This is a genomic window from uncultured Flavobacterium sp., from assembly GCF_951805225.1.
Classification (GTDB): domain Bacteria; phylum Bacteroidota; class Bacteroidia; order Flavobacteriales; family Flavobacteriaceae; genus Flavobacterium.
The window spans coordinates 5651798-5767140 of sequence record NZ_OX638201.1; the positions used below are offsets into that span (position 1 = coordinate 5651798).

Here is a 115343-nt window from a genome sequence, read left to right on the forward strand (position 1 = left end):
TTGATAACTCCATCAGGAACACCAGCTTCTTTGAAAACTTCGATGATAATTTGTGTAGAGAAAACCTGGCTATCACTTGGTTTCCAGATAACAACGTTACCCATCATTGCAGCACTTGCAGGAAGATTTGCAGCAATAGCAGTAAAGTTAAAAGGAGTAATAGCATAAACAAAACCTTCAAGAGGTCTGTATTCTAAACGATTCCAAACAGAAGAATCTGATTTTGGCTGATCGTTGTAAATTTGAGTCATGAATTCTACGTTGTAACGTAAAAAATCAATTAATTCACAAGAAGCATCAATTTCTGCCTGGTGAATATTTTTAGATTGTCCAATCATTGTAGCAGCGTTAATACGCGCTCTGTATGGACCTGCAATAAGTTCAGCAGCTTTTAAGAAAATAGCAGCACGTTGTTCCCACGCCATGTTTGCCCATGCTTTTCTAGATTCAAGTGCATTAGCAATTGCTTTTTCGATATGTTGTTTTTCAGCTAAATGATAAGTTCCTACGATATGTTTGTGATCGTGTGGAGCTGACATTGTTCTTGTATTTCCAGTTCTGATTTCTTCGCTCCCAATATATAAAGGAACGTCAATTTTAGAATTCCACATTGTGGTATAAGCTGCCTGAACAGCTGCTTTTTCTGGTGAGTTAGGTGCGTATCCTTTAACAGGCTCGTTTACCGCTTTTGGTACATGAAAGAATCCTTTTAACATGGGATGAAATATTTTAAAATTACGAATTATTTAATTTTACACAAAAGTACAAATGATAATTTGATTATATCACAATACATTATTAAAAAGTTGTAATTAAATAAACTAATCCCGTTAAGGTGTAAAATAAATATCAGCGTAAATAATTAAATTTGAGGTTATTCCGAAAGAATTTCTTAAATGTAATAGTATGAAAATCCCACTTTTAGCTTTTAATGATAAAGGTATTTATTGCCAGCAGGCCGATGTTTATCTCGACCCGTGGAAACCTGTAAAAAATGCCATAATCACACACGGTCACGCCGATCATTCGCGCTGGGGAAATCAAAATTATATTACACATTATACCAATATTCCAATCATTCGCCATCGCTTAGGCGAAATAAACGTAACCGGAAAAGAATGGGGCGAAACCTTTGTCATTAATAATGTGAAATTCTCCCTGCATCCCGCTGGACATATTATAGGAAGTTCTCAAGTTCGAGTAGAGCATAAAGGAGAAGTATGGGTTTTTACCGGAGATTATAAAACCGAAGATGACGGAATTTCAACTCCATATGAAGTCGTAAAATGCGATACGTTTATAACCGAATGTACTTTTGGTTTACCCGCTTTCAATTGGACGCCGCAAGCAGAAGTAATTACAGAAATCAATAATTGGTGGGCAGAAAATAAATCCGAAGGCAAAACTTCTATTCTCTTTGGGTATTCTTTAGGAAAAGCACAACGACTTTTAAAATATTTAAATACTGATATCGGAACTATTTATACACACGGCGCGATCGAAAATATGACGAATGTTTTACGTCCGATGGTTGAATTCCCTCCAACAACTCTCGTAACCAGAGAAACCAAAAAAGAAGAATTATTAGGGAATATTGTTCTCGCTCCACCAAGTGCACACGGAAGTATCTGGATCAGAAAAATGACGCCTTTTGTAACTGGTTCCGCAAGTGGCTGGATGGCGTTTCGAGGTGCAAGACGAAGACGTGCGATTGACAAAGGTTTTGTTTTGAGCGATCATTGCGATTGGTATTCTTTATTAGATAGCGTAAAAGCAACAGGTGCAGAAAAAATAATTTGTACGCATGGTTACACCGATATTTTCTCTAAATATCTAAGAGAGTTAGGTTACGATGCCAGAACTGAAAAAACACAATACGAAGGCGAAACGGCAGAAATGGAAAAAGAAGAAGAAAAAGAAGCCGATCAAAATGAAACTTCGATTATTGCTGAAAATTAATTAAATGGAAAGAAAATTAACGCATAGAAACATAGTTTTTCTTTGTGGTTAAAGGCATTTCATTTGTTTAAACAAACATAGCTATGTGTGAAAATCTAGATTTTTTAAAAACATCTTCTTTTTCAATTTCAAACCTATGTTTCTATGTGTTTAACAATTATGCGGAACGAGTTTAAAAATAATATACGTTAATGAAAAACTTTGCCCAACTTATAAAAACCCTTGACAGTTCGAATAAAACGAACGTAAAAGTAGATGCCCTGACGACGTATTTTAAAAATGCATCGCCGGAAGATAAAGTATGGACAATTGCAATTTTATCACATCGACGTCCGCCAAGACCGGTCAATACTACTTTATTGCGAATTTGGGCAAATGAGTTAGCCAATATTCCGTTATGGCTTTTTGAAGAAAGTTATCATATTGTGGGCGATTTAGCCGAAACGATTGCTTTGATCATTCCAACTACAAAAGAACATTCGGATAAAAGTTTAACAGAATATCTACAGGAAATTATCGCTTTAAAAAAGAAATCAGATCCTGAGAAAAAAGAATATTTACATGAAAATTGGTTAGCGCTTAATTATTACGAACGCTTTGTTTTTACCAAATTAATTACCGGAAGTTTAAGAATCGGCGTAAGCCAAAAATTAATGACGCGCGCCTTATCAAAAGCAGAAAATGTGGATGAAGATACTTTGGCTTATAAATTAATGGGAAACTGGGATCCGAACACCATTACTTTTCAGGAATTAATTTTGGATGAAAAAAGCAGTGATTATTTATCTAAACCCTATCCCTTTTATTTGGCATATCCAATTGAAGGCGAAGTAGAAAATCTTGGAAATCCCGAAGATTGGTCAATCGAACATAAATGGGACGGAATTAGGTCACAAACTATCATCCGCGAAAGCGAAATTTATGTTTGGTCGAGAGGAGAAGAATTAGTTACAGATAAATATCCGGAGTTTAAATCTTTCTTGGGAATTATTCCAAACGGAACCGTTATCGATGCTGAGATTCTGGCTTTTCCGGAAGGAGAAATAGGGACCTTTAATGATTTACAAGCCAGAATTGGTCGTAAAACTATTTCTGCATCTTTGTTAGAAAAAGTTCCTGTAATTTTAAAAGCGTATGATATTCTGGAATGGGAAGGGAAAGATATTCGGGATTTACCTTATGTAGAACGCCGATTGTTATTAGAACAATTGTACGATTCGATAAAAGATAAAACGTCTCATTTTCAATTATCAGAAAGAATTTTGCTCCATTCCTGGGAAGATGTAACGAACGAAAGAATGCGTGCCCGCGAAATGAAAAGCGAAGGTTTGATGTTAAAACGAAATAATTCGCCGTATCAGGTAGGAAGAAAAAAAGGCGATTGGTGGAAATGGAAAATAGAACCTCTCGTAATCGATGCTGTTTTAACTTACGCTATGCGAGGTCATGGACGACGCTCGAATCTTTTTACCGATTATACTTTCGCACTTTGGCAAACCAATGAAAAAGGCGAACGAGAACTCGTCACTTTCGCGAAAGCATATTCCGGTTTAACCGATGCCGAATTCAGAAAAGTTGATGATTTTATAAAGAAGAATACTTTAGAAAGATTTGGTCCCGTAAGAAGTGTAACGCCACAATTGGTTTTCGAAATTGGTTTTGAAGGCATCGCACTTTCAAAAAGACATAAAAGCGGAATTGCAACCCGATTTCCGAGAATCTTAAGATGGAGACAAGACAAAAAAATAGAAGAAGCCAACTCTATAGAAGATTTAAAAAACATGATTTCATGAAAGGTTCAAAGGGACAAAGTTTCAAAGAAAAAACTTTAGAAAACAGCTAAACTTTGTCCCTCTGAACCTTTGCAACTTTGAACCTAAAAAAAATGAATAGAGAGGAACTTTATACCATTGCAGAAAACTGGTTTCACGATCAGGGTTGGAAAGCATTTCCTTTTCAAACCCAGACCTGGACTGCTTTTCTGCAAGGTAAAAACGGTTTATTAAACGCGCCAACCGGAAGCGGAAAAACCTATGCTTTATGGTTTCCGATCGTTCTCGATTACATTAAAAAAAATCCTGATTATAAAACCAAACATAAACCCGGATTAAAAGCAATCTGGATTACGCCCTTGCGCGCACTTTCGGTCGAAATAAAACAAGCTGCTGAAAGAATTGTTCAAGATTTAGATACGCAAATGACCGTTGGAATTCGGTCTGGAGATACTTCGCAAAGCGAAAGAGTAAAACAAAGCAAAAAAATGCCGGATTTACTAATAACAACTCCAGAAAGTTTACAATTGCTTTTAGCATCAAAAGAATTCGCTAAAACTTTTGCCAATTGTTCGGCGATTGTAGTAGACGAATGGCATGAATTATTAGGCACAAAACGTGGTGTACAAATGGAACTTGCTTTGTCTCGATTAAAAACCGTAGCGCCAAAAATGCGTATTTGGGGAATTTCAGCCACAATAGGAAATCTCGAATTAGCACAACAAGTTTTACTAGGATTAAATTCTGAAGCCTATCAAAATTCGGTTTTAATAAAAGCGAATATCAACAAGAAGATAAAAGTACTTTCGATATTGCCTGAGAAAATGGACAGTTATCCGTGGCGCGGACATATGGGATTACACTTAATTGATGAGGTTGCTAAAATCATCAGAAAGAGTAAAACCACTTTAATTTTTACCAATGTTCGTTCGGCTTGCGAAATGTGGTTTCAGGCCATATTAGAAAAATATCCTGAATTTGCCGGAGATATGGCGATGCATCACGGAAGTATTAGTCGAGAAACGCGTTTGTGGGTTGAAAATGCGATTAGAAACGAAGATTTAAAAGTAGTAGTTTGTACTTCGAGTTTAGATTTGGGAGTTGATTTTGCTCCGGTTGAAACTATAATTCAAGTTGGCGGACCAAAAGGTGTTGCACGTTTTCTGCAAAGAGCAGGACGAAGCGGTCATCAACCCGGAAAAGAAAGTGTTATTTATTTTCTTGCAACGCATGCAATTGAACTTATAGAAGCGTCGGCACTTAAAAAAGCAGTTGAAAAAACGATTGTCGAAGATCGAATTCCGTATTTAAACAGTTGGGATGTTTTGGTACAATATTTAAATACTTTGGCGGTTTCAGACGGATTTTTTCCTGATGAAATTTTTGAAGAAGTGAGACAAACATTCTGCTATCAAAACATCACAAAGGAAAACTGGAACTGGATTCTGAATTTCATTACCAACGGAAGTCAGAGTTTACAAGCTTACGACGAATTCAAAAAAGTTGAGGTTGAAGAAGACGGACGTTTTAAAATCAATAGTAGATTGATTGCCATGCATCATCGAATGCAAATTGGGACAATCGTAGGCGATGCATCTTTGAACGTTAAGTTTTTAAGCGGAGGCTATATTGGTTCTATTGAAGAATGGTTTGTCTCAAAACTAAAACCCGGCGATGTTTTTACTTTTGCCGGAAAAAGACTTGAACTTTTCCGTGTAAAAAACATGCAGGTTCTAGTTCGAAAAGCCGATCCTAAAAAAGCATCAAAAGTAGTAAGTTGGATGGGCGGTCGTATGGCTTTGTCTGTACAAATGAGCGAATTGCTTCGGGAAGAATTATATGCTGCAAATACAGATAATCTGACTCCGGAATTAAAAGCCTTAAAACCTATTTTTGATAGACAACGCAAGGAAAGCATTGTTCCTGATACAAACGAATTTTTAATAGAAACCTTTAAAACCAGAGAAGGATTTCATGCCGTTTTTTATCCTTTCGAAGGTCGGTTTGTGCATGAAGCTTTGGCTAGTATTCTCTCGTATCGCATTAGTTTGCTTTCGCCAATTACTTTTTCTCTGGCGTATAATGATTACGGATTTGAGTTACTTTCAGATCAGGAAATTGATATGCAGGCTATTTTTGATAATAACTTATTTTCATCAGAATATATTCATCATGATTTGCAAAAAAGCTTAAATTCGACCGAAATGGCTCGAAGAAAATTCAGAGATATTGCTGTAATTGCCGGATTGGTTTTTACAGGAATGCCGGGAAAACCTGTTAAAACGAAACATTTGCAAAGTGGTTCGCAATTGCTTTTTGAAGTTTTTCGAGATTATGAACCAGATAATTTATTATTGCAACAAGCTTATATAGAAACATTTGAACATCAACTAGAAGAAGGACGTTTGCTTCAGGCATTGGAACGAATTAACAGCCAGACAATTGTTTGGAAACAATGCAAAAAGCCAACGCCATTCAGTTTTCCTATAATTACAGATCGATTAAGAGAAAAATTGTCTAGTGAAACTTTGCAGGAAAGAATCAAAAAAATGACTGCAAGTTATATGAAAGTCTAAAAAGAAATATGAAAATAGTCATTGATAATCAAATATTTACATTGCATCAATCCGGAGCAGTATTTTGGGAAGAAAAGAAGATTCTTTTAATTTCGGATGTGCATTTAGGTAAGGTTGCGCATTTTAGAAAACACGGAATCGGAATTCCGAAAGATGCTATTTTTGAAAATTTTACTCGTTTAAACGCCGTTTTAGAATTGTTCAATGTTGAAACGATTGTTTTCTTAGGAGATTTATTTCACAGTAAAATCAATAACGAATGGGATTTATTTGTAGAATGGACCCAACAACATTCGCAAAAGATTATTTTGGTTGAAGGAAATCACGATATTATTTCTAAAGAATTTTACGCCGATTTGAATATTGAAATTTATAGCGAATTAGTTATAGATAATTTTTTACTGACGCATCATCCAACAGAAGAAGAAAATCTTTTTAATTTTTGCGGACATCTTCATCCCGGAATAAAATTAAAAGGATTAGGAAGACAATTTTTAAGTTTATCGTGTTTTTTTAGAAAACCGAAACAATTGATTTTTCCTTCGTTTGGAGAATTTACCGGCAATTCGTACTTAATTCCAACAGAAAATGACAAAGTCTACGCCATTACAAAAGAAGAAGTAATTGAAGTTAATGTAAATTAATTTAAAGCAAACGGAGCACACATTCTAAAAGTAGGAACAATAACTTTGAATGTTTTTGTAGTCGTAAAATTGATCATATTAAAATGACCTTTCATAGCGCCATAAGGTGATGATAATAAACAACCAGAGCTATAAGTGTGATTTTCTCCAGGTTTTAAAACTGGTTTTTTTCCAATAACGCCTTCTCCGTCAACAACCTCTAAATCATTTAGAGAATCAAAAATTTCCCAGTGACGAGAAGTTAACTGAACAGAATCTTTACTGTGATTTTCGATTGTAACGACATAACTAAAGGCAAAATGAATCTTGTAGTTTTTGAAGTAAGTACCTTCAAAACTAGTCAAAACAGATATTTTTATGCCTCTTGTAATTTGAGAAACCATACTAAAGTAGTATATATGTGTGCGTTATATGTGCAAATCTACAAAAAAAAATCATTCCGCCCGAAACCTTAACAATGTTTTAATGAATGATGAACAATGTTTTAATTTATGATGTTTATTGAGTTTGCATTTCCTTTTCCGATAACTCTTTGATAGCGATCTGAGGTTTCTTTGTAATAAACTAATATGGTGTACTCATTCTCAGTTTGATAAAAATTTCCGTCTATAGCATTTTCATTGTCAATTACACCTTTTTTATCTGCAATTGTGTATTGAAAATTAGTAAAACCCTGCTTAATCATAACGGCTTTTTCAAAAAGTCCTTTCTCAGCATTATAATCCATTTTATATTCTGGCGAAAGGCTGTAATTATTAAACATTCCAGTAATATAAATGTCTTTGCTTGAAGATCTAAAAGTGGGAGCAGACAAGCTGAAATAAACCCACGCATAATCAGCTTCGATTTCGTTATTCGAAGCGTTTATATTTTTTACAACAAAATTCCCGTTTACATCTTGATTTAAAGTATAAATCTGATTGGCGCGTGCCAAATTGGTGTATAAATACGAGTTGTAAATGTCATTATTTGCACCAACTTTTGCAACATTATTGCTTCCTGCTCGAATGTCTTTGTTCTCAAAATACAAGAATTCATTTCCGCCCCAAAATTGAGTTTCCTTATTGTATTTATAAACCAGTTGATTTCCGATTGTGTATTGTGGCGGAATATTTTTTATAGCAGTATTGAAATTTCCGTTTTGTAATAAAAGAATTTTTACGTTTTGCAATGGAGTCTGAAAAACAATATCATTTGATAAAACCGCAAAATCCAAATTTTGTTTATAATCTATATTCGTAACATCACGGCTTCTTTTTACCTGAGCCGTAACCGTAGAATGTTCTTCATACAAAATGAACTTTCGTGAAAAAACAACTTCTCTGTCTTCGTTAAGAATCTTCAAGATATAGTTTCCTGAAATGCGCAACTGACTTGTAAATTGATTTGGAAAAGGAAGTCGATAATGAGAATAAACCTGAAGCGTGTTGAATGAATTTACATAATCTGTAATTCTTTGATTATCGAAACCACTTATATAATCCGTTTTTGGAATATCAGTTGGAATCCAGTTGTAGTCACAATGCACAACTTCAAAATAATAATTGGCTTCATTACCAAATAAATCATCAAATTGAAATTGAAATGTGTCGCCTAATTGAAATATAGGAACAACATTATTACCATTCTGAACAAATGAAACGGTTTTGATATTATAAGGAGGAACTACTTCATTTTGTACTTCTTGAGCTGTCGCCGAAGCAAAAATGAAAAGTAAAAGGAGATTTCTAAATAAAAATTTTGGCATCTTATTACGTTGTATGAATTCGTTGGGTATAATTTATTTTAACACATAGAAACATAGATTTTGTAATCTCAAAAAAGGCGTTTCACTTATTTTAAATACACAAAGTCGGCTATGTGAGAGAAATATATTTCTTTTTTAAATTCTTTTTTACACATAAAATCTATGTTTCTATGTGTTTAAATTATATCCAACATATTTGTAAGATTGTAAATATAACAATTTTATATAACGAATATGATGCCAATCTATTGGTTTTGAAAACAAGTTATTAAGAACCCAAAATGTATTCTAGATTAACTTCGATTTCGTCGTTGATGTAACTTTCTTCTAAAAGTGAATCAGATAGAAGCTTTTTGTTTTCCTGTAATTTGATGATTTTTTCTTCCACCGTATTTTTCGAAATGAATCTAACAACGTTTACTTTATTTAATTGCCCAATTCGGTGCGCTCTACCAACACCTTGCTTTTCAGCAAAAGGATTCCACCACGGATCGAGGAACAAAACATAAGAAGCTTTGGTAATATTCAATCCAACTCCACCAGCTTTTAGCGAAATAAAAAACAATAAAGGCTCTTCTTTTTCCTGAAATAAATTGACTTGTTGTTCTCTTTTTTTGGCAGGAGTTTCACCTGTAATTTCACAAAATCCTATTTTATTTTCTTTACACCAATCCGTATAGAAACTCAAATTGGTAACAAAAGAGCTAAAAATGATCGTTTTTTGTTTCTCTTTTACTAAAGTTTCCAGATAATTTGTGACTGCAATGTATTTTCCAGAATCAATTTCAGATTCCTGATCTACCATTTTTGGATGATTACTCAATTGTCTTAACTTCATCAATGTATTGATAATGCTAATTTTATCAGGACCTGAACCGTCTGTTTTTAATAGAAAATTACGAGCTTTTGATTTCTCTTTCTCGTATAATTTTTCCTGTTCAGGATCCATATCGCAATAATAAATCTGTTCAGTCAATTCCGGTAAATCCTTTAAAACCTGTTCTTTGGTTCGTCTTAAAATATAAGGCTGAATAAGATTTTTCAATTCAGATAAACTATTCTCGTCTTGTTTCTTCTCAATCGGAATTTTAAAGTTTTCCGCAAAGAAATTATAACTTCCCAAAATATCCGGATTTATAAATTGCATTTGCGACCATAAATCGTCAAGCGAATTTTCGATAGGCGTACCACTTAAAGCGATTTTATGATTGGTGTTTATTTTATTAATCGCTTTAAAAATCTTAGAATCCCTGTTTTTAATATATTGACTTTCGTCTAAAATTAAATAACGGAAATTGTATTTTTCTAAAATTGAAATATCACGATGAATAATACTGTAACTGGTAAAAATTAAATCTGATGAATCTAATCTGCTTGCCAACAACTTTCTGTCATTTCCTACATACTGCATTCTTGAAAAATGCGGTGTAAATTTTGCAGCTTCATTATACCAGTTAAAAACCAATGAAGACGGTAAAACAATCAGAGTTTTCATAGGTTCTCTTTCGATCGTAGTTTCATTTGCAAACAAATCAAAATTGGTTGTTTTAGTTGTAAAACCTAATTGTTCTTGTACTGCGACTAAAACAGCCAGAGTTTGTAATGTTTTACCAAGTCCCATATCATCAGCCAGACAAGCTCCTAAATTTGAGTTGAAATGACCTAAAAGCCATTTTACGCCATCAATTTGATAAGGTCTTAAAGTAGCTTTCAGCAAATCAGAAGAAGTATATTTGGCTTCCTGAATTGGATTTACATCGTCTTTGATTTCCGGAATCGCATCTAAAGCCGCAAAATTAGATTTACGTAAAAGTAGATTTCCATTTTCTGTTTTGGCCAATTTTGCCAGCGAACTATATTTGCTTAGCCATTCTAAAGGAATCAAAAAATAGTTTCCGTCAGGCAATAAAAACAATCTTTCTTTGCTTTTTATATTCGGAATAATTTCGCTGAAATTGATGGTATAACTTCCAATAGAAATGATGATTTTAATATCAAACCAATCTTCTTTTGTTTCTCCTTTTGAAGTTGTAACCGTATGATTTTCTGTAATGATTTCTTTGCTTTCCAGTTTCAAATTCTGGATTATAAACCCTGAATTTTCCAACTCTTCTTTGCGATCAATAACAAATTGAATATTAGAATAAGGATCATGAATTTCAGTATCTGAATTCAATCCGAATAGTTCATTTTTGATTTTTATTAAACCAATTTCCAGTAATTTATCTGTATATAAAATTTCATCGGAACTTCGTTTAAACTGAATTATTTTGGGCTCATTTACAATGCTGAAATCGACAAATGAATGTGTTTTTTTTGTTTTACTGGCGTCAAATAAATAACCGTTATACTCAAAATAAAGGTTGAGGTAATAACAGTTTTTAAAGAAATCATAAACGGGCTGAATCGTGCACGAAATGATTTTGTCACGACTTTCAATTTCAAAACCAGTCGCTTCAATATCAATTTTTTTGGCTATTTCTGGAATGAAATTTTTGAAATAATTGTCAACTAATTTTGAAGGTATTTCGATTGATTTTTTCTTTAAAAAAGGAGAAAGTTTTTTAGCATTAAGTTCTTTCAGACGTCCTAATTTTTTATCGATAATCAACCAGCCCGGCTCGTCCAGAAGAATATCGACATTTTTATCCATTGGTAGAAATGTGATTTCTTCTTCTTTTAAAGATAAAGTATACGTGATGCCTTCAGCGTGTTTGTCAAATTGAATTTGAGGTTCAAACTCTAACGGATTTGTGTCAACTCTCCAACGATAAAAATCCTTTTCGGCACTCATATTAGCAGAGAACGGAAATTGTTCTTTTACAATTAGATTGTAAAAGGATTCCAAGTTAAATTTTAAATGCTGACGAATAGCAAATTCAATTTTGGAATCTTTTTGCAAATCAGCAATTGTTTTAGCCGATTTTATTTTGGCGCTGAATTTCTTGAAAATAAAATCAGGCTTTAAAGAGTCGCAAGCCGTTAGTATTTTTTTTGTATTGGAATCTAAATTTTCAAAAAGAACTCCAAAACTCTCAAGTACATCTGCACTCGCTTTTTTTTCTAGATATTTAATATCATCGGTATTCTCAATGATATAAGCTGTTGGGATATATACATTCAGGTTTTTTTCAAAACTGATGTCAAAGCAAAACTGAAATGATTGTGTAGGTTTCAAGGTTTAGGGATTTGGTTGGCTTATAATTTAGAGATTGGGCAAAAAAATAAAGAGTTTTCAAAATATCAATAATTTGAAAACTCTTTTAAATGAACTTGTATCACTTATATGGTGAAAGAATTAGTTTTCCTGTTTAAAACAAAGTGGAATAATTTCGCCTTTTGCCAAACAATATTTTTCTACCAATTCAGGAGAAATTTTATTAGTATAATCTTCTTCGATTACGATAAAACCGATGCTTCTTAATTTATCAAAATAATCGCGTCCATAAATACGAACGTGATCGTATTGTCCAAAAATTTTGGCGCGTTCTTTTTGATCTGTAATAGTATCATCTGCAAAAGTTACCGCACGGGATAAATCCTGTGGAATTTGTAGAATCGCCATTCCGCCTGGTTTTAAAACGCGATATAATTCACGCATCGCTTTTGTGTCATCCGGAATATGTTCTAAAACGTGATTACATAAAATAACATCGTATTCATTGTCTTTAAAAGGCAAATTACAAATGTCTGCTTTTACGTCTGCCAAAGGCGAAAATAAATCAGTTGTAGTATAATCCAGATTTTTCTGCTTACGGAATCTTTTATAAAAAGCTTGTTCTGGAGCAAAATGAAGTACTTTTTTTGGTGCTGTAAAAAAATCAGTCTGATCGTTTAAATACAACCAAAGCAAGCGGTGTCTTTCCAGAGAAAGTGTACTTGGCGAAAGCACATTATTACGTTGTTTTCCGTATCCGTAAGGCAAAAATGATCTAAAACTTTTCCCATCAATAGGATCAGTATATTTACTTCCTTTTAAAGAAAGCGCCAAAATCGGTCGGGCAACATAACTCAAACGAATTAATAATGGACGAGGTATTGTATTAAGTACGAGTTTAAAAAGTTTCTTCATGGGGTCTTATATGCCGAATATTTTTTTGAATCGATAATGATCAATTACTTTTAGTTTTGAAAATAAGTGTTTGTATTCATTTGATAATTCTCTTTCCATTAAAGAAAAATGTTGCAATCGGGTAGGGTGACAATCTCGATTATAAACAAAATAAATTTGAAAACTACTATTTGGAAAAGACATTTGTTCTGTGAATCCATTTTTGAAAATGAAATTATAAAATGAAATTATGCTTTCCGTAGACTTTAATCTAAAGTCTATTTTTTTAATGGCACTACTTTTAAATTCAACAAATATAATTTTATCTTCTTTAAAATAAACCGTGTCAGCAGTTTTAATTTCTATACTTGTTGTATTTTTAGTCTTAGTTTTTGGATTTATTGTGTCGAAATCAAAAGCTAATTTTTGAGAGTTTACTAATTGTTTTTTAATTAGAACTTCATTTTCTTTCTCTTCGTACCAAGAAATTTCTTGTAATGTTTTTTGATTTACATTGGCTAAAAAGTAATCTCGAATTTCATTAATCCTCATTGTTGATATCTTGAATTTTATAAAAGGCATCCGATATTGAACTTAAAATAGGAGTTATATCTTTTGTAACGTCAATTATTTTTGAGGATAATCCATCTTCGTTTTTTTCTGCAAAATAAAAATTTGTTAAATCTTCATATTGATATTTTTTACAATAAGCTTCTAAAGCCTCTATGAAATAAGGGCTGTGTGAAGTTAATACAATTGGAATAGCAAATTCTTGGGAAAGGCGTACTAAAATTTCTGCATATTTAACTTGCCAAGTTGGATGTAAATGTACTTCAGGCTCGTCAATAATTAATAATGAGTTTGAATTTAAAACACCTTTTTGTAAAAGTAATTGTAATACACCAAAACTTTTTATTCCAGTTGCGACATTATTTAGATCAAATTCTATATCTTCTTTTTGAAAAATCAATTGATTTTTTGAATTAAATCCAAATTTTCCTTTAATCACATCTGAAATTATAGAATTTAATTTTTCAGTATTTTCAGTAGTGTCTGAGAAGATGTCTTGATCTTTTTTTTGTTGTAAAATTTTACTATTTAAATATTCATTTTTATCTCTAAGGACATGAACGTTAGTAAAACGAATAGAATTTTTATTCCCTAATTTCATAGGGGATTCGATAAAAAATACATCATTATAATAAAAAGACGAGCTAGATTCAAAGCCTTCAAACGTAATAGGTTCCTCGAATATGATTTTTTGTTCTACGGCACCTTCTATACTAATTGCTGAATTATCCTTTTTGAATTTGTTTTGAATTTGTGAACCAAATTCATTTTGAAAATAAGCCTCTAACTCGTAGTGTAATACTTCTTTAGAATCTATTGAAATTGAAATGCGATTAGTTATGTCATTTATAAAAGTGCTTAATTGAAGTTTAATTGACTGATTGGAAAAGTTGCTATACAAATTATCAATAGCATCAAGCTCTTTAATGAGATCATTTGAGTCAGACTTGTTAGAATAAATGTTTACAATAAATTCTCCAATATGAGACCCAATATTATCAATATATTCACTAATAAATTCTTTTTGAATATCATCATCTTTAGGATTAGATGGTTTGGTACGTAATAAAAGATTTCGAATATCTCTAATCTTATTTCGAATATATTCGTTTTTTGAAGAATTAAATAATTGTTCGTCAATATTAACCCCTCTAACTAAAGCATATAAAACTTTTCCAATAGTACTTTTCCCAGAATCATTTTGACCAGCAATAAGAGTTATTCCTTCAATGTTGATGTCGGCTTCTTCAATAATTCCAATATTTTGGAGTTTAATTTTCATTTACTATTTTTTATAAAAGTAGTTAACTTTAAATTTAATAAATTAATATTTAATACTAAGTTATAAATTTATTATTGGCTTCTAAATAACTTTTGTGAATTTTGGCGTATAATTTTATGAATCTCTGTAGAATTCTTATAATACTAATGGCACTTTTCTGAATTCGTCTTCTTCATTGCTTTCGATTCCAAGAGCTTTATAAATGTATTGGAAAGTCGATAATAACTCCGGTTTTCCATCTATTAAAGCCACGTCGTGTTCGAAATGTGCACTTGCTTTTCCGTCTGCAGTTGTAATAGTCCAGCCGTCTTTATGTTGTTTGATATTTCTAGTTCCCATATTGATCATTGGCTCAATTGCAACAACCATTCCTTCAACAAAAAGTTTACCGCGACCACGTTTTCCGTAGTTTGGCATTTCTGGTTCTTCGTGCATTTTTTGCCCTAAACCATGACCAACCAATTCACGAACAACTCCGTAACCGTGAGATTCAGTATATTTTTGAATTGCGTTTCCAACATCTTCAACGCGATTTCCAGCTTTAAATTCTCTAATTCCTACATAAAGAGATTCTTTAGTTACTTGCAGAAGTTTTTTAACTTCAGGAGCAACTTCTCCAATTTCAAAACTGTAGGCGTGATCACCATGATATCCATTTTTGAATGCACCACAATCTACCGAAATAACATCACCACTTTGCAATGGAGTATTATTCGGGATTCCGTGTACAACCTGAGAGTTTGGACTCATACAAAGTGAATTCGGAAAATCATACAATCCCAAGAAACTAGGAACCGCACCGTGATCACGGATAAATTCCTCAGCTAATTTGTCAAGGTATAATGTAGTAACTCCTTCTTTGATTTCAGAAGCAATCATTCCTAATGTTTTCGATACGATTAAAGCACTTTCGCGCATTAATTCAATTTCCTCTCTACTTTTTTGGATAATCATATTTTTCAGATTTTCAGTTCGCAAAAGTACGATTTTAATATTATTTTTTCAGGTTGATGAATTTAAAAATTTTCGCCACGAATTTCACGAATTACATTCGCTTAAAGTTTCCGCCACGAATTCCATAAATTGGCACGAATCAGATTGAATTTAAATATTAAATTTCACGAATTCTATATTTAAGTGTAAAGTGATAAAGAAAAATTCGTGAATTGCTTCGCCTGTTCGCTGTCGCTCGGGTCGTGGCAAACTAACAATTAATATCGATTAGTTTTTCAAACTACTATTTGACAGAAAAGCCGTAAATTAGTAAGACTTAAAACTAATAAATTATGGAAACGTCTATAGATCAAGAAAATATACTCAAAAAGAAAGCTTTAAATAAAATGAAAGGGAATGCTTTATCACTTTTAGGTGTTGCAGTTCTTTTATTTATAATTGCTATTTATTTTAAAATTCCAATGTTGCAGGCTTTTAGCGAAGCGGCAATGGTTGGTGGAATTGCCGATTGGTTTGCGGTTGTGGCTTTGTTTCGTCATCCGTTGGGAATCCCAATTTGGCACACGGCTATTATTCCGACTAAGAAAAATGAGATTGGGGAAAATCTGGGAAATTTTGTTTCAGAAGAATTTCTAAATCGCGAAAAACTGGAAGTTAAAATTGAAGAATTCAACTTTGCAACAAAGGCTTCAGAATGGCTTTCGCTTGACGAAAATGCGAATAAAATTGCCAATTTGGTTGTTTTGAATATTATTCCGGGAGTTTTAAAAACGATAAAAGATGAAGATATAAAACGCTTTATTCAAATTCAATTTAAAGAAAAACTCGAAGGAATTAATTTTGGAGAATGGGTCGCGCTTGCTTTAGAACCTTTGCAAAAAGGAAATGTAAAAGACGAATTGCTGACTAATCTTCTGAATGTGATGAGTACGGAACTTACTAATAACAAAGATTTGATTCGGAAAAAAGTAAAAGAATCAACGCCGTTTTTAAGTTTTGGCTTAGCCGATAAAAGTATTACAGAAGGTGTTTTTAATGGATTGGCAGATTTTTTAAATGAAGCTAAACATCCCGGAAGTGCGATTAGAATTAAGATTGACGAATATGTTTATGACTTTCTGGATAAAGTGAAAAACTCTGAAGAAATGAGAATCAAAATCAATAATATGATTCTGAGTTTTGCCGGAAAAAAAGAAGTTCAGGATTATATCAACGGAATTTGGGACGAAATAAAATTGTCAATTACCAATGATTTAGAAAAAGGCGAGGAATCTTCGATTAAGAAAAATATTTCAGGCTTAATTCAAGGTTTCGGAAACGGAATAAAAGAGGATCCGATAATGATTGATAAGATCAATAATTTCATCAAAAACGATTTACTTTCGATTCTTTTAAACAATAAAAAAGTGATTGGAGATTTAATTTCTTCCACAGTAAAAAGCTGGGACGGAAAAGAAGTTTCTGAAAAATTAGAACTCGAAATCGGGAAAGATCTGCAATACATCAGAATCAACGGAACTCTCGTTGGCGGACTTATCGGAATTCTAATCTATTGTGTCGAATGGACATATCACTATTTTGTGATATAAAATATATAAACCATATAAGTGATATAAGTAATTATAAGTTACGCCGTTTTTAGGTTTCGCTTAAATGAACTTATATCACTTATATGGTTAAAAAAAGCACTTATATGCTTTAAACTTTAATCAGGATTTGCCATGATTTTAAATAGCTCTGAATTGGAGATGTAAAATCTGTTTTCGAGAGCGATTGCTGCCAGTTTTGCACTTACTAAATTGTTCTCTCGAGTATTAATCAGGAACAAAGAACTTTCACCAAAAGTGAACAAACGTTCTTCGGAATTTAGCATCGTCATATTGTTTTCGACTAAATCTTTGGCTAATTTTTTCTGTTTTACAAGCGAAATAATTTCTGTTTTTTGCGCCGTTATTTTATTCGTCAATTGTGTTTTTTCTAAAGCCAGAGCAAACTGATTTTCCTGAAGTTTATACTTTGCCAATTTCAAACTTCCGCGTTCTTTTCGCAGAAATAACGGAAAGTAAAATTCCAATCCAATTTTGTAATCGTCAAAACGGTAATTGTCAATATAAGCCGGTTCAGATAAATACGAGTAACCAATGTTTATTTTAGGCAACAGCATATTCTGTTTGAGATCTTTTTCGACAGTCAGCATATCTATTTTATTTTGCATCGCATTTAATTTCGGATGCGTGTCTAAACTAAAATCTCCCTGCAATAAATCGTTTGTTTTTAAAGTTTCCTGCAATGTAGATTCAAGCGCAGTTTCCGGTACAAGATCATCTGAAATTTCTAACGGAATATTGTTTTCAAGCCACATAAAATTTGACAATTCCAGTTTTGATTTTGTTAATTTTAGCTTAGAATCTTCAAGACTTAAAGCCCTGTTTTTTACAATAATTCCCGCTTCAATACTGTCAATCGCTGGTTTATCACCTTGAGTAATTAAGGATTTAATTCCCTCCAAACGTATTACGGCGTTGTTGTTGTAGGTTTCGTAAAGTTTCATTTCTTCAAAATTCTTCTTCCAGTTAAAATAAGCAAGTGAAGCATCGTATAAAACGCTCACAGCTTGAAGTTTTCTTTCAGATTGACTTAGTTTTATCTGAATTTTGGCTTTACGAAGATCTGCCATTCTTTGATTAATAAACAATCCCTGACCAAGCGGAACACTAATTCCAAAAGAAGTTAAACCTGAATTTGGAGTTGTATTTTCCGGATTAAGATAATAACCTTCGTTATTGTCAAATCCTGCTTTTAGCTCGATTCCGTACCACGTTGGGATTTTGAAACTACTGTTTAGAATCGAATAATATTCTTTGTCTTTGAATTTCTTCTGACTAAAATCGACTTCAATTTTTGGATCAAAACCACCTCTCGCCATCATCAAATTGGCTTGTGCTTCGCTTACTTCCAGATTGGCGCTTTTAACCAATGGATGATACTTTTTTACATATCCCAGAAACTCATTATAAGTAAGTTCCTTCGAGATGGTTTGCTGACCAAAAACGGTGCAACTCAGAAAAAGAAAAGCTATAAATATATGTTTCATTATTTTTTCTCTTTAGTTACTTTTTCGCCGGTTTTGTAATAATTAGGAGGGAATCCGTTTAAGGTTCTCCAGATTTCAAACCAAATTGGCACGGTGTCTAATAAAGCAATTGTTTGTGCTCCGGAACCAATACTCAATTGTTTTGGCCATTTTGCTTCTTTTGGATCGGGAGCGATTAAGATTCTGTATTTTCCGTTTGGACTAATGAAATTTTCTATTGCCACAACTTTTCCTCCAAAAGTTCCGTACGACATATCCGGCCAGCCCGAAAATACAATTGTTGGCCAACCGTCAAACCAAACGCGCACTTCGGCTCCTTTTTTAATTAAAGGCAAATCGATTGGGTTTATAAAAGTCTCAACAGCAATATCATATTGCGATGGCATTATCGTTACAATTGGCGTTCCTTCTTTTATAGTTTCGCCCAATCCTGCCTGCAAAGCTCTGTTGATATAGCCATTTTGTACCGCTTTGATATAATACATTCCGTTTCGTAAGCTGTAATTTGCATACTGATTTTCTAATTTATTGACTTGTGCTTCAGTGTCAAATTTATTGCTCAGAGTTGTAAATTGATCACTTTTGGCTTTAGCTACTTTTTCAGCATATTCAGCAGAAATTCTGTTAATCTCAACTTGCGCGTTTATGTATTCGTTTTTGCTTGTTAGATATTTGTTTTCCTGCGTTATTATTTTGGCATCAACATCTTGCAGTTTTAAACGTTTTTCTTCAACATCTGTCAAAGGTTTTAAACCTTCTTTATTCAATTGTACCGAACGATTGTATTGAGTATTGGCAATTCTTAATTGTGTTTTTGCTGCAACCAAATCAATACTGTCACTTTTTATTTTTAAAAGCGATTGTTTGACTTTGTTTTTTGCCTGTTGCAGTTTGAGATTTTTTTCATTTTCTATAGATCGAATCTGAGTAGAAAGTGTCGTTACTTTTTCATCATAAGATTCCAAAGAATTCTTTTTTGCATCAACCTGATTTTTGGTATTCTGAACCAAATTTGGATCCATGTAATCCTCTTTTATTTCAGAAATAAATAGAATCGTATCTCCTTTTTTTACAAAGTCACCTTCTTGTACGTACCATTTTTCAATTCTCCCCGAAATAACACTTTGAATAGATTGTGGTCTTTGATTTGGTTTTAAAGTTGTTACAGATCCTGATCCCGAAATATTTTGTGTCCAAGGCAAGAAAAGAGCAATTAATCCTAAGATCGACGTTGCAACTATTATTTTGTTTAAAATCTTAAAATGAGGTCTGTTGCTCAGGTTTTTTACAGTCTCGTATCGATCAAGTGACTGTAATTTTGTTTTGTTGTCAGATATGTTTAGCATGACTTATTGTTTTTGATCCAGGATAATATGTCCGTTTTGCATCGTTATTTTTCGGGTAGATTTTGTTTTCCAATATGGATTTTTGGAAGAAACAATAATCGTCCAGTTGTTTTTCTCAGAAGTAATAAAATCAATGATTTCATTCGCAACATTTTCGTCCATTGTATCTGTTGGATCTTCGTAGAAAAGTACTTTTGGTTTATGAATTATACTTCTCGCCAATAGAATTTTTTGCGCATTAGACGATGACAATTGTCTTCCTTCAGGATAAATATGTGTTTTTAAACCTTTTGGCAATGTTTTAATTAACGGACTTAATTGAACTCCATCAAGTGCCCATTTTAAATCTTCGGTCGTTATCGAAGGATCATTAAAAGTTATATTTTCAAGAATGCTTCCTTCAAATGGAGTTTCGTTATGAATTATGCTGCCTATTTGTGCGCGATATTGTTTTAGATCTATTTTTCTAAAAGTATCGTCGTTGATGTAAAAAGCACCAGAACTTTGTTTTAATAAACCTGATAATAATCGAATTAGTGTTGTTTTTCCGGAACCATTTGTACCATCAATTACGATTTTTTCGCCTTGTTCAATTTTAAGCGTGATAGAATCTAAAGCGTTTGTTGGAGCATCCGGAAATTTAAATTTTAAATTTTCAGTTTCTAAATTGATGCTGTTGTAGCAATGATCTATTTGTGAATCTGAGTTTTCTTCTAATTCTAAATCAGTTACTTGTCCAATTTTTTCAACAGAAGTTAAAACATCGTAGAAACTTTCAAGTCCAACAATGATTTTTTCGACAGAAGTAATTACTAATAAGATAATGATTTCGGCAGCAACAAATTGTCCAATATTCATTTCCTGACTTAAAACCAAATATCCTCCAATTGATAATAAACTTGCCGTAATAATGACTTTGAAAAGGATTAATTGTATAAATTGTCTTTTGATTACGCCAAAATGTTTCTCACGATAATTAAGATAACCTTCGACTATTGTGTTGTTTTTTTGAAGTGCAAAATCGTAGTTTAATTCATTTCTGAAACTAAAATTATTACGAGCCATTTCTTGTAACCAACTTGCTACTTTGTATTTAAATTTTGATTCTTTTAAACTCGTTTCTATACCTGATTTATACGAAAATTTAAAAATAAAGAATAAAAGAAGGAACAATAAAAGTCCAAAAACAATAAAATAAGGATGATATAAAGAGAGCAGAATTATCCCAAAAGTAATTTGAAGTAAAGCTGCGGAGAAATCCGTTAATAATTTTGAAGTTCCTTTTTGAATGGTTAAAGTATCAAAAAAGCGATTCGTTAATTCCGGCGGATAAGTTCCGTATAATTCTTCCGATTTTATTTTTGGCAAACGAGCCGCAAATTCAAACGAAGCGCGAACAAATATTTTTTGTTGTAAATTTTCAGTGATTCTTAATTGCATCAAAGCTAAAATTCCAACAAGTGCAACACCGGCAACAACAAGTATAATAAGCACAATCCAAGATGCGCTTACTCTTCCGGATTGTATAAAAGTGATGATCGCCTGGATTCCTAATGGAAGTGATAAACTGATTAATCCGGCAAAAATGGCGTAGAAAAAAATTTGATAAATGTCTTTTTTATCAAGCTCTAGTAAATTGTAAAATCTTTTTAGTGGAGTAGTCATACTATTTTTTTTATAATTAGCGCAGAACGTTATGTGCGAGATTTAGGTAAAATTGCGTTGTTGTAACCGTTTCGTTGCAATCTGTAATGGATTTCAAATGATCTGTTAGAAAATGCTGGTGTAAACTTCCTTCGACAATAGTCGATACTAATGATTTAGCATATGGATATTCGGGATTTACTTCCTTGACAATTGCAACAACTCTATTGATAACTCTTTTATAGATTAAAAAAAAGCCTTCTTTATTTTCCTGATCAACTTCTTTAGTATGAAGTGTTTTTGTGAATTCGGCAATTATTATTTTGTTTAAAATCGCTTCGTTAATATGGTCTGTTGAGACATCATCAGTAATTTTCTCGGTAAGTATCGTGATCGCTTTATCGAGTTTTTCTTTTTTGTCCAGAATATTGGTAGTGGTAAAGACAAGTTTGTATTCCATCCAGCTCCAATACCATGAAGATAAATATACTAATAATTTGTGTTTGTTTTCGAAATATCGGTAAATAGAACTCTCGTTTGAGCCTATTTTTTCGCCTAATTTTTTGAAGGTAAAATTGTCAAAACCAATATCATCAATAAGAAGAATACTTTGCTCAATTATCTTTTTTCCCAATGCAGATGTTTCCGGATCTTTTACGTAGATCTTTTCGTTGACCTGCATCTTTATATTTGATAGTATAATTTCCATAAAAGTTATTTTAAATGCAAATATAATAGTAATACTATCAATTTGGAAATTTTAACTTTTATTTATGCGAAAAAAAAAGCTGCTCCTGTTTGGAATAGCTTGTATTTTCTCAATTTTTGAATTTTTTATTTGGGATTATAAAACAGAAAACCCGACAGATTTTAAAAATCTGTCGGGTTTATTTTGAAGTTTTCAGTGTTTAGAATAACTAAAAACTGAAACTAAAAATTTTTACAATAACGAATGACAAGTCATTGCATTAGGTTGCTGAACGCCCATTAATTCAAGAATAGTAGGAGCGATGTCACCTAAAACACCATTTTGGATATTTTTTAATTCCTTGTCAACCAAGATAATCGGCACTGGGTTTGTTGTGTGCGCTGTATTTGGGCTTCCGTCAGGATTAATCATTGTTTCGCAATTTCCGTGATCGGCAATTACAATTGTAGTATAATCATTGGCAAGAGCCGCTTCAATCACTTGTTTTACGCAAGCATCTACAGCTTCACAAGCTTTAATTGCAGCGCTCATGATTCCCGTATGACCAACCATATCTCCGTTTGCAAAATTTAAACAAACGAAATCAACTTCACCTTTATTCAATTCAGGAACAAGAGCGTCTGTTAATTCAAAAGCACTCATTTCTGGTTGCAAATCGTAAGTTGCTACTTTAGGAGAATTTCTTAAAATACGTGATTCACCTTCAAAAGGAGTTTCTCTTCCGCCAGAAAAGAAAAATGTCACGTGAGGATATTTCTCTGTTTCAGCAATACGAATTTGTTTTTTGCCTGCTTTCTCTAATACTTCACCAAGAGTTTCAGTAATATTATCTTTATTGTAAACTACTTTTACGTTTTGGTATGTTTCGTCGTAATTCGTAAGCGTTACATAATACAAGTTTAACTTGTGCATATTTTGCTCGTGAAAATCTTGTTGTGAAAGCGCTTCTGTAAGTTCACGACCTCTGTCTGTTCTAAAGTTAAAGAAGATAACTACATCACCTTCAACAATTGTTGCAAGAGGTTTTTCTTGTTCATCAACCATTACGATTGGAGCAATAAACTCATCAGTAACATCATGCGCATAACTATCAAGAACGCTTGCAACTGCATTTTTAGATGGAGTTCCAATAGCATTTACTACTAAATCATAAGCAAGTTTTACGCGTTCCCAACGTTTGTCACGATCCATTGCATAGTAACGACCAATGATTGAAGCGATTTTTACCGGAGTATCTTTAATGTGTTCTTCTAAATCGTGAATGTATTTTGCTCCGGATTTCGGGTCAACATCACGACCATCTGTAAAAGCGTGAACAAAAATTTTATCCAAGCCATATTCTTGAGATGCATCGATCAATCCACGTAAGTGAGAAGTATGAGAGTGAACACCTCCATCAGAAACTAATCCTAAAAAGTGAACTTTTTTATTGTTGTCTTTAGCATAAGTAAAAGCATCAACAAGTACTTGTTCTTTGGCAAGTGTTTTGTTTGCTACCGCTAAGTTTATTTTGGCTAAATCCTGATATACGATTCTTCCCGCACCAAGATTCATGTGACCAACTTCACTGTTTCCCATTTGACCTTCAGGAAGACCAACATTTAATCCGTCAGTTCGAAGTTGTGCGCTTGGGTAATTTTTGTAAAGGCTGTTTATAAAAGGAACATTTGCATTGTCTATCGCTGATACTTTTGGATCAGGAGATTTTCCCCAACCGTCCAAGATCATAAGTATTACTTTTTTATTCATCATTTTTAGTTTTTTACAAAGATAAACCATTTCTAAAATGTGAACGAAAGCAATGTTATAATTTATGGTTAATAAAATGAAGGCTATTAAAAAATAATAATTTGGTTGAAGAACCCTGAAAATTTTAAAATTAATTCAGACTAGACTTTGTTTCTAATCTTATTTTTGACAGCATTATAGTCAATAAAATATTTTACACTAACCGAAAAAATGTGTTTTAGAGCGTCATTGTTCAGTAAACCGGTTACATTATTCTTGAAATTTTTGTCAATAATACGTTCAAAATTTGAAGCATTATTTCGGTATAAAACCGAAAGCTGACTTCCCGGCGCAAACCACCACGAATACGATAAATCAGTATTCCAGGAATAAAAGCTTGAGTTTTTATTTTCTGTATATTGAGGATAAGGCGCGAGAGTTCCGTCTGGCTCAAGTTCTAAAATGTTTTTATTTTCAGCCGATGACCAATAATGACGAACCGCCAGATTGAGTGTCATGGCGCTGTTTAAAGCATATTTTCCGCCAAGAGTATTCGCATAAGTAATTACATTTCGGTTTGCAAAAACGATAATTTTAGGAGTGTTTTCATTGTTATCATCGTCATAACTATCAATATAACCTTTGTTGTTGTTACGTTTTAAAAAACTAAAAGTATAAGTTAGTAACAGTTTGTCGTTAAATCGATATCTCGGGCCAATATCAGCTCCGTAAGCAATTCGTCCAGATTCATCCGCAATAGCAATAGATGGATTTAAATCAATGGCAAATTTCTTGTTGTAATTCGTCGATACACTTGCCCACGCTTCAATTTTCCTAGGAATAATAACGTACCTGTTTTCTGCTCTGGGTTCGTAATAATCATAAGATTCCAGCGGAAAAAGAGTAACTCCAAAACCATAATAATTATTATTTACCGATGTAACATTTACTTCTGAACTTATTTTATTGTCTTGAACTTTTCCGGATTCTTTATTGAACTCGACATACATATCATAGTCCACTTTAAACTTATTAAAAAGTTTAGTCGGGTTTAGGATTCTATAATTTGCATTGCCATAAAAGTTGTAATAATTGGTGTAAAAGTTAATTCCCAAATCATTTGGATCAAAATCTTTAGTCACAAAATCAGTTCCTACGCTGTAGCGATATTTACCGCTTGTTTCTGCAAAACTTACAGTTGAAAAAAGCCCATTTTTATTTTCGTCAGCATTGATAAAACTGTATTTGACGTTACCGGATAAATTATAAGTATTGGCTTTAGTATTTAAATCCCAAACTAATCCGGTTAGGTTTGCATCTCTAAAATGCCCATCTCGAGTAACATTCGTATTAATAAATGTTACTGAAGAATTTTTTCTAAAACGCTGATCTAAAACCAATACATTATAATTCGTCAAAGGTTCTACAACTACGCGTCTTGTTTCGCCTGTTATCGTATCTTTTATAGTAGCAAAAGTTCTCTCGGTAACAGCATTTAAGATTCCAATTCCTAATCCGTTTTTTGTTCTTCCTGAAACTTTCAAAGCGTTAATTAGATTGACGTTTTGTACATTATCGATTATTTCCTCATTCTTGTTTAAATCAGGATCAACAGACGGTTTTCCACCAATTCTTCTCGAATAAAACATATTCCCTTTATTAAACAAATCTGTTCCTTCGGTAAAAAAGGCTCTATTTTCGTTGAATTGCTGTTCAAATGGACCAAGATTCAGGATTTGATCGTCGTATTTTGCCTGTCCAAAATCAGGAATTAAAATTGCGTCAAGCGTAAAAGCATCGCTAATTCCGTATTTAATATCCATTCCGCCTTTTACCGTGCCATACGTTTTTTGATCATCAGCAGCATTTAGATAATAAGAAGCGTACGGAAGGAAAAATAATCGGGTAGGAGGTTTGATGTTTTCAATTCCTGCCAGATCACCATTTTGCTGCGTAAAAGTTCCGATTTTAGTATTGATTAAATTCCACGTATATTTTTTACGTTCTCGTTTTATTTCTCTGAAAAAATTTATTCCCCACGTTTGTTTGTTTTCTCCCGAAAATCTCAATGCCGCATACGGAAGTTTAATTTCTACAATCCAGCCATTGTCGGCTATTTTTGCTTTGCTGATCCAAACCGCGTCCCAGGAATAATCCTCGCCATTTGCATCTGTCATAATGCAATCGCCTTGCACATCTGCAGCTGAAACGAAAAACTCAAAATTTTGCTGACCATCATTAAAGCCATTAATAAAAACGCCAAAAATATCGGCAGTTCCAAAGTTATCACGCTGCGAAATTTCTTTTAGAATCTTAGCAGGTTCATCATCATACATCATTGCACCAATATAAATGGCGTCATTATTATATAAAACTTTAACGTCAGTTCTTCTCGCTTCCGGAATCGGTTTGCCATTATCAGGATCATACATTACAAAATCAGTTGCAATCGAAGCATCTTTCCATGCTGATTCATCTAGTTTCCCGTCAATAGTAATGCTTTGCGAAGTCGATTGGGTTTGCAAAACTTTTTTCTGACTATAGCCTGAGAAAGTAGATAAAAGAAGAATAAGAAAAAGTGCTTTTTTCATGTCATGTTCAAAATAAACGATTCTGTAAATAGGTGTTGAATTAATAGACAACGTTTTTCTCGAATTGTTACAGTTATAATTATAATAAATGGCTTTTGATTAAGTTTTCTTTAAGAAAAGGGATCAAAACGCTAAGATTTTTATGATAAGTAAATATCTTACAAATAAAAAAGTTTTTTGCTCCAAATGCTAATTTTTTGCCTTAGTTCTGTTAAAGTTTAACCAAAAAGCCCCTGATTTACAGGCTTATATTTTGATAGGTACATTTTTTTTATACTTTTGCCAGACCCAAACCTTTTGTTTAACCTAAAGAAATTCAATGATTTACAAAATTTATCCACTTCTTGTGTTTTTGCTATTATCTTTTGGTAAAGATTCAAATAACACATCCGAAATTAAAAAAGAAACAGTAAAGCATTATGCTAAAGTTGAGAAACTTACTGTTGAAGCAAAAATTGAAAGTGTTTATAATACTTTGAACACTAACAATTTTAAGCTGCCTGAACTTAAGACTTTTTCTGAAGCTTTAAAAGGTTTTTACCTGTTGAAAGAAAGAGGGATTATTCAAAAAAACATTTTGACATTAATTGATTTTAGTTTGTCATCAAATTCAAAACGCCTTTGGGTAATTGATTTAACGACAAACACAATCTTGTTCAATTCGTTAGTTGCTCACGGACGAAATACCGGAGAAGAATTTGCATCAGCGTTTTCAAACTCAAACTCCTCTTTTAAAAGTAGTTTAGGTTTTTATGCAACCGGTGAAATTTATCGCGGAAAACACGGAGCTTCTCTTCGTTTAGACGGATTAGAAAATGGTGTAAATGATAACGCCCGCGAAAGAGGAGTAGTTATGCATGGAGCCGATTATGTTTCTGAATCTTTTATCAGAAACAATAAAAGATTAGGCAGAAGCCAAGGTTGTCCGGCAATTCCAATGGAATTAACAGACGAGATAATCGAAGTTATAAAAGACAAATCGTGTTTGTATATCTACCATCCATCAAGAAGTTTTGCGATGGAAGAAAGGCTAATTTCTTAATTTAGCATACAAATCCGAATCTAAATTATAAATATCAGCTCTGAAAATGAGCTGATTTTTTTTGCTCCAAGCTGTCCAATACCATTGATATAAAGCATATTTTTTGACAATCTTAATGCTTGTTGTTTTTTTGGTAGCAATCAGCGTATCGATTTTTTCTCTGTTCCATTTTTCAGGATCATCTAATATATGTTCTGCCAGTTCTAAAGGATTTTCAATACGAACACAACCAGAACTTAAAGAACGATTGTTTCGGCCAAAATAATTTCGATGATTTGTATCGTGCAAATAAACGCTATGATGATTTGGAAACAAAATTTTCATTACTCCCAATGAATTGTTATATCCTGGACTTTGTACATAACGGTAATTACCGGGTTTGTTTTCATTCCAGGCGCTTGGATCTACAACTTTTCCTGTAGTATCATATATAGTTATGCTTTTATTCGCCAGATAATTTCTATTGCGTTTCATTGCCGGCACAACATCTTCTTTTAATATAGTTGGCGGAACCGTCCATGTTGGGTTAAAAACAACAGTTTTTAGTGTTGAGGTTATAATTGGCGTTTTTCTTTTGCTCGTTCCTACTACAATATTTCGAACTAATGTCGTGTCTTTTTCTTCAACAACATTCAGGCTGTAATTAGGAATATTAATGATGAAATAATTCTCAGCAAAATCTGTAGTATACCATCTCCAACGTTCCAGATTGGCAATAATTTGTTCTCTTCTTTTTTCTTTCGAATAGTTTAAAGCTTTAATCGTTCCAGCGCCAATAACTCCATCGTCAGCTAAACCATGTCTTTCCTGGAATTTTTTGATTGATTCGAATGTCTTTTTATTGTAAATTCTATTCAGAGTGTCTTTTCCAGACATATCTCCCCAAAATAAAAGTCTCTTTTTGATATTGACTAAAGCGTTGTTGGTATCATTAAGAGTGATTTTTTTTGTCGAAGAGTCGATAGCAATCGTTCCAATTTCGTCATTTGGAAACTTGTCAATAATTTCAAGAGCTTTTAATAACTCCTTGTAAGTTTCTGATTTCGGCTGAATATTGTCAACAATACTGTCCAGTTTATTTTTATTAAATGCCTTTATCAGAACACTATTTACGTCGAATGTTTTTTCTTCTAAATCCCAATCAGTATATAGTTTTTTAGGATCCAGTTTTCCTTTATATAAGTGATTCAGGTATTTTTCGAAGTTGTACGTCAATAAAATATCATAAGTAGCCAGATCTTTGTCGCTTAACGAACTGATTCTGCTTTCAAATTTTTTAAGCTTAGAAGTTTTATAATCCTCAGGATCTAAACCAAGTAGGTTTGAATTTTCTAATTGCGATAAAACGTAAGTTCTCTTTTTAAGATTTCCCCAAACGGTTTTATGTTCAGAAGCATCATAAAATTGTTTTAAGGTTTCGCTCTTGAATACATTTATTGTTGCAGTATCTATTTCTACTTTTCTTTCGTCAGTAAGTATGATTAATGGTGGTTTTTTCTTGACCACAGGAGCGGGTTTAGGAGTATCTTTTTTACAACTAATAAACAGGCTTATAACTAATAAAAAGTAAAGTTTTCTCATTTCATATTTTTTTAGACATTAAATAATGTTCTCCTACATCTTTAATGTCAAATGCGTCACCCAGAGTTTCGTAATTCATTTTTTTATAAAAACCAACAGCGGCTGTTCTTGCGTTGAACCAAATTAAATCGACATTGTTTGCATTGCAGTATTTTTCGCAATGTTTTACTAAAGTTTCTCCAATTCCTTTTTTCTGATGGTTTTCTAAAATAGCCATTCCGCGAATCTGAGCTTGGTTATTTTCGGCAAATATAGGATTGATTTTTTGAAATAGTGAAATAATTCCTATTAAAGATTCATCTTCGAATAAACCAAAATGTTTTGTTGTTTCCAGATCATCACCTTCAAAGATGCAACTTTCGATAGATTTTCCTTTTCTTAAAACAGGTTGACGAACGATATAAGTTTCTTTTGACGGTATTTCTTTAATGATACTCATGATTTGTGTAAAATAAATAAATATATAACTTTTTAATTTTAAATTAGTTATAAATTATTGTTGTTTTTTATTGAATTTTTTTGCGAAAAAGCTTGTTTTGAACTTAAGTTATTTTCTATATTTGCACCACGGTAATGCGAAAGTAGCTCAGTTGGTAGAGCTCCAGCCTTCCAAGCTGGTTGTCGCGAGTTCGAGCCTCGTCTTTCGCTCTAAAAAACCGGAACTTAATTGTTTCGGTTTTTTTATCAAAAGTAAATAATTTTTGATTTTTATTTTGTTTTAAAAATTTAATTATTTATATTTGCACCCTGTTAATGCGAAAGTAGCTCAGTTGGTAGAGCTCCAGCCTTCCAAGCTGGTTGTCGCGAGTTCGAGCCTCGTCTTTCGCTCTTCAAAATCCTCAAACAAATTGTTTGGGGATTTTTTGTTTTAAACCATATAAGTTATGTAAGTAATTATAAGTTTTTGCCTAAATTGGAATTTCTCATTTTTTAAGGATCACTATAGAAACTTGTGAAGAAACATAAATATTTTGTATTGACTAATTATTTTAACCGCAAAGAGCGCAAGGTTTTTTTTATTCGTAAGGTTTTATATAAACGCAAAGTTCGCAAAGCTTTATCAATATAGCTTTGCGAACTTTGCGTTTAATGAGCGTAATAATTTATAACAAAAAAACTTTGCGCTCTTTGCGGTTAAATTCATCCTTAATTTTCATAGCTCCACAAGTTTTTGTATTGATTCATTTTTTTTTAAATGAACTTACATAGCTTATATGGTTTAAGAAAATCTTTTTAGTTTAAATTACTCAAATCGCTTTCTGTTTCTAATTCTGCAGGATTTTCGTTTTGCTTGAATAAACGAGCTTTTAGATTTCCTTTAAGAGTGATTTTGTCTCCTTTAACTTCAAGCCAGCTTCCTTCTCTTAATCCTAAAACCGGAATTGAATTAAAAGCGTGAAATTCTTTAATTCTTGTTTCGCGCGTTTCGCCCATATGTTGTGATTGTGTATCTGGATCTAAATAATGTGGATTTAGATTGAAAGGAATTAATCCTAAAGTCTGAAAGCTTGGTGGATATATTATGGGCATATCATTCGTGGTTTGCATTGATAAGCCGCAAATATTGCTTCCTGCACTTGTTCCTAAATATGGGGTTCCGTTTTTTACCGTTTCTGCAAGAACCTGCATAACATTGTTTTTGTATAATTGCGTAACCAGTAAAAAAGTGTTTCCTCCTCCGGTAAAAATACCTTCAGCATTTTTTATTGCGTTTGCAGCATCTTCAAATTCATGAATTCCTTTTACGGCAATATTTATAGTAGAAAATGCTTCAGCTACTTTTTTTGTGTATTCGTCATGCGAAATTCCGCTTGGACGGGCATATGGAATGAATAAAAGGCTTTTGCAATTTTTGAAATGCGACGCTAATACCGGTAAAATATAGTCTAAATAACTGCCTCCGTGTAGTGTAGATGTGCTGGCAATGATGATACTTTTCATAAAAAATTAACTCAGATTTGTTTCTGTTAAAGATATTAAAACTCTCTTTTTACAAAGTGTAAAACGGGTTTAATTAACATATTTTTACCAAGTCCTTAATACTAAATTTGGAATACATTAAGATATTTTTACAGCTTTAAGAATAATTCTAATTTTTTAGCATTTTGATCAATAAAGTTGCATGTATTTTAATGGTTGTTTTGGGACAAACTACTTGGTCTCAAAGTCAGGATCGTAGTGTTATTAACGGAAAAATAGCTGCGAATACCTCTGATTTGGAAGGAGTTTACGTTATAAATGCTCAAACTGAAGCGATGACAACTACGGATGAAACGGGGGCTTTTTCTATTTTGGCTAAAGAAGGTGATACGCTTGTTTTTTCATCCATACAATTCAAAGAAAATAAGGTTTTGCTAATTGCGGACAATTTCTCAGACCTTAATTTTACCGTAAAATTGAATATGGTAATGCATCAATTGCAGGAAGTTGTGATTAGAAATTATAACGGAATTAATGCGACTTCATTAGGTATTATTCCGCAAGGACAGAAAAAATATACAGAAGCCGAAAGAAAACTACATACAGCTACGGCATTAAATCCAACTGCAAATGCTGGTTCGATGGCTGGAGGTTCAATATCTGCAGATCCGTTATTGAATTTCTTTTCAGGAAGAACTGCAATGCTCAAAAAAGAAGTAGCGGTAGAAAAGAAAGAAGCTTTTATGAAACTTTTGGAGCATATGTTTAGCATTGATCATTTTGTAAATAGATTACAAATTCCGCTTGAATACGTAAAAGGTTTTGAATATTATGCAGTAGAAAACGATAAATTCACAGTAATTTTGAACTCTAAAAATAAAACTTCGACAGAGTTTTTACTAGGCGAATTGGCCGTTAAATACAAAGAAATAATAGCGAGTGAAAATAAGTAATATAATATTGGTTTTTCTTCTAACATTGGTTCAGGTTAGTTTTGGACAAAATAAAGTTTCAAGGGAAATTCTTGGGCAGATTTTAGCACAATCTACTTCGGTTGAAGGAGTAAATGTTGTGAATAATACAACACAAATGGCAACTATTTCAGATGTAAATGGAATGTTTACAATTGCTGTGAAAGAAGGCGATGTTTTGGTTTTTTCTGCTGTAAATTTAGAAGTGTTTCGTTATCGTATTACTGCAGATGATTTGAATTTGAATTCGCTGAAGATTAAAATGACTGCCAAAGAAGTAGAATTGAAGGAAGTTATCGTAAATGAAAATGCCAATATCACGGCAGAAAATTTAGGTATAATTCCATACGGGCAAAAAAAATATACGCCGGCAGAAAGAAAAGTATATACTGCAACTTCGACTTCTGTAGATAAGTTGTTGAATATGATGTCTGGGCGAACTACAATGTTGAAAAAAGAGGTAAATGTAGAGAAAAAGGAAGCGCTTTTTAGAAAAATGGAATACCTTTTTGAAGAGAATTATTACACTGATAGATTGAAAATTCCGACCGATGATATCAAAGGATTTCAATTATATTGTGTGGATGATGCCGAATTTGCTGTATCTTTGAATACTAAAAACAAAACAATGAGTATGTTTTTAATAACAGATTTAGCAAGAAGATATTTAATAATTCTCGAAAATGAAAAATAGACTAGGAATACTCGTTGTGTGCTTATTTTGCCAGATTGCGCTGGGACAAAATAATTCAAGGAAGCCATTGCATGGACAAGTTGTCAATACAAGATTGGCGATAGAAAGCGGTTATGTGATGAATATTAATGCAAACGTTAGAACTTTTATAGGTTCAGGCGGATTGTTTGATATTATGGCAAAACCAAAAGATACTTTATTGTTTACAGGTTTGGCATTTCAGGCAAAAAAAGTTGTTCTGACAGAAAAAGATTGTTCAGATGTACTTTTTTTAATTCAATTAGATTTAGCCAATAATCAATTGAAAGAAGTTGTTGTTCGCAAAGATTTAAAAGTAAAATCCCTAGATAAAGATACTCAGAAATATGTTGATATGCAGTTTGAAGATGATAAACAATCGACAGCAAAAAACACAGCAATGTATTCTGATCAAACCATTAAATACGGAATGGATTTTGTTCGAATTTTCAAAGATGTAAAAAAGATTCTAAAGAAAAACAAAGACGAGGTTAAACCGGAAGTTATTGATGATATGGCTTTTGTGCAATATTCCAGAGCCAATTTTACTACAGATTTTTTTACTAAAACATTAGGATTAAAAAACGATGAAATTGATTTATTCTTAATGTATTGTTCGAATGATCCAGAGTCTAAAAGACATTTAAAACCAGAAGAAAAGTTTGAATTAATGGACTTTATGGTTAATAAAAACAAAGAATTTCAAAAAGCAAATGTTGCCGAAAAATAGATTAATTTATCCTCTTTTAGGATTATTGTTTTTATCGCTTTCAGCTTTTACATTCCATAAATTTTATATGGGTGTTTTTCAGGTCAATTATGCGGCCGAAAAAAAAATGATTCAAATTACTTCCCGTATTTTTGTCGATGATCTGAATAACGGAATCGAAAAAAAATACCATAAAAAATCATACATCGGTACTGAGAAAGAAACTCAGGCCGATGTTGATTTATTAAAAAAATACCTTTCAGAAAACTTCACAATAAAAATAAACGGACAATCAAAAATTATTACTTTTTTGTCTAAAGAAGTAGAATCAGATGATGTTTTGGTTTGTTATTCCAGAATAAAGGATGTGGAGAAATTTAAGACAATTGAGATTTTAAATTCTATTTTAGTAGATTGGAATGCTGAACAGCAGAATATTACACATATTACAGCTTTTGGTACGAAACGAAGTGTTCTCTTTACAGAATCTTCAAGGAAAGAATTGTTAAAGTATTAAATAATAGGTAAAATTATTATTTTAATTGTTATTTTCACACCCTGACAAAATTACCCATAAATATTTATGAAAAAACTTTCATTATTATTGCTTTTTCCTGCAATACTTATTGCTCAGGAAAAAACTACCACTGTTGCACCTAAACAACAAGGCAAATATGATACGAACAAATTTAGCCAAATGTATGATTTATTGGCAACACCAAATATGTTTCGTACCGCAGCAGGATCTCCCGGACCGGCATATTATCAACAACAGGCAGATTATAAAATTGATGTTGAATTAGATGATAAGAATTCAAAGTTAAGTGGTTCTGAAACGATTACTTATTCAAACAATTCACCGGATATTTTAGAGTATCTATGGGTTCAGTTAGATCAGAATCAAGCAAAAGTAAATACACAATCATCTTTAGCTGAAAGCGAAAAAATCAGTCAGGTTTTACCATTAGATGGTTTCTCAAATAAATATTTGAAAAAAGATTTAGAACGTGGTTTTAATATTGAATATGTAAAAGATGCAAAAGGAAATGCAATGTCTTATACGATCAATGAAACTATGATGCGTATTAACTTGGCGACTCCTCTAAAAGCAGGTGAGAAAATCTCATTTTCGGTAAAATGGTGGTACAATATCAATAACTATAGAAAAGAAACTGGAAATGGACGTTCAGGTTATGAATTATTTGAAAAAGACGGAAATAAAATATATGTAATTGCTCAGTTTTACCCAAGAATGGCAGTTTACAATGATGTTGAAGGATGGCAAAATATGCAATTTTGGGGAAGCGGAGAGTTTGCTTTGCCTTTTGGGAATTTTGACGTAAATATTACAGTTCCTGCAGATCACGTAATCGATGCAACTGGAGAATTGACAAATAGAGCAGAAGTTTTTACTGCTGAACAAGTAAAACGTTACGAACAAGCACAAAAATCATTTGATAAACCTGTTGTAATTGTTACGCAAGCTGAAGCTGAAGTAACTGAAAAAGGTTTCTCTGAAAAGAAAAAAACCTGGAAATTTAGTGCTAAAAATGTACGTGATTTTGGAATTGCATCTTCAAGAAAATTCATTTATGATGCAATGGCTGTAAAATTAGGTGGCAAAATTGTAATGGCAGAATCTGTTTATCCAAAAGAAGCAAATCCGCTTTGGGGAGAAACTTCGACAATGACAGTAGCACATACTTTAAAAAGTTATTCATCACACACATTTGATTATCCTTATCCAAAAGCGGTTTCAGTTTCTGCAGAAGATCAAGGAATGGAATATCCAATGATTTGTTGGAATTACGGTCGTCCTGATGAAAATGGAGTGACTAGTAAAGAGGTTAAAAACGGAATGATTGGTGTTGTGATTCACGAAGTTGGACATAACTTTTTCCCAATGATTGTAAACTCTGACGAGCGTCAATGGACTTGGATGGATGAAGGTTTAAATTCATTTATGGAATATATGGCAGAGCAGGAATTAGATCCTACATTCCCGTCAAGACGTGGTCCTGCAAAAAATATTGTTCCTTATATGAGTGGAGATCAAAAGTTTTTAGAGCCAATTATGTCTAACTCTGAAACAATTGCTCAATTTGGAAATAACGCTTACGGAAAACCTGCAACTGGTCTTAATATGTTAAGAGAAGTTGTTATGGGACGCGAATTGTTTGATTATGCTTTTAAAACATATGCAAACAGATGGAAATTTAAACACCCAACTCCAGAGGATTTCTTTAGAACGATGGAAGATGCTTCTGCAGTAGATTTAGATTGGTTTTTCAGAGGATGGTTTTACTCAACAGATTTCGTAGATATCGGAATCAAAGAAGTAAAACAATATTATGTTTCTGATACTCCAACTGCTGATATTAAAGATGTAAAAGTTAGAAAAGGACGTTTCGGATTTGATAAAGGACCTTTTGTGTATTTAGTTTCAGGCGATAATGCTGAAGTAAATGCTTCAAAAAAGACAGCTTTAAAAGTAGATGACGTAAAATTATTGTCTGATTATGTAAATCAAACTTTTACAGCAGAAGAAAAAGCAGGATTAAAATCGCCTAAATATTTCTACGAAGTAGAATTCAATAAACCAGGCGGAATGATTATGCCAATTCTTGTTGAGATTACTTACGAAGATGGTTCAAAACAAAATTATCAATATCCGGCTCAAATCTGGAGAAAGAATAATGATACCGCTAAAAAAGTTTATGCAACCGAAAAAGCGATAAAAAGCATTCAGATAGATCCAAAATTAATGACCGCTGATATTGATGTAACCAATAACTCTTGGCCAAAAGTAGAAGAAAAGTCAAAATTTGATTAAATATAAAAAGAAGAAGACTCTGAAAAAGAGTCTTTTTTTTTAAGTAAATTTTAAAACTGTCAGCTACAAAATTTAATATCTTTGTGGCACACTAAAATAAAAGATATGTTTGGTATAGGAGGAGGAGAATTAGTTTTCATACTATTTATAGTTCTAATGCTTTTTGGTTCAGACAAAGTGCCGGAAATTGCCCGTACAATGGGAAAAGCAATGGCACAATTGAAAAATGCAACCAATGATATTAAAAGCGAAATCCAAAAAGGAGCAGAGGCCAACGGTCTTGATTCAAAAGCTCTAACGGATATCACTGGAAATATCAATGCTCAAATTAATGATGCTAAGGCTAATTTATTAGGTGATTCAGCTAATTTGTTGGGAGAAACCGCAACAGAAATTGACAAAGTAAAAGAAGATATCGATTCTATCTCAGGACCTGTAAAACGCCAAATGTAATATGCTTGAAAAAATAAAAGAACTAGATACTCAATTACTTGTTTATCTTAATGGTCTAGGCTCTGAAACATACGATAAACTTTGGCTTATTATTACCAGTCAGTTAAATTGGACGCCATTTTTTCTATTACTTTTCTATCTTATTTATAAAAAAGTAGGAGGGAAACAAACCTTGTTTATTGTACTGTTTATTGCTGTTTTGCTGACTTTTACAGATCAGGTTACCAATTTATTCAAATACAACTTTCAACGTTTGCGTCCGTGTAATAATCCCGAAATCAATACGATTATTCGTGTTGTTCAGGTTAGAACATCATATAGTTTTTTCTCCGGGCATGCAGCAAATACAATGGCAGTTGCAACGTTTTTATTCTTAGTTTTAAGACGTTATTTTAAATATTTAGGATTCTTGTTTTTATGGCCATTAATTTTTGCTTATAGCCGTATTTATTTAGGATTGCATTATCCGGGAGACATTCTTACAGGATATTTCTTTGGAGCACTTTTCGGATTTTTACTGTATTTGGTATATCGAAAATTAAAACCACAATATTTTCCTGGATAATTTTTAGGAGCTATTTCCAGCTATTCGCTATATCTTTTGTTTTTTAAAGAAAAAAACAAAAGGATGTCGCTTCTATCTGGGCTAGGATTCTAGTTTTCAAAAGAAAATTTAAGATCAAATAATATATCAGTTTTTGAATTGTCTCCTGCTTTAGTTGGAGGATTAAAAATTCAACTCAATATAAAAGGCTTTAGCAAAACGCAATGTTTTGGCTAAAGCCTTTTTTAATTTAAACAAAGCTCAGAAACTTAGTATCTCAGAACCTCAGAACCTTTTTCGAAAACCTTCTCGCTCCATTCTAATCCATCAGGAAGTTGTTGATTGCTAAATTCGATATGAATAACTCTTCTTCTTTCGTTATTGGTAGTTTTGTTTGAAGCATGAAATAATAACGGTTTCATAATCATAATTCCTCCTTTTTCGACTTCGCAGATTGTTTCTTTTTCTTCTTCAAAATTGAGATTTTCAATTCTTAAAATCCCTTTCGAATGAGAGTTGTTAATGACTTTTAAGGCGCCATTATCTTTTGTAGTTTTATCAATATGAATTCTGATTGTGAAATTGTTTTCCAGAATTTCTTTTGGAGGCTGAACCGCAAACTGATTTTGTTTTATCGTCCAATTTTCGAAGTTTTCTATTTCAGCTTTTTTGTCAACAGAAATAGTTAAATCCTGATGATAAGCAACAAACCAATTTGATTTTTCAGGCTTATCAAAATAAATAGATTTGGTTATGAAATACCTTTTTCCAAAATTAGATTCAATAATATTCTCTAAATTCTGATTGAAAATATGAGGCAATGTTTCTGGAATTTCTTTGTGAAATTGTCTAATAGCAAATAAATCCTGAGATTTTCTAAAAGTTGCATTTTCATTTGAATTCTCCGTTACATTCTCAATTAATGAAATCAGCTTTTCGAGTTCATTTTCAGAATAAATATTATTTATAATTGCAAAGCCTTCGGAATTTATTTCGTTTAAAGAATTCATTTTGAAATCAATTTTTTTGTAATTATCTATAGAAAAAACTTAGAGCCTTAGTATCTCAGAATCTCAGAACCTTTTCCTAAAGAACCCTACTAACCGTCAAGCCATCACGAATTGGTAATAAAACGGTCTCAACTCTTGGATCATTTTTCAAAAGTAAATTGTATTCCAAAAGCACTTTTGTGCTCACATCATTTGGATGAACTGGTTCTAGGATTTTACCGCTCCATAAAACATTATCAGATAAAATAATTCCGCCTTTATTCATTTTCGGAACAATCATTTCCCAGTAATTCAGATAATTTTCTTTGTCGGCATCGATAAAAACCAAATCAAATTTGACATCCAGAGTTGGAATAATATCGACAGCTTCTCCTAAATGCTGGAAAATTTGTTTTCCCCAAGGCGATGCATCAAAATATTTGCGTTGAAAATCTACTAGTTCTTCTTTTATGTCAATCGTATGTAATTGACCACTTTCCTGCATTCCTTCGCATAAACACAAAGCAGCATAACCAGTATAAGTTCCAATTTCAAGAATATTAACCGGACGAATTAATTTAGATAACATACTCAAAACGCGGCCTTGAAAATGTCCGCTTAACATTCTTGGCAAAAGGATTTTCTGGTAAGTTTCTTTGTTAAGTTTGGCTAGTAATTCCGGTTCGTTTTCAGAATGTTGCTGGATATAATCTTCTAAGTCTTGTGATATAAAATGCATGTTGTAGTGTCTTCAAATTTAGAAAACAAAAATACGAAAAATATTGACTCACTTTTTTGCATAAAAAAACCATTCCGTTTTGCGGAATGGTTTCAATCTTGAATTTGGAAAAGATTATTTTTTCAAAGCGTCATTAACATCTTTGGCAGTTTTTACTGTTCCGTCTTTCGCAGCTTTCGCGGCATTTTCTACTTTTTCAGCTCCTTTTTTTGTTGCGTCTTTTACGTCAGTAGCTGTTTTTTTAGCAGCATTTTCGACATCGTCAGCAGCTTTTTTAGTGGCATCTTTTACGTCTTGCGCAGCAGCTTCTGTTTTAGTTACAGCGCTGTCTTTTACCTCTTTAATATCTGTTGTTAGAGAATCAACTTTGTTTCCAAGAGTTAGTTCATCTTCTGCTGGTTTTGGCTCTTTTTTTTCACATGATTGTACAGCGAATGCTAGTAAAGCAACAACAGCCAAGCTTAAAATTTGTTTTTTCATAATGAATGATCTTTTTTTAGGTTATAAAAATTTAAAGGTTATAAAGCTGAAAAATAAAGATACAAATTTTAAAATGATTGCGCGCTTTGTAAGATTATTTTCCTTTTGAGAGAAAAACAATTCTTATGCCAAACTTTAGTTTTTTTGTTCCGATCAATAATTATTTTTCGGATGAATTAATTTTTAGTTTTTTACCGGGAATTGACTTTAATATTTAAAAATAATAGTCTTAGTAATTTGTTATTTAATAACCAACACGTTATCATTTTTAGCGTAGTCATTTAAAGTAATATTGAACATCACAGTTAATTCTTTTCCGGCTCTAACAACTCCAAGTGCAGCAGTTGGAGGAGACATACCAAAATCAGCAAAAGTAATTTGATTAGATCCCTTTAAAATAAAAGTTCCATTACCGGCTGCTACGTTAACCAAAGTTTTGTATTCTCGACTAATTCCTGCAATGGTATAAGTTCCGGTTAAATTCCAGGTTGCTTCGTTTACTTTATTTGCAGATTTTAAAACGTATTTAATGTTTTTGTATGTTTTCGTGTCCAAAGTTTCATAAGCCACATCATCCATGCTTCCTTTGCTGCTTTTTATGCTTTCGGCCAATAGTGTAATAGTTAAGCTGTTTATATCAATTAATTTAGAATCCGTAACGGTTAAGTTTGCGCTACCATTTCCTTCTGTAGATTTCATTACCCAATCGTGTACATTTGAAGTTCCGGCAACTTCAAAAGTTGATTTTACCATAGAGTAGTTTCTTTGTGCATTTGTCTGGAATGACAATGTTATAAAAATCACTGTCAATAAAATTGATTTAATTGTTTTCATTTTGATATGGTATTAGTTGTTTTTGGAAATAGAGAAACTATATTTTATAGTCTGCTTTTATTTCTTAGATCAAATTTATTACGAACAAATAATACAGAAGATGATAAAAATCATTGTTGAGAATTTATTAAATAGTTAAAATTATTGAAGAGATCTAAAGATGTGTTCTAAGTAAAAAGAATTATTTAGCAGAATAAAAAAGGAGTCTTTATTAGGTGTTAAGCTTCAGTACAACGTCAGAAGTTTTAAGGAAAAAATCAGTAACTTTGCGCCATGCAAATTGAGAAAAAAGACATAAGAGCCTTATCAAAAGATCAGTTACGTGATTTTTTTGTCGCAAATAATGACAAAGCTTTTCGTGGAAATCAGGTCTATGAATGGTTATGGAGCAAAGGAGCACATAGTTTTGAGGATATGACAAATGTTGCCAAAGCAACGCGTTCTATGCTTGAAGATAATTTTGTAATCAATCATATTAAGGTTGATACAATGCAACGCAGCAGCGACGGAACTGTAAAAAACGCCGTTCGGTTACATGATGGTTTAGTAGTAGAATCAGTTTTGATTCCAACCGAAACAAGAACAACAGCTTGTGTTTCCAGTCAGGTTGGTTGTAGTTTAGATTGTAATTTCTGTGCAACTTCGCGTCTAAAAAGAATGCGTAATCTGGAGCCTGGAGAAATCTACGATCAGGTTATCGCAATTGATAAAGAAAGCCGTTTGTATCACAATCATCCGCTTTCGAATATTGTTTTTATGGGAATGGGAGAACCTTTGATGAATTACAATAATGTAATCAAAGCAATCGATATGATCACGTCACCAGAAGGTTTAGGAATGTCTCCGAAGCGTATTATGGTTTCGACGTCCGGAATTCCTAAAATGATTAAAAAAATGGCTGATGATGATGTAAAATTCAAATTGGCGGTTTCTTTACACTCGGCAATTGACGAAGTTCGTGCGCGAATTATGCCTTTCAGCAAAAATTTCCCACTGGCAGATCTGAGAGAATCATTAGAATATTGGTACAGAAAAACAAAAAATAAGATTTCATACGAATATGTAGTTTGGAAAGGAATCAACGACGATAAAGCTTCAATCGATGCATTAGTGAAATTTTGTAAATACGTGCCTTGTAAAGTGAATCTAATCGAATACAACCCAATAGACGATGGAGAATTTCAACAAGCCTCCGAAGAATCTATTTTGGCGTATATAAAAGCTTTAGAAAATATTGGAGTTGTCGTAAAAGTACGTCGCAGCCGCGGAAAAGATATCGATGCAGCTTGCGGACAATTGGCAAACAAAGAAGCCGATATGTAGAGAAATATTCCGCCAGGAATAATTGATTTAGATTAGTCTATAACATAATATCAAAAAATATTCCGCTAGGAATAATTGATCGGTAGAAAAAAAATATTGACAAAGTGAATTTGTTCCATAGGAACATCTGATCGCATCATTACATAAAAAAAGCATTAAAAACGAGAATTATTCTTGTTCTTAATGCTTTTTTTGGGCAAAAAGGATTCTTATTTTTTCAAATCAATCTCTTCCGTTACGCCACCTTTGGTTACTTTGGCAAGAGTATCGCAATTTCCATCGCCATAATCAAGAACCGCAGTCGCTCCGTTTTTGGTAATGGAAACAACACCTTTTACTGCAAATGGTTTTCTGCATGATGCGTCAAATTCAAGAGGAGTTGTGATTTCTGCCGAAAAAGTATCTCCGTTAGGAAAAGTAGTCGATCCGCTTCCGGTTACCAAAAAAGCATTGTCTTCCCAATTAAACCAAGTATCATAACCAGCAACCATTTCTTTTACCAAAGAGCCTTTTCGGGTATAAACACCTCCATCATCAAAAGTAATGGTCATATCAACTGTTGCAGTAGAAACCGGATGCGCTGTTGCCAATAAATTGGTTGTTTTTATAGTTCGAACGATACTTTTGCTTCCTTGAAGTTTTTTGCCATTATGATAAAAACCGTCAAAAGTATAACTAATCGTTTGTGTTGAGGCCGAAAAATCGTTGGCAAATGAAACAACCATTTTTCCTTTAACCACATTTCCGTTATCAAGAGTGCATCCTTCAACACCAAAATCGACTGTTTTTGTCCACGTATTATTGGTTAAAACTGTTGTAATAGTAGCACAACTCGGTAAAAAGTTTTTTACAGGACCGCCGGGTTTAGCAGTATTATTTTGTTGTGCGTTAAATTGATCTTCGGCAATATTAGTTACATCTTCAATTGAAGCATCAATTTTAGAAGTCGTAATAATTTCATTGTTCGAAATTGCCGTAGTAGTTCCGTCATTTGTTTTTTCATCAGAATTACAACTAATAAAAAAAGATAAAGCGACTAATGTTCCAATAAATAAAACTTTTGTTTTCATAGTAAATAGTTTAAATGGTTTTACTTTTAAATAATGAATTCAAATTAGGCTTTATGAAAAATGTTCTTGGTAGAATTTTTTAGTTAATACTTAAATTATTGTTATACTAACTTAAAATAGACAACGTTTTTTTATTTAAAATAGTATATTTGGAATCGAAATGAATATTACTTCTCAAATAAAACAGCCCATTTTTAACGAGATGGAACTTTTTGAAAAAAAGTTCCATGAATCGATGACCTCAAAGGTGGCTTTACTGAACCGAATTACCTATTATATCGTAAATAGAAAAGGGAAACAAATGCGTCCGATGTTTGTTTTTCTGACTGCAAAAATGGTTTCAGAAGGCATCGTAAATGAGAGAACTTATCGTGGTGCATCTGTAATTGAGCTTATTCATACCGCAACTTTGGTTCATGATGATGTCGTGGATGATAGTAATCGCCGTCGCGGATTTTTCTCTATAAATGCACTTTGGAAAAATAAAATTGCTGTTTTAGTTGGTGATTATTTATTGTCAAAAGGTTTGTTGCTATCTATAGATAATGGCGATTTTGATTTACTCCGAATCATTTCTGTTGCAGTTCGTGAAATGAGCGAAGGAGAATTACTTCAAATCGAAAAAGCCCGCAGACTTGATATTACCGAAGAAGTATATTATGAAATCATCCGAAAAAAGACTGCAACACTTATTGCTGCTTGTTGTGCGCTTGGTGCAAAATCTGTAATTGAAGATGATGCTCAGGTTGAGAATATGCGCAAATTTGGTGAGCTTATCGGAATGGCTTTTCAAATTAAAGATGATTTATTCGATTATAGCGAAGAAGCGATTGGTAAACCAACAGGAATTGATATTAAGGAGCAAAAAATGACTTTGCCTTTAATTCATGTTTTAAATACTTGTACTCCGCAAGAAAAAAAGTGGTTGATAAACTCCATCAAAAACCACAATAAAGACAAAAAACGCGTCAAAGAAGTTATTGCCTTTGTGAAAAACAATAATGGTTTGGCTTACGCCGAAAATAAAATGGTAGAATTTCAACAGGAAGCACTTTCGTTACTTCAAAACTTTGAAGATTCTGAGTTTAAAGATGCCCTTATTTTAATGGTGAACTACGTTATTGAAAGAAAAAAATAATTCTTTTAATTAGATAATTAGAAAATTTTTCAATTAGATAATTGATTTACTTATTTGTAAATCAAATGTTTTGGCGCGTCTAATAGGGATTTGTAATTTATTTTTTAAAATTTTTTCAATCCCGATGCAACCATTTCGAATCGACAATCGTCTATGCTAATAGAAGACCATTGCAAAACCAAAAACCGAAAGCTTATTAATGAAAATTATTCATTTACATCAAGAAGAAACCGAAATTATAAAGTTGGCTGTCGAAAATAATCGGCAAGCGCAACAACAAATATACAGTCGGTTTTCACCAAAGATGTTGAGTGTTTGTCGACAATATATAAAAGACATTCAATTGGCAGAAGATGTAATGATAACGGCTTTCATGAAAGTATTTACCAACTTAAACAAATTTGAAAATAAAGGAAGTTTTGAAGGTTGGATTCGCAGAATTATGGTCAACGAATGTATCTCTTATTTAAGAGTTCAGAAAAAAGTAAAGTTTACCGATGATGAAATTTATATCGAAGAAAGTTTTAATGCAATTGACAGCAAGTTTTCGACAGATCAGATTCAGTTTTTAATAGACGCTTTACCGGATGGTTACAAAATGGTTTTCAATTTATACGCCATAGAAGGATATAAACACAATGAAATTGCAAAGATGTTAGGAATTAATGAAGGAACGTCGAAATCGCAATTATCGCACGCCCGAAAAATGCTGCAAACACAAATTAATATATTAAAAAAACAAGATAATGGAACCGAATAATTTTGAAAAGGATTTCCGTGAAAAGCTAAACGAACGTCAGATCGAACCAAGCAATAAAGCCTGGGACAGATTGGACGCAATGTTGAGTGTTGCCGAAGAAAAGAAGCAGCCTAAAAAGAGTAGAAAATGGCTTTATATCGCAGCAAGTATTGTTGGGTTTTTACTAGTTGGAACTTTCTTTTTTAATCAGAAGAAAAGTGTTGTTGAAACTCCTCAAGGAACCGTTGTAATAGAAGAAAATACTAAGAAAGATTCGGTTGAAAAACCAATTTTAAATGTAACCAATTCTGTTAAAGAAGAGATGGTAGTTTCAGAAAAAACAGCGACACAAATTTCTGATAAAGAAATAAAAAACAAACCTGATACTTTAAAACAAAACCTAAATAAAACCATAAAAAATGAGAAAAATCAAATAGCGGAGTCTTCAATCATCAACAAAAACAATCAAGAAAAACAATCAATCAATAATGCGAATCCAATTGTCGAAACTTCTAAAAAAGAAAATGTAGATCAGTTGTTAGATTCTGCTGAAAAAACTGTTGTTGCACAGAATTCGGTTAAACCGAAAGCGAAAATTAAAATCAATGCCAACGATTTATTAAATCAGGTCGATGGTGAATTAGAACTTTCGTTTAGAGAAAAAGTAATCACAAAAGTCAATAAAAATTACCAAACAGTAAAAGTGGCTTTAGCAAATCGAAATCAGCAAGAATAGAGGATATAGAATCAAGAGTAAAGAATCAAGAAAATAGAATAAAAAATATAGATTTTTTAGTTCCGGAGGAACGATTCATATTGTAGCGTCGGGTTTTAACCCGATGGAGATTGGATTCATATTTCGCATTTTGCAATTCACAATCAACATTTCATATTTCACAATCGACGATCAACAATTCGCGATCAACAATTCTCAATGAATAAATCACAATCAATATTTCGTATTTCACAATCGACGATCAACAATTCACGATCAACAATTCTTAATGAATAATTCACAATCGACGATCAATAATTCATAATCAACAATTAATCATCAATAATTAACAATTAACAATCAATCATCAAAATCAATCAATCATGAAAAATTTTACCATTTATCTCGTTATCCTCGTTTTTCTATTTGTTAGTAAAGTGTTGGGGCAGGAAACTTTTGAATCGAAAGCAAGGCAGATTGCTAACAAAATAGAAAAGATTACTAAGGAAGAAAAAGCAACTTTAAAAGAAGAAGTTGAAGCTGTAAATGTTCAGTTATCTGAAGGGAAAATTACGCAGGAGCAAGCTGATAAACGCAAAAAAGAATTAGCAGAAGTCAGAGCTACAATTATTGAACAAAAAGTTACTGAGGCTCAAAATGAACTTAATGATTTGGTTCAGCAAAAAGTAGACGGAAAAATCAAAGAAGGAGATTCGATAAAGAAACATACTTTGGTTATTCATTGGAATGATCGAGACTGGAAAGACAATAAAAAAAGAAAAGATTCTATTCGTGGAGAAAGACGTACAACATCGCAATTTGTGTTTGCAATGGGTTTGAATAATATGATGGTCGACGGAAAACTTCAGGATTCGAATTACAGTTTTATAGGTTCACATTTTTATGAATGGGGTTTTACTTATAATTCAAGATTAATGAAAAACGACAATTTATTGCACGCTAAATATGGACTTTCATTAATGTATAATAATATACGACCAACAGATAATCGCAGTTTTGTGGTAAATGGAGATCAAACCGAGTTGCAGACAAATGCGATAAATTTAGATGAATCACGTTTTAGAAATGTTTATATCGTTGCGCCGGTTCATTTAGAGTTTGATTTTTCTAAACCTAAAGTAGTTAACGGAAAAACGTATTTTAGAACACATAAAAGTTTTCGTTTTGGAATTGGAGGATATGCAGGAATTAACGTAAAATCAAAACAGATTCTGAAATACGATCAGGACGATTTAGATTATAAAACAACAATAAAAGGAGATTACAATGTGAATAATTTTATATACGGATTAAGTTCTTATATAGGATATAGAGAAATGAGTTTGTATGTGAAATATGATTTGAATCCATTGTTTCAGGATAATTTAATAAAAGAAAATAATATTTCGTTAGGATTAAGATTTGATTTAAATTAGGAATACAATCGATTAGTTAGTGGAAAAAGTGCCTTGAAAAAGGCACTTTTTTTATTTGAAATCATCAGATTTCAAGATGGATTTGTGTACTTTTACAGACTTCAAATTTTTTAAATATTTTACGTTTTGATTTCACAAGCTACAATTGATTCTGTTTTTGAAACTGCTCGAGTAGAGGAGGTTATTGGTGATTATGTTAACTTAAAACGTGCAGGAAGTAACTACAAAGGTCTAAGTCCATTCTCAGATGAGCGCTCTCCGTCGTTCATGGTGTCGCCTGCAAAAGGAATCTGGAAAGATTTTAGTACAGGAAAAGGAGGTAATTCTGTTAAGTTCTTAATGGAACATTCGCAATTTACCTATCCGGAAGCCATTCGATACTTGGCCAGAAAGTACAATATTGAGATCGAAGAGACAGAACAAACAGATGCTGAAAAAGCAATGACGGATGTTCGCGAAAGTATGTATTTGGTTTCGGAATTTGCAAAAGATTATTTTAATAAGACACTTTTAAATTCAGAAGAAGGAAAAGCAATTGGACTTTCTTATTTTAAAGAAAGAGGTTTTACCAATGAAACAATCAAAAAATTTAGCTTAGGATATTCGCCTGAAACCTGGGATGCTTTGACCAAAGAAGCTTTGGGTAAAGGTTATAAATTGGAATTTCTGGAAAGCACCGGTTTAACAATTGCGAGAGAAGATCGTCCGTTTGACCGTTTCAAAGGCCGCGTAATGTTTCCTATCGAAAGTATGTCCGGACGTGTTTTAGGATTTGGAGGACGTATATTAACGAATGATAAAAAAGCAGCAAAATATTTAAACTCGCCCGAAAGTAATATTTACCATAAAAGTAAAGTGCTTTACGGAATTTTTCAGGCGAAACAGTCGATAGCAAAACAAAACAATTGTTATTTGGTTGAAGGTTATACAGATGTAATTCAGTTTAATCAAGCGGGAATTGAGAATGTTGTAGCTTCTTCGGGAACAGCTTTAACGCCGGATCAGATACGTTTAATTAATCGTCTGACAAGAAATATTACAGTACTTTTTGATGGAGATGCTGCAGGTTTACGTGCTGCTATTCGAGGAATCGATTTGATTCTTGAAGAAGGAATGAATGTAAGGGTTTGTGCTTTTCCTGACGGAGAAGATCCTGATAGTTTTGCGCGAAAAACTTCGCATGATGATCTTGTTGCTTATCTAGAAGAAAACAGTAAAGATTTTATACAGTTTAAAGCCTCTCTTTTAATGAAAGAAGCTAAAAACGATCCTATAAAAAAAGCCGATTTGATTCGTGATATGGTTGTTAGTATTTCGAAAATTCCGGATCGTATTCAACGTGAAGTATATACTCAGGAATGTGCTAGAATTATGGATATTTCTGAGCAGGTTTTGGTAAGTACTTTGGCTCAGCTGATTCAAAAAGATATTACAGAGGCGAATAAAAAGCAAAAACAGGAACAAAAACCTTTTGAAGTTTTTAGAAACCAACCCCAACAACCGCCAAGTAATGCCGGATATTCAGGAGGAGATCCTGATGATCCAAGAACAGGGCCGCCAGATGATTATTATCCGGGAGGACCAGGATATGCTGCACCAGTACAGCAAACAGAAAAAGTTGATATTTTATACCGTTTAGAGCGTAAAGTGATCGAAATTTTATTGCTTTACGGAGATACAATGGAAGAATTTGAAGATGTGCTTTTAAAGAATAATGATGAAGGTGAGGTTGTAATGGTTTCTGAAATGAAACAATATAAAGTACACCAGCGAATTTATTTGAGTTTGCAGGAAGACGAGGTAGAACTATCAAATAACTTGTTCCGTGATATTTATACGGATTTAATAGCCTTTTATAATCAAAACGAAAAGTTTAGTTTAGAGCAATATTTAATGCGTCTACAGCCTGATTTTGCTCAGGAAGTTACAGATATTTTAATGGAAGATGAACGATTGACGCTTCACGATTGGGAAGGGCAGAACATTTTTTCGAAAATGAAGCACGAAACGATTGCGCAATATGTTACGGAAACAATTATGTCTATGCGTTGGTTTTTGGTTGATAAAATCATCCAAGAATTAAAAAGCTCTATACAACCTGATAATTCAGATAATACAGAGCTTTTGTCGATGGTGGTTGATTACTCAAAACTAGTTAATTCATTTTCGAAAAAACTGGGAAGAGTAATGTCAAGATACCATTAAATAATTTCTAAAGTCTTTGCTTTGTTAACAAGATCTACTAAATTAGTAACATTTAATTTAGTCAATAATCTTAATTTGTAAGTACTGATCGTTTTTTCGTTCAGGTTTAAGATTTTAGAGATTTCATTGTTTTTCTTACCATCACTTAAGTAACGTAAAACTTCGATCTCGCGATTAGAAAGTTTTCTGTACAAACGTTCGCTTTTGCTTTGTTTCGCAATAAGAGCCATGTTTTTACGCACAGTTTCGTTGATGATAATTTTTCCTTCATGTACTTTAATAATAGAAAGACCTAAAGTTTCAAGTTTTTCTGTTTTGTGCACATACCCAGAAACTCCTGCTTTGATCGCATTTGGAGCGTACATTTGTTCGGCGAGGTCACTAAAAATTACAATTTTTGTTTTTGGGAAGTTTTTCAGAATAGATTTTACTTCAAAAATACTTGAGAGACCTTCTAACTCTAGATCTAGAATTAGGATATCGATCTCCTTCGTCTGAAGAATATCTCTAACCATTGAAAAATTGCCTACGTTGGCAACAATTGAAATTTGATCGTGGTCTTTAAAATAAGACTTAACGCCAAAGTGAGTCACAGGATGATTGTCTGCAAGACATACTTTAATCATAATTTTTACCTTTTTTAGAATTGTTCATGTTTTTGGAACTGTAAAATTAATAAATAAATTCTGTAATTAATTGCAGACAAATGTTAAAAAGTTTTATTTTAACGTTTTTGGTATAATGCAGACCGGAATTGCGTCCATTTTATGCTTGTTACTGGTGTTTAAACGTTTATAAATTTCAAAGACAGATTTTTCTCTCCCACTGTAGTCAGCTGGCGTATTTCCTGACTCCGCGGCCAACATCGCCCATTCAAGTTCGTCATAACTTGCTCCTAATTGGTCTTCATCGGTACGATTATCTCCAAATAATCCATCAGTTGGTGCAGCTGTTAAAATTGATTGTGGAATGCTTAAAAATTCTCCTAGAGCATAAACATCCGACTTCATTAAGTCAGCAATCGGACTTAAATCGACTCCGCCATCTCCGTATTTGGTGTAAAATCCTACTCCAAAATCCTCTACTTTGTTCCCGGTTCCGGCAACTAATAACCCGTGAATTCCGGCCAAATAATATAAAGAAGTCATTCGCAAACGAGCACGTGTATTAGCTAATGATAAGCTAACTTTTGCTTCGTCATCTGTTTTTGGTACAGAACTTTTAAAAGCTTCAAAAGTCGCAGTTAAATCAGTTTCTACGTTTGAAACATTCGGAAAACGCTTTTTTAATTGCTCAATATGTTCTCTTCCTCTCGAAACCTGATTTTCGGCTTGGTGAATTGGCATTTCTACACATAAAACTTTCAAACCGGTCTGGGCACATAATGTAGACGTTACAGCAGAGTCAACGCCGCCGGAAATTCCAATTACAAAACCATTTACTTTTGCATTGTTAGCATAATTTTTCAACCACTCTACAATGTGGTTATTCACTTTTTCTGTTTGAATAGTACTTTTTTTAGCCATAATAGTTCAAGATTTAAGATGCAGGGGTGTATATTTGCACAAATATTTTTAAGTAACGTTTATTTAAAATATAGGCAACACAAATCTAATTAAAATAAAATGAAAATATATCGCTTTGTAGTGGTTCTGGGCTTGTTTTTTTTGTCCTGTGATCAAAAAACTAAAGTTGAAAAAGCAGTAGAAGAAATTCCGGTTGATATTAAGGTTGAACGCTTTGATAAAGCCTTTTTTGAAAGTAAACCAGAGGATTTAGCCAAATTAAAAAAAGAATATCCTTTCTTTTTTCCAGCAGGGAATGATGATAGTGTTTGGTTAAAGAGAATGCAAGATCCGCTTTGGAGAGAAGTGTATACAGAAGTGCAAAAAAAATATAGCAATTTTGAACCGGTGCGTGAGAAATTCAATGCACTTTTTCAGCATGTAAAATATTATTTTCCTAAAACTAAAACGCCAAAAGTTATTACGGTAATTGGAGAAATGGATTATAATTCTAAAGCAATTTATGCAGACAGTCTGGTAATTGTTGCCTTAGAATTGTATTTGGGGAAAAATCATAAGTTTTATGAGTTTCCAAATTATCTAAAGGAAAACTTCGAAGAAAATCAGATTATGCCAGACGTAGTTTCTAGTTTTACTTATCGAAATATTCCTGCTTCTGCAGATAAAGATTTGCTTTCTAAAATGATTTTTGACGGAAAACAGCTTTATGCAAAAGATTTGCTTCTGCCTGAATATTCAGATGCTGAAAAAATAGGATATAAGCCGGAACAAATAAAATGGTGTGAAGAAAATGAAGCCTATATGTGGCGATTTTTTATAGAAAGTGAAATGTTGTATAGTCAGGATCCAAAATTGACGACACGTTTTATGACGCCAGCTCCGTTTTCTAAATTTTATTTAGAAATAGATAATGATTCTCCAGGAAGAGTTGGTGCCTGGATTGGCTGGCAAATCGTACGATCTTATATGAAAAATAATAATGTAACGTTGCCGGAATTGTTAAAAACAAACTCAAAAGAAATTTTCGAAAAGTCAAAATATAAACCGAAGAAATAATGTCAGATACAATAAACTCAGAAATTAGATTCAATATAGAATTGGACGAAAACCGCGTTCCGGAAAAATTAACATGGAGCGCTCAAGATGGCGGTGTACAAGCTGAAGAGGCAAAAGCAATAATGTTGTCTATTTGGGATAGCAAAGCTAAAGAAACGATGCGTATTGATTTATGGACGAAAGATATGCCGGTTGATGAAATGAAGATTTTCTTTCATCAGACTTTAGTGGCAATGTCAGATACTTTTAAGCGTGCAACAGACGATGAAAAGATGTCAGATACAATGAAAGATTTTTGTGATTATTTTGCAGAAAAACTAGAGTTGACAAAGTAATTTAAAATTCCAATAAAGAAATCCCAAATTCCTATCGTAAAGATGGGGATTTGGGATTTTTTTGTTTGTAATTCTTTTTTTTGAATTTAAATATTAACTTTAGAAAGCATTTGTTCGTAAGGTTACTTTTTGATAAAAGTAATTTGTAGTTGAGATAGTTTTATGATCTGAAAAAAAAAGAATAATATGTTGTTTCCATTTTTTATAAGCCTTGTAGGATTGTTTTTTTTGCTGGTGAACAGTATTCGCTTTTATAGAACGCGAAAAAACAAAGATGTGCGATATATCATAATCATGATTTATTTAATCTTTTTGTTTGTACAAGAACTACTTTGCAATATCATTGGATTTTGTTATCCGGGATCTAATTTTTTCCTTTCTCATTACTATTTCATTTTTCAATTTGTTGCTTTGAGTATATTCTTTTATAGTTTGTTTTCGAATCTTCTTTTAAAAAGAGTGATACTTTCCTTTCTAATACTAGTTTTGATTTTATTAGCGATCCAATATTCCAGAACGCCTGATCTTTATTGGAGGTTTAATTTATTTGAAATAGGAATAACTTCAATGCTATTAATTGTGTATGCGTTAATCTTTTTGATTGAGAATTTTAAAACGGCGAAACACAATTATTTGTATTTCTGCAATGGATTGATCATTTATCTCGCGAGTAGTTTGAGTATTTTTTTAAGTGGTAATACTGATTGGGTGATTTTTACCGAACCATTTGTGCTTGATTTGTGGTTTTTTAATTCTCTGTTTTATATTCTGTATCAATTTTTAATCTATAAAGAATGGAAAGATTTGAATCATAAAGAAGTAATTAGAGAATCAGATCAGGTAGATGTTTTTGATGATCCCGGAAAGTTGTAATGAATAAAATAATTAATAAAAAAAATCCCAAACTTCAAGTTTTTCAAATGAAGTTTGGGATTTTTCTATTTAACAGATCTTTTGTCCAGATCTTTCAGTATCTTTTTTAAAGCTCCCGTCATTAATTTATTTGAGCTTTTATAAAATTTTACATTGTCGAGAAGTTTGCTTGATTTTTCTGTTTCCCACACAGATTCGTCTTTAGTTTTTCTGACAACTCCAACAACATTTTGCGAGTAAATAATTTCGTGTAAGTTCAAATCATAAATTTCGACAAGTACAGAAGCTTCATTTCTTCCTGTTTCGTTATCGGATTGGTAAAGTTCAATCGAAGAGAAATCACTTTTGTTTTTTTGGGTAGAAATATTGATAAAGAAATCAAAACCGGTTCCTTCTTTTAGTTCCTTTAATTTTGTTTTACTTGGGTTGAAACTAATTTTTCTGGGAACAAGTAATCCGTTAACGTCATGAATATAAGAAACTCGTTCTCCTAATTTCTTTTTGAAAAATTCTAAAGACTCTGCAGTCAATTTATCTCTTTGGTTTTTAGGACTGTCTAATTCATTTAATAACCATTTTCCAGAAGTAAAATCAACACCGGATCTTGGTCCGGAAGTAAACATGTAAGTTTTTGTTGAGCACGATGAAAATAAAATAGAAATAAAAAAAAGAAAAAAGATTGGTTTGATATTCTTCATGAATTAGGTTTTGGTTGCCTCAAATGTAGTTTAAAACATACAATAAAAAAATTCCAAACTCCAATTTAAAAAGTATTGGAATTTGGAATTTAAAAGAATTAGGATTTGTTTCTTAAAACTTGTTACTGTTTTTAAAAACTTCCTGATTTACTTCGTCGATATAATTTAAAACATCATCTTTTCCTATTGATTCTGTAGCCGAGGTTACAAAATAGTGTGGCATTTCTTCCCAGTTATTAGCAAACATTTGTTTTTTGTATGCTGCAATATGAGAGTCAACTTTAGTCTTGCTGATTTTATCTGCTTTAGTGAAGATAATACAAAACGGAATTTCACTTTCTCCCATATACGACATAAATTCAATGTCTATATTTTGAGCTTCGTGGCGAATATCAATCAAAACAAAGGCGCAAACAAGTTGTTCTCTTGTTTCGAAATAATCAGTTATAAATTGCTGAAAAACTGATTTTGTTTTTTTTGATACTTTCGCATAACCATAACCAGGTAAATCGACCAAAAACCAATTGTTGTTAATCTTAAAGTGATTAATCAGCTGAGTTTTTCCTGGTCTTCCTGAAGTTTTAGCTAAGTTTTTATGATTGGTAAGCATATTGATCAACGAAGATTTACCAACGTTAGATCGTCCGATAAAAGCATATTCCGGCAAAAAATCCTGTGGACATTTTGCTACTTCGGAATTACTGATAATAAATTCGGCGGTATTAATTTTCATGTTTTTTGTTTTTAAAACCTCCTAAAAGTCGAAAGTTAGATGCTATAAATTCTTTTTAACGAGCCATTCTTCAAGAATTGTGTTGAATTCCTGAGGGTGTTCCATCATAGCAGCGTGTCCACATTTGTCTATCCAATACAAAGTTGAATTAGGCAATAATTTATCAAATTCTTCGGCAACATTGGGTGGTGTAACGGCGTCATTTTTACCCCAAATGATACAGGTTTCTACTGTCATTTTTGGTAAATCTTTTGCCATATTATGACGAATTGCGCTTTTGGCAATCGTTAAAGTTTTGATCAGTTTTATGCGGTCGTTTACCGTTGCATACACTTCATCAATAAGCTCGGGAGTTGCAATTGCAGGATCGTAAAATACATCTTCAGCCTTCTTTTTGATGTATTCATAGTCGCCTCTTTTTGGGTAGCTATCGCCCATTGCGCTTTCGTAAAGTCCAGAACTTCCGGTAATTACGAGTCCGGCTACTTTTTCGGGATACATTTTGGTGTGATAAAGAGCAATATGTCCTCCAAGAGAGTTGCCTAACAAAATTACCTGATCAAATCCTTTAAAAGTAATAAAGTCCTTTACGTATTTCGCAAAGCTTTTTACGTTTGTTTTTAAAATACTTTGGGTATAGATTGGCAAATCCGGGATAACAACTTTGTATCCTTTTGTTGGGAAATATTCTGCTACAGCATCAAAGTTACTTAGGCCTCCCATTAAGCCATGTAAAATCACGATAGGAGTTCCTTCTCCAGCTTCATAATAGCTGTATTTGCCTTCTTTTTTGTAGTGTTTGTCCATTTAATTTAATGCCAATTTCAATTTGGACAAATATAGGGTTTAATAAATAAAAATGAATTTTTGATACCGTTTTTTAACTAGATAATTTCAGTAGAATATATAAGTGGTTAAAAATCAGGTTTTATGGGCGCTTTTTGGTGAATCTTCAAATGTTAAGAAATTAGCATAATACTTATTTTTTTAAGAAAAAAGGTGCGTATTTTTTTTGATTGATCAGTGTTGTCAGGAATTGATTAATAATTAGTTAACATATTGATTGCTTATGAATTAGGAAAGGTGGTAGGAAAGTGGTTAAACTTATTAACAAAGTGGTATATTGTGGTAAATAGTGGTAATATTTTTTATATTTTTGTCCTATAACATATTAATGAATTTTTCTTGAACACAATTGTCGGAACATATGAGTGTAAAGTCGATGCTAAAGGAAGGCTTATGTTGCCTGCACCTTTGAAAAAGCAATTGACTGCATCTCTTCAGGACGGATTCGTTTTGAAGCGCTCAGTTTTCCAACCGTGTTTAGAGTTATATCCAATGGAAGAATGGAACTTGATGATGCAAAAAATCAACAAGCTGAATCGTTTTGTAAAAAAGAACAATGACTTCATTCGAAGATTTACTGCCGGTGTTAAAATGGTAGAAATTGATGCATTGGGAAGGTTATTGGTTCCAAAGGATTTGGTAGCTTTTTCAAGTATTTCTAAAGATGTGGTTTTTTCATCTGCGGTTAATATTGTGGAGATTTGGGATAAAGATTTATATGAAAAATCAATAAGTGGCGAAGATATGGATTTTGCAGATTTAGCCGAAGAAGTAATGGGAAATATTAATGACGACGACAATGGAATATCATAATCCGGTTTTGCTTCATCCTACAGTTGATGGTTTAAACATTAAACCAGATGGCATTTATGTAGATGTAACGTTTGGTGGCGGCGGTCATTCAAAAGAAATTTTGAGACGATTAGGGCCAAACGGTAAATTATTTGCTTTTGATCAGGATGAAGATGCTCTTGCAAATGCGTTGCTGGACGAACGGTTTACCTTAATTAATGAGAACTTTAGATTTATAAAAAGGTTTTTGCGTTTTCATGGTGTTAAAGGAGTAGATGGAATTTTGGCAGATTTAGGAGTTTCATCACATCAGTTTGATGTTCCTGAGAGAGGTTTCTCAACAAGATTTGATGCTGAACTCGATATGCGGATGAGTCAAAAAAATGATTTGAGTGCTTACCGAGTGGTTAACGAATATGAAGAACAGGATTTACGTCGTGTTTTTTTTGATTATGGGGAGTTGAAGAATGCGCCACTTTTATCAAGAACAATTGTAGAGGCAAGAGAACACAGGCCAATTAAAACTACAGATGAATTGAAAGATGTTCTGGCGAAATTTTTACCGGAAAGAATTCGAAATAAAGTATTGGCTCAGATTTATCAGGCTATTCGAATTGAGGTAAATCAGGAAATGGATGTTTTGAAAGAGTTTATAGAACAATCTTTAGAAATTCTAAATCCAGGCGGAAGATTCTCAGTAATCTCGTATCATTCTCTTGAAGACAGATTGGTAAAAAGATTTATTAAAAACGGAATGTTTGAAGGAGAACCAGAACGTGATTTTTTCGGAAATTTTTCTGTTCCATATAAAACGATAGGAAAGTTGATTGTTCCGGATGATGCCGAAATTAAAATCAACAATAGAGCAAGAAGCGCAAAATTGAGAATTGCTGAGAAGATATAATATATATAGGTAGAAAATGAAAGGTGGAGTATTTAGCATATTAAAAGCAAGATTTCTGATTAACGATGATGCAGTAAAAAACTGGAGATTCATTGTTTTTATCATTCTGCTTGCTATACTGATGATTGCAAATACGCAACGATACGAGCAGAAAGTTTTTGAAATTGCAAAGCTCAATAATGAAGTAAAAGAATTGCGATCAGAATTTGTAGATCGCCGTTCAGAATTGATGAAGTTAAAAATGGAGTCGACGATATCGGATAAAATGCTTGAAAAACAGATTTTTCCATCAACAGTTCCTCCGGTTAAAATAGAAGTTAAAAAAGAAGAAGAAAAAAGTTTCTTTAAAAGAATATGGCAGTAGACGATAAACATATATCCTACAGAATTTACCTCGTAGCAGTTTTCATCTTTGTGATGGCAATTGCTATTGTCGTTAAATTAACCAATATTCAATGGGTTGAAGGAGATTATTACAGAAAGCTGGCGAAACAACGTACGGTTAGAAATTTTGTGATTCCGGCAAACAAAGGAAATATTTATTCGGCTGATGGAAGTTTATTGGCAACATCGATTCCTAATTATGAAATTAGATTTGATGCTAAAGCGCCTAAACAGGAAACTTTCGAAAAGTATGTAAAAGCATTATCGGATTCATTGGCTACAATTCTAGATAGACCTGGAGGTTATTACGAACAGGAATTAAGAAAAGCAAGAGAAAATAAAAATCGTTATTATTTGATTGCCCGCAATTTAAGTTATACCGAATATGTGAAAATTAAAGGTTTTCCATTATTTAAATTAGGTGCTTTCAAAGGCGGAATTATTATCGAACAAGAAACGGTTAGAAAACATCCGATAGGAAAAATTGCAGAAAGAACAATTGGTTACGATCGTATTGATCCTACGTCAGGAATTGAGGTTGGAAAAGGAATTGAATGGGCTTTTAAAAGTTATCTGAACGGAAAAGACGGAAAAATTCTAAAGCAAAAAATCGCAAAAGGTCAGTGGAAACCTATTCGAGATGTAAATGAGGTAGATCCAATTGATGGTTATGATGTAATTTCTACGATAGATGTTTTTATTCAGGATATTGCGCACCACGCTTTGTTGAAGCAATTGGAAGATTATCAGGCAGATCACGGTTGTGTAGTGGTTATGGAAACAGAAACGGGACATGTAAAAGCAATTTCTAATTTAGGAAGAGCAGAAGATGGATCGTATTATGAAACTACAAACTACGCTATTGCTGAATCTCATGAGCCAGGATCGACTTTTAAATTAGTTGATTTAATGGCGATTTTAGAAGATAAAGTTGCTGATACAAGTACGGTTTATGACAGTCATGGAGGTCAGATAAGATATTATGGTCGTCCGGTTAATGATTCGCACAGAGGTGGTTACGGAAAGGTTTCATTAGCTCGCGGATTCGAACTTTCGTCAAATACGGTAATGGTTCAGGCGGTTTATGAAAATTATAAAACCAATCCGGCAAAATTTGTGGATCACATTAACAGCTACGGATTAAATAAGACATTGGGGTTGCATTTTAAAGGAGAAGGAAGACCATATATTCCGCAACCTGGAGATAAACATTGGTCAGGGATTTCACTTCCGTGGATGGCTTTTGGTTATGGAGTTTCGGTGACACCAATGCAAACATTAGCGCTTTATAATGCAATTGCGAATAATGGAGTAATGGTGAAACCTCAATTTGTTTCTGAAATTAAAGAATGGAACAAAACCATCAAGAAATTTGATGTTGAAGTGATCAATCCGAAAGTTTGTTCGCAGGAAACTATTAATAAAGTAAGAGCTGTATTGCAGAATGTGGTTAAAAAGGGAACAGGTTCTAAGTTGTATTCGAAAGATTTTTCGATGGCAGGAAAAACAGGAACAGCTCAGGTAAATTATGGCGGAAAAGAAGGGAAATCAGCGTTGTATTATGCTTCTTCTTTCGTAGGATATTTTCCGGCAGATCATCCTAAATATTCTTGTATAGTTGTGGTTCATAAACCTAATACATCTAAGAATAATTATTATGGAGCAGACGTTTCCGGACCGGTTTTTAAGAGAATTGCTCAAAAAATATTTACAGATGCGCCTTCGACAAATAAAATAAAACAGCTGGATTCAAGAATTCCAAAACAGGAAAACAGCTATAATGAATATACTGCAGAGGTAAATAAAAAATTAAATCAGATTCCTGATTTAAAAGGAATGCCGGGAATGGATGCAATTGCTTTACTGGAGAATTTAGGTTTGAAAGTAAAAGTAAATGGAGTAGGAAAAGTTAAAAAACAGTCTTTACAAGCTGGACAAAATATTAGTAGAAACACAACAATAGTATTAGAATTATCGTGAAAATACTTAAAGACATATTATACAAAGTAGCAATTGAATCTGTAACAGGTTCGACTGAAATTGATATACACAAAATTGATTTTGATTCAAGAAAAATTGAAGCAAATGATGTTTTTGTAGCAATTCGCGGATCACTTTCTGATGGACATGATTATATCCAGAAAGCGATTGAGTTAGGAGCGATTGCGATTATTTGCGATACTTTGCCTGGGAATATTGAAAAAGGAATTACTTATATACAAGTAAAAGATACCAATACAGCATTGGCTTTTATGGCAGCTAATTATTTTGGAAATCCTTCTGAAAAATTAAAATTAGTTGGTGTTACGGGAACAAACGGTAAAACAACGATTGCATCATTATTGTTTCAGTTGTTTCAAAAAGCAGGATTTAAAGTTGGTTTATTGTCAACAGTAAAAATCATGGTTGATGAAACTGAATATCCTGCAACACATACAACACCGGATTCTATCACAATAAATCATTATCTAAATGAAATGATTGAAGCTGGAGTGACACATTGTTTTATGGAAGTGAGTTCGCATGGAATTCATCAAAAGAGAACAGAAGCATTACATTTTGTTGGAGGGATTTTTACGAATCTTTCGCATGATCATTTAGATTATCATCCAACTTTTGCAGAATACAGAGACGTAAAAAAATCATTTTTTGATTCATTGCCAAAAACGGCTTTTGCATTATCAAACATTGATGATAAAAACGGAACTGTGATGTTACAAAATACAGTTGCGAGAAAATTTACATATGCCTTGAAATCTTATGCTGATTTTAAAGCGACAATATTAGAAAGCCAATTGTCAGGATTATTATTAAAAGTAAATGACAATGAAGTTTGGGTAAAACTTATTGGGACTTTTAATGCTTATAATGTTTTGGCAATTTACGGAACTGCTGTAGAATTAGGAATGGATAGTCTGGAAGCGTTACGCTTATTGTCTGATTTAGAGAGTGTTTCTGGTCGTTTTCAATATATTGTTTCAGAAGGAAATATTACAGCAATTGTAGATTATGCGCACACGCCGGATGCTTTGGATAATGTGCTAAAAACGATTAATGATATCCGTACCAAAAACGAACAATTGATTACTGTTGTTGGTTGTGGCGGAAACAGAGATAAAACGAAAAGACCAATTATGGCAAAAATTGCTACAGATCTTAGTGATAAAGCAATTTTAACTTCTGATAATCCAAGAAACGAAGATCCTGAAGTGATTCTTGATGAAATGGAAAAAGGAGTTGAAGCTCATAATTATAAAAAAATATTAAGGATTACCGATCGTAAACAAGCTATAAAAACGGCTTGTCAATTGGCTCAGCCAAATGATATTATTCTAATTGCAGGTAAAGGCCACGAAACTTATCAGGAGATAAGTGGAGTTCGTCATCATTTTGATGATATGGAAACTGTAAAAGAAATCTTAGATCAACTAAACAAATAATAAAAATAAATTTTTAAGTTCAAATGCCACCACAATGATTGGAATTTGGAATTTCTAAATTGGAATTTAAAAAATATAAAATATGCTATACTATTTATTTGAATATTTCGATAAAACACTAGACATCCCAGGAACTGGAGTTTTTCAATACATCACTTTTAGATCGGCTTTAGCGTTAATGCTTTCGTTGCTTTTGTCAACGATTTACGGAAAAAGAATTATCAATTTTTTACGTAATCAGCAAGTTGGAGAAACAGTTCGTGAGTTGGGTTTACAAGGTCAAAATGAAAAAGCAGGAACGCCAACAATGGGTGGATTGATTATCATTTTTGCAACTCTTGTACCGGTTTTATTGTTTGCTCGTTTGCATAATATTTATATCGTATTGCTTATTGTAACCACACTTTGGATGGGAACAATTGGTTTTATTGATGATTATATTAAAATATTCAAAAAAGATAAAGCAGGTCTTAAAGGAATTTTTAAAGTTATTGGTCAGGTTGGTTTAGGACTTATCGTTGGAACTGTTTTGTATTTTAATCCGGCAGTTACAGTAAGAACTGATACAGGATATATTGGAACTCAGAAAAATGTAAGCACAGCTGTGGTTATGCCTGCTCCAATCGAAGAGAAATCAACGGCAACGACAATTCCTTTTGTAAAAAATAATGAGTTTGACTATGCCGAATTGTTGTCATGGACAGGAGAAGGATATGAAAAATGGGCTTGGTTAATCTTTATTCCGGTTGTGATTTTTATTATCACAGCAGTTTCAAACGGAGCAAATTTAACAGACGGTATTGATGGTCTCGCAGCGGGAACTTCGGCGATATCGGTTTTAGCGCTCGGAATATTTACGTTTGTTTCCGGTAATATTATATTCTCCAATTATTTGAATATTATGTATATCCCCAATTCGGGAGAAATGACCGTTTTTATATCTGCATTTGTTGGTTCTTTGATTGGTTTTCTTTGGTACAATTCTTATCCCGCATCTGTTTTTATGGGAGATACAGGAAGTTTGACTATTGGTGGAATCATCGCAGTTTTAGCAATTGCAGTTCGAAAAGAATTATTGATTCCGTTATTGTGTGGAATCTTTTTAGTGGAGAATTTCTCAGTGGTTTTGCAGGTGAGTTATTTCAAATTCACTAAAAAACGTTTTGGCGAAGGACGTAGAATTTTTCTGATGTCGCCATTACATCATCATTATCAAAAGAAAGGGTATCATGAAAGTAAAATCGTAACCCGTTTTTGGATTGTTGCGATTATGTTAGCCATATTATCAATTGTTACTTTAAAATTAAGATAGAGATGAGATTGGTAGTATTAGGAGGAGGAGAAAGTGGTGTAGGTACCGCTATTCTTGGGAAGAAAAAAGGATACGATGTTTTTGTGTCGGATTTTGGAAAGATAAAAGAAAGCTATAAAGAAGTTCTTATCATTAATAAAATTGCCTGGGAAGAGGAACAGCACACTGAAGACCTGATTTTAAACGCCGATGTGGTGATGAAAAGTCCGGGAATTCCTGAAAAATCTCCAATAGTACAAAAGCTTATCGCTGCGGGAATTAAAGTAATCTCGGAAATTGAATTTGCGAAACCTTTTACTGAAGCGCTGACAATTGGAATTACAGGTAGTAACGGTAAAACGACTACAACAATGTTAACGCATCATTTGCTGAAATCAGCAGGTTTGAATGTTGGTTTAGGAGGAAACATCGGAAAAAGTTTTGCCTGGCAGGTAGCCGAGAATAAATTCGATGCCTATGTGCTTGAGTTAAGTAGTTTTCAGCTTGACGGAATTATAGATTACAGACCTGATATTGCAATAATTACGAATATTAGTCCAGATCATTTAGATCGATACGAATATAAATATCAAAAATATATTGATTCAAAGTTTCGAATAACAATGAATCAAACGGAAAGCGATTATCTTATTTACGATGCAGATGATGAAGCAATTACGGAATGGTTAAAAAATAACACAACAAAAGCAAAATTAATTCCTTTTTCATTGTCTAAAACATTCGATGAAGGGGCTTCTATAAATAACAACAAAATGGAAATAAAGATCAACCAAGAAGAGTTTACAATGGAAACAGAACACATTGCGTTAGAAGGAAAACATAACATGAAAAACGCAATGGCAGCAAGCTCCGTGGCGAAATTGATGCAGATTAGAAATGCAACAATTCGCGAAAGTTTATCAAATTTTCAAGGTGTTGAACACCGTTTAGAGAAAGTACTTAAAATTCAGAATGTACAATATATCAATGATTCAAAAGCAACAAATGTAAACGCTACATTCTTTGCTTTGGATAGTATGAATGTTCCAACCGTTTGGATTGTTGGAGGTGTTGATAAAGGAAATGATTACAACGAATTGATGTCATTAGTTCGCGAAAAAGTGAAAGCAATTATCTGTTTAGGACTTGATAATCGTAAGATTATTGAAGCTTTTGGAAATGTTGTTGATATCATGGTTGAAGTAAATAATATGAACGATGCTGTAAAAACAGCACAGAGATTAACAGAAAAAGGAGATACAGTTTTATTGTCACCAGCTTGCGCAAGTTTCGATTTATTTGAAAATTACGAAGACAGAGGAAAGCAATTCAAACAAGCTGTTCATAATTTATAAAAATAATTTAAAGTTTCATGTTTCAGGTTTCAAGTTTGATGCCTAAAACATGAAACCTGAAACAAAAGAAACTTGAAACTAAAGGCATGAAAGAACTAGTAAACAAACTAAAAGGAGATAGAGTAATATGGTCATTCGTGGCTTTATTAGCGCTGTTTTCGTTTATGCCAGTTTTTAGTGCGAGTAGTAATCTGGCATATATTGGTCACGGAACCGGAAATACACTTGGATATTTGGTAAAACATTTAGCACACGTTTGTATTGGATTCCTGATTATTTATTGGGTGCACAGAGTTCCGTATCATTATTTTAGAGCAATTTCGAAAATAGCATTACCAATTGTTTGGTTTTTATTGCTTTATACATTGTTGAAAGGAACTGTAATTGCCGGAGCAAATGCAAGTCGTTGGATTCAGGTACCTTTTATTGGTATTACGTTTCAAACTTCGACTTTGGCAGCTAGCATATTATTCATATTTGTAGCGCGTTATTTGTCAAAAACCAGAGACGAGAATGAGCCATTTCAAGCTTCATTAATACAGCTTTGGTTGCCGGTTTTTATAACATTGGCACTTATTTTGCCAGCAAACTTTTCGACAACAGCGTTGATTTTTTCAATGGTTATGATGCTGACATTTATTGGTAAATATCCATTAAAGTACATCGGTTTTATAATAGGTTCAGGAATTGCAATGTTAGCGTTCTTCCTTTTAGTGGCAAAAGCTTTTCCGGATTCAAGATTCTTTAGCAGGGTATCAACTTGGGAAAGTCGTATTATGAACTTTACCACAGATAAACCTGATGAAGATGATTACCAAATCGAAAAAGCAAAAATTGCTATTGCATCAGGAAAACTTGGAGGATTAGGACCAGGTAAAAGTGTTCAGAAGAACTTTTTACCTCAATCATCTTCGGATTTTATCTATGCAATTATTGTTGAAGAATACGGATTAGTGGGCGGAGTATCGATATTGATTTTGTATCTATTGTTGTTGTTCCGATTTGTTATTGCATCGCATAAAGCAAATACATTGTTTGGAAAATTAGTCGTCGTCGGGCTCGGGTTTCCGATGATATTTCAGGCGATGATTAATATGGCGGTTGCTGTAGAATTATTGCCGGTAACGGGACAAACGCTTCCGCTGATAAGTTCTGGAGGTAGTTCGATTTGGATGACTTGTTTCTCGCTTGGAATTATCATTAGCGTGACTAAAAAAGAAGAAGAAATCGCCGAAGAACAAGATGAAAAAGAAAGACGTAAAGAAGCACTTCAACGATTAATTGATAAAGAATTATCAGAAGAAGATTTGCCGGCTGACGAAAAAATATATGAAGAAGAAGGAATGTATTCGATTGAAGATACTTCCAGAAATCCAATGAATGCAGTATTAAATAAAGCTTAGAAACAGGATAATTTTTTAAGCGTTATAATTTTAAGAATATGACAAAGTATAAATTCATACTAAGTGGCGGTGGAACTGGAGGACATATTTATCCGGCAATTGCGATTGCAAATGAATTAAAATTACAATTTCCTGATGCTGAATTTCTTTTTGTAGGTGCCAGAGATAAAATGGAAATGCAAAAAGTGCCTCAGGCAGGTTACGAAATAAAAGGTCTTTGGATAGCTGGTTTACAAAGAAAATTGACTTTACAAAATTTGATGTTTCCATTAAAATTGGCAACAAGTTTGTTAGAGTCAAGACGAATTATCAAACAATTTAAACCAAACGTAGTAATAGGTACAGGAGGTTTTGCCAGTGGACCATTATTGCAAGCGGCAGGTTCGGCAGGAATTCCGACAGTAGTTCAGGAACAGAATTCTTTTCCGGGAATTACAAATAAGTTGTTGAGCAAAAAAGCAAATGCAATTTGTGTTGCTTACGAGAATTTGGAAAGGTTTTTTCCTAAAGAAAAAATTGTTTTGACTGGAAATCCGGTTCGTCAGGATTTAATTGATATTGAGAGTAAACGCGACGAAGCAATTACTTTTTATGGCTTAGATCCGAATAAAAAAACATTGTTGGTTTTAGGAGGAAGTTTAGGAGCAAGAAGAATCAATCAGTTAATTGAAAAAGAATTGCAAAATATGCTTTCGCAAGATGTACAAATCATTTGGCAATGCGGAAAATTATATTTTGAAGATTATAAAAAGCACAATCAACAAAATGTTAGAGTAGTTGATTTCATAGAAAGAATGGATTTTGTGTATGCTGCTGCAGATGTGATTATTTCGCGAGCAGGAGCGTCATCGGTTTCAGAATTATGTATTGTTGGAAAACCGGTAATTTTTATTCCGTCACCAAATGTGGCCGAAGATCATCAAACAAAAAATGCGCAGGCAATTGTAGATGCGAAAGGGGCTATTTTATTGAAAGAATCGGAATTGGAAAATGAGTTTAGTATTGTTTTTGAAGCTTTATTGAAAGATCAGGGAAAACAGAAACAATTAAGCGATAACATCAAGAAATTGGCAATGCCAAATGCAACGAAAGTGATTGTGGATCAGATTAAAAAGTTGTTATAATATAACTTTTTTCGAAAATTATAGAACAAAATTAAAAATTTAGAACGCTATTTTTAAGCGTTTTGAGTTGTTAAAATAATAAAATTACAAAGGCTTAATTACTAGTTTTTTATAAAATAAAGCAACTTGTAAATAGCTCAAAACTAAATAGAAATGAATTTAAATCAAATACAAAACGTTTATTTTATTGGCATTGGAGGCATAGGAATGAGTGCTCTGGCTCGCTATTTTAAAAATATAGGGAAACAGGTTTCTGGTTACGACAAAACGCCATCAATGTTAACAAGCGAATTGATAGAGAGTGGTATTGATATTCATTTTGAAGATAATATTAGTTTGATTCCGAGTGAGTATTATGCAGAGAATACGTTGGTGATTTTTACGCCTGCGGTTCCAAAATCACATTCAGAGTGGAATTATTTTATCGAAAGAAATTATGAAATTAAAAAGCGTGCCGAGGTTTTAGGAATTATTACCAAAGACACTTTTAGTTTTGCTGTTGCCGGAACACACGGAAAAACTACAACTTCAAGTATTCTTGGGCATATTTTATTTGAAAGCGGAGCTGATGTTACGGCTTTTGTTGGTGGAATTGTAGAGAATTATAATTCTAATTTAATTGGAAGCGGAAAAACCGTAACAGTTGTAGAAGCAGATGAATTTGATCGTTCATTCTTGCATTTGCATCCTAATATTGCTTGTATTACTTCAATGGATGCAGACCATTTGGATATTTACGGAACAAGTGAAGCGATTGAAGAATCGTTTGTAGAATTTGCTTCAAAAGTAGAAAATAAGAATAATCTTTTTATAACCAAAGAATTACCTCTGGAAGGAGTTCAATGTGCTATAAATGAAGATGCTGTATATAAGGCGTTCAATGTGCGTGTCGAAGATGGAAGCTATGTTTTTGATGTAGAAACTCCATCAGAAATCATGAAAGATTTGCATTTTGGATTGCCTGGAAAACACAATTTAATGAATGGCTTAATGGCTATTGCGATGGCAAAAACTTTTGGCACCCCGACCGATGCCATCGCAAAAGCCATTGCGTCATTCAACGGAATCAGAAGACGTTTTTCTTATCAGATTAAATCTGAAAAGTTAGTTTATATTGATGATTATGCACATCATCCAACAGAAATAAATGCTGTACATCAAGCGGTTAGGGAATTGTATCCAAATCGTAAAGTATTGGCAATTTTTCAGCCACATTTGTTTAGCAGAACGAGAGATTTTGCAGATGGATTTGCTGAAAGTTTATCTCAATTTGATGAAGTGTTTTTAATGGATATTTATCCTGCACGCGAATTACCGATGGAAGGAATTACATCTGATTGGTTGTTGGGTAAAATGACAAATTCGAACAAGAAAATTGTTGCAAAAAGTGATTTATTAGCGGAGATCAAAGCCAGTGATGCGCCAATAATTGTGACAATAGGAGCTGGTGATATTGGTGAAATGGTTCCGTCAATCAAAAAAATGCTAAATGAAAATATTTAATTGGACAAATATTCGATTATTTCTCATTTTAGGGCTTGTTCTTTTTTTATATTCTTTTGCTCAACATCGAAATGGAGATCGAAAATTGAAAAAATCGATGGTCGTTTTTGTAGGAGAAAATACGCTTTTTGTGAAGCCGGAAACGGTTAATAAATTGTTGATAGAAAATAAAAAAGACGCTTCCAGTATCCGAAAAGATGAGTTAGATTTGAATAAGATAGAAAAAACCCTTGATACGCAAGACATGATTGAAAAGTCAGACGTTTTTGTAAGTATCGACGGCGTTCTAAAAGCGGTAGTAAAACAGAAGACACCAATAGCGCGAGTTTATGATGGTGATCAATCTTTTTATATTGACTATGAGGGTAATAAAATGCCTTTGTCGGACAATTTTACGTCGCGAGTTCCTCTTGTTTCAGGGGCAATAAATAAAAAAAATAACGAAGATTTAGCTGCTTTATTTCGCACAATTTATGACGATGCGTTTTTGAAAAAAAACATCATTGCAATACAAATTATGCCGAATGGCAGCCTAAAAATGTTTAATCGAAATTATAATTACGTCATCGATTTTGGCAGAACGATGAATGTTGATAAGAAATTTAGAAACTATAAAGCTTTTTTTCAAAAAGCAGTTTTAGATAGTTCGTTATACAAATACAATAAAATTGACCTTAGGTTTACGGAACAAGTAGTTTGCACAAAATAATAGAAAATGGAAAAAGATAACATTGCAGTAGGTCTAGATATTGGAACAACCAAAATAGTTGCCATGATAGGCAAGAAAAATGAGTATGGTAAGTTGGAAATTTTGGGTATTGGAAAATCCAAAAGTTTGGGAGTTGCACGTGGAGTTGTAAACAACATTACGCAAACTATTCAATCAATTCAGCAAGCAATACTTGAGGCAGAAAATAATTCAGGTTATAAAATTAAAGATGTCGTTGTTGGTATCGCAGGACAACACATAAGAAGTATACAGCATACAGATTACATCAGCCGTAATAATCCGGAGGAAGTAATTGGCGAAAAAGATATTCAGCTTTTGATTGACCAGGTTAATAAATTGGCCATGTTACCGGGAGAAGAAATTATTCACGTTTTGCCACAAGAATTTAAAATCGACGGACAATCTGAAATTAAAGAACCAATTGGAATGTACGGTGGAAGACTGGAATCTAGTTTTCACGTAGTAGTTGGGCAAGCTTCTTCGATCAGAAACGTTGGAAGATGTATTCAGAGTTCAGGAATCGAATTGTCTGGATTGACATTAGAACCATTGGCTTCGGCAGATGCGGTTTTGAGTCAGGAAGAAAAAGAAGCAGGTGTAGCTTTAATTGATATTGGTGGTGGAACAACAGATTTAGCCATTTTTAAAGATGGTATTATTCGTCATACAGCAGTGATTCCTTTTGGAGGAAATGTAATTACTGATGATATTAAAGAAGGTTGTTCGATTATCGAAAAACAAGCAGAGCTTTTAAAAATAAAATTCGGATCAGCTTGGCCGGGAGAAAATAAAGACAATGAGATTGTTTCTATTCCGGGTTTAAGAGGAAGAGAGCCAAAAGAGATTTCGCTTAAAAATTTATCTAAAATTATTCACGCACGTGTTGTGGAAATTGTTGAGCAGGTTTTTGCAGAAATTAAAGCTTATGGACACGAAGATCCTCGTAAAAAATTAATTGCCGGAATCGTTCTTACAGGTGGTGGAGCTCAGCTAAAGCATATTAAACAATTAGTAGAGTACATTACAGGAATGGATACGAGAATTGGATATCCAAATGAGCACTTAGCTGGAAATTCAAGCGAAGAAATTTCTAGTCCGTTATTTGCAACAGCAGTTGGATTAGTAATGAATAGTATCGAAAATAGTACGCAAAGTGCTGTTAGAATGGAGATTGTAAATGAGCAGCCAAGAGTGGTGTACAGAAATGTTCCGCCTCAGCAACAACAACCTGTACAACAACGATACGAAGTAGAAGAAAACTACGTTGAAAGAGTAGAAACTATTGAAGAGACAAGAGAAGTTAGAAGCAATGCCTCTAAAGAAGAATCTACCGAAACAAAAATTAGAAGATCATTTTTTGATAGGTATGTCGACAAAATCAAAGATTTTTTAGACAACGCAGAATAAGACAATAAAAGAAAAGGATTACTTTTTTGGCCCCAAGTCAAGAAGTAAAAAATGTATTAAATAAGAATTTCAAAAACCAAAAAGATGATGAGCAACTCAGAATTTGGAAGTATTTCATTTGATTTACCAAAAAACCAATCAAATGTAATCAAAGTAATAGGTGTAGGTGGTGGAGGTAGTAATGCTATTAACCACATGTTTAAACAAGGTATTAAAGGCGTTGATTTCATCGTTTGTAATACAGATTCACAGGCACTACAGAATAGTTCTGTACCTAATAAAATTCAGTTAGGTATGAATTTAACAGAAGGTCTTGGAGCAGGAGCAAATCCTGATGTAGGACAACAGTCTGCTATAGAAAGTATCGCTGATATCGAGAAAATGTTGGACCGTGGTACCAAGATGGTATTTATTACCGCTGGTATGGGTGGAGGAACAGGTACAGGTGCAGCTCCGGTAATTGCACAATTGGCAAAAGAAAGAGAAATTTTGACAGTTGGTATCGTAACAATTCCGTTTCAGTTTGAAGGGAAAGTACGTCAGGAACAAGCACTTTTAGGAATCGAGAAATTGCGTAAGCAAGTCGATTCATTAATTGTAATTAATAATAATAAGTTAAGAGAAGTATACGGAAATCTTGGTTTTAAAGCAGGATTCTCTAAAGCTGATGAAGTTTTGGCAACAGCCTCAAGAGGTATTGCTGAAGTAATTACACATCACTATACTCAAAATATCGATTTACGTGATGCTAAAACTGTTTTGTCAAACAGTGGAACAGCTATCATGGGATCTTCTGTTGCTGCGGGTGAAAACAGAGCTAAAGATGCTATCGTTTCGGCATTGGATTCTCCGTTGTTAAACGACAACAAAATTACAGGAGCCAAAAACGTATTGTTGCTTATCGTTTCTGGATCAAACGAAATTACATTGGATGAGATTGGAGAAATCAATGATCACATTCAGGTAGAAGCAGGTCATAATGCTAATATTATCATGGGAGTTGGTGAAGACGAAACTCTTGGTGATGCTATTGCTGTGACTATTATTGCAACAGGTTTTGATGTTGAACAACAAAATGAAATTGTAAATACTGAGCCTAAAAAAATCATCCACACATTAGGAGATGATCAAAGAAGTGTTTATGATTTGACAAATAAATCAGTTACTTCTTTTGATTTAAATGCTGAAACACCAACTGCGAAATCAGAAGAAAAAATTGTTTTCGATTTAATGGATGACACTTCATTTGCGGATACGGTTGCTCCCGTAATACCAACTCCGGTTGCTCCGGTTGCAGTTGCTCCATCTATGAATCAGGAAGAATTGGTTGTAATGTCTGAGTTTATCAAGAATCTTGATGTAACTTTTGAAATTGTTTCACCAATTACAGATATTGATTTTACAATTACAGCGCCAACTCCTCAAGTACAGGCTTTTCAGGAAGTAAAACCTGTTCAGCAAAGAACTTTCGAAAGAGAAGAACAAACTACTTTCTCATTTGACTTACCTCTTTACAGATCAGAACCAGAAGCTAGAAAAGAGCCTGTTGTTGAACAAGAGACTAAGATTTTATTCGAATTATCGAATGAAACACGTAATATAAAAGTAAATGATCCTGTACAATTTGTACCGGTTACGGAAGTTTCTGATAACGGAATTATCAAGTATTCTTTAGAAGAATATATGGAGGTTGAGAATGATTTAACAGCATCAAAACCGGTTGAAAAAGTGATAGAAGATGTAATTCCTGAGGAATTAAATATTACTATGAAACCAAGAGATTTTGCAAGTGAAGCTGATTATTCTACAACATCAAATGTTTCTCCGATGGAATTAACAATTGAAGAGACATTACGTTTAAGAGCTGATGAAAGAAGAAAGAAACTAAAAGAATTTAATTATAAATTTCACAATAATGTTTCTAGAATCGATGAGCTTGAAAAAGAACCTGCTTATAAAAGATTAGGAATCGATTTGTCTAATTCACAATCAAATAACACGGGTTCCAGAATATCAGTTGGGACAGATAGTAATAATGATTTGCAATTGCGTTCAAACAATTCATTTTTGCATGACAATGTAGATTAATTTTGCAATCATAATAAATACGGATAACCCGAGAATTGGATTTAATTTTCGGGTTATTTTTTTTATCTTCGCACAGAATTTTAAATTTGACTTCTATACTTGACTTTTAAAGTTAATCTTGTTGTCAGTTCGAGCGGAGTCTAGAACAAATTTTCAAGCATTCATATCAATTATAGGTTTTACCTATTTTAAATAAAAAATAAGATGAGCTTACAAACATTAATCATGGACGAGATTAAAACCGCCATGAGAGCAAAAGATACAGTGGCATTAGAAGCTTTAAGAGCAATCAAATCTGAAATGTTATTAGCTGCAACGGCTTCAGGTTCTAAAGAAGAATTAACAGAAGACGATGAAGTTAAATTACTTCAAAGACTAGTTAAAACTCGTAAAGAAAGCGCTAGAATTTTTACAGAACAAAATCGTCCTGATCTTGCTGAACCAGAATTGGCTCAGGTTGCAGTAATCGAGAAATTTTTACCAGCTCAATTAAGCGAAGAAGAAGTAGAAGCAGTAGTTGCAAAAATCATTGCTGAAACTGGCGCTTCAGGAATTGCTTCAATGGGTAAAGTTATGGGATTAGCATCTGCTCAATTAGGTGGAACTGCTGAAGGAAAAACAATCTCTGCAATTGTAAAGAAACTTTTAGTTTAAAAAATTATATTTTTGAGTTCAGATTTTATACAATAACCTAAAATCTGAACTCAACAATCTACAATCAAAAAGACCGCGTAGTTCAACTGGATAGAATATCAGATTTCGGCTCTGAGGGTTGGGGGTTCGAACCCCTCCGCGGTCACTTGACGGGGCAAAGAAGATTTTTTCTTCTTTGCCCCGTTATTCTTTGGGTCTAATTCCTCATTAATTAAGTAAACTATCTGAACAACCTCATTTATTCTTGCGGTTCGAAACTGCTTTTCTTCAATTGTGAATTTTTCAGGATATATTGAACCAATAATATTCCTAAAGTGAGTTAAATCCGCTTCACTACAGCATTCGTTGAGTTTCATTAAATTTTTAATTCCAGTTTTTAACAAATCCGAAACGCTGATATTCTCCTGAGATAAATCAGCTAATTTAATTTCAAGACGATGAATTTTGCTGTCATAATCTGTTTTCATTTCGCTGTAATCTTTCACATCGATTTTTTTTGAAGCCAGTAAATCCCTAATGCAGGAAATCTTTTGGTCAAATTCTTTCAGCTGAGAAATGACCCTGTTTTTTTCTGCCACTGCCTCCTTGTTGAAATCATTAAAGTACTCTTTGACAGCTGTAATGTAAATCTTTTCTGTTTCAGGTTTTGGAATATACTTTCTCAGCTGATCATAGAAAATGCGGTTAACCTCACATGATCTGATTCTGTAATTACAGCCTTTATAGCAATGATAATATGAATAATGGCTGTTTCTACCTTTAGATATGCTTGCAGTTAAAATCTTATCGCATAATGGGCATTTAAACAAGCCACGAAGCGGAAATGGTTCGGAGGTTACCGACTTAGTCCTGAAATTCTTTCTTCGTCCCTCTAAAACATCTTGAACAAGGTAAAATAGCGCTTCAGAAATTAACGGCTCATGCGATCCTATTACAAATTTTGCTTCTTCATCTTTGTATTTGGGAATTAATATTTTTCCGCAGTAAACAGGATTGCGGATCTGTCTCCAGAAATTATTTTTGCTTGTTTTAAGTCCTTTGCTTTTTGCCTGAAGAAAAATCTGTTCCGTATTAAAAACATCTTTTGCAATTTCTTCAAAACACCATTTTAAGATAGATGCTTCAGGCTGGTCAAAAGTTATATATTTCTTACCATCTTCAGTAATTTTGTTTATATAGCCAGAAGGGGCAAGCCCCATGTAGCGTCCCTCTTTTCTAGCTCTTCTCATACCGTGAAAAGTATTTAATGCTCTCCTGTCATTTTCTACTTCGGGAGCCGCAAGGTAAAAAGCAAGCATCATTTTATTTTCTGGAATAGACAGATCTAAAGGCTGTTCTATTGCCTGAGGCTCGACACCAAGTCTTCTAAGTGTATTAATCATCTGGTATGCATCACCTGCATTTCTGCTGAATCTGTCCCATTTGGTGAACAGGATCAAATCGGTTTTGTTTTTGTATTTTTTAATTGTTGCCAGATAAAGTTTCCATCTGGGTCTGTTAAATGTTTTTGCAGAATGATCTTCATAAATAATATCCCTTATATGAATGGAATTAATCTCACAATACTTTCTTAGCATTTCCTCTTGGTTTCTTTGAGAGTAGCCTTTTTCCGCCTGCTCGTCCGTACTCACTCTCACGTATAAATCTGCTGTCTTTTTCATCCCTCTTTTTCTTTAAATAGTTTAAAACCGTAACTCTGGCAAGCAGTCGTAAAAAATCTAATACTTTGCCTGCCTGTTCAAGCGTTACATCTACATTCTCATCTTTCAGCATTTTCATGGCTTGCTCTGCCGTCATTTTTCCTCTTTCATTCTCATCTTCATTTCTCATTTCACAATTCCTCTTCATTAAAAAAAGACCGAGTCTCGGTCTTTTTTGTTCCACAATCATTCATCGTTATAAAGTTAAAACACTTTTCTCATTTTATCCTGCGCAAAATTTGGGTAGGATAACACAAATATAAAACCTAACCCACTGATGATCATAAGCAAAATTTACCTATCATCACTCAATCAAATTTTTGATTCTGACAAAGATAAAATGCTTTTCTCTCACTGTCATGGACATAATATGTTCATGAAAACGGTATTGAAACCATTGATAAGCCCAGTAATCATTTAGCTTCTTTCTTTTCATTGAGCATTCTGTATATTTCATCCAGAACCTCAATTTCTGCACTTGGAATCAGCTGAAGAGCAAGCTCCAGAACTGAACCTATGTATATTTCCCTATTATCCAGTTCATCCGAATAAATGATATTCAGGCACATTCTAATTAGATTCACTCCCAGAGACGTCATATCCGTGTAGCCGTAAAATCTTATCTCTCGTATTGATTCCCCTCTCTTGTCCTGAGCAGGTTTCAGAAGTTTAAAATGATAAGATGCAAAATCTTTAAATTCTTCCAGCGTTTTTATTTTGTCAGTTTCCATAATTTTAAAATATTAAATTTTAATCTATGCTATTCTGTTACTTCTTTATTTTCTGAAAACAGATCTGTAATCTCATTTAAAAATTCTAATTCATCAACTGGAAACAGCTGAAGTGCTACCCCCAGTATAAGCCCAACATCAATGTATTTGTTTTGAATCGTAGGCGGAACTTCTGCGCTGTCCTGATCTAAAGCGATAATGCACAGCTTCATCAGGTTTCTAACAACAGAACCGAGTTCGCAATAGCCATAAACCCTGATCTCTGCATTATACATTCCTCTTTTATCCTCTGCTTTTTTCAGGGTATTAAGCAGTCTTCCGCTTAACACCCTAATATTTTCTATTTTTTTGATTTCATCAGTTTTCATAATTTTCAAATATTTGGTTAGTTTTCTCAATACACTCCTTGAACAATATATTGGTTTCAGTTTTTAACCAATCCAATTTTGCAAGGGCAGATTCAACACATTGCTGTGTTACACGCTCTATTTTCTGATTGTTCTGAACAGATTCGCGAACACATTCCAATTGTTCCAAAACGGACAATTCTCTGCTTAGGTCATGATTGAATGGATTTCCCAGCCTATCAGAGAATCGCGACAGGTATCTAAGCTGTCCAGCTATATTTTGTGAAGGGTTATGTTCTCCTGTCAAAAACCAAGAAACACTTATAAAGAGATAACGCAGATGCTGATGGATTGTATAAGCAGACAGAAGATGATTCTTATTGCCCATATGATATTTTAAATCACATCCGACATTATCGCTCTCCAATCTATCGGCATCGAATCTTTCACCTGCTGTCTTAAGAAAATCTTCCGCATTTATTTCTGCTATCTTAAAAACACACTTTTCTTTGGTTCTGCTGTAAATTAGAGCGTCATCATTGCAATGCAGAATAAAGTACGGATTACCATTTCCAATCTCCTCATTAACCCAGAACCTGTCATAAAAACGAAAAGTAAACTCATCGAAATGTTTGAAAATTTTCCAGCAGTATTCATAAATTTCTTCATAATAATGAGGACTAGATTTACTTACAATAACCGTTATTATGCCGGAAGCAGAAAACCTTCCTGACTGTTTCGAATAGTAAACTAAATCGGTTTTCATAAACATTCGCAAACGCTTAACCGCTTTCTTAATGCGCCTGTGAGCTGGATTGCCCTTCTGTCTTAAAATATTGTAGTACATAACTTCTAATTTACGCTGATAAAGTTTCCTGCTGATGAATTCCCTCAAGCCTCTCTAGTTCTTTCTGAATTACAACTTCTGCCTCTTTCATAAAATCACGGCATCTGTCTTCCATTAGCCCATAGTACAGATAATCAAAACTATTCCTTCTGCTGAATCGAAGCGTGTTTGGGTTCTTTTTCAAAAGCTTGAACATATTTTTTTCATCCCTGCTGTTTCGGGGAAAGTATTCAGAAGTCAAGCTCGTGAAGTATTCGCAAAGCTCAAATAAGTAGCCCAAAGAAAAATGATTAGGAGTATATCCCAGAAATACCCTTATAAGGGAAAGACAGGTCTGCTCCACTATCTGATGAAGGGAACACATTCTGACTTCATATGAAAAATACTGATCGTTATTATAAATAAGATCCCAGATCGATGCAGTAATATTTCTTCTGTCTCCTGCGTATGCTGAAGTGCTTTTCACATATCTCTTTTCTGGATTTTTAGCCCAGATTATAGGAGATCTGTATGCATCTATATGGAGTCTCTGTGCATTCTTAAAAATATTCCAGAAGAAATATTGCTGATCTCCGTATAATTTCACGATATTCCTCAGGCTGTGCATGAGAATGGTTACAGTTATATGTCCTCTTGATCTGCTCTTTATTTTATCTGTGAGGTCATTGCCAATGTTATCCTCGAATTCTTGCGCTATGACCAGCAGATAAAGATGGACATGCTTTTCTTTCTGAACGGGCTTCTGGAAAGGCTCATTAAAAGTATAACTGCTTTTCTTCTCTGCAAAACAGTAAATGCCTATCGGATCGATGCTCTGTGAAATAACTTGATAAATTAAATCGGATGCGGTGTTTTGAATTGCTTTCATAATTTTACTCATTTTAGTTAATACTTGTCTGAAAAATTGTATTTTTGCTAAACACATTGGCAAGTAAGCAATTACCAGTATGGTACGCTATCAAAATGTCCCGTACCGTACATAAGAAGATTATGTATCATACATAAATCTGGCTTTTTTATACTTAATTATTATCTTTGGGCTATGAGTACACTAACAAAACCTAATCACATGGGGCGCAAGATCAGCCGTATCCGTGAACTGAAAGACATGAAACAGGAAGCACTGGCACAGGCTATGGGAACAAACCAGCAGGCTGTCTCTATCTTGGAAAACAGTGAAACTATTGATGATGAAAAATTAAAAGAAGTGGCAAAAGCTCTAGAGGTAAGTGTGGAAGCAATTAAGAACTTTTCCGATGAAGGCGTAATTAATTATTTTAATAGCTTTAATAATTTTAACGATAATTCATCATTAAATACGCAATGCACTTTTAATCCATTGGATAAATTAATAGAATCACATGAACAGCAGATTAAACTATACGAACGTTTAGTTCAAGCAGAAAAAGACAAAGTCGAATATTTGGAAAAAATTCTAAAAGCCAAATAAGCTTTTATAAAAGATATATTAATTCCAAAAAGAGACTTTTCGAGTCTCTTTTTTGTTTTCAAATATTCTCAATAATACCATACAAGTCATGAATAAAACTATACATCTTAGAATTAAAAAGGAAATTGACAGAGCGAGTGAGGCTAAGGTGTTAAAGCTGAAAGGCACTTTAATTACAAAAGGCTACACTGAAATAATTCATATCAAAGACGAAAGCGAAGATTTCTACCTCAATACCTTTTCAACTGATCCAGACAAGAAAAAAGAAGCCGAAAATTATGTGCTGGAATTCATTGCTTCTAACGGAATAAATGACAGCATATCCTTGATCGATAATGTAAAAAGTAATTTCATACTGCTTTAATATCAAAACTTTCTAAATCATTTCTAAAACAAAAAAAGCAAAGCAAGGTATTGGACACAGCCAGAGAAGTGCGCATAACATTTTTTTCGTTCCTCAAAAAATGCCCTTCGGGACTTATAGCACTTCAGCTGTCTTACTGTCCAATCAAAGACTGCTTTCTTTTTTCCTTTTCTTTTAAAAAAATCATTGATTGATGTTGCCTTTCTAAATACATAAATACCAGTAAATTAAAGATTTTACTATATATTTATCTCTAAATAAACAGAAGATTTCTAATTCTATAATTCATTTATTTATGAATCGTCTAAAAATTCTTTTTGTAATTCTTTTAAGCCTTTTATTCTTCGCCTTTACATCTTTTTTATATCGATATGAAGAAACCAAGATTTTGGAAAAGGAGCTTTCTCGCATTGATAAAGAAATTTATTTGAAAGAGGTCTGCTACAAAAAGAAGGTGAGAGAGTTTGAAGAGCTGGAAAAGAAACATAAAAAGCAGACTGACCAACTAAAAGCAGAGCTGTCAATTAAATGATATTTTATGATTCTCAAGATCTCTTTCTTAAAACATCACATTTTATAGAGTTGTTTAGTAAGCACTTAAAGATAACATCCAACAGCTATCATGCGTAAAATTTACTTAGGATAGGAATCTTCAAAAGATACACTTAATTTAGTATTTAGACTTTTAAAAATCTTCAAGATGCCACGTTCCTGCATCTGGCAAGATGAACGGTTGTTTAACAACCGCCTATCTTGCCACCCATTGCCTCGGAACTCGGCGGTGGAGAAACTTAAAAGCAAAGAGTTTGAACACTATGAAAATGAAAGATGATGAAAAGAGAAGATTCAAACAGAACACGAATCGTGGGACTGCGATTCACTCCCATGGAGTATGCCGAACTGGAAAAAAGATTCAGAGCAAGCACCTGCCGAAAATTAAGCGACCATATAAGAAGGCACTTATTTAACAAACCAATTGTAGCCACGTACAGAAACCAGTCTTTAGATGAATTGATGGAAGAAACTATTATTCTATCTTCCGAATTAAAAGCAATTGGTAATAATATCAATCAGATTGCCAGAAAGATAAACACGCTCAAAACAGTTCCCGATTTCAAAGGACATCTTTATCTGTTCGAGATCCAGAGAAAAAGACTTTTTGATAAAATGGAAGAGGTCTCAGGTCACACCCAGAAAATAGCAGAAAAATGGTTGCAGTGATAAAAACAAGCTCGTCCATAAGAGGTATTCTGAATTACAACGAAAATAAAGTTGAAATCGGAAAAGCAGAATGCATAAGTGCTGTGAATTATCCGCTGGAATTGGAAAAACTGAGTTTCACTTCAAAATTAAACCGCTTTTTAAAACTGGCAGAACTAAATACCAATGCGAAGCGGAATACAGTGCATATCTCGCTCAACTTTGATCCGTCGGAGAATCACTCGAAAGAAAAACTGGCTGAAATTGCAGACGCTTATATGGAAAAACTGGGATTCGGCAGACAGCCTTATCTGGTATACCAGCATTATGATGCAGGGCATCCGCACTGCCATATCGTAACAAACAACATTCAGAGAGACGGAAAAAGAATCGATCTGCATTTACTGGGAATCAGAAAATCAGAACCTGCCCGAAAAGAAATTGAAGAAATGTTCGGACTGGTAAAAGCCGAAGGAAGAAAACAGAAAGAACAATTTTCGTTAAATCCGATAGATGTCGGCAGAGTCCAATACGGAAAAGCAGAGTCCAGAGAGGCGATCAATTCAGTTTTAAACAAGGTTCTATTTGACTATAAATATTCGAGCCTGCCTGAACTCAATGCAGTTCTAAACCTCTATAATATCCAGGCTGATAGAGGAACTGAGGAATCGAGAGTTTTTAAAAACAATGGACTGCTTTACAAGATACTTGACCAGAATTCAAAACCGATAGGCGTGCCGATAAAAGCCAGCGAATTTTACAGCAGACCTACTTTAAAATTTCTGGAAGGAAAATTTAAAACTAATGAAGCAGAGAAAGAATCTTGCAAAAAATATGTGAGAAATGCCATAACACTGGCTTTCTTTCGTGAGAATATAGTTTCTCCCGAAAAATTATCTAAAGTATTGGAAGGAGAAAGCATTCACACGATATTAAGAAAAAACAGTGAAGGACAGCTTTACGGAATAACTTACGTTGACCATAAAACCAGATCCGTTTTCAACGGAAGCAGTCTAGGAAAAGAATTCAGTGCAAAAGGAATTCAGGAAAGCTGTGCAATGAACATTCTTGCGCTTGAAAGAAAACATAAAAATTCAATTTCAACAAATTCAGAGAACTTTCAAAATCTTGAATTAAGAGAGTACGTAAAAGAAAATCTATCAGATATTCTTCTTCGTGGAGAAAAAATAACAGACTATGTTTCGAAACAATTTAAACAAAGAAAGAAAAAGAGACTTTATAAAGGGATATAGAATGATTAGGAGTGCAAAAATACACCCTTAAATTTGTCTCCTATTTTTGTTTGTATATTCAATAGAGGTATTCCGAAATTATATAGAGGATAAAGTAAGATTTCTTCTAGAACACTTTTTCAAATTCTCTTCAAAAATTAATTAAAATAAAAGCAACAAAAATTATCACAATAATAGTTTTCAAATAAGCCTATTTTTTTTACCAAAAGAAACCAAAATAAATAAAAATCATCGAGAGGTAAACTAATTTATTAAATGGGGATTAAAATTTTCAATATTTATATATTTACACTTTAAAAAAACATCTATAAATGAATACCAACTTCAAAGACAATTTAATTTCATTACTCAAAACAGACGAAAGACTTTTAGATAATGAAGGCGAATTAATGATAAACAAAATACACGATTTAGCTGATAAAATTGACGAAAAACTGATCGAATTATTATTAGATAATGAACATACTAGACTAAATTTCTTTATTAAAATAAAGGAAGTGTTTGTATTTAAATCGAGTGAATTTAAATTTTACTTAGATGAAAATAAAATTGATAATTCATATACACAATATGAAAATAGAATTGGTCTTGCCACTGGAGGCAAATTTCTAAAAGATAGTAATGATGTTGTTTTAGATTTCCCATACAAAGATTGCGTTCTTGAGGGAGGTCAAAGTACAGAAGAAGGAATCGATGCTCACTTTGAATGGGATGAAAAAAATAAACATTATGTTGAGAAAACAGCTACTAGAAAGGAAATATTTTTTAATGAAGTATTGGCTAAAGATGAAATTGATAGGTTATTAGAACCGAAAACTTTTACAAAAATAAAAAAATATACAGAAAAAGGAGAAGAGAAAATTACTTCATTTGAACGTGACAAAAATGGATTTATAAAAGACAATCTTATTATTAAAGGAAATAATCTTTTAGCATTACATTCATTAAAGAAAGAGTTTGGGGGTAGAGTAAAACTTATATATATTGACCCTCCATACAATACAGAAAAAGATAGCTTCAAGTATAATGATAAATTTACACATTCGACTTGGCTAACATTTATGAAAAATAGACTCGAAATAGCCAGAGAATTACTATCCTCCGACGGGAGCATATATGTTCAAGCAGACTGGAATGAAGTTCATTATCTGAAAATTTTAATGGATAGTATTTTTGGTAGAAATAACTTTAAAAATGAAATTGTTTGGTTTTACGAAAATAAATTCAAATTTCAATTCACAAAATATTTTAATAATGATACCGAAGCTATCTTGTTTTATTCAAAAAGCAATGGGAATCAAGACTTCAAACATATTAAAGTAGATGTCAAGAGTAAACGAATGCAAAATCAAGTTACTTGGGATAAAGAGTTAAAAAAAATGGTAACTGTGAAAGATGAAAACGGTAAGGTAGTATATTATGAATCAAACGATAAAATTGTTGGGACATTATGGAATATTCCCAGAATTAATTCTCAGTCAAAGGAAAGATTAGATTTATTAGGTCAAAAACCTGAAAACCTGCTGCAAAGAATTATTGAAGCTTCTACAAATGAAGGCGATATTGTTTTAGACTATCATCTTGGTACTGGTACAACTTGCGCTGTAGCAACTAAAATGAACAGGCAATTCATTGGTATTGAGCAATTAGACTATATAGAAACATTAACGTTGGATCGCTTAAAAGCATGTATTGATGGAAGTGATCAATCTGGCATTTCAAAATTACTTAATTGGAAGGGAGGAGGATCATTTGTTTATTTAGAGCTTGCTAAAAATAACCAAAATGCAATTGATCATATTCAAAATGCAAAAAATTTAAACGAACTTATAAGTTACTTCGATAATATGTGCGAAAAATATTTTTTGCATTATAATCTGAAAATTAAACAGTTTAAGGAAGTAATAGCAAAAGAGGAAAATTTTATCAATCTGTCATTAGAGAGACAAAAAGAAATTTTTATTAAAATGCTCGATTTAAATCAATTATATATCAACTTATCAGATGTGGAAGACAAACGATATGATTTGTCTGATAACGATATCCAAATTACAAAAGATTTTTACCGAATTTAAAAGATAAATTAATGAGTCTATTTACACCTAAATATCTTTTCGAGGATCTTAAATCTAGTGCTTATGATTTGGAAATTCCAAAGCAAAAAGTACCTAAATATATAACAGAAAATTTAAAATTCACTCTCTTCAAATGGCAAGAAGAGGCATTAATAAACTTTTTAACTTATCAGGAAATTAAAAGGTTAGAAGAAGATAATGATCCTACTCATTTACTTTTTAACATGGCAACTGGAACTGGTAAAACCTTATTAATGGCATCTCTAATTTTATATTACTATAAGCAAGGTAAAAACAAATTTATATTCTTTGTAAATCAAAACAATATAGTAGGAAAAACAGAGGAAAACCTTACCAATACTTTGCATAATAAATATTTATTTACTGATAATATTGTTATAGACGATATGATCGTGAGAATAAAAAAAGTGACTAGTTTTTCTAACTATGATGATGATATACAAATTTTATTTACAACTATTAACGCTTTACACAATTCGGTTTATAGAGTTAAAGAAGATAGTGTGTTTTTAGAACAGCTTCAAAAAGATGATATTGTAATGCTTGGAGACGAAGCACATCACTTAAATGCTGATACTAAAAAGAAAAAAGGAGATCAATTTTCATTAGATTTAGTTGTAGAATTAAATGATAAAGCAAGCCAGGAATTAATCGAGAAAAGCTGGGAACATACCGTTATTGCTAAGTTATTGAATAAAGATAATTCTAAAACTCAGATCAAAAATAATAATGCACTTATTGAATTTACTGCAACTGTACCAAAAAATGCAGAGGTAGAAAAAAAATATGTACCAATAACGATTTATAAATTTGACTTAAAAGATTTTTTAAAAGCGGGTTTCACAAAGGAAATTAATTTGGTTTCTAGCTCCTTCGACAAACGTAAAAGGATATTACAAGCTTTACTATTTAATTGGTATAGAAACGAAATTGCATTAAAATATAATATTCCTAATTTTAAAGCTGTTATTCTTTTTAGAAGTAAGTACATTGAAGATTCTCAGGAAGATTTTAACTTTTTTATTAATCTCATAAAAGATTTGAACATAAAGGACTTCCATTTCCTAAATGAATTTGATGAGGAGGCATTATTTAATATAACGGAACTTTATAAGAAAGGTCAAAGTAGAATTATTGACATTAAACGTTACATGGAACAAAATAATGTTAGCGTAAAAAGTATAGTAACCTACCTCCAAGGGGCTTTTGGCGAAAGAAATTGTATAATTACAAATTCAAAAAAAGGAACTAAAACAATTGAGAGAACAGAAGAACAAACTGAAAAATTATTAAATAGTCTAGAAGATAAAAACAATCACATTAGAGCAATTTTTACGGTTCAAAGGCTGACTGAGGGTTGGGACGTACTTAATCTGTATGATATTGTACGAATGTACGAAGGTCAAAATACTGGAGGTACTAATAAAGGGAAATCTGGTAGTGCAACGACTTCAGAAGTTCAATTGATTGGTAGAGGAGTTCGTTATAATCCTTTTGAGTTTGATAATAAAGAAAAAAATAAGAGAAAATTTGACAATCAACTAAATCACGAGTTACGTGTTTTGGAAGAATTTTTCTTTCATAGTGACAATAATGAAAAATATTTAAGTGATTTAAAGAATGAATTAAAAAGGCAAGATTTACTCCCGCAAAATGATAAAATCTTGAAAAGATATGAATTAAAACAATCTTTTTTAGAAGCCAATAAAGAATTTTATAATTCCTTAAAATTATACTATAATTCACAAGAGACCAATCCCAATAAGCGCAAATCTACCCTAAATGAAATTAAAAAAGATTTCGATTTTACTTATAAGATTGAGTCTTTTAAAATCAATGAAACAACTGTTAATCTTGATATTGATGAAGATGATTTAACTCGTTATAAAAAGGGATCAAATGATAGCTCGACAATTTCATTACAACTAAAAGATTTTGATTTACATATAATAAGAAAGGCTATTAATAGCATTGCCAAAAAAGATGGTTCCCTTTTACGATTTAATAAATTGAAAGAGGAGTTGAAAATAAATTCTATTGACGATTTAGTAAATGATGACTTTCTAGGAATGTTTTCAATAAAATTAATAATGCCAAAATTAAATACATTTGATAACTTAGAAAATACTGAAAAGTTAAAAACTCTAATTCGATTTTTCGAAAGAATTTCCATTGAATTGCAACTAATTTCTAATCCTTTTATAGGTTCCGAATTTAAAGCCAAACCAATTCTCGATATGGCTAATTGGCATAAGGAAAAATCAGTTGAAGAAGTGCCTGAAAATATTAAATTGGAAAAAGAGTTAAAGGATAAAGATTGGTATATATATAATGGATTTAGTGGATCTAGTGAGGAAAGAAGCCTTATTTCCTTCATACAAGACACAATTGTAAATCTTGAAGATAAATATGAAAAGGTGTTTTTATTAAGAAATGAAGAAGTATATAAAATCTATGACTTTGATAAAGGGCGAGGCTTCCAACCAGATTTTTTATTATTTCTAAAATCTAAAAGTTTACAATTATACTATCAAGTTTTCATAGAACCAAAAGGAAATCAATTTGAAGATAGTTTAGGTAAATTTAAGGACGCTAAGGAAGGATGGAAAGAAATATTTTTAGAGCAAATTACAGCTAAATACGGTAATACATCTATATTAAAGGCAGAAGATAAAAATTATAAATTATTTGGATTACCATTTTTTAATGCAAAAAACACGTCAGATTTTAAAAATGAATTCACAAATGTCTTAGAAGTTAAGATTTAGTAATAAGTAATCAATTGAGATTTCTTATTTGACGCATGACAGAGTTAGTTTTCAATTGGCTCTGTTTTTTTTATTTTTTTTACTAAATTATTTGCCTATGAAGATATAATTCGTAGTTTGTTAATATTCTTTACTATTGGGTATTCCGGAGCAAACTATCATGTCATTAAGTTGAAAACAAAAATGGTCTAAAAAAAAACTGTCGTTTTTTAATTTTAATAGGCATTTGACATTTTAATTTAAAATCTAAAAATGAATATAAAAATAGATTAATTTAGTTTTAAATTAAATTAATATGATTGAAACAAACATCAAAAATTGTATTGTAACCGATTTAGATGATACAATGTGGGATTGGTTGGGAATGTGGTATAATTCTTTTAGTCCGTATTTTAATGATATTAAAGATTCCTTTAATATTAATGAAGACGTACTAAAATCTGATTTTAAAAAATTACATCAGAAATATAACACTACCGAGGTTTCATTTGCCTTTGAAGAACTCTCATCATTAAGTCAGGAAAACAAAAATAGTATTACAAAAAAAACACTAACAGGGAAAAGCATTCTTCATAAATACAATAGTAATAAAAAATCCAACCTAAAGCTTTATGGAGGAGTATTAGAAACTTTATTGAAACTAAAGTCTCAGGGTGTTCTTATAATTGGATTCACTGAATCTAATGCTTTTTTTACGAAATACAGAATAAAGACCTTAGATTTGGACGGAATTTTTGATTGTATATATACTCCGCTGGACACTGGAGTACCCCAAAGTGTTCAACAAATCTATAGTGAGAATCATTGGGAACCTATAAAAACAGAAATAAGATATTTATCAAAAACTATAAGAAAACCAGATAGTGAGATATTGGGGATTATACTAAGAGACTTCCAAGTATTAAAGGAAAATGCGGTATATATTGGAGATAAAATTGATCGTGATATTCGAATGGCAATAGACGCAGGTGTAACAAGTGTTTATGCAAAGTATGGAAGCGAAATAAGCAATGAAAGGTATGAGTTTCTAAAAGAAGTCACTCATTGGACTCCTGAAGATGTAAGACGAGAGTTAGAATTTCATGAAAAACATAAAAATGATGAAATAATCCCCGATATTATACTTGAACATTCTTTCTCTGAATTACTAAATCATGTTTCTTTTTCTTCTTATCAAAAGAAACTAAATAAAGATTTAATACCAAATGTTATTTCGATTTGGAGTGAAACTGTAAAAGTTCAACAGCATTTTAATGACATTGCTCTAAGAATTAGAAATCTTTCATTAACAGCGTTTACATTTATAATTGCAACATTAGGCTATATCGTGAAAGAAAATATTGTTTTCTACATTACCGGAAAAGAAGTTAACGGTATTACAGTGTTTAGTTTTTTAGGTGCTTTAATAATGTTTTGTTTTTGTTTCATGGATAGATACTGGTATCATAAATTTTTATTAGGAGCAGTAATTCAAGCTACATTTATTGAAGATAAATGGTACAAAATTATTCCAGAAATTGGGCTTAGTAATGCAATAACAAAGCAAAGTAGCTTTAATATTTCGCTTTTAGGATTTACTACAAAGTTAAATTCAAAAAAGAGATTTTGGTTTTTTTATGGCCCTTTAATTCTAATTTTCTGTGTATTTTTTGGTTTTTCTTTTTGTTTAGATAACGATAAGATCATTAAAGAAAAAGAAAAATTAGTTGAGAAAAATTTAAATCTTCTAAAAGAAACCGATAGTTTGAAAAAAGAATTACTTAGAACAGAGCTATACTTAAAGATTTTAGAAACACAGAAAATTAAAAATGCTGATAACGGCAAATAACAAGTCTTAAGATGCCAGTGCAATAATCACATTTGATAAACCCTGACCTTTGTCAGACATATTTACCCAATTTTGGGGTAATAAGTCTTATTTTAGCAGTAGTATATACTAGTTAGACGACATATTATAAAAAGCAATGACCAAAGAACAACAAAATAGATTTCTTATACTTTTCGCTCTTGAAAAATTAAATTATAGTTCAACAAAAAATGAAGTATTAAACTATCTTCTTGAAAATGATATCATTCAACTTAACGAAAGTGATTTTGAAATTTTAGCTACAAGAAATGAAGAAAAATGGAGAAACGAATTAGCGTTTGTGAGAAGTCATTTGGTAAAAGATGGATATCTGTCTAATTTAAGTAGAAATAAATGGGAAATTACCCCCCAAGGAATTGAGAATTTCACTATTCTTTCAAAATTATTAAATGAAGAAAGGAATCCTTCAAGAATAAATAAAAACGAAATTGAAAATTACAATTCGGGAAATAGAAATTTAGTAAATGAAGAGAGGGAAGTATATAAAATAAATTCATTATCACTAAGTCAAACGGAAAAAGAGAATATAATTCTTAGTAGAATTGGTCAAGGAATTTTCAGAAATGATTTAATAAAGTTATATGGTAAATGTTGCTTAACAGAATATAACACTACAAACATATTGATAGCATCTCATATTAAACCTTGGAAATTTTCGAATGATAAAGAACGTATTGATAAGTTCAATGGTCTATTGTTGCTTCCAACCTTTGATAAATTATTTGATTTGGGATATATAACTTTCAAAAATAATGGAAAAATTACAATATCTGAAGAACTAACAAATCCTGAAATTTTAAGTTTAAAACAAGAAATGAAAATTACTGTATATGAAGAATCAAAAAAATATTTAGAATATCATCGAAAAAATGTATTCATCAAATAAAAACGTCGCCTAATATCTAGAGTTTCGTTGGGCTTGAAAAGCCAACAATGAAACTCTAGCTATTGGCGGTAGTAATTTTATTCCTCGTTTCTGTTGTATGGATGAAAATCAAGAATACTTCCATTAGGTTCAATTACCAACCTATAATAATGCCCATCAATATAAACAGCTCTTTTACCTAGGCGTCTAAAAGGTTGGTCTGCATTTTCTTTGAAATGGTCTTGGATTTCATCATTAACAGTTTCTACAACCATTTTTATCAAGTACTTTATATCATCTAGTTTATACTGAAAAACTGTTTTATCGCCTGAAAATCTTTCTCCAATTTGTGTTTCCGTCACGTGCCTTGCATAAATATGGACAAACCTTTCAAATGTCAAGTATATAGGCTTTTTTCCAAAACCAATGATATCTTCCTGAAAAGGAAAACAACATTTTTTTAACTCTTCTATTTCTTCTTTAAAGTTTTTAATTACACCTTGAATGTTTTCTCCGGACATTTGAATTTCATTATCGATAACGCGTCTTTTAAAAGACATTTTTTCCATAACTAATTTTGCAAACTCTGGTAATTGTTCTTCATCAATACTAAGTTCTTGATATTTACTTTCAAGTTCAACTAATCTAACTTTTTTAACAAATTCCTCATCTCTATTTTTCAATTGAGAATAATCTTCTAAATCTAATCCTAGTGATAAATGGGTCCTTAAGCCCCAATATTCAATTTCTTGGTATGGTGTAAATGTTTGTCCAGATTTGTACAATGAATTTAAAAATCCAAATCTTACTCTATTTAACTCCTGCCAACCACTAAATTGTGGTGCTTGAAGTGTGATTTGATTTGGAATTTCTTTAGTTCCTTTTTCTACAAATCTATTTTTTCGAGGTCTATTAAATGAAGAAACAGTATTAATGTTGCTTACCTGTATTCCATATCGGTCTAGAATTTCAAGGTTTTCAGCTGTTAACTTTTCAAGTGAGGAAGGACTGAATTTAATTTTTGTATCCGTTCTTGGAATTAGATCTTTTTGCAAAATTTCTTCAAGTTGTTTTCTTTCTTCTATAGTATAAATGAAAACTCCCATTAATCTATTTCCGAATAGATTAAATGCTTCAGTATTGTAATGAAATTCTAAAGTTACAAATGCGTCATATTGACCATACATTGCATATATTTCTTCACAGGAAAAGTTCATAGTTATGTCTTTTATTATTACCGCCAACGGCTGTTAGCAGTAGTCAATTTGTTCACGGATGTCCGATTGTCGTTAAGTAGTCGTTTAGTTTTAGAACCTTCACACCGTGTCCAGCTATACTTGATGCTTGTAACATTGCTTTGTCGCCAGTAACAAAATAGAGTCCTTCATTTTTGTCTGTTGTGAGTGCTGGTTTAATTGATGCTAACTAGTATATACTACTGAAACATCAGACTTATTACCACAAAATTGGGTAGATATGTCTGACAAAGGTCAGGGCTTATTTATTATCAAATATATAATAATAAACTTATAAATAAGCAAAAGAACTTTTAATTCGTTGAATGCTTTTGGTACTGGTAGGTATAAATTTAGGTGCCTTCGAATCATAAAATTAAACATTATTTAAAATCTTCAAATCGTCGATTAAAAGGTTCGAATTCTGTACCGTCAAGGTCACAAAAAAAGGTAAAATGCATTATTTATGTATTTTGCCTTTTTTTGTTTTCTTTTCTGAATATCTGAAGTATTACAGATTCTTTTTTCTGGGTTTTAATTCATCTTCTTTATGGTAATCATTCAAACTGAAAGTTTGTTGTTGCTGTCTCTTATATTCCGTTTTAGATTCGTCTTTATTTCACCCTATTAGTTCAATACATCACTTTGAAGTATTAAATAGAAATTTTTTGTTCTTATTTTAAGATTATACTTGTTTATATTTTTTAATAAATAATATTTTTCTTGTAAAAAGTCTTTATGTGTCAATTTAAAAACTTTTGAAGGTCAAAACAGATCTTGATTAATCCAATATTTGAATGTTAGAATAGTGTGAGCTCTTCTGTTTAGTTGGCTTGTGAACGTATAGTCACAATAATTTTATAATCAAGAGATTATGTTTAATGTTTTGTTTTTTGATGTAAAACCCAACATACTTAAAGCATTTTTTTGAGAGTTTTAAAATTAAATGCTCTGTGAATTTTGTGCGATTGTTTTAAATAATTGTATTAGTCTATGAAGTTAAAAAGAATGAACAAAATGAATTAAAATTAAAAATTATGAGGTAAAAAATTAGAAAAAAGTGATGAAAATTTAAAAATAAAAATGAATAGAAATAAAATAAAAATGAACAAATATTTACTTATTGTATTAGCCTTTCTTTTATTCAATATAGGATACGGGCAAAAAACCTGGACAGGGGCCACGAGTACTGCATGGGATACGGATTCAAATTGGAGCCCTGTTGGGAAGCCTACATCTACTGAGAATGTATTAATAACAAATTCAGCTAATCAGCCAGTTATATCTATTACAGGAGCTGCTTGTGCAACTCTAACATTGTCAAATTCTGCTCCGGGTACTACTGTTGTTCTTACGGTAAAAACTAGTACTACTGGAACTTTTTCTCCTACTTCAATAATTATGAATAGTAGCGGTGGAAGCACCAGTATTTGTAGTTTAAACATTAATACCGGTAGAGTCGTAACAGGAAATGTTACAATGAATCCTCTTCAAAATAATGTAACTTTTTCTGATGACGGAACCTTATTTGTTGGAGGAACAATGACTGGAGGGATATTAAATGCGAATGATAAAGGAACTGTAAACTATAGTGGTTCGGGCACACGCGATGTTGGTACGTATAGTTATAATGACCTGACAATTTCCGGTAGCGGAACCAGAACAATTGCTTCAGGAGTAATTGTAAATGGTACTTTTACTATGGGAGGTTCAGCAAAAGCTTCTGCCGCACCAACTTATGGTGTTAATGCTTCTTTGTTGTATAATAGCACATCTGCTTTGACAGTTGGTCCTGAATGGGTTAATCCTTTTATTGCAACAGGAGGAATTGAAATTTCAAATCCTACTCTTGATCCTGGAGCAAGTGTAGTTACTATAAATGATGGTTTAGCAAAGATGCTTGGTGAAGGTGTACCACTTGTAATAGATGAAGAAGCCACATTAGTTACTAATGGAGATGTTTATCTTGAAGGAGATCTTATGAATAACAGAGGGGCATTGAGAACTGATGGATATGTTTATTTAGCGGGAAGTAGAAATCAAAGTATAGATAGTTTTACTGCTGCAAAAGGTGTGGTTATGAATAAAACTGGCGGAGTGGCTATTTTTACAGAAGACATAACATCAAAAGAATTAATAATTAATGGTCAGGGAACACTTAATCTTGGAGTGGGTAGAACTCATGCTTTTACAAACTGGACAAGAACTCAGGGGATATTAGATGGAGGTTCAAGTATTTTGAAATTTTCTGGAAATGTAATTGGTACAGGAGGTAATTTTATCGCTGGAACAGGTACAGTAGATTTTAATGGAGGAATTCAAAATTTAGGAACAGGATCACTAACTTATAATAATCTTACATTATCAGGATCGGGAATAAAAACTTTTGGTGCAAAAACCACCATAAATGAAACTATTTCTATTGCATTAGGAGTAATTGCAGATCTTACGACAAATTTGGTACATAGTGCTAAATATATAAAATTAGGAGGCGGAGATGCATCCAGTGGATCATGGGGAAGTTCGCTTTCAAATGCTGCTAATAAAAATAATACATACTTTGTATCTACTAATAATGGTATCATCAATGTTGGACCAACAATAGTAATAAGTACAAATAACTTACAAGGATTTACTACTACTTATGGCACACCATCAGCATCAAAGAGCTTTGATATAGCTGGTATTGCAATGATTGGTGGAATTCTAGTTACACCTACTTCAGAATTTGAAGTAAGTATAGACGGAACTAATTTTAGTAATACAGTTACGCTTGGAACATCTGGTGCAATTGCATCTAAAACAGTTTATATTAGATTGAAAGCAACAACTGCAGCAGGAACTTATTCTTCTGGAAATGTAACTTTAAGTAGTAATGGTACAACAACTATAAATGTACCAATAGCATTAAGCACTGTTGATAAAGCAGAATTGACTATTAAAGCAGATAATAAGGAAAAATTTTATGGATCATTAAATCCAGCTTTAACAGTAAGTTATACTGGATTCGTAAATGGAGATACTTTAGATATTTTAACCAAATTACCTACGATTACAACTACAGCAGTTGAAGGAAGTCCAGTACTAGGAAGTCCTTATCCAATAACTGCTAGTGGAGCGGAAGCATTAAATTATAAGTTTAAATATGAGCCAACAAATGGATCATTAGTTATTAAACCAGTAGCCTTAACTATAACAACAAATGATGCTAGTAAAGTTTACGGATCATTAAATCCTGATTTTACAGCAACTTATGTTGGTTTTGTCAATGGAGATAATGAAACGAAATTAACTACAAAGCCTACAATTGCTACTTCAGCCGATACAAAAAGTCCAGTAGGAAAATACGAAATTACTGCTAGTGGTGCAGTTTCACCAAACTATGAAATTAGTTATGGTACGCCAAATGGATTCTTAACTGTTACTACTGCAAAATTAACTATTACAACAAATGATGTTAATAAAGTTTACGGATCGTTAAATCCTGATTTTACAGCAACATATGTTGGTTTTGTCAATGGAGATAATGAAACGAAATTAACTACAAAGCCTACAATTGCTACTGTAGCAGATACAACTAGTCCAGTAGGGAAATACGAAATCACTGCTAGTGGTGCAGTTTCGCCAAACTATGAGATTAGTTATGGTAAGCCAAATGGTTTCTTGACTATTACTCCTGCAAAATTAACTATCACAACAAATGATGTTAGCAAAGTTTACGGATCATTAAATCCTGATTTTACAGTAACTTATGTTGGTTTTGTTAATGGAGATAATGAAACAAAATTAACTACAAAATCTATAATTGCTACTGAAGCAGATAAAACAAGTTCTGTAGGGAAATATGAAATCACCGTTAGCGGTGCAGTTTCACCAAACTATGAAATTAGTTATGGTAAGCCAAATGGATTCTTAACTATTACTCCTGCAAAATTAATTATTAAAGCAGATGATAAGAAAAGAGAACATGGTATTGCGAATCCAGAATTAACAGTAGCATATACTGGGTTTGTTAATGGAGATAATGTGGTAAGTTTGAGTACACCAGTTACAGTTGAAACTAATGCAAAGAAAGAAAGTCCAGTAGGAGAATATGATATCATAGTAAGTGGTGCAACTTCTTCAAACTATACTATTGCTTTTGAAAAAGGAATTTTAACTGTGACAAAATCTAGCAATGCAGATTTATCTGATATTGTTATTAGTAATAGTTCTTTAGATAAGCCATTTGATACAGATACAAAAGGTTATAAAGTAGAGGTTCCAAATGAAATCAATTCATATGTAATCAATCCAACACCAGTTGATTCAAATGCAACGGTTGAGATGAAAATTGACGGAAAAGTTATTGATCCTAATGCTCCATTTGATTTAAAAGTTGGCGATAACGAAATAACAATAGTTGTTACAGCTGAAGATGGAGTCACACAAGAAACATATACAGTAGTTGTAACTAGAGAAGCAGCGCCGTTATCTAATGATTCAGGTTTAACAGATTTAGCGATTAGCAAAGGAACTTTAAGTCCAGCATTTGCAGAAGGAACTATGGCTTATACCGATATAGTACCAAATGATGTTACAGGAATAACTGTTACACCAATTGTAGCTGATCCTACAGCAACTATAACTGTAAACGGAAAACCAGTTCCAAGTGGAACAGCTTCAGAAAATCTTCCGTTAAAAGTTGGTGAGAATACAATTACAACAGTAGTTACAGCTCAGGACGGTACAATTACTACTTATACAGTAATAGTAACTAGAGAAGCAGCTCCATTATCTAATGATTCAGGTTTGACAGATTTAGCGATTAGCAAAGGAACTTTAAGTCCAGCTTTTGCAGAAGGAACTACAGCTTATACCGATACAGTACCAAATGATGTTACAGGAATAACTGTTACACCAATTACAGCTGATCCTACAGCAACTATAACTGTTAATGGAAAACCAGTTTCAAGTGGAACGGCTTCAGAAAATCTTCCATTAAAAGTTGGAGATAATCCAATCACGACAGTAGTTACAGCTCAGGACGGTACAATTACTACTTATACAGTAATTGTAACTAGAGAAGCAGCTCCGTTATCTAATGATTCAGGTTTAACAGATTTAGTAATTAGTAAAGGAACTTTAAGTCCAGCTTTTACAGAAGGAACTACAGCTTATACAGCTACAGTACCTAATGATGTTGCAGGAATAACTGTTACACCAATTACAGCAGATCCTACAGCAACAATAACTATAAATGGAAAACCAGTTCCTAATGGAACTACTTCAGCAAATCTTCCATTAGAAGTTGGAGAGAATATAATTACAACTGTAGTTACAGCTCAAGATGGTACAATTACTACTTACACAGTAGTTGTAACAAGAGAAGCAGCTCCAGCTCCTGATAATGCAGGTTTATCGGATATTGTTGTCAGTGATGGTTCTTTAGATAAACCTTTTAATACAGACACAAAAGGTTACGAAGTGGATGTGCCAAATGAAACGAATTCAATTGTAATTACTCCAAAAACGATTGATCCAGATGCAACGGTTGTAATGACAGTAGATGGAAAAGTTATTGATCCAACAGCTCCAATAGATTTAAAGGTTGGAGACAATGAAGTTACAATTGTTGTTACAGCTCCTGACGGAACTACAGATACATATATTGTAATTGTGAATAGAGCAGATGCAGTACTACAACCAATTGTACCTACAAATATTATTACTCCAAACGGAGATGGTAAAAATGATAATTGGATAGTTCCGGGTCTTGATCAATATCCAAACAACTCAGTTAAAGTTTTTGATAGAGCAGCAAGATTGGTTTATTCTAAAAATAATTACAACAATGAGTGGGATGGTACTTATAAAGGATCTCCGCTTAACGAGGATACTTATTACTATTTAATTGATCTAGGAAATGGATCACCAAAAATTAAAGGATTCATTACAATTATTAGAGACAATAATTAATAACAAAATAATAAAAAATAGTAAAATGGTTAGAGGATAACCACACAGAAATGAATACAATGAAAATAAAATCAATGAGAGCAATCTATATACAGGTAATTATGTTCCTGATTATATTAGGAACAAACTCCGCACATGCGCAGTTAACAGAATACGAATCCATGTATTTTCAAAATCAATATATTAACAACCCTGCAATGGCAGGGTTAGAGCAAGGAATGAAATTCAATATTGGTTATCAAAGGCAATGGGATGAAGTTCCAGGGAATCCAATATTGATGAATGCGACATTCGAATACAATTCTGGAAACAGAACTGGATTAGGATTAAATGTTAATAGTGACAGAGCTGGTTTAATCAATAGAACGAGAATAATGGCAACCTATGCTTATCACCTACCAATAGGAGTTGATCAAAAAATACATTTTGGATTATCTGCAGGTGCAAAATTTTCTTCTATAGATTATAGCAAAGTAGTAGGAAGTATGGATGATATTGCATTACAGAATTATAACGAAGGTGCAATTTTTGACGGAGATCTGGGTATTGCTTATACTACCAGATTGCTAACAGTTCAAGCATCATTACCAAAACTTCATAATCTTTTTTATGAAAATGATAATGGCATTAAAAACTATGCAGACCGTTCTACCTTTTATTCGGCCGTGAGTTACAAGTTTTTATTGTCAAATGAGGATGAAAACTTAAACATTGAGCCATTGGTTGCTTATAGAGGTATTAAAGGACATAAAGATATTTTAGATATGGGTGGAAGATTTAATTTTCCAGATTATAAGATGAACTTATCAGCATTTTATCATACCAATAAAACAGTATCTACAGCATTCGGAATTTCGCTTGATGATTTAGGTGTTTTTCTGGCTTACTCTAAATACTTTGGTAGTTTAGGGGCTTATGCAAACAATACTTTTGAAATTGGGTTGAATTACAAATTGTAACCGAAAAAAGTACAATAAATAAAAAAGCAAAGGAATATGTAATGTATTCCTTTGCTTTTTTTATTTTATCATTTTCATTAAAGTCTGTATAAAATTAATCATGTTGTGTGACACTATTGGAAGTAAAATACTTTTGCTCTCCACAGTTATCCAGCTCAAAACATAACCAGAGACAGACGTCCATATAAATGGATAAAATTCAAACCTCAATTCAAGGCCATCTGCTACACTAAATCCATGTACAAGACCAAATAATATACCTATGATTAAGACGCTTGGATTGCCAAAAGTCTTTTCTTTAATTCTAATTTTGTCTTGTAAACAGGTTAATAAAAGTGCTAAAAGAATTCCTCTAAACATAATTTCTTCATCAATCCCGGGCATTGTCAGTTGAAAAGCAAGAATCTCAATATTAAAATCTGTACGAGTGTCGAAGTAAGAGAAAAAAGCAGTACAAATCAATATTGATGAGACTAAAATTGTTTTTAGCAAAGCCTTTTTATCTTGTTTGAAACGTAGGAAATTAAAAGGCTTTAGTTTTTCATACAATATTAAATAGGTCAATAAGCCAAAAGAAATTCCAAATAGTTTTCCTGTCCAGTTTCTTTTTCCATTTATGATCTGAAATGCTTTATATTCTAATGGAATTTTTAAAACTATCTGATAACAAATAAAGATTAATACAAAAAGTACAATGGTTTTAATTTGATTTTTATCCTTTGCAAAAATAAAAATTAGAGGTAAAAGAAGTAAAACAGGCACAGCACTCTCCAAAAATATCTTTAATATCATTTCTTAATATTTATAATCAAAAAGTACTAATATAGAACTAATTTTATTACAAAAAGGAATGATTATTTGATCTTGTAATTTAATGTGTACTTAACAGAAAAACAAAATGGAACAAAGAAGAGTACATCTTTTTTGTTCCATTTTTTTATTCAGGAGCTTTTTCCAGCCATTCACTATATCTTTAATGGTGAACCCCACCATTAAAGGATGCCGCTGCTGTCTGGGCTAAGGTATCAGTTTTCATAAGAAGTCTTATTTATTTTGAAGAAAATTATCAATATAATTTACTATTAAAGTTACATGTTGATGTTGTGGAGCATGACCCGTTTCAGGAAGTACGATAAGTTGTGCTGTAGAGAGTTTTCGGGTCAATGGATACCAATTTTCAACTGCAAAACTAATATCATGATCTCCGGAAATAATTAGAATTGGAGTTTTGGTACTTTCTAGTTTACCTTTGAAGTTCTCTTTATCTTCAGTTAGACCAGCACTTCCTTGAAAATAAAGTTGGAAAACATCCATTGTCGAAGGAATTTTAGAAACATCTAATCGCTGCGCAATTCGGTCATGTGATGCTTTAGCCTGTTTTTTACTTTCGTCAGAAGTAGGTTCAAAGAAAAGTACAATTTCATCATTAAAATCATTTATAGGTTTTAATGCAGCATCCAGAAAAGCTTGCTCAAGCGGAACAACTCTTTCACCCGGAGGTCCGGTTCCTAATAACACAGTTTGAGTAATTAGATCAGAAAATTGCAAAGTAGCAACTTGTGCTACTAATCCGCCGTAAGACCAACCAATAACGATTGTTTTTTTTATTTTAAGAAAATCGGCTAGATCTTTAACATCTTTGGCAACATCTTTTAGATCTGTTGCTAAAGTTCCAGTAGAATAACCAATTCCAGAATAATCAAAAGTAATCACTTTGTATTTTTCCGCAAGCTGATCTAAAAATAATGGATCCCAAGTATCAAGAGTTCCTCTAAAACGGTTTACCAAAACAATTGGATCTCCTTTACCGATAGAACGGTAAGCAATTTTTCGCCCTGAAACATCTGCAAATTCTGTTTTCGAATTTAAGGCATTAATCGATTGTGCATTCATAATGGATAAATTTAAAATTAGCATCAAAAAATAAATGAGAACGTAAATGTTTTCATTGTTCTGAATTTTAGGTTCATGATAAATTCAGACAAACAATTTTAATGCCTTCGTTAAAAATATTTACGAATCCATGATTTTACATATAATGAGTTGATTTGTCTTTTCTGCTTTCTGTTTTATTTCGTTAAAGCAAATATGTTTTTAGCGAAATATAGAAAATTACAATTCGATTGTTTCACCAATTTTGGGTAAAAACAGTTTTAAATTTTCTTTTGTAAAAGCGTTCAAAGCCTTTTCATGATCCATGACAATAAAACCAAAAGTATCATAATGGACACCTAAGATTTTATCAACTTCTACAAGTTTTGAAGCTTCAATAGCTTCCTCAATTCCCATAGTTAATCCATCCCCAATTGGGAGAACGGCAAAATCAAGTTTAGTGAATTTTGTGATAAGCTGCATATCGAGCGTCAAAGCAGTATCTCCGCTATAATAAAAATTTCCATCGACAGTGGTTAGTACAAAACCGCAGGCAATTCCGCCATAAGAACCATCCATAAAGCTACTCGGATGTTGGGCAATTACACATTTTACAGTTCCAAAATCAAAGTCAAATTTACCTCCGGGATTAATAGGATGTGCGTTTTCTATTCCGTTTTTAAGTAGCCAGTTATAGATTTCAAAATTCCCGAGAACTTTAGCTCCGGTATTTTTTGCGATCCTTTCAACATCTAAAATGTGATCATAATGCGCATGTGAAACCAAAATATAATCAGCTTTTATAGCATCAACATCAACATCTTTTGCCAATTCGTTTGCAGTAATAAAAGGGTCAAAAAGAATATGTTTTCCATTGGCAAATACAGAAAAACAAGAATGCCCATAATACGTTACTTTCATAATAAATAGATTTTTAAAGATGGTAATTATTTGTAGATTAAATAGTTAATTTGTTTTTTTTCGTCCAAAAAATATACCATTAAAAAGCAGACTTCAGCAAAACTATTTATTCTTCAAAAATTTTTTGAGTATCAACAGAATTATTTTCCTGATATAATTTTTTACCAATTATGCCTTTGTCACCAAGAGCGCGTCCTTTTATCAGCCATGCAATTCCGAAAGAAAAAAGAGCAAGGGACTCAAAAATTAAAGTTGAATAAGTAAACAATTTTAAAGTTTCAGAAACAGGAACCATAACCACAAAAACAAGTATCGAATAACCGCAAAACCTGTAAATATTATTTTCATTGAGAATACTTTTCGGATCTCTCATTTCGTTTTTCTGACCAATCGTAAAAATGTTAATTGACAATAAAGCCATGATTAGAAAAAGCAAAGCTGCAAAACTATAATGAAGCCATCCGAGCCATTTTTCAGGATAGGAAATCAGAGTGTAAATTTTAACCGCAAAATCATCCGGATTCATTGGAACTAGTGCTACACCAATAGCCATAATTCCAGCAATATTAGTTAGCAAATTATCGTTTTTCCAGATCGAAGCATTGCTTGTGCCTTTGTAACAAATCAAAAATAAACCTACTGCACACAGAGTTCCAGTAAAAATTTCCCTGAGATTCGTGAAATAATAATGACTTATAGAAGGTTGAAGTTGTGTTTTGAAAAAAGAAATAAAAGACAAGCCAACCAAAAGTATCGGCATGCTAATTCCTAAATAACCAATTGCGCGCCTAATTCTTCTGTAAGTAAAAATATCATCGCGCTCGATTTCGATTTCTGTGTTATTTATCTTCATTTCCTTTATCTATTTGTTTAATAGTGATAAAGTTATAGTTGTTTTATGTTAAAAAAAGATAGTACTATTGTTTTATTCCAAAAGCAGTTCTGTAAAATTCATAACCTTTTTCAGATCGATTAGGAAGAAATCTTTCCCGATATTCATTAGCTCCTAAATCTTCTATTAGTTTGATGTCAAATTGATTTAAATAATCAGATAATTCATTAGGCAAGAAACCAAATGTCCATTGTTCTTCCAGCTTATTAAGATCCTTTAATAATTTTTCGCCACCTAAAAATGATTTCGGATTTTCGAGAATTTCTTTATGTATGTAAGTAAAAATGACAATAGAGTTTTTGGCAAATTTTGAAATAAATTCAAAAGTGCTTTTAACAGCATCTGCAGATAAGTAATTGGTAACGCCTTCCCAAATTACTGCGGTTGGAAGGCTGAAATTGATATTGTTCTGAACCGCCAGTTGATCCAGATTTTGTTGGTTGAAATCGATTTGAAGAAACTGAACATTTTCTGGAAGCTGACCAAGACTGTTTTTATATATTTGTGTTTTAAAATTTGAAGTGTTGGGATGATCAATTTCTATAACAGGAATCGATTTTAGAAAATCAAGACGAAGCGGTCTGGTATCAAATCCGGCACCTAAAATCAGAACTTGTTTTATGCCGTTTTGAATTGCATTTTGCAGTAAATCATCAATATATTTAGTTCTGGCAATTCCGGAAGAAAAAGCACCGGGAATTTTTTTTTGAATCGTATTTTGAATGTAATTTTTTACAGGACCAAATTTAGAAAGGCGAGTAGCAAATCTTAGTTTAGAATCAAGAAAATCTATTGCGTAAGGATCTGAAAATAAGCGATCATTTACGTCGCGTTTTGTTTCTAAGGCGCGAAACAAAGCCATATATTGCGCTGTTCTGCTTGTTTTTTCTGCTTTCATGATGAGCTTATTTTCTGGAAAACAAATTTTCTACTACCCAAGCCGGACCGATCATTAAAAATTGAAGATCTTTTAAGAAAGAAGGTTTTTTGCCTTCAATGTTATGTCCGTAGAATTGTCCGATCCAGGCGATAACAAAAACTCCAATCGAAAAAATCCATAACGGAAATACCTGTCCGATGTAATAATTTACAACCAGACAAATTGCAGAGAAAATGGCAATTTTAATAGCCATAGAAACTGATAATCGAATATAAAAAACAAGAACAAAAAGAAGAACAACAACAGCCCAGTTTTCAATAATTGGAGCATTTAGTTTTAAAGTATTAGCAATAAAACCACTTGGAATACTCATTAATAAACCAACTATCGAAAAAAAGATTGCAGGTACACAAACGTAATGAATCGCCTTGTTTTTTGGATTTTGATGACTTACTGCATATTCTTCAAACCATTGTTCTAATGTTCTCATTTGTTTTGATTTAGGTATACGTAAATCTAATAAAATTTCTTTTATGTTGACAAAAAGTGTTGAGAGTTTTAGTTAGTTTGATTTATTCTGATCATTCAATAAATTAAATAGTAGGTTGTTGATTATAGTTAAAAACACCATCCCATAATTCGTCAATTTTAATTAACGCCTGATCAAGCGGCAGAACCTCCCATTTTTCATTGGTTTCTATACCAAGTCCAATGTTCTTTAACTTTTCTAGCGCATTTTTTACATTAAAATCAAGATTAGTTTTTAGCTTTGTTTCAAACCAGGATTCAATTTGTGAATCCAATTCTTCTGAAGTAAGCGGTTTGTTGCTTTTGTATAAAAAGGTATAAGCCAAAATAGTTTCCTTAAGAACTTCTTCTTCAGAAGAGTTTAAAAGAGAATAAAAAGCACCACTATTGTTTCCGAGATTCTTAAAGTAAAGACTGTCGGAAAGTATTTTAGAATATTTAATTTTCTTATTTACAAAGTTGTTGTATTGACGAAATAAATAAAGCGACAAAATTCCCAATGCAATTAAACCTTGATTCAGCGACGTTTTACTGTTTAATAAATCAATGGCTTCACCTGTCTCATAAGCATCATACATACTAATTAAAGCCGGAATTACTTTTGTACTTAATAGCGAAATTCCACCAAAAATCCCCGGAATCCACAGCAGTAATTTATCTGTGGTTGACATTCTTGGAATTGCATTTGGAAAAATAGTTTCAATATCATTTTTAGGAACGCGCTTAAAGATTTTTAAAACTACAGATCCTGGTTCGATAGGCATTTTTCCTAATTTGACTTTGTTTTGCTTTAAAAAATGAGTGTCATTATAATGCAGATAAATCATGACACGATCGTAATATTCGATTTCAATTTCTTTCTTCCAAAAGAAATATTTCTTCACTTTTTCTTTCGATTTATGATGTCCGCGAACGTATAATTCATAATCCTGAAAAGCATTAAAATCGATAGAAAGTTTTAAACCAATCAAATCAGAATCCTGAAATGCTTTATCTAAAGTTTCCTGATCAATACGAATATAATTTCCCTGTTCTAAAACCGTAAGTAATGTTTCCTTAAAAACCGAAAAATCACTTTTGCCTATAAAACCTTTTCGCTCTTTTAAGCTCAAATCCGGATCAAACAAAGCATAGTTTTGCTTAAGATTTCGGTTTAAATTAAAAGCTTCATAATGAAAATAATGCTCGATTATATCAAACAGTTTTTTAAAATCATCAACTTTTTCTTGATCTTCGGCGAAAGTGTTTATTTGTTGTTCGAGTAAGAATTCCTTGTTGAAGGGAATATAATGTTCTCGTGTCATATTTTGTAGGTTCTGTGGTACTAAGGTTCAAAGATACAAGGTTTTTTTTAAGCTTAATTATATGGGTATTACATAATCATTATATAAAAACTATAGAAAAGTTCTATTGTTAATTATCTTAAATTTGAATGAAAGATTTTTCTTTAAATAGTAAATCATTATCAGAAATGGAAAATATAGAAACTACAAACACGCAAAAATTCGTTAGAATACTATTGGGAATTTTTATGATTACGGCAGCAATGGGTCACTTTACTTTTCAGAGAAATGATTTTCAGGCGCAAGTTCCTAACTGGGTTCCGGTTGATAAAGATCTCGTTGTAATACTTTCCGGAATTGTAGAATTAGTGCTTGGCCTAACTCTTATATTTTTAACGCGATATAAAGTAAAAGTTGGTATTTTTCTCGCTATATTTTACGTGCTGGTTTTCCCTGGAAATATTGCTCAGTATTTAAACGGCACAAGCGCTCTGGGACTCGACACAGATTTATCGCGATTGATACGCTTATTTTTTCAGCCCGTTTTGATATTCTTAACCTTGTGGTCAACTGGCGCAATTACTTATTTTAAAAGTTCGAAAGTATAGATATACAAAGTTTTTCAGAGTCTTTTTTCTCTTTCGGAATTTTAAGATAAACTCTTCACAACTTATTTGCGTTGTATTCTTTTATGATAAAAAAAAAGTGAGACTTTTAATCGATGGCTTCGATTAGAAATCTCACTTTAATTGTTCCAAAAAAAATGACAGCATTTTTATAATCTTCCTTAAAGGAAAACCATATTTTAAAAGTAAAATTATTTAGCGCAATTTTACCACTTAATAAAGTTCTGACAATGCGTATTTATACGTGTTTTTGAAGCAATTCCAAATATTATTAGGGCACTGAAGTAGTTTTTGTAGCGAAGAACTGATAAATTAAATAAAAGAGTATTGCTTAAATTAATTCAGGTTGTTTTTTTTAAGTTCGATTACTTTTTCAATAAATTGTATTAGATTTTTTCTTTCCAGCGAAAACAAAGCACTTTCATCTTCGGTTTTTAGATATAAATCGGCAATACTTATCGCATCCATCTTATTATTAGAGTAATGATGTTCGGCATATTTTATCAGATTGTCTAAAAAAAGATCACGTTGTCTTCCTTTTTCGAGTGTTTCTTCGTTGCCTTCTTTTATTTTGTCCATTTCTGATTCCGGCAAATCTATAGTAAGATAGGTATAGTCCACAGGAACATTTGACAGTATATCTTTAGAAACTCTTCCCGTGCCAAGGCAATATGCACAAGGCGCAGGTGTCCATTTTAGTTCTCTGTCTAAACGTTTTATATCATCCCAATCAACGAAAGTTTTTCCTAAACATCTGGGACATTCTAAATCTGATTTTCTAAATAGGAACTTAAAAATGGTCATTTTCACAATTATTTTAAACGATTAGTGGCTTTGCGAATATAATTATTTATGTAGGAAAAATTGTTTCTATAACGGTTTTTTTTGAAGAAAAGATTTATGGTTAATATGAATTACAAGCTTTTAGAAAGTAATAACTTTTATTTTGAAGCTTTTGGATAGTTTTTTTGAGAAGTCGAGCAAGCATTTTTATAGTCGTAACGATGAATACTTTGAAGAATAAATGCATAAACTATTCACAATAAAATCAAGGTTTTAGGAGGAGCAATTTCTATTAGTCTACCTTACCAAAAAAAGATGGCAATAGAACAGAAAGTTCGGCTGGTTGAGGAATTGTTTGAGCGCCTTGAAATTGAAATTACTGCATTTAAATCTGAAACTCATTTGTATTGTAACGCAGGTTGTGGCAAATGTTGTTCTAAACCAAACATAGACGCTTCTCCATTAGAATTTTTGCCTTGGGCGTTTCATTTGTTTTTAAATGGCAAAGCCGAAGAAACTTTAGAAGAATTAAACAATTCTATTAGTAAAAACTGTCTTTTATATCGACCACTTTCCGTATTAGAACATCATAAAGGAGCTTGCAGTAATTATCGTTATCGCGGATTGATATGCCGTCTTTTTGGTTATGCCGCAAACACAGACAAATATGGAAAACTAAGATTGGCAACCTGCTCGATAATTAAAGAAGAGCAACAGCAAAACTTTGATAAAAGTGAAGAGGCAATTAATACGGGACAATATGTACCCATTTTTACGGATTATTATATGAAGCTCGCACAAATTGATTTCAAAATGGGAATGACTTTACTTCCTATAAACGAAGCATTAAAAAAAGCAATCGAGGAGGTTTTACATTATTACGCTTACAGACCATTTCCGGGTGGACTTGAAAATATCGCTTAAGAAGATTTTTATTAGATTTAAAAAAATTACCTAAAAAAGCTGTCTAATAAAATCTGATATTTCCTTCCTACAGGAATAATTTCTCCATTGGAAAGTGTAAGTGTTTTGAAAGTTTTCGAAGCAATTTCGTTGGCGTTTACAATATAAGAACGGTGTACCTGAATAAAGTTGGTGCTGTTGATCTCATCAGAAATACTGGAGAGAGAACCGTAGATAATTTGAGGAGATTTTAATTTTTTGCTATATAATTTCATGTAATTACCCAAGCTTTCGATATAAAAAATATCACTCAAAAGTGTATCAATTATTTGACCATTACTACGGTATGAAAGAGATCTTTCGCTAGCGGTATTTTCTTTTTTAAGAATTTTTCCGGAATAAAAGGTTCTGGCTTTTTCTATCGCCTTAGAAAATTTTTCGAATGAAATAGGTTTAAGTAAATAATCAATTGCATCATTTTGGTACGCCGAAAGTGCAAAGTCAGAATAAGCTGTGGTAACAATAGTTATGGGGCGATTTGGTTGTAATTCCATTAATTCAATACCGGAAATTACAGGCATATTAATATCCAGAAAGATAATATCATATTTGTTTTCGTTGAGCATTTTTACCGCTTCCATACCACTAAAAGCGCTTCCGGAATATTCCAGATCGTCACATTTTGCAATATGCGAAGCCAGCGCCTTGTGTGCAGGCGTTTCGTCGTCAATGATCAGGCAACGATAGGTAAGTCCCATATATTCAATTTTACGCTAAAAGCATTTTTTTCTTTATTGCAGCTCAATTCATGTTTCAAACCGTAGACTTCGAGTCGTCTCTTTAGATTTTCAATTCCAATTCCTGTTCCCGAAAGTCTGGAACCTGATTCTAAATAATTATTTTTCAGGGTAAAAGATAAATGTCGTGATTTTACTTTTAAGTCCAAAAGAATAAATGGCTCCGCAGTTTCACCAGAAAACTTAACGGCATTTTCTACCAAAGGTAAAAAGAATAAAGGCGGAATATTGATGTTGTTAAAATCGCCTGTATAGTTTTGAGTCACATTTAATCTCTCGTTTCGGAACGTGTAATATTCAATATATTTTTTGACAAAATTAATTTCTTCGGCAACCAGAACATAATCTTTTTTAGTGGCTTCAATTTGATAACGAAGCATATCTGAAAGATTCAAAATTCTGTCTGGCAATTTTTCAGGCTCAGTTAGAGATTCTCCATATAAATTATTCATTGCATTTAGCAAAAAATGAGGATTGAGCTGCTGTTTTAAAAAAGAAAGTTCGGACTTATAATTCATAATATCCTTATCTGTTTGCGAAACTTTTTTCATGATCATGATATGAATAAAATAAAAAAATGTTCCGTTAATAATAAGCGATAATATTTGTAACGTCTTGAAGTTTCCCAAGCCAACTAAAGGGAAAAACCAATTCATAAAAAAGTAAAAAGCAGTCCAATAAAGCGCAAAGAGCGTGAAGAATGTTTTAATCTTTTTTTTAAACAAGAAAGGTTTAATGATGAAAAGATTAAAAATAGTAACCCAGATAATACACGGAAAATAACCAACGGCTATTTTACTAATCATATAAGACAAATTATGGCCGTCTAATTTGATTTCATCATAAACACAGGCAAAAATGACCGCAATTATCAATGCATTTACGATGAGATTTCGAAGAAAAAAGTTCTGATATATTTTGAGAATCGTCATAACGGCAAAATTAGCGAAATAGTATAGTTTTAGCTTTTTTCTGTGACAAAATTATACAAACGCCATTGGTATAAATAATACGCCATTTATATAATTAAGCTTTTATAATCAAGGCTTCACGTTTACATTTGCCTCGAGATTTAAACCTCTTTTCAAAAACAAATTCTAAAAATTTATTGGCTTATGAAAACAAACATCATTTGTGTTTTATTTGTATTTGCAGCTATGCGAACGGTTGCTCAGGAAAAAGAAACTCCAATAAAAACGGTTGCAAAAGTTGTAACTGATAAATTTCCGACCACTCGAATTTTAGATGTGCAATATGAACAATTGGGTCCCACCAATTTTGATTCAAAGCTTTTTGGAGATCGGTTTGAAAGAGGAAGAATTGAAAGTCATAATAGATTTAAAGCAGCCATTAATGTGCCTTTTTTTTCTTCAAAATCTAAACGGTTTGTTCTGACAAGTTCGCTTCGTTATAAATATGAAACTTATGAATTTGGAGATATTTATAATTACAATTCAGCAACAACGTATACTCGAGAAAAAGAAGAAATCCATTTTTTTGCTGCGGCTTTAAGCGCAACTTATGTTTCGACGCTTTTTCATAAACCTATTATTTACAATGCTACTGCAACGGTTGACGGTAATCAGGATAGTTTTCAGCGTGTAAAAGGTTTTGCAACCGCCAATATTGTCCTGAAAAGAACCGCTAATACAACGCTCACAGTTGGAGTTTTGGCCATGTTAGATCCTTCGTCGATTATTCCAATTACACCACTTTTGACTTATAATCATAAGTTCGAAAACTCAAAGTGGGATATCGATTTTATTCTTCCACAACGTTTATTATTTAGAAGAGAATTGTTAGAAAACGGAAGGATTTCCTTGGGAACTGAATTAAATACGGAAAGTTTTTACTTAAATCTAAACAATTCAAAATTGAAAGGAATTTATGAATTGAATCAACTCGAATTGAAGTCCGGGATTACGTATGAATATCGATTTTCACCAAAAATTATCGGAATAATTAAAGGTGGTATTAATAATGTTGTAAGTGTGCGTGTAACAGAAAAAGGCGAGCGAACGTCTAAGTATGTATACGATCAAAAGGAAGATCCGCAAGGCTATTTTAGATTTGGGATTTCGTATAATCCGTTTTAAAAGTGTTTTTTGATTTTAAATTATGTAGTATTAAAATTAGCAATTATGATTGTTGAGGTTTTTAAAACAAATGTTCAAAAAGAAGCAGATAAAAATTATATTATTACTGTTATTCAAACCCATTTCCCTAATTATAAAATCAATTTCGATTTAGAAGATTGTGATAAAATATTAAGAGTCGAAGGCGTTAATTTAAAGCCTAAAAGCATAATTGATTACGTAAATCGTCTAGGGTATATTTGTATAAAATTAGAGTAAAGATAATCAGATAATGTGCCAATTTGATAATTAGATAATGATTATGCGCAATCTATAAATTTTCTAATTATCAAATTGACACATTATCTCAATTGCCACATTTTCTAATTGCCAAATTGTCTAAATTTGTGCTCTTATGAAAAAAGCCTTCCAACTCTTCGATTTTACTCAAAAAGTCAATTATAGAAATGAAATTTTAGCCGGTTTAACAGTTGCTATGACGATGATTCCAGAATCATTGTCGTTTGCTATTTTGGCTGGATTCCCGCCTCTTGTAGGTTTATATGCGGCTTTTATCGCCGGTTTGGTTACTGCTATTTTTGGAGGAAGACCTGGAATGATTTCAGGCGGAGCCGGAGCAACAGTTATTGTTTTAATAGCTTTAATGAAATCTCACGGAATTGAATATGTTTTTGCAGCCGTTGCGCTCGGAGGTGTGGTACAAATTTGTATTGGACTTTTTAAACTCGGCAAATTTATTCGATTAGTTCCTCAGCCTGTTATGTTTGGTTTTGTAAACGGTTTGGCAGTTGTGATTTTTATGTCGCAATTAGAACAGTTTAAAACGGTAATTAATGGTCAGGTTTCCTGGTTGCAAGGAACTCCCTTGTATATTATGTTAGGTTTGGTTGCTTTGACGATTGCAATTGTGTTGCTTTTTCCAAAATTAACTAAAACAGTTCCGGCTTCTCTAGTGGCAATTTTAGTTGTTTTTGCAATCGTACTTTTATTTAATATCGAAACCAAAACGGTTGAAGATATTGCCTCTGTTCAAGGCGGATTTCCTCCGTTTCATATCCCGAATATTCCGCTTTCTTTTGAGACTTTAAAAGTAATTTTTCCATATTCAGTAATTGTTGCCGCTGTTGGTTTGACGGAAGGTTTGCTTACGCTAAATCTGGTTGATGAAATTACCGGAACCCGTGGCAACAGTAACAGAGAATGTATCGCTCAGGGAAGTTCAAATATATTAAATGGTTTCTTTTTTGGAATGGGCGGATGTCCAATGATTGCTCAGACTCTTGTAAATCTTTCTGCTGGTTCAAGAGCTCGACTTTCGGGAATAATTGCTTCTTTGACCATTTTATTAATCATACTTTTTGGAGCGCCAATAATCGGAAAATTACCAATGGCAGCTTTGGTTGGTGTGATGATGATGGTTGCAATTACAACTTTTGAATGGGCAAGTTTCAAGATCATAAACAAAATGCCTAAACATGATATTTTTGTTGGAATTCTGGTTGCCGTGATAACAATTTTATTGCACAATTTGGCTTTGGCGGTTTTGATTGGAGTAATTGTTTCGGCTCTTGTTTTTGCTTGGGAAAGTGCCAAAAGAATTCGTGCTAAACATTTTGTTGATGCAGAAGGAGTGAAACATTACGAAATTTATGGTCCATTATTTTTTGGTTCAATAGCTGCTTTTATCGAAAAGTTTGATGTAGCAAACGATCCAAATCATGTAATTATTGACTTTAAAGAAAGCCGTGTATCCGATATGTCAGCAATTGAAGCACTAAATAATTTAACTAAGAAATACAATCAACTTGATAAAGTAATCGAGTTACAACATTTAAGCCCAGATTGTCGGGAATTGCTTAAAAATGCAGAAGCCGTTATCAAAGTAAATATAATTGAAGATCCAACGTATAAGGTTGTTTCTTAATGAGCCAATGTGTCAATTAGATAATTAGATAATTTATAGATAGCGCATAATCATTATCTAATTGACACATTATCTAATTAGCAAATTTAAACACAGTTTTTCCTTCTTTAATGGTTTCCAAAACCTTAATATCTATAATTTTCTTTGGATCAACTTTTAAAGGATTATTATCCAAAATAACAAAATCAGCTAGTTTTCCTTCTTTAATTGAACCTTTTGAATTTTCTTCAAAATATTGATAAGCTGCCCAGATTGTTATAGATCGCAAAGCATCATAAGGAGTAATTCGTTCGTCAGGACCAATTACGTCACCAGATCTGCTAATTCTGTTTACTGTAGAATATAATATCATAATACTGTTTGGAAGCGCAACAGGAGCATCATGATGTTCTGTAAAAATCATTCCTTTTTTTAATGCCGTAGCAGCTGGCGAAATGCGATAAGCTCTTTCTTTTCCTAAAGTTTCATCTCGATGCCAATCGCCCCAATAATAAGTATGCATCCCGAAAAAAGATGGTATGATTTTTAAAACTTTCATAGAGTCAAGTTGATCAAAGCGGGCTGTTTGCGCATGTATAGCGACGGTTCTTCTGTCTTTAGATCCATATAAATTGGTAGCATTTCTTACCGCTTTTATAAATTCATCGATTGCAGCATCGCCATTGCAATGGGCTAAAATTTGCCAATTATTAGCATATGCAGAATCAACAAGAGCGATAGCATCGTTTTCTTTTGGAAAAGCTGGATAACCCGCATAAGTATTTGGTTTTCCCGGAGGCGGAACTTTATATGGTTTTGTAAGCCAAGCCGTTTTTCCTTGTGGCGAGCCGTCAAGCGAAAGTTTTACACCCGCAATTCTAAAATGATTTGTGTAATTTTTTTGAACTCCATTAGCTTTCATATATGCCATTTGAGTCTGAATATCCGGATAAGCAGCGACGTCAATAGAAAGTTTTCCTTCGTCGGCTAACTTCTTCCACGTATTACAAGCATCGCTACTTGCACGACCTTCTTGCGCTGTTGTAAAACCAAATTTCGTGTAAGCTGCAATTCCTGCTTCTGCAATTTTTACGTTTGCAGTCTGATCAAGTGTTCCCATAATCTTGAATAACGGAATAAACATTGCCATTTCTTCGAGAACGCCATTTGGTTCCTGAGAACCTTCTTTTCTTCGGATTACACCGCCTGCAGGATCTTTTGTGTTTGCATTATATCCGGCAAATTCTAAAGCTTTATGATTCATAACCGCCAAATGACCAGATTGATGAATAATTAAAACAGGAACGGTTGTCGATACTTTATCGAGATCATCAGCAGTTGGTGGAAGTTTTTCTTTTAGTTGTGCATCATCATAGCCAAAACCAACAATCCAACCATATTTTCCAACGGCTTTTGGATTTTTAGTATTCCATTCTTTTAATAAAGAAATAAGTGTCGGAATGTCGTTTCCCGTTCCATCCGGAGCCGGAAGTAGATTTGCAGATACAGCCTGAAAACCAGCATTCCATACATGACCGTGAGCATCTATAAATCCGGGAAGTAATGTTTTTCCTTGCAAATCATTCATTTGAGTTTTGTCACCATGAAATTTCTCTGCTTCGGTTTTTGATCCAACAAAAATAATTTTGCCTTCTTTGATTGCAACGGCTTCTGCATAATTTGGCTTATTGCCTTCCATGGTTATAATATCGCCTCCAAAATAAATCGAATCAGCAGGATTGGCAACTTCTTTTTTACAACTTATTAAAGTAAGAAGAAATACGACGCTAAGTATTTTTTTCATTTGAAGAATTTTTAGTTTGCGAATAAAAACAACTTTGGAATATCCTTAAAGTTAAATAAAATACTTTTATGATTTAAATAATTTATTTTCAGAGTGTTGTGTGTTTGATTAAATGATAAAAAAAAACGCCAAATAGAATTTTCTATTTGGCGTTTTTTAATTTAATTTTCTAATTATCAAATTTTCTAATTGACACATTCTCTAATTCTTCAGCATGTTTTTTACTTCGCTAAACTTTCCGTCTACTTCATCAATTTGTAAACCTAAAATATGAGCAATTAGAGGATAAACTGAAACATTTTGAAACGAACCAACTTCTTTATCTACTTTGAATGCCGGACCTTTTGCATAGAAAATAGCCTGCATATCTTTTGTTCGATTATCATAACCATGAGTTCCTCCTTTTGTATCCTGAGTTTTATCTTTTGCTAAACTATATCCTTTTTTAGCCTCAATAACAAAATCATGAACTCTTGGATTTGTACCATAATGAAATCTTTTAGGAACCTGATTTGATTTCCAAAATTTAATATGAGGCACTTTTTTCAACGCTTTTGCGATAGAATCCTGATATCCCGGTTTTGCCTGAAGGCTCATAATTGGGTTAATAACAGCTTTGTATCCTAACCATTCCGGTTTTAGATAATCCAGAATAACTACTTTTTTATCGTTACTGATATCAGTCATTCCGTGATCTGATACAATAATTAAATTAATTTGTTTTCCGATGGACAATTGATCCAGTTTAGAAGACAATTGTCCCATAATAGTATCCATTTTGCGAACCATTTTTTCATTTTCTTTTGAAAGAGGTCCAAAAGAATGTCCGGTATGATCAGGTTCATCAAAGTATAAAGTGATTAAATGAGGTCGTTGTTTTTCAGGAAGCTGAAGCCATTTTAGAACAGTATCAATTCTGGTTCCGTACGGAATTTTATTGTCGTAGTTTTTGTAAATCCCAGGTCTTTTTTTGTCCGTATCAGATCCTGGCCAAAAGAAAGAAGCACTTTTTACACCTTGTTGTTCAGCAACATTCCAAATTGGATTTCCGCCGTAAAAGCGAGAATCATTTTTAGCATCCGTTGATAATGCAAAATATTTGTTTAAGGCTGAATCATAAAATTCATTGTTTATAATACCATGATGATCCGGATAAAGTCCGGTCACGATCGCATAATGATTCGGAAATGTTTTGCTTGGATAAGAAGGACGCATAGATTTAGCATGAACGCCTTCTTTGGCTATTTTATCAAGATTCTGAAGTTTGAAATGTTTAGCATAATCCCAACGAAATCCATCCATAGAAACTAAAACAACATAAGCATCTTTATTAGTCTGAGAATAGGAAAAAGAGGTAAGGAGTAAGAATGTAAAAAATAATAGGTGAGTTGTAAATTTTCTCATTTTGTAATTTTAATAGAATTACAAAGGTATCAATAACAGAACTTTTAATAAAAAACAGAATGTTAAACAATTATAAAATAAAAGGATTTGCCACGAATTCACGAATTAATTATTTTAATCTTTTCGAATAGATTTGTGAATTCGTGGCGAAAAAATATAAAAAAAACGCCGGATTAATATCCGGCGTTTTAAATTTTAAGAAAAGAACGATTACATCATTCCTGGCATACCGCCACCCATTGGCATTCCGCCAGCGCTTTCTTCTTTAATATCAATTAATGCACATTCTGTAGTTAAGATCATTCCTGCAACAGAAGCAGCATTTTCTAATGCAACACGAGTTACTTTCTTAGGATCAATAATTCCAGCTTTAAGCATATCTACATATTCGTCAGTTTTAGCATTATATCCAAAATCACCAGAACCTTCAGCAACTTTTGCTACAACTACAGAACCTTCAAGTCCAGCATTTTCAACAATAGTTCTTAATGGAGATTCAACAGCGCGAGATACAATCTGAATTCCTGTTGCTTCGTCAGCGTTATCAGCTTTAATATCAGCTAATGCAGCTTTTGCTCTTAATAAAGCAACACCACCACCAGCAACGATTCCTTCTTCAACAGCAGCACGAGTAGCGTGTAAAGCATCATCAACTCTGTCTTTTTTCTCTTTCATTTCAACCTCAGATGCAGCACCAACATAAAGAACAGCAACACCACCAGCTAATTTAGCCAAACGTTCTTGCAATTTTTCTTTATCATAATCAGATGTAGTAGTTTCCATCTGACCTTTAATTTGGTTTACTCTGTTTTTGATAATATCAGCTTCACCAGCACCACTTACAATTGTAGTGTTGTCTTTATCGATAGAAACTCTTTTTGCAGTTCCTAACATTTCGATAGTAGTGTTTTCTAATGTATAACCTCTTTCTTCAGAAATTACAGTTCCACCAGTTAAGATTGCTATATCTTCTAACATTGCTTTTCTTCTGTCTCCAAAACCAGGAGCTTTTACAGCAGCAATTTTAAGAGCACCTCTTAATTTGTTTACTACAAGAGTAGAAAGAGCTTCTCCGTCAACATCTTCAGCAATAATTAATAATGGTTTTCCTGATTGAGCAACTGGCTCTAAAACTGGAAGTAATTCTTTTAAAGAAGATACTTTTTTGTCGTATAATAAGATATATGGAGAGTCTAATTCAACTTCCATTTTCTCTGGGTTTGTTACGAAGTAAGGAGAAAGATATCCTCTGTCAAACTGCATACCTTCAACAACATCCACAAAAGTGTCAGTTCCTTTAGCTTCTTCAACAGTAATAACACCTTCTTTTCCAACTTTAGCGAAAGCAGTAGCGATTAATTCACCAATTACTTCATCATTATTTGCAGAGATAGAAGCAATTTGTTTGATTTTATCAGAATCACTTCCAACAACTTTAGCTTGTTTAGCTAAGTCAGCAACAATAGCTTCAACAGCTTTATCGATACCACGTTTCAAATCCATTGGATTTGCACCTGCAGCAACGTTTTTTAAACCTTCTTTTACGATTGCCTGAGCTAAAACTGTAGCAGTTGTAGTTCCGTCACCCGCTAAATCATTAGTTTTAGAAGCTACTTCTTTAACCATTTGCGCGCCCATATTTTCTAATGGGTCTTTTAATTCGATTTCTTTTGCAACAGAAACACCATCTTTAGTAACCGTTGGTCCACCAAATGATTTTCCAATAATTACATTACGACCTTTTGGTCCAAGAGTTACTTTTACAGCATTTGCTAATGCATCAACACCACGTTTTAATCCGTCACGTGCTTCAATATCAAATTTTATATCTTTTGCCATTTTCTTTTTTGTTTAATGTTTTATTTGTTTCAGGTTCCCCCGATACTTATATTCTTGAGAGCTATGTTTTTAGATAATCGCAAGGATATCGTCCTCACGCATAATCAAATAATCAGTTCCTTCAAGTTTTAATTCTGTTCCTGCATATTTACCATAAAGTACAGTATCACCAACTTTTACAGTCATAGTGTGATCTTTAGATCCATTACCAACAGCTACAACAGTTCCTTTTTGTGGTTTTTCTTTGGCAGTATCCGGAATAAAAATACCTGAGGCAGTTTTTGTTTCAGCTGCAACAGGCTCAATAAGTACGCGATCTGAAAGCGGTTTAATGTTTAAGGCCATGATTTTATATTTTATATTTATTATAAGTTATACGTTTTATATGCTCTATTGGATTTCAGAAATTGTGCCATGCTCTTAAAACTGACATTATTTCTTAAAAAAAATGCCAGCTTTGACAGGCTGGCATTTTATATTTATTTCAAAATTATTATTTTGCTGCAGGAGTTGCCGGAGCAGGTGTTTGTTGAACTGGAGCAGCTGGCGTATTAGCAGGAGCTTCAGTTTTTTCAATGATTTTAGAATCAGTATCGCTTAATGATCCTGAAAAGCTTAAGCTTGAAAGCAAAATTAAAGCAATCAAAATAGTCGCTAGTGTCCACGTACTTTTATCTAAAAAGTCTGTTGTTTTTTGTACTCCACCTAACATTTGAGTTCCGCTGATAGTAGACGATAATCCGCCTCCTTTAGGGTTTTGAACCATGATTACTACGATCAATAGAAAACAAACTATTGTGATTAAAACTAAAAAAATTGAAAATGTGCTCATTGCTTAATTATTATTGTTATTTTGTTGTAAAATCTTTATATCCGAAATACGGTCTGCAAAGAAACTAATTTTTTCTGGATATTTCAAAATTAATATTT

Annotated in this window: 102 protein-coding genes and 3 tRNA genes (2 of these 105 running past the window's edge); 55 read left to right on the forward strand and 50 right to left on the reverse strand. The window is 32.7% G+C overall.

Features of this window, described 5'->3' with window-relative positions; translation table 11 throughout:
* On the reverse strand, positions 1-716 hold the 5' portion of the coding sequence (gene pruA / locus WN975_RS23565; RefSeq protein WP_099710855.1) for an L-glutamate gamma-semialdehyde dehydrogenase. 910 nt of this gene lie to the left of the window's left edge; the window shows 716 of its 1626 coding nt (coding positions 1-716); it begins with the start codon at positions 714-716; the stop codon falls past the left edge of the window.
* A 190-nt stretch (positions 717-906) separates the two neighbouring features.
* On the opposite strand from pruA, the gene WN975_RS23570 reads away from it, so the two are divergent.
* The 4 genes from WN975_RS23570 (at position 907) to pdeM (ending at position 6951) form a co-directional block, all read left to right on the forward strand.
* Complete coding sequence (locus WN975_RS23570) at positions 907-1959, forward strand: ligase-associated DNA damage response exonuclease (RefSeq protein ID WP_337968601.1); 1053 nt, start codon at positions 907-909, stop codon at positions 1957-1959.
* 191 nt (positions 1960-2150) lie between these two features.
* A complete protein-coding gene (locus WN975_RS23575; protein WP_337968602.1) occupies positions 2151-3752 on the forward strand; it encodes an ATP-dependent DNA ligase in 1602 nt (533 codons plus the stop codon).
* Positions 3753-3844: 92 nt separating this feature from the next.
* Positions 3845-6307 (forward strand): ligase-associated DNA damage response DEXH box helicase, encoded by a 2463-nt coding sequence (locus tag WN975_RS23580; protein ID WP_337968603.1) that lies wholly within the window; start codon positions 3845-3847, stop codon positions 6305-6307.
* Between the two features lie 8 nt (positions 6308-6315).
* Entirely contained in the window at positions 6316-6951 is a 636-nt protein-coding gene (gene pdeM / locus WN975_RS23585; protein ID WP_337968604.1) for a ligase-associated DNA damage response endonuclease PdeM, read from the forward strand.
* Here pdeM and apaG read toward each other — a convergent pair.
* The 7 genes from apaG to map form a co-directional block, all read right to left on the reverse strand.
* Positions 6948-7334: a Co2+/Mg2+ efflux protein ApaG gene (gene apaG, locus WN975_RS23590; RefSeq protein ID WP_008467225.1), complete on the reverse strand. Its 387-nt coding sequence runs from the start codon at positions 7332-7334 to the stop codon at positions 6948-6950. The genes pdeM and apaG overlap by 4 nt on opposite strands.
* Before the next feature lie 101 nt (positions 7335-7435).
* Positions 7436-8698, reverse strand: a complete 1263-nt coding sequence (locus WN975_RS23595; protein ID WP_337968605.1) for a DUF5103 domain-containing protein — start codon at positions 8696-8698, stop codon at positions 7436-7438.
* Between the two features lie 268 nt (positions 8699-8966).
* A complete protein-coding gene (locus tag WN975_RS23600; protein ID WP_337968606.1) occupies positions 8967-11876 on the reverse strand; it encodes a DEAD/DEAH box helicase in 2910 nt (969 codons plus the stop codon).
* A gap of 120 nt (positions 11877-11996) precedes the next feature.
* Positions 11997-12770 carry a methyltransferase domain-containing protein gene (locus WN975_RS23605; RefSeq protein ID WP_337968607.1) on the reverse strand — a complete coding sequence of 258 codons (774 nt, stop codon included), beginning with the start codon at positions 12768-12770 and terminating at the stop codon, positions 11997-11999.
* A 6-nt stretch (positions 12771-12776) separates the two neighbouring features.
* Positions 12777-13301, reverse strand: a complete 525-nt coding sequence (locus tag WN975_RS23610) for a hypothetical protein (protein ID WP_337968608.1) — start codon at positions 13299-13301, stop codon at positions 12777-12779.
* Entirely contained in the window at positions 13291-14601 is a 1311-nt protein-coding gene (locus WN975_RS23615) for an AAA family ATPase (protein WP_337968609.1), read from the reverse strand. Before WN975_RS23615 ends, WN975_RS23610 begins: the two co-directional genes overlap by 11 nt.
* A 135-nt stretch (positions 14602-14736) precedes the next feature.
* Positions 14737-15555 (reverse strand): type I methionyl aminopeptidase, encoded by an 819-nt coding sequence (map, locus tag WN975_RS23620; protein ID WP_099710863.1) that lies wholly within the window; start codon positions 15553-15555, stop codon positions 14737-14739.
* 332 nt (positions 15556-15887) lie between these two features.
* On the opposite strand from map, the gene WN975_RS23625 reads away from it, so the two are divergent.
* Complete coding sequence (locus tag WN975_RS23625; protein WP_337968610.1) at positions 15888-17144, forward strand: DUF445 domain-containing protein; 1257 nt, start codon at positions 15888-15890, stop codon at positions 17142-17144.
* A gap of 116 nt (positions 17145-17260) precedes the next feature.
* On the opposite strand, the gene WN975_RS23630 is transcribed toward WN975_RS23625, so the two are convergent.
* The 6 genes from WN975_RS23630 to WN975_RS23655 all read right to left on the reverse strand — a co-directional run bounded on the left by WN975_RS23630 (position 17261) and on the right by WN975_RS23655 (position 26667).
* Positions 17261-18649, reverse strand: a complete 1389-nt coding sequence (locus WN975_RS23630) for a TolC family protein (protein WP_337968611.1) — start codon at positions 18647-18649, stop codon at positions 17261-17263.
* Positions 18649-19995 (reverse strand): biotin/lipoyl-binding protein, encoded by a 1347-nt coding sequence (locus WN975_RS23635; protein WP_337968612.1) that lies wholly within the window; start codon positions 19993-19995, stop codon positions 18649-18651. Before WN975_RS23635 ends, WN975_RS23630 begins: the two co-directional genes overlap by 1 nt.
* 3 nt (positions 19996-19998) lie before the next feature.
* On the reverse strand, positions 19999-21660 hold the full coding sequence (locus WN975_RS23640) for an ATP-binding cassette domain-containing protein (protein WP_337968613.1): 1662 nt from the start codon (positions 21658-21660) through the stop codon (positions 19999-20001).
* 16 nt (positions 21661-21676) lie between these two features.
* The gene (locus WN975_RS23645; protein ID WP_337968614.1) at positions 21677-22348 is read right to left on the reverse strand and encodes a TetR/AcrR family transcriptional regulator; all 672 of its coding nucleotides are present in this window, start codon (positions 22346-22348) and stop codon (positions 21677-21679) included.
* A 231-nt stretch (positions 22349-22579) separates the two neighbouring features.
* Positions 22580-24097, reverse strand: a complete 1518-nt coding sequence (gpmI, locus tag WN975_RS23650; RefSeq protein ID WP_337969015.1) for a 2,3-bisphosphoglycerate-independent phosphoglycerate mutase — start codon at positions 24095-24097, stop codon at positions 22580-22582.
* A 140-nt stretch (positions 24098-24237) separates the two neighbouring features.
* On the reverse strand, positions 24238-26667 hold the full coding sequence (locus WN975_RS23655; protein WP_337968615.1) for a DUF5916 domain-containing protein: 2430 nt from the start codon (positions 26665-26667) through the stop codon (positions 24238-24240).
* Between the two features lie 319 nt (positions 26668-26986).
* On the opposite strand from WN975_RS23655, the gene WN975_RS23660 reads away from it, so the two are divergent.
* A complete protein-coding gene (locus WN975_RS23660; protein WP_337968616.1) occupies positions 26987-27709 on the forward strand; it encodes a murein L,D-transpeptidase catalytic domain family protein in 723 nt (240 codons plus the stop codon).
* Here the strand turns inward: WN975_RS23660 and WN975_RS23665 are convergent.
* Both WN975_RS23665 and WN975_RS23670 read right to left on the reverse strand, forming a co-directional pair.
* Entirely contained in the window at positions 27698-29290 is a 1593-nt protein-coding gene (locus WN975_RS23665; protein WP_337968617.1) for a L,D-transpeptidase family protein, read from the reverse strand. The genes WN975_RS23660 and WN975_RS23665 overlap by 12 nt on opposite strands.
* A 1-nt stretch (position 29291) precedes the next feature.
* A complete protein-coding gene (locus tag WN975_RS23670; protein ID WP_337968618.1) occupies positions 29292-29729 on the reverse strand; it encodes a GNAT family N-acetyltransferase in 438 nt (145 codons plus the stop codon).
* A 136-nt stretch (positions 29730-29865) separates the two neighbouring features.
* Between WN975_RS23670 and WN975_RS23675 the strand changes: the two genes are divergently transcribed.
* Both WN975_RS23675 and WN975_RS23680 read left to right on the forward strand, forming a co-directional pair.
* Positions 29866-29938, forward strand: a tRNA-Gly gene (locus tag WN975_RS23675).
* Positions 29939-30045: 107 nt separating this feature from the next.
* Positions 30046-30118 (forward strand) — tRNA-Gly (locus WN975_RS23680).
* A 405-nt stretch (positions 30119-30523) separates the two neighbouring features.
* On the opposite strand, the gene pepE is transcribed toward WN975_RS23680, so the two are convergent.
* A complete protein-coding gene (gene pepE / locus WN975_RS23685) occupies positions 30524-31231 on the reverse strand; it encodes a dipeptidase PepE (RefSeq protein WP_337968619.1) in 708 nt (235 codons plus the stop codon).
* A gap of 164 nt (positions 31232-31395) precedes the next feature.
* Here pepE and WN975_RS23690 point away from each other — a divergent pair, with 164 nt between their 5' ends.
* The 7 genes from WN975_RS23690 to WN975_RS23720 all read left to right on the forward strand — a co-directional run bounded on the left by WN975_RS23690 (position 31396) and on the right by WN975_RS23720 (position 37453).
* Complete coding sequence (locus tag WN975_RS23690; protein ID WP_337968620.1) at positions 31396-32163, forward strand: carboxypeptidase-like regulatory domain-containing protein; 768 nt, start codon at positions 31396-31398, stop codon at positions 32161-32163.
* On the forward strand, positions 32150-32875 hold the full coding sequence (locus WN975_RS23695; RefSeq protein ID WP_337968621.1) for a carboxypeptidase-like regulatory domain-containing protein: 726 nt from the start codon (positions 32150-32152) through the stop codon (positions 32873-32875). The genes WN975_RS23690 and WN975_RS23695 overlap by 14 nt, the downstream gene beginning before the upstream one ends.
* Entirely contained in the window at positions 32865-33623 is a 759-nt protein-coding gene (locus WN975_RS23700; RefSeq protein WP_337968622.1) for a hypothetical protein, read from the forward strand. Before WN975_RS23695 ends, WN975_RS23700 begins: the two co-directional genes overlap by 11 nt.
* Positions 33607-34119, forward strand: a complete 513-nt coding sequence (locus WN975_RS23705; protein ID WP_337968623.1) for a hypothetical protein — start codon at positions 33607-33609, stop codon at positions 34117-34119. The genes WN975_RS23700 and WN975_RS23705 overlap by 17 nt, the downstream gene beginning before the upstream one ends.
* A gap of 66 nt (positions 34120-34185) precedes the next feature.
* On the forward strand, positions 34186-36435 hold the full coding sequence (locus WN975_RS23710) for a M1 family metallopeptidase (protein WP_337968624.1): 2250 nt from the start codon (positions 34186-34188) through the stop codon (positions 36433-36435).
* Between the two features lie 105 nt (positions 36436-36540).
* Positions 36541-36888: a twin-arginine translocase TatA/TatE family subunit gene (locus WN975_RS23715; protein ID WP_337968625.1), complete on the forward strand. Its 348-nt coding sequence runs from the start codon at positions 36541-36543 to the stop codon at positions 36886-36888.
* A 1-nt stretch (position 36889) separates the two neighbouring features.
* On the forward strand, positions 36890-37453 hold the full coding sequence (locus WN975_RS23720; RefSeq protein WP_337968626.1) for a phosphatase PAP2 family protein: 564 nt from the start codon (positions 36890-36892) through the stop codon (positions 37451-37453).
* Positions 37454-37701: 248 nt separating this feature from the next.
* Here WN975_RS23720 and WN975_RS23725 read toward each other — a convergent pair whose 3' ends face one another.
* The 4 genes from WN975_RS23725 to WN975_RS23740 all read right to left on the reverse strand — a co-directional run bounded on the left by WN975_RS23725 (position 37702) and on the right by WN975_RS23740 (position 40474).
* Positions 37702-38442: a phytanoyl-CoA dioxygenase family protein gene (locus WN975_RS23725; RefSeq protein ID WP_337968627.1), complete on the reverse strand. Its 741-nt coding sequence runs from the start codon at positions 38440-38442 to the stop codon at positions 37702-37704.
* 76 nt (positions 38443-38518) lie between these two features.
* Entirely contained in the window at positions 38519-39160 is a 642-nt protein-coding gene (locus tag WN975_RS23730) for an O-methyltransferase (protein WP_337968628.1), read from the reverse strand.
* Between the two features lie 114 nt (positions 39161-39274).
* A complete protein-coding gene (locus WN975_RS23735; RefSeq protein ID WP_099710883.1) occupies positions 39275-39640 on the reverse strand; it encodes a hypothetical protein in 366 nt (121 codons plus the stop codon).
* Positions 39641-39880: 240 nt separating this feature from the next.
* The gene (locus WN975_RS23740) at positions 39881-40474 is read right to left on the reverse strand and encodes a YceI family protein (protein ID WP_337968629.1); all 594 of its coding nucleotides are present in this window, start codon (positions 40472-40474) and stop codon (positions 39881-39883) included.
* A 273-nt stretch (positions 40475-40747) separates the two neighbouring features.
* Between WN975_RS23740 and rlmN the strand changes: the two genes are divergently transcribed.
* A complete protein-coding gene (gene rlmN / locus WN975_RS23745; protein ID WP_337968630.1) occupies positions 40748-41797 on the forward strand; it encodes a 23S rRNA (adenine(2503)-C(2))-methyltransferase RlmN in 1050 nt (349 codons plus the stop codon).
* Between the two features lie 209 nt (positions 41798-42006).
* Here rlmN and WN975_RS23750 read toward each other — a convergent pair whose 3' ends face one another.
* Positions 42007-42867: a hypothetical protein gene (locus tag WN975_RS23750; RefSeq protein ID WP_337968631.1), complete on the reverse strand. Its 861-nt coding sequence runs from the start codon at positions 42865-42867 to the stop codon at positions 42007-42009.
* 160 nt (positions 42868-43027) lie between these two features.
* Between WN975_RS23750 and WN975_RS23755 the strand changes: the two genes are divergently transcribed.
* The 5 genes from WN975_RS23755 to dnaG all read left to right on the forward strand — a co-directional run bounded on the left by WN975_RS23755 (position 43028) and on the right by dnaG (position 49100).
* The gene (locus WN975_RS23755) at positions 43028-44005 is read left to right on the forward strand and encodes a polyprenyl synthetase family protein (protein ID WP_099710887.1); all 978 of its coding nucleotides are present in this window, start codon (positions 43028-43030) and stop codon (positions 44003-44005) included.
* Between the two features lie 199 nt (positions 44006-44204).
* Positions 44205-44765 (forward strand): RNA polymerase sigma factor, encoded by a 561-nt coding sequence (locus WN975_RS23760; RefSeq protein ID WP_337968632.1) that lies wholly within the window; start codon positions 44205-44207, stop codon positions 44763-44765.
* Complete coding sequence (locus tag WN975_RS23765; RefSeq protein ID WP_337968633.1) at positions 44752-45480, forward strand: hypothetical protein; 729 nt, start codon at positions 44752-44754, stop codon at positions 45478-45480. Before WN975_RS23760 ends, WN975_RS23765 begins: the two co-directional genes overlap by 14 nt.
* 362 nt (positions 45481-45842) lie before the next feature.
* Complete coding sequence (locus tag WN975_RS23770; RefSeq protein ID WP_337968634.1) at positions 45843-46895, forward strand: hypothetical protein; 1053 nt, start codon at positions 45843-45845, stop codon at positions 46893-46895.
* A gap of 126 nt (positions 46896-47021) precedes the next feature.
* Complete coding sequence (dnaG, locus tag WN975_RS23775; RefSeq protein ID WP_337968635.1) at positions 47022-49100, forward strand: DNA primase; 2079 nt, start codon at positions 47022-47024, stop codon at positions 49098-49100.
* Here the strand turns inward: dnaG and WN975_RS23780 are convergent.
* Complete coding sequence (locus WN975_RS23780) at positions 49097-49726, reverse strand: response regulator transcription factor (protein WP_026730588.1); 630 nt, start codon at positions 49724-49726, stop codon at positions 49097-49099. The two genes, dnaG and WN975_RS23780, sit on opposite strands and share 4 nt — an antisense overlap.
* 93 nt (positions 49727-49819) lie before the next feature.
* Positions 49820-50626, reverse strand: a complete 807-nt coding sequence (nadE, locus tag WN975_RS23785; protein ID WP_337968636.1) for an NAD(+) synthase — start codon at positions 50624-50626, stop codon at positions 49820-49822.
* Between the two features lie 99 nt (positions 50627-50725).
* Between nadE and gldB the strand changes: the two genes are divergently transcribed.
* The 3 genes from gldB (at position 50726) to WN975_RS23800 (ending at position 52890) form a co-directional block, all read left to right on the forward strand.
* The gene (gene gldB, locus WN975_RS23790; protein ID WP_337968637.1) at positions 50726-51682 is read left to right on the forward strand and encodes a gliding motility lipoprotein GldB; all 957 of its coding nucleotides are present in this window, start codon (positions 50726-50728) and stop codon (positions 51680-51682) included.
* Complete coding sequence (gldC, locus tag WN975_RS23795) at positions 51682-52017, forward strand: gliding motility protein GldC (RefSeq protein ID WP_029273283.1); 336 nt, start codon at positions 51682-51684, stop codon at positions 52015-52017. The genes gldB and gldC overlap by 1 nt, the downstream gene beginning before the upstream one ends.
* Before the next feature lie 567 nt (positions 52018-52584).
* Positions 52585-52890, forward strand: coding sequence for a hypothetical protein (locus tag WN975_RS23800; protein ID WP_337968638.1), 306 nt, complete (start codon positions 52585-52587; stop codon positions 52888-52890).
* Positions 52891-52955: 65 nt separating this feature from the next.
* Here the strand turns inward: WN975_RS23800 and WN975_RS23805 are convergent, their stop codons facing one another.
* The 3 genes from WN975_RS23805 to WN975_RS23815 form a co-directional block, all read right to left on the reverse strand.
* The gene (locus tag WN975_RS23805) at positions 52956-53588 is read right to left on the reverse strand and encodes a hypothetical protein (protein WP_337968639.1); all 633 of its coding nucleotides are present in this window, start codon (positions 53586-53588) and stop codon (positions 52956-52958) included.
* Positions 53589-53700: 112 nt separating this feature from the next.
* Positions 53701-54321, reverse strand: coding sequence for a ribosome biogenesis GTP-binding protein YihA/YsxC (gene yihA, locus WN975_RS23810; RefSeq protein ID WP_083693597.1), 621 nt, complete (start codon positions 54319-54321; stop codon positions 53701-53703).
* Between the two features lie 42 nt (positions 54322-54363).
* Positions 54364-55128 carry an alpha/beta hydrolase gene (locus tag WN975_RS23815; protein WP_337968640.1) on the reverse strand — a complete coding sequence of 255 codons (765 nt, stop codon included), beginning with the start codon at positions 55126-55128 and terminating at the stop codon, positions 54364-54366.
* Between the two features lie 378 nt (positions 55129-55506).
* Here WN975_RS23815 and WN975_RS23820 point away from each other — a divergent pair, with 378 nt between their 5' ends.
* From WN975_RS23820 to WN975_RS23890, 15 genes are all read left to right on the forward strand, one after another.
* The gene (locus WN975_RS23820; protein WP_337968641.1) at positions 55507-55980 is read left to right on the forward strand and encodes a division/cell wall cluster transcriptional repressor MraZ; all 474 of its coding nucleotides are present in this window, start codon (positions 55507-55509) and stop codon (positions 55978-55980) included.
* A complete protein-coding gene (gene rsmH, locus WN975_RS23825) occupies positions 55955-56863 on the forward strand; it encodes a 16S rRNA (cytosine(1402)-N(4))-methyltransferase RsmH (RefSeq protein ID WP_337968642.1) in 909 nt (302 codons plus the stop codon). The genes WN975_RS23820 and rsmH overlap by 26 nt, the downstream gene beginning before the upstream one ends.
* Before the next feature lie 16 nt (positions 56864-56879).
* Complete coding sequence (locus tag WN975_RS23830; protein ID WP_099710899.1) at positions 56880-57227, forward strand: FtsL-like putative cell division protein; 348 nt, start codon at positions 56880-56882, stop codon at positions 57225-57227.
* On the forward strand, positions 57218-59227 hold the full coding sequence (locus WN975_RS23835) for a penicillin-binding protein (RefSeq protein WP_337968643.1): 2010 nt from the start codon (positions 57218-57220) through the stop codon (positions 59225-59227). The genes WN975_RS23830 and WN975_RS23835 overlap by 10 nt, the downstream gene beginning before the upstream one ends.
* Positions 59224-60687: a UDP-N-acetylmuramoyl-L-alanyl-D-glutamate--2,6-diaminopimelate ligase gene (locus tag WN975_RS23840; protein ID WP_337968644.1), complete on the forward strand. Its 1464-nt coding sequence runs from the start codon at positions 59224-59226 to the stop codon at positions 60685-60687. The genes WN975_RS23835 and WN975_RS23840 overlap by 4 nt, the downstream gene beginning before the upstream one ends.
* An 82-nt stretch (positions 60688-60769) precedes the next feature.
* On the forward strand, positions 60770-61999 hold the full coding sequence (mraY, locus tag WN975_RS23845; protein WP_337968645.1) for a phospho-N-acetylmuramoyl-pentapeptide-transferase: 1230 nt from the start codon (positions 60770-60772) through the stop codon (positions 61997-61999).
* A 2-nt stretch (positions 62000-62001) separates the two neighbouring features.
* On the forward strand, positions 62002-63333 hold the full coding sequence (murD, locus tag WN975_RS23850; RefSeq protein ID WP_337968646.1) for a UDP-N-acetylmuramoyl-L-alanine--D-glutamate ligase: 1332 nt from the start codon (positions 62002-62004) through the stop codon (positions 63331-63333).
* Between the two features lie 86 nt (positions 63334-63419).
* Entirely contained in the window at positions 63420-64736 is a 1317-nt protein-coding gene (locus tag WN975_RS23855) for an FtsW/RodA/SpoVE family cell cycle protein (protein WP_337968647.1), read from the forward strand.
* 38 nt (positions 64737-64774) lie between these two features.
* Complete coding sequence (gene murG, locus WN975_RS23860) at positions 64775-65860, forward strand: undecaprenyldiphospho-muramoylpentapeptide beta-N-acetylglucosaminyltransferase (RefSeq protein ID WP_337968648.1); 1086 nt, start codon at positions 64775-64777, stop codon at positions 65858-65860.
* Positions 65861-66013: 153 nt separating this feature from the next.
* Positions 66014-67363: a UDP-N-acetylmuramate--L-alanine ligase gene (gene murC / locus WN975_RS23865; protein WP_337968649.1), complete on the forward strand. Its 1350-nt coding sequence runs from the start codon at positions 66014-66016 to the stop codon at positions 67361-67363.
* Positions 67350-68072: a cell division protein FtsQ gene (locus WN975_RS23870; protein ID WP_337968650.1), complete on the forward strand. Its 723-nt coding sequence runs from the start codon at positions 67350-67352 to the stop codon at positions 68070-68072. Before murC ends, WN975_RS23870 begins: the two co-directional genes overlap by 14 nt.
* A 6-nt stretch (positions 68073-68078) precedes the next feature.
* On the forward strand, positions 68079-69500 hold the full coding sequence (ftsA, locus tag WN975_RS23875; protein WP_099710909.1) for a cell division protein FtsA: 1422 nt from the start codon (positions 68079-68081) through the stop codon (positions 69498-69500).
* A gap of 84 nt (positions 69501-69584) precedes the next feature.
* Positions 69585-71588 carry a cell division protein FtsZ gene (gene ftsZ / locus WN975_RS23880; RefSeq protein WP_337968651.1) on the forward strand — a complete coding sequence of 668 codons (2004 nt, stop codon included), beginning with the start codon at positions 69585-69587 and terminating at the stop codon, positions 71586-71588.
* 204 nt (positions 71589-71792) lie between these two features.
* Positions 71793-72242: a GatB/YqeY domain-containing protein gene (locus tag WN975_RS23885; protein WP_074659845.1), complete on the forward strand. Its 450-nt coding sequence runs from the start codon at positions 71793-71795 to the stop codon at positions 72240-72242.
* A 71-nt stretch (positions 72243-72313) separates the two neighbouring features.
* Positions 72314-72387, forward strand: a tRNA-Arg gene (locus tag WN975_RS23890).
* Here WN975_RS23890 and WN975_RS23895 read toward each other — a convergent pair.
* From WN975_RS23895 to WN975_RS23920, 6 genes are all read right to left on the reverse strand, one after another.
* Complete coding sequence (locus WN975_RS23895) at positions 72341-73903, reverse strand: recombinase family protein (RefSeq protein WP_337969016.1); 1563 nt, start codon at positions 73901-73903, stop codon at positions 72341-72343. The two genes, WN975_RS23890 and WN975_RS23895, sit on opposite strands and share 47 nt — an antisense overlap.
* Complete coding sequence (locus WN975_RS23900) at positions 73800-74090, reverse strand: hypothetical protein (RefSeq protein ID WP_337968652.1); 291 nt, start codon at positions 74088-74090, stop codon at positions 73800-73802. The genes WN975_RS23895 and WN975_RS23900 overlap by 104 nt, the downstream gene beginning before the upstream one ends.
* 265 nt (positions 74091-74355) lie before the next feature.
* Positions 74356-74673: a hypothetical protein gene (locus tag WN975_RS23905; protein ID WP_337968653.1), complete on the reverse strand. Its 318-nt coding sequence runs from the start codon at positions 74671-74673 to the stop codon at positions 74356-74358.
* Positions 74674-74702: 29 nt separating this feature from the next.
* Positions 74703-75041: a hypothetical protein gene (locus tag WN975_RS23910; protein WP_337968654.1), complete on the reverse strand. Its 339-nt coding sequence runs from the start codon at positions 75039-75041 to the stop codon at positions 74703-74705.
* Positions 75031-75867 (reverse strand): hypothetical protein, encoded by an 837-nt coding sequence (locus WN975_RS23915; RefSeq protein ID WP_337968655.1) that lies wholly within the window; start codon positions 75865-75867, stop codon positions 75031-75033. Before WN975_RS23915 ends, WN975_RS23910 begins: the two co-directional genes overlap by 11 nt.
* Before the next feature lie 10 nt (positions 75868-75877).
* Positions 75878-76735 carry a hypothetical protein gene (locus tag WN975_RS23920; protein ID WP_337968656.1) on the reverse strand — a complete coding sequence of 286 codons (858 nt, stop codon included), beginning with the start codon at positions 76733-76735 and terminating at the stop codon, positions 75878-75880.
* Positions 76736-76909: 174 nt separating this feature from the next.
* Between WN975_RS23920 and WN975_RS23925 the strand changes: the two genes are divergently transcribed.
* The 9 genes from WN975_RS23925 to WN975_RS23965 all read left to right on the forward strand — a co-directional run bounded on the left by WN975_RS23925 (position 76910) and on the right by WN975_RS23965 (position 87751).
* Entirely contained in the window at positions 76910-77317 is a 408-nt protein-coding gene (locus tag WN975_RS23925; RefSeq protein WP_337968657.1) for a helix-turn-helix transcriptional regulator, read from the forward strand.
* 88 nt (positions 77318-77405) lie between these two features.
* The gene (locus WN975_RS23930) at positions 77406-77681 is read left to right on the forward strand and encodes a hypothetical protein (protein WP_337968658.1); all 276 of its coding nucleotides are present in this window, start codon (positions 77406-77408) and stop codon (positions 77679-77681) included.
* A 295-nt stretch (positions 77682-77976) separates the two neighbouring features.
* Positions 77977-78213 (forward strand): hypothetical protein, encoded by a 237-nt coding sequence (locus WN975_RS23935; RefSeq protein ID WP_337968659.1) that lies wholly within the window; start codon positions 77977-77979, stop codon positions 78211-78213.
* A gap of 299 nt (positions 78214-78512) precedes the next feature.
* Positions 78513-78902 (forward strand): plasmid mobilization relaxosome protein MobC, encoded by a 390-nt coding sequence (gene mobC / locus WN975_RS23940; RefSeq protein ID WP_337968660.1) that lies wholly within the window; start codon positions 78513-78515, stop codon positions 78900-78902.
* Positions 78890-80134: a relaxase/mobilization nuclease domain-containing protein gene (locus WN975_RS23945; protein WP_337968661.1), complete on the forward strand. Its 1245-nt coding sequence runs from the start codon at positions 78890-78892 to the stop codon at positions 80132-80134. The genes mobC and WN975_RS23945 overlap by 13 nt, the downstream gene beginning before the upstream one ends.
* Positions 80135-80445: 311 nt before the next feature.
* Positions 80446-82209: a DNA methyltransferase gene (locus WN975_RS23950; RefSeq protein WP_337968662.1), complete on the forward strand. Its 1764-nt coding sequence runs from the start codon at positions 80446-80448 to the stop codon at positions 82207-82209.
* Positions 82210-82220: 11 nt separating this feature from the next.
* Positions 82221-84998: a DEAD/DEAH box helicase family protein gene (locus WN975_RS23955; protein ID WP_337968663.1), complete on the forward strand. Its 2778-nt coding sequence runs from the start codon at positions 82221-82223 to the stop codon at positions 84996-84998.
* A gap of 295 nt (positions 84999-85293) precedes the next feature.
* Positions 85294-86826: an HAD hydrolase-like protein gene (locus WN975_RS23960; RefSeq protein WP_337968664.1), complete on the forward strand. Its 1533-nt coding sequence runs from the start codon at positions 85294-85296 to the stop codon at positions 86824-86826.
* A 136-nt stretch (positions 86827-86962) separates the two neighbouring features.
* The gene (locus WN975_RS23965) at positions 86963-87751 is read left to right on the forward strand and encodes a winged helix-turn-helix domain-containing protein (protein ID WP_337968665.1); all 789 of its coding nucleotides are present in this window, start codon (positions 86963-86965) and stop codon (positions 87749-87751) included.
* 77 nt (positions 87752-87828) lie between these two features.
* Here the strand turns inward: WN975_RS23965 and WN975_RS23970 are convergent, their stop codons facing one another.
* Positions 87829-88947: a hypothetical protein gene (locus tag WN975_RS23970; RefSeq protein ID WP_337968666.1), complete on the reverse strand. Its 1119-nt coding sequence runs from the start codon at positions 88945-88947 to the stop codon at positions 87829-87831.
* Between the two features lie 1122 nt (positions 88948-90069).
* On the opposite strand from WN975_RS23970, the gene WN975_RS23975 reads away from it, so the two are divergent.
* Both WN975_RS23975 and WN975_RS23980 read left to right on the forward strand, forming a co-directional pair.
* The gene (locus tag WN975_RS23975) at positions 90070-94923 is read left to right on the forward strand and encodes an MBG domain-containing protein (RefSeq protein ID WP_337968667.1); all 4854 of its coding nucleotides are present in this window, start codon (positions 90070-90072) and stop codon (positions 94921-94923) included.
* A gap of 59 nt (positions 94924-94982) precedes the next feature.
* On the forward strand, positions 94983-95882 hold the full coding sequence (locus WN975_RS23980) for a PorP/SprF family type IX secretion system membrane protein (RefSeq protein ID WP_337968668.1): 900 nt from the start codon (positions 94983-94985) through the stop codon (positions 95880-95882).
* Positions 95883-95942: 60 nt separating this feature from the next.
* On the opposite strand, the gene WN975_RS23985 is transcribed toward WN975_RS23980, so the two are convergent.
* The 7 genes from WN975_RS23985 to WN975_RS24015 form a co-directional block, all read right to left on the reverse strand.
* Positions 95943-96674: a CPBP family intramembrane metalloprotease gene (locus WN975_RS23985; protein WP_337968669.1), complete on the reverse strand. Its 732-nt coding sequence runs from the start codon at positions 96672-96674 to the stop codon at positions 95943-95945.
* Between the two features lie 252 nt (positions 96675-96926).
* Positions 96927-97775, reverse strand: a complete 849-nt coding sequence (locus WN975_RS23990; RefSeq protein ID WP_337968670.1) for an alpha/beta hydrolase — start codon at positions 97773-97775, stop codon at positions 96927-96929.
* Positions 97776-97994: 219 nt separating this feature from the next.
* A complete protein-coding gene (locus WN975_RS23995) occupies positions 97995-98675 on the reverse strand; it encodes a metal-dependent hydrolase (protein ID WP_337968671.1) in 681 nt (226 codons plus the stop codon).
* 106 nt (positions 98676-98781) lie between these two features.
* Complete coding sequence (locus tag WN975_RS24000; RefSeq protein WP_337968672.1) at positions 98782-99528, reverse strand: hypothetical protein; 747 nt, start codon at positions 99526-99528, stop codon at positions 98782-98784.
* A 64-nt stretch (positions 99529-99592) separates the two neighbouring features.
* A complete protein-coding gene (locus WN975_RS24005; protein ID WP_337968673.1) occupies positions 99593-100465 on the reverse strand; it encodes an SAM-dependent methyltransferase in 873 nt (290 codons plus the stop codon).
* A 7-nt stretch (positions 100466-100472) separates the two neighbouring features.
* Positions 100473-100937, reverse strand: a complete 465-nt coding sequence (locus WN975_RS24010) for a DUF962 domain-containing protein (protein ID WP_337968674.1) — start codon at positions 100935-100937, stop codon at positions 100473-100475.
* Between the two features lie 103 nt (positions 100938-101040).
* Positions 101041-102279, reverse strand: coding sequence for a TMEM143 family protein (locus WN975_RS24015; RefSeq protein ID WP_337968675.1), 1239 nt, complete (start codon positions 102277-102279; stop codon positions 101041-101043).
* Between the two features lie 128 nt (positions 102280-102407).
* Between WN975_RS24015 and WN975_RS24020 the strand changes: the two genes are divergently transcribed.
* The gene (locus WN975_RS24020; RefSeq protein WP_337968676.1) at positions 102408-102866 is read left to right on the forward strand and encodes a hypothetical protein; all 459 of its coding nucleotides are present in this window, start codon (positions 102408-102410) and stop codon (positions 102864-102866) included.
* Positions 102867-103220: 354 nt separating this feature from the next.
* Here WN975_RS24020 and WN975_RS24025 read toward each other — a convergent pair whose 3' ends face one another.
* Positions 103221-103688, reverse strand: a complete 468-nt coding sequence (locus WN975_RS24025) for a hypothetical protein (RefSeq protein ID WP_337968677.1) — start codon at positions 103686-103688, stop codon at positions 103221-103223.
* Between the two features lie 294 nt (positions 103689-103982).
* Between WN975_RS24025 and WN975_RS24030 the strand changes: the two genes are divergently transcribed.
* On the forward strand, positions 103983-104591 hold the full coding sequence (locus WN975_RS24030) for a YkgJ family cysteine cluster protein (protein ID WP_337968678.1): 609 nt from the start codon (positions 103983-103985) through the stop codon (positions 104589-104591).
* A 26-nt stretch (positions 104592-104617) separates the two neighbouring features.
* On the opposite strand, the gene WN975_RS24035 is transcribed toward WN975_RS24030, so the two are convergent.
* Positions 104618-105328, reverse strand: coding sequence for a response regulator transcription factor (locus tag WN975_RS24035; RefSeq protein ID WP_337968679.1), 711 nt, complete (start codon positions 105326-105328; stop codon positions 104618-104620).
* Positions 105304-106173: a histidine kinase gene (locus WN975_RS24040; RefSeq protein ID WP_337968680.1), complete on the reverse strand. Its 870-nt coding sequence runs from the start codon at positions 106171-106173 to the stop codon at positions 105304-105306. Before WN975_RS24040 ends, WN975_RS24035 begins: the two co-directional genes overlap by 25 nt.
* Positions 106174-106482: 309 nt before the next feature.
* On the opposite strand from WN975_RS24040, the gene WN975_RS24045 reads away from it, so the two are divergent.
* The 3 genes from WN975_RS24045 to WN975_RS24055 all read left to right on the forward strand — a co-directional run bounded on the left by WN975_RS24045 (position 106483) and on the right by WN975_RS24055 (position 109387).
* Complete coding sequence (locus tag WN975_RS24045; RefSeq protein WP_337968681.1) at positions 106483-107463, forward strand: DUF6268 family outer membrane beta-barrel protein; 981 nt, start codon at positions 106483-106485, stop codon at positions 107461-107463.
* A 45-nt stretch (positions 107464-107508) separates the two neighbouring features.
* Entirely contained in the window at positions 107509-107721 is a 213-nt protein-coding gene (locus tag WN975_RS24050; RefSeq protein ID WP_099710966.1) for a hypothetical protein, read from the forward strand.
* A gap of 136 nt (positions 107722-107857) precedes the next feature.
* Complete coding sequence (locus WN975_RS24055) at positions 107858-109387, forward strand: SulP family inorganic anion transporter (protein ID WP_337968682.1); 1530 nt, start codon at positions 107858-107860, stop codon at positions 109385-109387.
* 73 nt (positions 109388-109460) lie between these two features.
* Here the strand turns inward: WN975_RS24055 and WN975_RS24060 are convergent, their stop codons facing one another.
* The 6 genes from WN975_RS24060 to WN975_RS24085 all read right to left on the reverse strand — a co-directional run.
* Positions 109461-111170, reverse strand: a complete 1710-nt coding sequence (locus tag WN975_RS24060; protein ID WP_337968683.1) for an amidohydrolase — start codon at positions 111168-111170, stop codon at positions 109461-109463.
* Positions 111171-111371: 201 nt separating this feature from the next.
* Positions 111372-112574 carry an ectonucleotide pyrophosphatase/phosphodiesterase gene (locus WN975_RS24065; RefSeq protein WP_337968684.1) on the reverse strand — a complete coding sequence of 401 codons (1203 nt, stop codon included), beginning with the start codon at positions 112572-112574 and terminating at the stop codon, positions 111372-111374.
* 210 nt (positions 112575-112784) lie between these two features.
* Positions 112785-114413, reverse strand: a complete 1629-nt coding sequence (groL, locus tag WN975_RS24070) for a chaperonin GroEL (protein ID WP_337968685.1) — start codon at positions 114411-114413, stop codon at positions 112785-112787.
* Positions 114414-114482: 69 nt separating this feature from the next.
* Positions 114483-114758: a co-chaperone GroES gene (locus WN975_RS24075; protein ID WP_012023920.1), complete on the reverse strand. Its 276-nt coding sequence runs from the start codon at positions 114756-114758 to the stop codon at positions 114483-114485.
* A 148-nt stretch (positions 114759-114906) separates the two neighbouring features.
* Positions 114907-115245: a preprotein translocase subunit SecG gene (gene secG, locus WN975_RS24080; RefSeq protein ID WP_099710971.1), complete on the reverse strand. Its 339-nt coding sequence runs from the start codon at positions 115243-115245 to the stop codon at positions 114907-114909.
* Between the two features lie 3 nt (positions 115246-115248).
* Positions 115249-115343, reverse strand: the final stretch of a protein-coding gene (locus WN975_RS24085; protein WP_337968686.1) for a tetratricopeptide repeat protein. 1660 nt of this gene lie beyond the right edge of the window; 95 of the gene's 1755 nt are visible here — the last part of the coding sequence; the start codon falls outside the window, past its right edge; it ends in the stop codon at positions 115249-115251.

Bases quoted from the DNA above. Each gene is read 5' to 3' on its own strand.
- WN975_RS23915 (WP_337968655.1), bottom strand. From the start codon at position 75,867: ATGTACTACAATATTTTAAGACAGAAGGGCAATCCAGCTCACAGGCGC.
- WN975_RS23750 (WP_337968631.1), bottom strand. From the start codon at position 42,867: ATGAAAACAAAAGTTTTATTTATTGGAACATTAGTCGCTTTATCTTTT.
- secG (WP_099710971.1), bottom strand. From the start codon at position 115,245: ATGAGCACATTTTCAATTTTTTTAGTTTTAATCACAATAGTTTGTTTT.
- WN975_RS24050 (WP_099710966.1), top strand. From the start codon at position 107,509: ATGATTGTTGAGGTTTTTAAAACAAATGTTCAAAAAGAAGCAGATAAA.
- WN975_RS23815 (WP_337968640.1), bottom strand. From the start codon at position 55,128: ATGGACAAACACTACAAAAAAGAAGGCAAATACAGCTATTATGAAGCT.
- WN975_RS24015 (WP_337968675.1), bottom strand. From the start codon at position 102,279: ATGACACGAGAACATTATATTCCCTTCAACAAGGAATTCTTACTCGAA.
- WN975_RS23625 (WP_337968610.1), top strand. From the start codon at position 15,888: ATGGAAACGTCTATAGATCAAGAAAATATACTCAAAAAGAAAGCTTTA.
- ftsA (WP_099710909.1), top strand. From the start codon at position 68,079: ATGGAAAAAGATAACATTGCAGTAGGTCTAGATATTGGAACAACCAAA.
- WN975_RS23990 (WP_337968670.1), bottom strand. From the start codon at position 97,775: ATGAATGCACAATCGATTAATGCCTTAAATTCGAAAACAGAATTTGCA.
- WN975_RS23755 (WP_099710887.1), top strand. From the start codon at position 43,028: ATGAATATTACTTCTCAAATAAAACAGCCCATTTTTAACGAGATGGAA.
- WN975_RS23575 (WP_337968602.1), top strand. From the start codon at position 2,151: ATGAAAAACTTTGCCCAACTTATAAAAACCCTTGACAGTTCGAATAAA.
- WN975_RS23830 (WP_099710899.1), top strand. From the start codon at position 56,880: ATGAAAGGTGGAGTATTTAGCATATTAAAAGCAAGATTTCTGATTAAC.
- WN975_RS23595 (WP_337968605.1), bottom strand. From the start codon at position 8,698: ATGCCAAAATTTTTATTTAGAAATCTCCTTTTACTTTTCATTTTTGCT.
- WN975_RS23980 (WP_337968668.1), top strand. From the start codon at position 94,983: ATGAAAATAAAATCAATGAGAGCAATCTATATACAGGTAATTATGTTC.
- WN975_RS23770 (WP_337968634.1), top strand. From the start codon at position 45,843: ATGAAAAATTTTACCATTTATCTCGTTATCCTCGTTTTTCTATTTGTT.
- WN975_RS23660 (WP_337968616.1), top strand. From the start codon at position 26,987: ATGATTTACAAAATTTATCCACTTCTTGTGTTTTTGCTATTATCTTTT.
- WN975_RS23960 (WP_337968664.1), top strand. From the start codon at position 85,294: ATGATTGAAACAAACATCAAAAATTGTATTGTAACCGATTTAGATGAT.
- WN975_RS23920 (WP_337968656.1), bottom strand. From the start codon at position 76,735: ATGAAAGCAATTCAAAACACCGCATCCGATTTAATTTATCAAGTTATT.
- groL (WP_337968685.1), bottom strand. From the start codon at position 114,413: ATGGCAAAAGATATAAAATTTGATATTGAAGCACGTGACGGATTAAAA.
- WN975_RS23800 (WP_337968638.1), top strand. From the start codon at position 52,585: ATGCTATTAATTGTGTATGCGTTAATCTTTTTGATTGAGAATTTTAAA.
- WN975_RS23735 (WP_099710883.1), bottom strand. From the start codon at position 39,640: ATGAAAAAACAAATTTTAAGCTTGGCTGTTGTTGCTTTACTAGCATTC.
- WN975_RS23925 (WP_337968657.1), top strand. From the start codon at position 76,910: ATGAGTACACTAACAAAACCTAATCACATGGGGCGCAAGATCAGCCGT.
- WN975_RS23885 (WP_074659845.1), top strand. From the start codon at position 71,793: ATGAGCTTACAAACATTAATCATGGACGAGATTAAAACCGCCATGAGA.
- WN975_RS23835 (WP_337968643.1), top strand. From the start codon at position 57,218: ATGGCAGTAGACGATAAACATATATCCTACAGAATTTACCTCGTAGCA.
- WN975_RS23855 (WP_337968647.1), top strand. From the start codon at position 63,420: ATGAAAGAACTAGTAAACAAACTAAAAGGAGATAGAGTAATATGGTCA.
- mobC (WP_337968660.1), top strand. From the start codon at position 78,513: ATGAAAAGAGAAGATTCAAACAGAACACGAATCGTGGGACTGCGATTC.
- WN975_RS23720 (WP_337968626.1), top strand. From the start codon at position 36,890: ATGCTTGAAAAAATAAAAGAACTAGATACTCAATTACTTGTTTATCTT.
- murG (WP_337968648.1), top strand. From the start codon at position 64,775: ATGACAAAGTATAAATTCATACTAAGTGGCGGTGGAACTGGAGGACAT.
- WN975_RS23950 (WP_337968662.1), top strand. From the start codon at position 80,446: ATGAATACCAACTTCAAAGACAATTTAATTTCATTACTCAAAACAGAC.
- WN975_RS24045 (WP_337968681.1), top strand. From the start codon at position 106,483: ATGAAAACAAACATCATTTGTGTTTTATTTGTATTTGCAGCTATGCGA.
- WN975_RS23570 (WP_337968601.1), top strand. From the start codon at position 907: ATGAAAATCCCACTTTTAGCTTTTAATGATAAAGGTATTTATTGCCAG.
- WN975_RS23615 (WP_337968609.1), bottom strand. From the start codon at position 14,601: ATGAAAATTAAACTCCAAAATATTGGAATTATTGAAGAAGCCGACATC.
- ftsZ (WP_337968651.1), top strand. From the start codon at position 69,585: ATGATGAGCAACTCAGAATTTGGAAGTATTTCATTTGATTTACCAAAA.
- WN975_RS24075 (WP_012023920.1), bottom strand. From the start codon at position 114,758: ATGGCCTTAAACATTAAACCGCTTTCAGATCGCGTACTTATTGAGCCT.
- WN975_RS23700 (WP_337968622.1), top strand. From the start codon at position 32,865: ATGAAAAATAGACTAGGAATACTCGTTGTGTGCTTATTTTGCCAGATT.
- WN975_RS24065 (WP_337968684.1), bottom strand. From the start codon at position 112,574: ATGAGAAAATTTACAACTCACCTATTATTTTTTACATTCTTACTCCTT.
- yihA (WP_083693597.1), bottom strand. From the start codon at position 54,321: ATGAAAATTAATACCGCCGAATTTATTATCAGTAATTCCGAAGTAGCA.
- nadE (WP_337968636.1), bottom strand. From the start codon at position 50,626: ATGGCTAAAAAAAGTACTATTCAAACAGAAAAAGTGAATAACCACATT.
- WN975_RS23730 (WP_337968628.1), bottom strand. From the start codon at position 39,160: ATGCATTTTATATCACAAGACTTAGAAGATTATATCCAGCAACATTCT.
- WN975_RS23655 (WP_337968615.1), bottom strand. From the start codon at position 26,667: ATGAAAAAAGCACTTTTTCTTATTCTTCTTTTATCTACTTTCTCAGGC.
- WN975_RS24035 (WP_337968679.1), bottom strand. From the start codon at position 105,328: ATGGGACTTACCTATCGTTGCCTGATCATTGACGACGAAACGCCTGCA.
- WN975_RS23610 (WP_337968608.1), bottom strand. From the start codon at position 13,301: ATGAGGATTAATGAAATTCGAGATTACTTTTTAGCCAATGTAAATCAA.
- WN975_RS23935 (WP_337968659.1), top strand. From the start codon at position 77,977: ATGAATCGTCTAAAAATTCTTTTTGTAATTCTTTTAAGCCTTTTATTC.
- WN975_RS23665 (WP_337968617.1), bottom strand. From the start codon at position 29,290: ATGAGAAAACTTTACTTTTTATTAGTTATAAGCCTGTTTATTAGTTGT.
- WN975_RS24020 (WP_337968676.1), top strand. From the start codon at position 102,408: ATGAAAGATTTTTCTTTAAATAGTAAATCATTATCAGAAATGGAAAAT.
- mraY (WP_337968645.1), top strand. From the start codon at position 60,770: ATGCTATACTATTTATTTGAATATTTCGATAAAACACTAGACATCCCA.
- WN975_RS24010 (WP_337968674.1), bottom strand. From the start codon at position 100,937: ATGAGAACATTAGAACAATGGTTTGAAGAATATGCAGTAAGTCATCAA.
- WN975_RS23605 (WP_337968607.1), bottom strand. From the start codon at position 12,770: ATGAAGAAACTTTTTAAACTCGTACTTAATACAATACCTCGTCCATTA.
- WN975_RS23640 (WP_337968613.1), bottom strand. From the start codon at position 21,660: ATGACTACTCCACTAAAAAGATTTTACAATTTACTAGAGCTTGATAAA.
- WN975_RS23705 (WP_337968623.1), top strand. From the start codon at position 33,607: ATGTTGCCGAAAAATAGATTAATTTATCCTCTTTTAGGATTATTGTTT.
- WN975_RS23970 (WP_337968666.1), bottom strand. From the start codon at position 88,947: ATGAACTTTTCCTGTGAAGAAATATATGCAATGTATGGTCAATATGAC.
- WN975_RS23725 (WP_337968627.1), bottom strand. From the start codon at position 38,442: ATGAATTCTTTAAACGAAATAAATTCCGAAGGCTTTGCAATTATAAAT.
- WN975_RS23635 (WP_337968612.1), bottom strand. From the start codon at position 19,995: ATGCTAAACATATCTGACAACAAAACAAAATTACAGTCACTTGATCGA.
- WN975_RS24030 (WP_337968678.1), top strand. From the start codon at position 103,983: ATGGCAATAGAACAGAAAGTTCGGCTGGTTGAGGAATTGTTTGAGCGC.
- WN975_RS23870 (WP_337968650.1), top strand. From the start codon at position 67,350: ATGAAAATATTTAATTGGACAAATATTCGATTATTTCTCATTTTAGGG.
- WN975_RS24000 (WP_337968672.1), bottom strand. From the start codon at position 99,528: ATGAAGATAAATAACACAGAAATCGAAATCGAGCGCGATGATATTTTT.
- WN975_RS23780 (WP_026730588.1), bottom strand. From the start codon at position 49,726: ATGATTAAAGTATGTCTTGCAGACAATCATCCTGTGACTCACTTTGGC.
- rsmH (WP_337968642.1), top strand. From the start codon at position 55,955: ATGACGACGACAATGGAATATCATAATCCGGTTTTGCTTCATCCTACA.
- WN975_RS23630 (WP_337968611.1), bottom strand. From the start codon at position 18,649: ATGAAACATATATTTATAGCTTTTCTTTTTCTGAGTTGCACCGTTTTT.
- apaG (WP_008467225.1), bottom strand. From the start codon at position 7,334: ATGGTTTCTCAAATTACAAGAGGCATAAAAATATCTGTTTTGACTAGT.
- WN975_RS23740 (WP_337968629.1), bottom strand. From the start codon at position 40,474: ATGAAAACAATTAAATCAATTTTATTGACAGTGATTTTTATAACATTG.
- gpmI (WP_337969015.1), bottom strand. From the start codon at position 24,097: ATGAATAAAAAAGTAATACTTATGATCTTGGACGGTTGGGGAAAATCT.
- rlmN (WP_337968630.1), top strand. From the start codon at position 40,748: ATGCAAATTGAGAAAAAAGACATAAGAGCCTTATCAAAAGATCAGTTA.
- WN975_RS23965 (WP_337968665.1), top strand. From the start codon at position 86,963: ATGACCAAAGAACAACAAAATAGATTTCTTATACTTTTCGCTCTTGAA.
- WN975_RS23805 (WP_337968639.1), bottom strand. From the start codon at position 53,588: ATGAAGAATATCAAACCAATCTTTTTTCTTTTTTTTATTTCTATTTTA.
- WN975_RS23995 (WP_337968671.1), bottom strand. From the start codon at position 98,675: ATGAAAGTAACGTATTATGGGCATTCTTGTTTTTCTGTATTTGCCAAT.
- WN975_RS23760 (WP_337968632.1), top strand. From the start codon at position 44,205: ATGAAAATTATTCATTTACATCAAGAAGAAACCGAAATTATAAAGTTG.
- WN975_RS24040 (WP_337968680.1), bottom strand. From the start codon at position 106,173: ATGATTAGTAAAATAGCCGTTGGTTATTTTCCGTGTATTATCTGGGTT.
- WN975_RS23715 (WP_337968625.1), top strand. From the start codon at position 36,541: ATGTTTGGTATAGGAGGAGGAGAATTAGTTTTCATACTATTTATAGTT.
- WN975_RS23710 (WP_337968624.1), top strand. From the start codon at position 34,186: ATGAAAAAACTTTCATTATTATTGCTTTTTCCTGCAATACTTATTGCT.
- WN975_RS24060 (WP_337968683.1), bottom strand. From the start codon at position 111,170: ATGAAAAAAATACTTAGCGTCGTATTTCTTCTTACTTTAATAAGTTGT.
- WN975_RS23645 (WP_337968614.1), bottom strand. From the start codon at position 22,348: ATGGAAATTATACTATCAAATATAAAGATGCAGGTCAACGAAAAGATC.
- WN975_RS24025 (WP_337968677.1), bottom strand. From the start codon at position 103,688: ATGACCATTTTTAAGTTCCTATTTAGAAAATCAGATTTAGAATGTCCC.
- WN975_RS23580 (WP_337968603.1), top strand. From the start codon at position 3,845: ATGAATAGAGAGGAACTTTATACCATTGCAGAAAACTGGTTTCACGAT.
- WN975_RS23910 (WP_337968654.1), bottom strand. From the start codon at position 75,041: ATGAAAACTGATGAAATCAAAAAAATAGAAAATATTAGGGTGTTAAGC.
- WN975_RS23905 (WP_337968653.1), bottom strand. From the start codon at position 74,673: ATGGAAACTGACAAAATAAAAACGCTGGAAGAATTTAAAGATTTTGCA.
- gldC (WP_029273283.1), top strand. From the start codon at position 51,682: ATGTCAGATACAATAAACTCAGAAATTAGATTCAATATAGAATTGGAC.
- WN975_RS23945 (WP_337968661.1), top strand. From the start codon at position 78,890: ATGGTTGCAGTGATAAAAACAAGCTCGTCCATAAGAGGTATTCTGAAT.
- WN975_RS23895 (WP_337969016.1), bottom strand. From the start codon at position 73,903: ATGAAAAAGACAGCAGATTTATACGTGAGAGTGAGTACGGACGAGCAG.
- WN975_RS23670 (WP_337968618.1), bottom strand. From the start codon at position 29,729: ATGAGTATCATTAAAGAAATACCGTCAAAAGAAACTTATATCGTTCGT.
- pepE (WP_337968619.1), bottom strand. From the start codon at position 31,231: ATGAAAAGTATCATCATTGCCAGCACATCTACACTACACGGAGGCAGT.
- WN975_RS24005 (WP_337968673.1), bottom strand. From the start codon at position 100,465: ATGAAAGCAGAAAAAACAAGCAGAACAGCGCAATATATGGCTTTGTTT.
- murD (WP_337968646.1), top strand. From the start codon at position 62,002: ATGAGATTGGTAGTATTAGGAGGAGGAGAAAGTGGTGTAGGTACCGCT.
- WN975_RS23985 (WP_337968669.1), bottom strand. From the start codon at position 96,674: ATGATATTAAAGATATTTTTGGAGAGTGCTGTGCCTGTTTTACTTCTT.
- map (WP_099710863.1), bottom strand. From the start codon at position 15,555: ATGATTATCCAAAAAAGTAGAGAGGAAATTGAATTAATGCGCGAAAGT.
- WN975_RS23975 (WP_337968667.1), top strand. From the start codon at position 90,070: ATGAACAAATATTTACTTATTGTATTAGCCTTTCTTTTATTCAATATA.
- WN975_RS23955 (WP_337968663.1), top strand. From the start codon at position 82,221: ATGAGTCTATTTACACCTAAATATCTTTTCGAGGATCTTAAATCTAGT.
- WN975_RS23930 (WP_337968658.1), top strand. From the start codon at position 77,406: ATGAATAAAACTATACATCTTAGAATTAAAAAGGAAATTGACAGAGCG.
- WN975_RS24055 (WP_337968682.1), top strand. From the start codon at position 107,858: ATGAAAAAAGCCTTCCAACTCTTCGATTTTACTCAAAAAGTCAATTAT.
- murC (WP_337968649.1), top strand. From the start codon at position 66,014: ATGAATTTAAATCAAATACAAAACGTTTATTTTATTGGCATTGGAGGC.
- WN975_RS23765 (WP_337968633.1), top strand. From the start codon at position 44,752: ATGGAACCGAATAATTTTGAAAAGGATTTCCGTGAAAAGCTAAACGAA.
- gldB (WP_337968637.1), top strand. From the start codon at position 50,726: ATGAAAATATATCGCTTTGTAGTGGTTCTGGGCTTGTTTTTTTTGTCC.
- pdeM (WP_337968604.1), top strand. From the start codon at position 6,316: ATGAAAATAGTCATTGATAATCAAATATTTACATTGCATCAATCCGGA.
- WN975_RS23900 (WP_337968652.1), bottom strand. From the start codon at position 74,090: ATGAAGAGGAATTGTGAAATGAGAAATGAAGATGAGAATGAAAGAGGA.